The following is a 115,343-nucleotide window of genomic DNA, read 5'->3' as shown; positions in this document are numbered from 1 at the left end:
TACCAGACACACCGCCTACTGTTTGCGGCGGCGATAGTGCTCCACGATCCAGGCGTCTACCTCTCGCTTGCGCCAAACTCGGGTGCCTTTGGCACCACTACCCGTCGGCGCGTTGATGACCTGCAAGGGTGCCGGAAACCGGGAGTCCTTGCGCGTCCAGTAGTCCACCGCCTGGCGAGTGATCTTGAGTTGGAACGCGATGTCCCCGATGCCGACCAACTGCTCACCGTCGTCCACGCGGAACATCGTAACCACTTTGCTCTTCCCCAAGAACCTCGCTAGGGTCTATTTTGCTGCGTAGCAAATTGACGGAGGAGGAAACCGATGCCCCCCACGCCACGCCGCGCCGATGAGGTCGGGGCGCTGTTAGACCGCGACGAGGACTACGACGAGGATCCGATCGGGGATCCGCCGATCACGGTGAGCCGCTACCGAGCGTCCATCCGGGCGGTCCTCGGCGTCCGGACGCCGGAGCCCGGGATCGTCGCTTCCGCCTGGTCCCAACGAGAGACGGACGCTTTCCTGGCGGGCAGCCGGGCCACCCTGCGGCTCGTCGTCGAGGTGATCGGGCACGCCCTGACCACGCCGCCACCCGCCCGTGGTGGTTCCGGCGGCGTAGATTGACCGTCGGCGCGCGGCCCGGATCCGGGTGGCCACCATCCCGCCCGGATCCGGGCCCCGCGCCCCGGTCGCGGGATTGCAGGAGCCGGCCCGGGCGAGTGACCGGCCCGGGCGCCGGGGCGAACAACGCACTCGCGTCTAACCAGTCCGCGGGACGCGGTCCCATCCCGTCGGCAATCGATTCACCACCGACCTGCCGCCCCGGCCGCGATCGCCGGACCGGGACCGCGGCAACGAACAGGCCGCGCCACACGAGGGGAAGATCATGGGCGCCACTGAGCCGCGTGACGACGACTCGTTCGACGACGAACGGGAGATCGGATGGGGCGACGAGTCATTGTCCGAGGAAGACGATCCGGACATCGAGCGACTCCTCGCCGATCTTCCACCGCACCACGTCGAGCGCTGATCGGCGGCGACACCGCGGGTCACCCCGCAGGCCACGAGGTGGAAAGCGCCGCGCTCGGCCGGCTTTCCCGGCGCAATACGTCTACCGGTAGGTAAGCCCGAGCGCCGTGCCGGCACCCGCCCACCAGGCCAGGCGAATTGTGGGTGCCATGGCACGGTTTACTGCGTTGACCCCGTCCCCGGCACGCGCAATCCGTGGTCGGAGCCGGATTGCCCGCGGGAAGCAGCCGCCGAGCTGGCCACGGGGCCAAGGTGGACGCCCTCGAGCAGGCGGGCGAAGGCGGCCGGCGCCTCCAGGTGTGCGGCGTGTCCGCAGCCGGGCACGACCCGGACCGTCAGTCCCAGCTTCTCCCGCAGGAGCAGCGCGGCACGATGGCGCACGGGCGGCGAGTCCGCCCCCACGGTGATGATCGTCGGACAGGTCCGCGCCGGCAGGGGCGGCGGCTCGAAGTCCAGGAACATCGCCAGGTCCCTTTCGACCGCGTCCGGATCGGCCGGCGCGTCGGCGGGACTCCACGCGGATCCGTACAGCGCGCGGGCGAAGGGGACCACACCGCCCTGCGCGAACGCGGCGGCCATCGGCGCGAGCAGCCCGGGCAGCAGCGACCCCACGGCCGGCTCGTGCAGCACGGCACCCGCCAGGGGCACCCCGGCGGCGAGGATCGCCAACCCCAGCGTCGCACCGCCGCTCACCCCGCCGTAGACGGCGCCGTCGAGCAGCGGCCGCAGCGCCGCAAGCTCGGCGGCCAGGTTCCCGGTGGACGGCCGGTCCGGGGCCTGCACCGGCCGGTCGCCGAGCTCTCGGCGCACGCGCCGCCACACCGCCCCGGTCGTCGCCGTGCCGTGCACGAGCACGACGGGTGGCACCGCCGCCCGGGCCGCCTGAGCCGCCACCGCCTCCGGCGCCACGGCCGCCCCCGTCCCACGCATCGTCCCGACGTCCACCACTGCGTCAGCCTCCGTCCCGCCCCTCGACCGAACCGTCCACGGACGGCCGTTAACGCGTCCGCAATCCTCGTCGCAGGAAAGTAACAACGAGCGCATTGATCGGAAACATTCGAATCCTTACCGTCCAATGCATGTACACGGCTCTGTATACAGCGCAGTATGCAACAGGGACGAAAACCCTGTCACGATCGCCTCGGGCGACCGGCCGGGGGCGGGCGGCGACCGCCGCCGGACGGCGGCCCGGCCGAGGGGGGTGGCGCACCGTCGACGTCGATGTCGGATGCTCGGCTGTATGACACCCTCGCCGACCCCGAGGTCCACCGCCGCCGGCAACCTTCGCGACCAGGCATATGTTGCACTGCGTCGACGGCTGATGTCCGGGGAGTTCTCCTTTCGGGACCGGCTCGCCGAGGAACGCCTCGCGGCCCTGCTCGGAGTCTCGCGCACCCCCGTCCGGGAGGCCCTGACCCGGCTGGCCGGCGACGGCCTGGTGGAGAAGCGACCGGACGGCGGCTACTACCCGGCCGAGCCCGACCTCGGCGCCCTGCGCGACCTCTACGAGATCCGGGTCACGCTGGAGCTGCGCGGGCTGCAGCGCGCGGTGGAGTCCGGCACCGCGCACGACCCGTCGGTGTTGGAGCCGTTGCGGGACGCCTGGCGCGCCCTGCGCGACGATCAGCCTGCCCCCGATCCCGCTTTCGTCGCCCTGGACGAGGATTTCCACATCACCCTCAGCCGCGCGTCCGGAAACGCAGAACTCGCCCACATGTTGGACGCAATAAATGCTCGGATCCGCCCCGTTCGGATGCATGACTTCATTACCGCCGACCGGGTTCATCTGACGATCAGCCAGCATCTCGGGATCGTCGAGAGGGTGCTCGCCGGCGATCTCGAGGGCAGCGTCGCCGCCCTGCGCCAGCACGTCGGCGAGTCCATGGACGTCGTCGAGAAGCGGGCGGCCCGGGCGATCACCCAGATGGTGCTGAACCGCAGCCGCGCCTCGGGGATCAGGAGCTGACCGCGGAGCCGGCAGACGCCCACCAGCACGACCGATCACCGTCGGCTCGCACCAGGAGGACCGTCATGACCACCGCAACCTCAGCCCCCACCGGTCTGGCCCCCGAAGCCCCCGCAGACGCCGAAGCCCCCGCAGACACCGAAGCCCCTGCCGGGGCGACTCGGCCCGCCGTCACGGCCGGCCCGCCCCTGCCGAACCCGGACCGGCTGGCCGCCGCCGGGGACCTGCGGATCGGGCCTGTCGTCGCGAACCCCTACGCCTGGCCCTACGACGGATCGTTCAGCCCGGCGACGACCGCCGTCATCAACATCGACTGGCAGGTCGACTTCTGCGGTCCGGGCGGCTACGTGGACGCGATGGGCTACGACCTCGGGCTGACCCGCGCGGGCCTCGCCCCGACTGCGGCGCTGCTGGCCGCGCTGCGCCCGCTGGGCTTCCTCATCGTGCACACCCGGGAGGGGCATCGCCCGGACCTGTCGGACTGCCCGCCGAACAAGCTGTGGCGCTCGAAGCAGATCGGCGCGGGCATCGGGGATCGGGGCCCGCGCGGGCGGATCCTCACCCGCGGCGAGCCCGGCTGGGAGATCGTGCCCGAGGTCGCGCCACTGCCGGGCGAGGTGGTGATCGACAAGCCGGGCAAGGGCTCGTTCTACGCGACCGACCTGGACCTCGTGCTGCGCCGGCATGGCATCACCCACATCATTCTCACCGGCATCACCACCGACGTGTGCGTCCACACGACGATGCGGGACGCCAACGACCGCGGATACGAGTGCCTGCTGCTGTCCGACTGCACCGGGGCCACGGATCCCAGCAACCACGCGGCCGCACTGCACATGGTGACGATGCAGGGTGGCGTCTTCGGATCGGTGGCGACCTCGGACGCGGTGCGTACGGCGGTCACCGCGGCCACCGCCGCGGTCTGAGCCTCGTCCCGCTCCATGGTCATCGACGCTCCCTCCCCCGATCCGACCAGTACGGCCCCGGCGCCACCCACCGCCGAGCCGGAACCTGCCCACCCCGATCCGACCAGCGCCGCCCCCGAGCGGCGCGCCCCGAACCTGCAGGCACCGGATCCGCAGGCGCCGGACCTGCAGGCGCCGGACCTGCAGGCCGCAGTGCTGCGGGCGGGGTATCGCAGCGGCCGGCTGCGGGTAACCGAGGTGATCGCCGCCGTCTACGACCGGATCGAGGCCCGCGGGGACGACGCGGTGTGGATCTCGAGATTCCCCCGGGCGCAGGCGCTGGCCCGGGCCGCAGCCCTGGACGCGCAACGGGATGCCCTGTTCGGACCACCCCCGGCCCGCACCGTCTCCGTGGCCCCCGCCGCCCCCATGGCCCCCATGGCCCTCGCGGGCAGCGCAGGCAACGCGGGCAGCGCAGGCAGCGCAGGCAACGCGGGCAACGCGGGCAGCGCGACCGGACCTCATCATGACCCGAGCGGGCTGGGAGGCGCGACACCGGACCTGCATGCCCTGTTCGGGCTGCCCTTCGCCGTCAAGGACAACATCGACGTCGCCGGGCTCCCGACCACGGCCGGCTGCCCGGGCTTCGCCTACGAGCCGACCGAGGACGCCCCGGCCGTCGCCGCGCTGCTCGCCGCCGGGGCCATCTGCGTGGGCAAGACGAACCTCGACCAGTTCGCGACCGGCCTGTCCGGGGCGCGCTCGCCCTACGGCACGCCGGTGTCGCCGTTCGACTCCACCCTGATCGCCGGCGGGTCGAGTTCCGGCTCCGGCGTCGCGGTCGCGGTCGGCCTCGTGACCTTCGCGGTCGGTACCGACACCGCGGGCTCCGGCCGGGTGCCGGCGGCGCTGACCAACGTCGTCGGGCTCAAGCCCTCCCGCGGCCTGGTGAGCACCCGCGGCCTGGTCCCGGCCTGCCGGTCGTTGGACTGCCTGAGCGTCTTCGCCCTCAGCGTGGCGGATGCGCGCCTGGCCCTGTCGGTCATGAACGGCTACGACGCCGCCGACCCCTACTCGCGCCGGCTGCCCCTCATGCCCCCGGCGGACGCCGCGCCGGCCCCGGACGCGGCCACGGCGGCTTCGTTGTTCCCGCCCGGGCAGGGGGCGGGCGGGGACAACGATCATCCGCCGCGTCCCCCGCACGGGCTACGGGTCGGGGTGGCCAGGCCGCAGCAGCTCACCTTCTTCGGTGACCGGGGGGCCCGAGCGGTCTACGAGGACGGGCTGCGACTGATCCGCGGCGCCGGCGCGCGGACCGGTGAGATCGACCTGGGACCGTTCCTGGCGGCGGGGGCGCTGCTGTACGGCGGGCCCTGGCTGGCGGAGCGGTTCGCCTCGGTGGGTGAGTTCGTGACCGCCCGGCCGGACGAGGTGCATCCGGTCGTCCGCACCGTGCTCGAGCCGGGCGCGTCGATCACCGGGGTGGAGACGTTCCGGGGTCTGACCCACCTGCGCGCCCTGCGCCGCCAGGCCGACGAGATCTGGCGGGACGTCGACGTGCTGGTCCTGCCGACCGTGCCGACGACCTACCCGGTCGAGGCCGTTCAGGCCGACCCGATCGGCCTGAACGCCAGGCTCGGCCGGTACACCACCTTCGTCAACCTGCTCGATCTGGCCGCCATCGCGATTCCGGTCGGCTTCGCCGACGGACTCCCGCACGGGCTGACCCTCATCGCCCCCGCGGGCCGGGACGAGTTCCTCGCGGACCTCGCGGCGCGCCTGCACGCCAGGACGGGCCTGCCGGTCGGCGCCACCGGCCACGCCCTGGCCCGGTCGGGCCCCGCCGCCCGGCCGAGCACACCGACCGGCTTCCTCGACCTCGCGGTGGTCGGCGCGCACATGAGTGGGCTGCCGCTGAACGGCGAGCTGACCCGACTCGGCGCGGTGCTGCTGCGGCACGACCGCACGCTGCCCCGGTACCGGCTCTACGCCCTGCCGGGCCCGCAGCCGCGCCGTCCCGGCCTGCTGCGGGTGCACACCGGCGGCGCGGCGATCGACGCCGAGGTGTGGCGGCTGCCGCTGGCCGCGGCCGGCGGCTTCCTGCTCGGCGTGCCGGCTCCGCTGGCGATCGGGACCGTCGACCTCGCCGGCGGCCCCACCCTGGGCTTCCTGTGCGAGTCGGCGGCCGTGGACGGCGCCCTGGACATCACCGCCCTCGGGGGCTGGCGGCCGTATCTGGCCCGACCCCGGACGGAGACAGCACCCTCACAGGTACCGTAGGGGGGTACTGGTCATCGTGGGGGAAGGCGCTGCGGATGCACGGCTACACCAACACCAAGGACGAGTACACAGCCCGGTTGCGCCGGATCGAGGGGCAGGTCCGCGGCCTGCAACGCATGATCGCCGAAGACAAGTACTGCATCGACATCCTGACCCAGGTCTCGGCCGCGACCCGGGCCCTGCAGTCGGTCGCTCTCGGCCTGCTGGAGGACCATCTCGCGCACTGCGTGGCCCACGCGGCGGCGGAGGGCGGCCCCGTCGCCGACGAGAAGCTGCGGGAGGCGTCCGCCGCGATCGCCCGGCTCATCCGGTCCTGACGTCCTCCTCCACCCGACCGTGAGCCGGAGCATCCACTCCCAGACCCCCGTGCGGGCCGGCGCCAGGTACCTGCCAACCCGGGGCTGACCGCCCGCAGCCCCCGGCGCGGGGCGGTTTCCCACCGGTCACCCGGTCGGCTGGCCGCGATCACCCAACGCATCCACCAGGTTCGACAGCGCGGGCAGGGCGGTGAGGATGGCCGTCCGGTCGGCCTCGACCAGCCGGGCCAGGGCCGCGCCGAGGCGTCGCTCATGGGCACGCTGCCAGCCGGACAGGGCCGCCGCCCCGGCCGGGGTGAGCCGCAGCAGCGCCGCCCGCCGATCCGCCGGATCGCGCTCACGGTGCAGGTAGCCGGCGTCGGCGAGCTGCTGCACCAGCGTCGAGACGCTGTTCGGGGCGAGTCGCAGGCGCCCGGCGAGCTCACCGACGCGGGTGCCGTCCGCCTCGGCCAGGCACTGCAGGAGCTCGACCTGCGCCATCGGCAGGGCCTCCCACGAGTACTCGGTACGGATGCTTGCCCGCAGCACCCGGCGCAGCCGGGTGACGACCTCGGTGAGTCGGCGCACGTCCCAGTCGGGACCGGTCGCTGCCTCGCCAGCCGTCGACGACGGGAGGACGGTCGAGCCCTCGGAGACGCCGGGCTCGGGAGAACGTCCGGTCATCGGGTCTGCGGCGTGGAGACCCCGCCGATCACGGCGGGGAGGAAACGCCGCTCCATCATGGTTGGCATTGTTGTTGTCCGTTCCACGCCGACGACACCACCGGTACCCGGGGCCTCGATCCCGCAGGTTACGCCCCGCGGTGACGGCAGCGGCGCACCGCGACCATGGATCGGCCCACACCGGGACCCGCGGTGGGCACGAGGTAGCGTCGACAAGGTGACGGACGCCGTCCCACCGGGCACGGGTGTCGGCCGCGCGGGCAGGCCCGCCGCGCCGCCGGGCGCGGGGGCGTACCTGTCGCCGGGCGTCGGCGTGGTGGATCCGGCGGCACGCTCGGATCGGCTCTGGCTGGACGAGCGGTCCTGGGTCGACGTCACCCGCGGTTGGCTGCGCGGCGCGGACGAGCTGTACGAGGCGATGCGCTCGGGCCTGCCCTGGCGGCAGGGTGCCATGTGGCGCTACGAGCGCCAGGTCACCGAGCCGCGGTTGACCGCGTGGGTCCCCCGCGGCGCGCCGGTGCCCTTCCCCGCCCTGGTGGACGCCTACCGGGCGCTGCGGCGCACCTACGGAGTGGAGTTCGACGGGTTCGGCATGTCCCTGTACCGGGACGGCTCCGACGGCGTCGGCTTCCACCGCGACCGCGAGATGCGCTGGCTGGACGACACGATCATCGCGATCCTCACCCTCGGCGCGCAGCGGCCGTTCCTGGTGAAGTCGCGCCACCTGCCGCCGGGCCGGCGGCTGCTCAACGACCCGCAGGCGCCCGGCGGACGCGACCTGTCCCCCGCCGGCGGGGATCTGATCGTGCTGGGCGGGCGCGCCCAGACCGACTGGCTGCATGCGGTTCCGCGGGTGCACCGGCACGTCGGCGCCCGCATCTCCGTGCAGTGGCGCTGGACCTCCAGGGCGGGCCGGCCCGAGCAGGGGCCCGGCTACGGCGCGGCCCGCCGCTTCGACCGTTAGCCGCGACCACGCCACCGCCCCGCGCAGTCAGTCGCCCGGCGGAGTCAGTCACAGGGCCGGCCAGTCACAGGGCCGGCCAGTCACAGGGCCGGCCAGTCACAGGGCCGGCCAGTCACAGGGCGGGTTAGTCGCAGGGCGGGTCGTAGCGACGGTGACCGAGCTGGCTGCGCCACTGTTCGCGGCTGATGCGGTCGCCGACCCGGGCGCACACCTCGTCCTGGGCCGCGAGCAGATCGAGCTGCCAGAGCCGGACGCCGTCCCCGACCGCGGCCGCCAGGGTGCCGGCGGGCCCGGCGAGGCCGAGGGCGGTCACGCCGGTGGTGACGCCGACCGGCAGGGTGCCCCGGTGCACCGGCTGGGACGGCGAGGACATGTCCCACAGCGTGATCTGGCCGGCCGCGCCGCCGACGGCGAGCACCCGGCCGTCCGTGGACAGCGCGAGGGTTCCGGGCGGGTCCGCCGCGGCGCCCGGAGCTGGTCCGACGGCGGGAGCCGGCCCGGGAGCGATGGACGCCAGCCGACGCAGACCCCGCGGATCGCCAAGCCCGAATATCTCCGTCTGGGTGCCACGGGAGGTCGTGGTGGTCGCCGCGAACCAGCGACCACCCGGGCTGACGACGATCGCCCGGACGTCGGCCGCGGCGGTGCGCTCCGCGCGGCTTCGCGGGTTCCGCGGATCGGTGACGTCCCACACGGCGAGGCGACCCGGGCCGCCGAGCACGAGCGAACGCCCGTCCGGGGTGAAGGCCACGCCGGTGACCGCCGACGGTCGGGTCAGCACAGCGAGGGCCCGCGGCGAACGGGGGCGGCTGACGTCCCACAGCCGGACCGTCCGATCCGCCCCCGCCGAGGCGAGCATCCGGCCGTCCGCGCTGACCGCGACGGCCGTCCCGGCGCCGGCGTGACCGCGCAGGTCCGCCAGCGGCGCGACCTCGGCCGCGGCGGTACGCACCTGATCCAGCGCGCCGTCGTCCACAAGCCGCGGCGGAATGAGCTGCCACAACCGGATCACGCCGTCCACACCGGCCGTCACCACGGTCTGCGGCACCGGGGCGGTGGCGGACGCGGACGGGTGCGGCACGATCGTGACGGCACGCAGCGCCGACCCGGCCGACCGCGGGGCACTGTCGGCGGCCTCGGTCACGCGTGGTGCGTCGGCCGTCCCGGCGCGGCCGCCGGCGGTCGCGCCGTCCGGGGTGAGCTCCGCGGCGCTGAAACCGCGCCGGGTGCCGTCGGCGGAACGGCTACCGGAGCTGGTGGCGGGCTGTGCGCGGCCGGCGGCGGTCGCCGCGGTGTCCGCGGTCAGGTCGCCGACCCGGCGTATCCGAGCGGGATCGGCGATGTCCCAGACGGACCCGCCGGCATCACCGACCGCGATCAGGTACCGGCCGTCCGAGGTAACCCGCAGGCCACGGATGGCTCCGGTCGACGCGACGATCTGCCGGACGCTCGCCTCGACCAGTGCCTGGGCGGCCAGCGCGGTCGGCTCGACCCGGTACGCGGCGACGGCAAGCTGCCCGGCGAGGTTCGGCTCTCGGTCGAGCAGGCGGATCGCGGCCCCGGCGGCACCGCGGGACGTCGCCGCGCCGCCGCGGTCGCGCACGGTGCCCAGGATCGCGAACGCCGGGATGACCAGTAGCGACGTCGCCGCACCGAGCGACAGCGCGCGCCGCAGCCACCCGCGGTCCGGTCGAACCTGGTGCGGCGCCGCGACCGCCGGCTCCTCCCGGTCTCCGCCGGTCCCGGCGGTCCCGGCGGTCCCGGCGGTCTCGCCGCTCTCGATGGTGCCGCCGGCCTCGCCGCTCTCGCGGCATTCGGCGGCCGCCGCGGTCTCGCGGCGTTCGGTGGCCGCCGCGGTCTCGCCGCTCCCGGTGGCCGCTACGGTCTCGTCGCTCCCGGTGGCCGCTACGGAATCGCCGCTCCGGGTGGCATCTGTGACGGCGGCGTCGCCCTCCCGGGGCGATCCGTCCGCCCCGGCCGGGCAGGCGTCCGCCGGCTGCCGGGCGGACGGGGACGACGCGGGCAGGGCCTGCTGGGGTATCAGGGCGGTCGCCGCCAGCACCGCGGTCGCGTCGGCCGGCGTGACCCGCGCCCCGACCCGCTCGCCGAGGACCGCGCCGGCACCCGGAACAGCCGCACCGCCCGGAGCATCGCGGCCGCCCGGGGATGGCCTCTCCCCTGGCACTCGTCCGCGGTCAGACGTGCTCGTCCGCTGACGCGGGGCCGTCGTGGGGGTGTTCGGGCCGGGCGCCGGCACGACCGGGAGCAGCGCGGTCCGGTCCTCGTCGGGCGGGTCGTCGCCGCCCACGCGCCGGGGCGGCGAGGCACCGGGCAGCAGGACCGTCCCGTCCCCGGACGGCTGCCCGGACCCGACCGGTGGGGATAAGGAGGTCGGGCCGGCCACGGTCGCGGCCAGCGGAGATGTCGCCGCGATGAGCGACGCGTTCGCGGGGTGCGACGACGTCCCCTCCCGCGAGGCCGTCGCACCAGGCGAGATCCCGCTGCCGGCGGGCCTGGCCACCGTCTCCTGTGCGCCCTCGCCTCCGGGCCGGCTCCCACCCGGGGGCTCGATGTCGACGTCGCGTCCGAGTTCGGCCCTGGGCGCGGGCGCGTCGTCAGCCCCGGCGTCCGCCGCGCTCGCAGGATGCGCCTCCCCCGCAGGATCGGCCTCCGGCTCAAGCTCCGACTCCGGGGCAGGTTCGGGCTCCGCCTCCGACTCCGCACCGGGCACGGACTCGGGCTTCGGCTCAGGGCCCGATTCCGCCTCGGGCTCGACCCGCGGGTCCGACTCCGCCCCGAGCGCGACCTGCGAGTCCGACTCCTCCCCGAGCTCGACCCCCGGGTCCGGCTCTGCCCCGAGCGCGACCTGCGAGTCCGACTCCGCGGCGAGCTCGACCCCCGGGTCCGGCTCCGCCTCGGACGCTGCCGGCGGCCGCCGGTGACCGTCGGCCACCGGCGCGGCGCAGGGCAGCGGACCGGAGGTCACCGTCGTCTCCTGGGCTGTCGCCGCGACGGCGTCGGCGGCGTCTTCGGGGAGTCCCATCAGGCCGTGTTCGGGGACAGGCCGTGGGTCGTCCTCGGGAGCACCCACCATGAGGTGCTCGAGCAGGTCGACGGCGCGGGGCCGGCGCTTGGGGTCCTTGCGCATCGCGGCAGAGACCAGGTCGCGCAGGTCGGGATCGAGCATCGACAGATCGGGCTCGGCGTAGACGGCACGCTGGAGCAGGGCACGCGGCGTGCCGGCGCCGAACGGCGGTCGGCCGGTCGCGGCGAACAGCAGTACCCCACCCCAGGTGAAGATGTCGGACGCGGCGGTCACCGCCTGACCCAGAGCCTGTTCCGGACTGATGAACGCGAGCGTCCCGACGCCGGACGAGGAAGTGCCCGAATTGTCGGCGGAGACCGCGTTCAGCACTCGGGCGAGACCGAAGTCGACCAACCTCAGCCCTTGCCCAGAAAGCACCACATTTGTCGGCTTCAAATCACCGAAGACAATTCCCTCGCCATGGAGCGCGGACAGAGCCGCGGCAAGCCCCACGGCGAGCCGGGCGGTGTCGGCCGAGTGCAACGGGCCGTCGTCCTCGACGCTGGCGGCGAGAGTCGGCGCGTCGATGTACTCGACGACCACGTAGGGGTTCCGGGCCAGCGTATCCAGGTCCAGGATCGCGGCGAGGCAGAACGGGGCCAGCCGCCGCAGATGATCAAGATCGATGCGCAGCCGGCGGCGGAACTCCGTGTCCCGCGCGAACGGCGCCGTGATCAGCTTGATGAGGACGGGACGCGCGAGATTGTTACGGGCAAGAAACACCGGCCCGGTCCCGGCATCGACCAGCTTCCGTTCAACCGTGTACGGACCGATAGTCCGGGGATCGAGCCCGGCAAGAGCCTGGGGAGTGCGCCGGGCAATCGCCATACGACGAAACCTCCTACGGCTGCACAAACCGGCTGGGCGGGCACGCCGGCGGATCTGGTCGACAAAAGCATGCTATCGGCGCGGAGCGAGGGCGGGGACAACATCCATTCGGTCGCGGCGCGGCGTCAGCCGGGACACAGGGGAATGAGGGGTCCGGACCGGACGGTCCGGTGCGGCTGGGCGGCCGATCTGGCGCTGGTCGGCGTTGCCATCACGACGAAGCGTGAGGTACCGGAAACGGACGGAAGCCCCCGACCGTGTCCGTCGCCCGCCCGCAGCGACGGTGTGATGTGACCGACACAACGGACCGCCACGCGCCGGTGGTCCCCCGGGCGGGCACCCGCGCTACCCCCCGAGCACCCACCCCGACCGCCACTCCGACCGACGGCCACTCCGACCGACCGCCACTCCGACCGACCGGCACTGCCAGACGACCGGCACCGCCAGGCGACCGGCACCGCCCTCCGACCGACGCCTCGGGTCACCCCACCCCGCGACGCGACCCGGCGTCCCGCCCCGCTCGCCCGCCATCGCGGCGAGCCGGGCGGACGGTGGCGCGGGCGGATGGGCGGTCAGGTGTTGTTCGAGCGGGCGAAGGGCTGCAGCCGGGCGACCAGACCGCGCACCTCGGCGCCGGCCGCGGCGATCGTCTCCTCGGCGGAGCTCCCGCCCCCGCCCCCGCCTTCCAGCAGGACGTCGAGCGCGATGAGCCGCTCGGCGACCTCCGTCATGAGGTCGAAGTCCCGGACCCGCTGATGAACCAGCTCGGACAGCCGCTCGTTCTTCTCGAACAGCTCCACGAACACGCTGACCTTGGCCCGCAGCAACCACGGGTCGAATGGCTTCGCAATGTAGTCGACCGCACCGACAGCGTAACCACGGAACGCATGGTGCGGCTCCCGATCGATCGCCGTGAGAAAGATGATCGGGGTGTCCCGGGTGCGTCCGCGCTGCTTGATCCGATGCGCCGTCTCGAATCCGTCCATCCCAGGCATCTGCACGTCCAGAAGGATCACCGCGAAGTCGTCGACGAGAAGGCGTTTGAGCGCCTCCTCACCCGACGACGCCGTGACAAGATCCTGATCCAGCGAGGCGAGAATCGCCTCCAGCGCCATGAGATTGTCGGCCCGATCGTCAACCAGGAGGATCTTGCTGCGGGGTCGTTCCGCGGCCGGCCCGCCTTCGCCGTCGACGGAACCGCCGCTCCGCTCGGTCACCCGCCCGCCTCCTCCTTCGCGATCGCCTTGCCGGTCCATGGTGGGTGTCGCCACCCCACCACCATCGCTGATCGCTCCCGACGGCATCTCACCGCCCCACCGATAGACACCCGAATGCGCACCATACGCGATCTGATCAATACAGATGCGACCGCATCACCCCGAGGAGGTGGTCGAGATCCACCGGCTTGGTGATGTAGTCCGTGGCGCCGGCGGTGATGCTCTTCTCCCGGTCCCCGGGCATGGCCTTCGCGGTCAGTACCAGTATCGGCAGGTCGGCGAAGGCGGGCATGTCCCGGATCATCGAGGTCGTTTCGTTGCCGTCCATGCCGGGGAGCATGACGTCCATCAGCACGAGGTGCACCGGCGCGGTGTCCTGCTGGAGGGTGCGGATCGCATCGTGGCCGTTGTCGGCGTAGAGGACCCGCATTCCGTACATCTCCAGGGCGCTTGTGAGCGCGAACACGTTGCGCACGTCGTCGTCCACGACCAGGACCGTCGTGCCGACCAGCGGGTCGGAGTCATCGATGTCCCCCGAGGGCAGCCGGGTGCCGGTGTCGGCCGGCTCCGTCAGGAACGGAGTGCCCACCGCGGTATCGCCCGGCCGCCAGTCCGTGGTGTAAGCGGTCGCGGCCGGTGGCGAGACCCGGTTCTCGACCGGACCGGCAGGAGCCGCGGCCCCACTCGCCCCGCCTGACCCGCCTGACCCGCCCGACCCGCCGGTGACGCTCGCCGCGCCGGAGCCGTTGGCAGCGCCCGAGCCCGGGCCGGATCCGCCGACGGCGGTGGGCACCGGCATGGGTGCGCCGCCGCGCTGGCCGGCGACTCCGCCGACCCGGTCGGCGACCCCGTTGCGCCAGCCCTGCGCGGCCGGGGAGCCGGCCGGGGCCAGGGCCGCCCTCGTCGACTCGTTCTGGCTCCAGCCACCGTCCGCCGCACCGACGATCATCAGGACGTCGTCGGGCTCCCCAGGCGTGACCCCGAAGGCCGGCATCTGCGCGAGCGGGGCCGCTGGCAGGTAGAGGGTGAAGGTACTGCCGTGGCCGACCGCGCTGGACACCGCGATCGAGCCGCCGAGCAGGCGGGCGATCTCCTTGCTGATGGACAGGCCGAGCCCGGTGCCGCCGTAGCGGCGCGACGTGGTGCCGTCGGCCTGCTGGAACGCCTCGAAGATCATGCGTAGCTTGTCGGCGGCGATGCCGATGCCGGTGTCGCTGACCGCGAAGGACAGCACCGTGCCGGCCGAGCGCAGGTGCGATGCCAGGTGCGGCAGGTCGGGGCGGGCGAGGGTGACGTCGAGGCGGACGGTGCCGCTGTCGGTGAACTTCACCGAGTTGGACAGCAGGTTCTTGAGCACCTGCTGCAGGCGCTGCTCGTCGGTGACGAACTCGGCCGGCACGTCGGCGGCGAGGTTGACCTCGAACGCCAGCCCCTTCTCGTCCGCGACGGGGCCGAAGACCCCGGCGACGGCGTCGCACAGGGCCGCGGTGCTCACGTTGGCGGCGTCGACGTCCATCTTGCCGGCCTCGACCTTCGACAGGTCGAGGATGTCGTTGATGAGGCCGAGCAGTTCGGAGCCGGCGGAGTGGATCGTCTCGGCGAAGTCGATCTGCTTGCGGGACAGGTTGCGGTCGGGGTTGTCGGCGAGCAGCTTGGCGAGGATGAGCAGGCTGTTCAGCGGCGTGCGCAGCTCGTGGCTCATGTTCGCCAGGAACTCCGTCTTGTACTGCGAGGACAGCGCGAGCTGCTCGGCCTTCTCCTCGAGGCCGATGCGGGCCAGCTCGATCTCATGGTTCTTGTCCTCCAGCAGCGCCGCCTTCTCCTCCAGTTCGTTGTTGGTGCGCTGCAGCTCGACCGACTGCGACCGCAGCTCCTGGGTGAGCCGCTGGGACTGGGCGAGCAGCTCCTCCGTCCGCGCATTCGCCATGATCGTGTTGAGGACGACGCCGATGGTGTCGACGAGCTGGTCGACCAGAGTCAGGTGCAGCTCGGAGAACGGCGTGAACGAGGCCAGCTCGATGACGCCGAGCACCTGGTTCTCGAAGACGACCGGGACGACGACGAGGTCGCACGGCGGCGCCTCACCCAGCCCGCTGCGGATGTTGAGGTAGCCGGCGGGCACGTGCTCGACCCGGATCCGGTTGCGCTCCAGCGCCGCCTGGCCGATCAGGCCCTCGCCGAACAGGAACGTGCCGTCCGAGCGGCGCCGGGGCACCGAGCCGTAGCCGGCGACGTAGCGCAGCTTGTCGCCCTCGATGAAGTCGAGCAGGTAGACGGTGCCCTGCTGGGCGTTGACCGCCGGGGTCATCTCGCTAATGATCATCTGACAGACCGCGTAGAGGTCACGCTGGCCCTGCATCTTGCTGCCGATGCGGGCCAGGTTTGACTTCAGCCAGTCCTGCTGCGCGTTGAGCTCGGTGGTCTCCCGCAGCCGGGCGATCATCTGGTTGATGTTGTCCTTGAGCTCGGCCACCTCGCCCTCGGCCTCCACCGAGATGGACCTGGTCAGGTCGCCGCGGGTGACGGCGGTGGACACGTCGCCGATCGCGCGGAGCTGGATGGTCAGCGTGGAGGCGAGCTGGTTGACGTTGTCGGTGAGGTCCTTCCAGGTCCCGGCCACGCCGGCGACGGTGGCCTGGCCGCCGAGCTTGCCCTCGACGCCGACCTCCCGGCCCACCCGGGTGATCTCCGCGGCGAACGAGGAGAGCTGGTCGACCATCGTGTTGACGGTGTCCTTGAGCTCGGCGATCTCGCCCTGCGCGGTGACGGTGATCTTCTGCGACAGGTCCCCGCGGGCCACCGCCGTGGTGACCAGGGCGATGTTGCGGACCTGGCTGGTCAGGTTGCCCGCCATCGAGTTCACCGACTCGGTCAGGTCCCGCCACACCCCCGAGACCCCCCGGACGTGCGCCTGCCCGCCCAGCGCGCCCTCGGTGCCGACCTCGCGGGCCACGCGGGTGACCTCGTCGGCGAACGAGGACAACTGGTCGACCATCGTGTTCAGGGTGTCCTTGAGCTCCAGGATCTCACCCTGGGCGGCGACGGTGATCTTCTGGGACAGGTCGCCGCGCGCGACCGCGGTGGCGACCAGGGCGATGTTGCGGACCTGGCTGGTCAGGTTGCCCGCCATCGAGTTCACCGACTCGGTCAGGTCCCGCCACACCCCCGAGACCCCCCGGACGTGCGCCTGCCCGCCCAGCGTTGCCCTCGGTGCCGACCTCCCAGGCGACGCGGGTCACCTCGTCGGCGAACGACGAAAGCTGGTCGACCATCGTGTTCAGGGTGTGGGCGAGGCCCGCGACCTCGCCGCGGGCGTCGACGGTGATCTGTCGGGTCAGGTCGCCGCGGGCCACCGCCGCCGCCACCTCGGCGATGCTGCGGACCTGGGTGGTGAGGTTGCCGGCCATGACGTTGACCGAGTCGGTGAGGTCCCGCCAGACGCCGGAGACGCCCTTGACCTGCGCCTGGCCGCCCAGCTTGCCCTCGGTGCCGACCTCCTTGGCCATCCGGGTGACCTCGTCGGCGAACGCGGAGAGCTGGTCGACCATCGTGTTCACGGTCGACTTCAGCTCGTGGATCTCACCGCGGGCGTCGACGGTGATCTTCTGGCTGAGGTCGCCCTGCGCGACCGCGGTGGTTACCTGGGCGATGTTGCGGACCTGGCTGGTCAGGTTGCCCGCCATCGAGTTCACCGACTCGGTGAGGTCCCGCCAGACCCCGGAGACGCCCTTGACCTTGGCCTGCCCGCCCAGGTTGCCCTCGGTGCCGACCTCGCGGGCCACCCGGGTCACCTCGTCGGCGAACGACGAGAGCTGGTCGACCATCGTGTTCACGGTGGTGCCGATCCGCAGGAACTCCCCGCGCACCGGCTGACCGGCGATCTCCAGCGCCATGTGCTGGGACAGGTCCCCCTCGGCCACCGCGGCGATCACGCGCGCGACCTCGTGGGTCGGGCGGGCCAGGTCGTCGATGAGGGAGTTCACCGCCTGGGTCATGTCCGACCAGTCGCCGGGGCTGCCCTGGTCCTCCATGCGCAGGGTGAGCCGCCCGTCGCGGCGGGTCACCTTGCTGACCCGGGCCAGCTCGCCGGCGTGGCGCTCCTGGATGGCGGCCAGCTCGTCGAACTTGCGCACCACGTCGCCGGCATACCCCTCCCGGGCCGTCAGGCGGGTGGCGAAGTCTCCCTCGCACAACCTGGTCAGACCGTGCAGGAGATCGGCGATCAGCTCATCCGACGAGGTGCGCGATGTCCGGGTCTCGTCCACGTCGCGGGTCGCATGAGGGACGATGGTCGCGATAGCGTCACCGCCGGGTGCAACGGGATCACGGCGAGCCGGGGCCTGCTGGTCGTCAGTGGAACTCATCGGTCTCCTACCTGAGCTCGGTCGGCACGATCGTCTCGGACGACGGGCCGGGCGGAGGAGCCCGGGCCAGGGGCGGTCTCCTCGGGGCACCGGCGTGGGCGGGCGTCGGTGGACAGGTGACACCAGCCGCCAGTATCCGCCTCACGATGGACAACGCAGGAGAGACTGAGCGACATGAATGGCGTAGGAGGGGGTCCGACGACGCCGACTCAGGCCATCACGCTGCCGCCGACGCCCGATTCCCCTCGGTCCGCGCGGCGCTTCGTGCTCGAGACGCTGCGCGGCCGGCTCGACGACGACCTGCTCGACTCCGCGCTCCTGCTGGTCACCGAGCTGGTGACCAACGTCGTCGTGCACGCGGGCACCGCGGCCACCGTCGACGTCCGCCAGGAGGGCGAGGGCGTTCGCGTCGGCGTCGCCGACCGGCACCCGGTGCGCATCGGCATGGCGCGGGTGAAGAAGGTGGACGTGCCGCGCCCGCCGTCGGCGTTCCCCGAGGAGGCCGACTTCGGCATCGACGGGCTGCGCGAGGACGGCCGCGGCCTCGCCCTCGTCGACGCGCTCGCGACGAGCTGGGGCACCGAGCACCGTCCCGGCGGCAAGACCGTCTGGTTCCGGCTCGGTTCAGCGGACGTCCCCCGGGAGGACTCCACCGCCGACGACGAGGCGGTGATCGTGCCGGCCCAGATGCGCCCGCCGCGGCTCATCGCCCGCGACACCGCGCGCGCCCTGACCGCCGAGGGCGAGGTGAACGAGCTGCTCGCGCAGCTCGTCGACGCCCTGACCGTGACCGCCGGGCTGGTGCGACGCCCCGGCCGCGACGGCGGCCGGGTCGAGACCGTGGCCACCCTCGGCGTCGTCGGCGAGGCCGACGAGGCGGTGGCGTTCCCGCTGGACCCGACCCAGTCGAGCCTCGGCGAGCTGCTGCTGTGGCCGGCGCCCGGGGAGGGCCTGGCCGGGCTCGACGTCGACCGCATCCGGCTGGCGACCCGGTGGATGGCGCTGGCCCTCGGCGGCGGCGACATGCGCCGCGCCGAGGAGCGCCGGATCGGGATGCTGTCGTTCCTCGCCGAGGCATCCGACCTGCTCGCCGGCAGCCTCGACCTCGGCCATTCGCTGGCCCTGCTGGCCCGGCTGCCGGTCCCCCGACTCGCCCAATGGTGCGCGGTCTACCTGCACCGGGAGAACGCCGATCCGGCGCTGTGGTCGGCCGCCCACGCCGAGGAGAACATGGCCGGCGCGCTGGGCACGGCGGCGGCCGACCCGAGCGGGGTACTGATGGCCGCGGTGCGCTCCGCCAGCGGCGACCGGGTGCACTCGCTGACCGCGTTCGGCGGCCCGGCCCTGGTGATGGTGCTCAAGGCCCGCCGCCGGGTGCTCGGGGTGCTCGCCCTCGGGCGTCCGGAGGGCAACGCGTTCGCCGCCGACGAGATCGACCTGCTCGCCGACCTCGCCCGCCGGGCCGCGTTCGCCATCGACAACGCCCGCCTCTACAGCCGCCAGGTGGAGCTCGCCGGCACCTTGCAGGCCGGGCTGCGCCCGCCGGACCTGCCGATGATCGAGGGCCTCGACCTCGGCTCCGCCTACGGCGCCGCGAAGTCGGCCGGTCTGGACGTCGGCGGGGACTTCTTCGACCTGCTGTGGGGCCCGCTTGGCTGGACGATCGCCATCGGCGACGTCTGCGGCAAGGGCGCCGAGGCCGCGACGGTCACCGGGGTGGCCCGCGCCGTCCTGCGGCTGCTCACCGGGCGCGGCACCGACCTCGGCGAGGTCCTGCTCGAACTGAACCGGACGCTGCGCGACGCCGCCTCCTCGAATCCCAACGGTCAGGGCCGGTTCTGCACCCTGGCCGCCGCGTCGATCACGGGCCCCGCGAGCCTGCCCGGCGCGGCACCGACCGGGGACGCGCAGACCGCCGGCATCCGCCTGCGGCTGTTCCTCGCCGGGCACCCTCAGCCGGTGGTGCTGCATGCCGACGGGCACGCCTCGCTCGTCGGCCGGCCCGGCACCCTGCTCGGCGTGCTCGACGACGACGAGGTCTCCTTCCCTGCCATCGACGTCACCCTCGGCGCCGGCGAGTCGCTGGTCTTCTACACCGACGGGGTGATCGAGGCCCGCGACGGCCGTGACCTGCTCGGCGAGGAGCGGCTGCTGGCGGCGGTCGCCGGGTGCGCGGGGCTGTCGGCGCAGGGCATCGCCGACCGGGTCCTCGCCGCGGCCGAGCGCTTCGCCGGCGGGAACCTGCGCGACGACGTCGCGATCCTGGTCGCGCGGGTACCCGGCTGACCGGCCCCGGGCGGTGGCGACGGCCGTCACGTCAAATCCGCACCGGGCCGGCGGGCGAGCCAAAACCGCAGGTCCGCCGACTGCACTAAGATCAGATGACGAGCGGGCATCGCCCCAAGGGGTGCGATCCGGATTCCGAGGCTTCAATCCGCCCTGAGCGGGTACACGATGAGCGATGTCCTCGTTGTTCAGGCTTGGTGGTAGATGAGCGCGTCTTCGGTTCCGATGGACGTGGTTCGGCAGGCGACCTCGCGTTGCCCACCCGCGACCCACATACTCGCCGAGCTTCCCTATCTCCCTTCGGCCGTTCCCCAGGCCCGTCGGGTCCTGCGGGAGGGCATGCGGATGGCGCAGCTCCCCGAGGATGTCCGCAGCACCGCCGAGCTGCTCGTCAGCGAGCTCGTGACCAACGCCGTCAAGTACGGCCAGCCACCGTTGTGGCTGCTCATCGAGATGCGCCCCGGGCTGATCCACGCCTCCGTCTCGGACACCTCGACCGTCCTGCCGCAGCGGCGCACGGCCGCGCCCGACGCCGAGGGCGGCCGCGGCCTGCTCGTCCTCGACGCCCTCGCCGGAAGCTGGGGAACGGTCATGGCGGAGTCGGGCAAGTACCTCTGGTTCGACCTGCCGGTGCCGCACGAACCCGCCACCGCCACCGCCGGCGACGGCGAGGCCACGGCGACGGCCTCCCGCGACGGCGACCGCACCCCGGCGTCCGCCGGCGCAGCGGACCCGGCGGCTTCCGCCCAGGTCGCCACGAGGCCTCTCCCGGCGGAGGAGCGTCGCGACGGACCCGCCTCGCCCTCCACACCACCGCCGTCCACGCTGGCGCCGTCCACACCACCGCCGGACAGGGCTGCGCCCCCCGCCGCGCCACGGGCCGCCCTGGTGTCGTCAGGCCTGCGCGCCGACACGCCGACGGCGATGCCCACGACCTCGACCGCCTCCGCCACCTCCCAGCGGCGGTCCCGCCCCGGTTCGGGCAGGGTCCGGGCGGCCAGCTCCGGGCCGGGCGCCCCCCGGCCGGACGACGGCCAGCCCAACTCCAGGATCATCACCCGGCTGTTCTGAGGCCTCGGGTCCACCGGCCGAGGAAGCGCGTGGGCGCCGGGCTGACGCGGCTCACTGCGTGGACAGCGCCGACGGCCTGGTGACGTGAGTGACCTTCTCGTAACGATCCAGCGTCACGATCTTGACCACGTCGCCGGTGTGCGGGGCGTGCAGGACCTGATTGCCGCCGAGGTAGATGCCGACATGCCCCGGATTTGCGGGGGTTCCGTCCGATCCCGCGGCGAACAGCAGGTCCCCCGGCTGCCAGGCCGACAACGGCGTCAGCGCAATGCTCGGACCGGAGGAGTCGACCTGGTCGTAGGTCGTGCGGGGCAGTCTGACCCCGGCCGCGGCGTAGGCCGCCTGGACCAGGGAGGAACAGTCCCAGGCATCCGGCCCGTTCGCGCCGAGCACGTAGGGATCACCAAGCTCACCGCGCGCGAAGGCGATCGCGGCCGCGGCCGCCTCGGTCGCCGGTCCGATCGGGGCGCTCGCGCTGCTGAGGGCCGCGGTCATGCCGGGCACGGCGGCGAGGATCGACTCGACGTAGCTCTGGGTCTCCGGAAAGGGCGGAACGCCCTGGTAGGCACGCACAGCGCCCGGGCCGGCGTTGTAGGCGGCGAGCATGAGCCGAACCGGATCCCCGGGCACATCCGCGACCGCGGCGGCCACCGAGCAGTCGTAGGCGGCCGCGGACGGGATCGCGTCGGCGGGATTGAGGATGTCGGCCCGGCCGTCCCCGTCCCCGTCCCGGCCGTGGCTGGCCCAGGTGCCGGGCAGGAACTGCGCGATGCCGAGGGCGCCGGCCGGTGATCGAGCCTCGGGCCGGAAGCCGGATTCCTGCTTGAGCTGGGCGGCGAGCAGACCGGGGCCGAGTGTGGCACAGGTCTGACCGGCGCCGAGGATCGCACCCACGTAGGCGCCGGGGATCGTCCCGGCTTCCGCGAACTGGCCGGTTGCGCCGCCGCCAGGATCCCCGGAGATCGCTCCACCGAAGATCGCGACAAAGCCCACGACCAGCACCATCGCCGATCCGGCGAGGATGGCCGCCAGCGGCGGCGCCGACGCGTCCTGCGCCGGCATGGTCCCGACCGCCATCGCCCGGGATCCACCCCCTCATCGCCGGTCGCATCCACTTGATCCTTGATTGCGATGAAAGTACCAAAACCTTTGATGTGTGGTGATGGTTACGCTACTCTCACGTTTCCGCAGGTCGCGTACAGCGCACGCACTTTCGCTCCCTGTCGCCAGGGGGGTAGGACCGGACAGGGGGTTTCGCATGTCCATCGCGCCGGATGGCGGGTGGATCTCCGCGCTTCCCGACCCGATGGAGTCGCCCTCGATGTCGCCGCCGCCCGGCCGTCGCCCGACCGCCCCGGCACCGCCACCTGTCCTACCGTCCACCGGCGACGTGGTCGTGGTGGTCGCGGCCGGAGGCGGGGTCGGCCGGTCGATCACCGCCGACCTGCTGGCCAGGGCGCTCAGCCCGGCGGGGCCCCTGCTGCTGATCGACGAGAGTCCCGGGCTGTTCAGCTCACGCCGGGCACTGCCACGCGACGACGACGGGCTCGCCGCCCTCGACGGACCCGACGGGTCGACCTACTACGTCCTCGCCCCGCAGACCCCCGCGGTGCGGATCGACGGCGTCGAGGCCGTGGCCAGCAGCGACGGCTGGGAGACGCTGATCGTCGACACCTGGGACCCGGCGCTGTACCTGCTGCACACCCCGCGCTGGCACCGGCTGCTGACCGAGTACGGCGTGCGCGTCGTGCTTGTCACCGCCTCGGCGACCGGGCCGCTGGAGAACGCGGTGACGGCCGCGCGGGCCCTGCGCCAGGCCGGGGTGCACGGCCAGGATCTGGTCGCCGCCGTCGTAGACACCGGGGAGGGCCGAGCCCCGCGGCGCTCGCTCGCCCGGATCACGCTGCTGGACGGCGAATGCTCCGGCGTCGTGCGCGTCCCGCACCTGCCGACCGTCCGGGCCACCGGGCGGCTCGCCAACGGCCACCCCGGCCGGGCTGCCGAACGCGCCGCGCACACCATCGTCAACCGCCTCGCCCTGAAGGAAGTCGCATGATCCACGAACGCCTGGGCGCGATCATCCTCGCCGCGGACCCGCCCTTGCCCACGGACGTCCAGCCGAACGCCAACGATCTGCCGCATTCGGAGGCGCTGAAGACGATCCTGGGCTGGACGTTGTACGGCGCGCTGTTCGCCTGCGGGATCGCCGCGGTGGCCTCCGGCGGGTTCGCCGCCTGGGGTCGGGTCACCGCCCGTCCGCAGCAGTTCGACCGCGGCTTCTCCGCCTTCCTCACCTCCGTCGCCTGCGGCTTTCTGGTCGGAATCGCCATTCCCCTGGTGAACACCTTCTACGGTCTGGCCACCTGACCCGACAACGGACGCAGCACCGGGAGCCGACGTGAGCCTGACCCAGCAGATGTCACCGGACGGCCGCCCAGGCGGGCCGCGCGGCCGCGCGGGCGTGTTCCTGCTCGCCGTGCTCGCGCTGGTCGCCGTCATAGCCGTGACAGTCCTGGTCACCCGCGCGCTGTCGGGCTCCGACGGGAACGGCGGCCCGACCGCCGTCCCGGCGCCCTCGCCCACGTCGGCCCCCACCCGGTTCGGCATCCCGAGCCCGCAGCCGAACGCGGCGGCGACCAGCCCGGGCGGCCCGCTGGCGCTGCCGCGCCCGGATCGGATCACCTCCGACGGCATCCCGCTCGGCTTCCCGCACACCACCGCCGGGGCGGTGTCCGCGGCGATCCGGTGGGAGCCGCTGCTCGTGCCCGTCGAGGAGAAGCGCCAGATCGACGTCGTCCACACGGTCGGCACGCAGTCCCTGCAGAACAAGCTCGTTCCGGAGCTTCAGGCCGACTACGCCAGCCAGCCGCCGACGGCGGGTAGCTGGTTCACCTCGACCCCTCTCGGATACAAGATCGTCAACTCGGACGTCGACCGGGTAACCGTGGCGCTGCTGGTCCTGCGCGAGGGCGGCACGAGCGCCGGCACCAGGTTCTCCAAGTTCGACAAGGCGGCGGACGTGCTGACCTGGGTGGACGGCGACTGGCGCTGGGACGACGGCATCGATGCGCCGGGGGGGCTGGGCCTGCCCTCGACGAGCGACCCGGCCCGGATCAGGGCGGCAGGCTGGGAGGTGTTCACCGTTGGCTAAGTGCACCGGGATCGCACGGCTGGCTCCCCAGTGCTGGGGGAACGACCTGGCCGACGCCGGCGCCAGCGCCGTCGGCAGCGTCTGGAACGCGATCGTCAACGATTTCGCCGACGCCGGCATCAGTCTGATCAGGATGGTCACGGATGCCTGGCCGACGCTGTCCCGACTGGACTTCTCGCAGGACAGCGTGCAGGGCGTGTTTAACATCTGCACGGGTATCGGGGCGATCCTCGCCGTGTTCATCCTCCTGTTCGCGGTGGTGCGCACCCAGCTCGCCGCGGACGGTCGTTTCGTCGGCGCGGCGCTCGTCGGTCTGGTCAAGGCGATGGTGGCCACCGCGATCACCATCACCGTCGTACAGAGCTGCGCCACTCTCTCCGGCGACGTCACCGCGCAGATCGTGAAGCAGACGGAGCCCGACCGCGAAGCCTTCCTCGCCGATCTGAAGACCCTGGCACTGAACGTGAATCCGGCGATGACCTTCGTCTTCGCCCTGTTCGCGATGATCGTCGTCTTCGTGCTGTGGTGCGAGATCCTCATGGTGAAGGTGGCGATCGGCGTCCTCGTCGCCACCGCGCCGCTGGGGGCCGCCGGCCTGCTGTCGGAACAGACGGCGCTGTGGTGGCAACGCCAGGCGATGGCGACGTTCCGGCTCCTGCTGGTGCCACCGTCGATCAGTCTGTGCTTCAGCCTCGGGTTCAAGCAGGTCCACGCGGCCGGCGGAGACGGCTTCACCGAGTACATCACGGCGATCATGACGTTGGCGGCAGCAGTGCTGTGCTGGCCGGCACTGTCGCGGTTCTTCGCGATCGGTCCGGACGGCGAGGTCAGCGGGGGCCTGTCACTGCTCCTCGGTGCGGCGGGCGGGCTCGGCTCGCGCGCGTCGAGCATGGGCGGATCCGGCGCCGGCAATCCCCTGGACCCGGTGAGTCTGCAGCGCGGAGCAGGCGGTGGCGGGGGCGGTGCTGCCGGTGGTGGTGCGGCGGGTGCCGGTGGGGGCGGGGCCGCCGCGGGCGGGGCCGCCGCGGCGGGCGCCTTCCTGCCGATGGCGGCGATGGCGGCGACAAGCGCCGTCGGCGCCTTCCAGCGCGGGATGGGCCGGACCGCCGCGCACGCGGGGCTCGGCGGCATGGGCGAGTCCGTGGACACCCCATGGCTTCGGGCGGGCGGCGGCCGGTCGGGTGGCTCGGGGAGCAGGTCGGGCAGCGGCAGCCCAGGCAACAGCGGCAGCCCCCGGCCGGCGCCGATTGCCGTGGCGCCCGGTGGCGGCGGTGGCGGCGGTGGCGGTGGTGGCAGTGGTGGTGGTGGTGGCAGTGGTGGCAGTGGTGGTGGTGGCGGCGGTGGCAGTGGTGGTGGCAGTGGCAGTGGTGGTGGCGGTGGCCCTTCGGTACCCGACGCCGGGGACCAGGCACCACCGCTCACGCCTGACGGACCGGCGGGCCCGCCGCCAGGCCATCCAGGGCGGCCCGTGGCACTGCCGCCCCCCTCGTCCCGGTCCGCGCCGGCTGCCGGCCGGGGCTCCGCCGACGCACCGGGCGCCTCGGGCTCGGCGGGTACCTCGGGCTCGGCGGGTACCTCGGGCTCGGCGGCGCCCCCGCCGACCCCCGTCCCCGACGGCCCCGCCCGTCCCCAGGCCGGGCCTCGCCGTGCCCCGACGCCCGGGGAACGTCCGGTCGCGCGCGGTCCCGGCTCGGCGCTGCCATCCCCGCCTCCCGCGTGGGGTGAACGGCGGTGAGCGGCGTCCAGACCTACCAGGGTTGGAAACGGGACCGCGGCGGCTCGCTGGCGCTCGGGCTGAGCGTGCCGCGCGGCCTGCTGGTCGCCGCATCGATCGTGCTGGTGGCGTACACGGTCGCCTACGGAGCCTGGTCGGCGCTGCCGGTGGTGCTGCCCCTGGCCGCGGTGATGGTGACGGCGGCATGGCTTCGAGTCCAGGGCGTGACGGTCGGGGAGTGGGTGAGCCGAATGGTGCGGTTCCGGCGGGCGAAGGCCCGGCGGGAGACCTGGTACGCGGGTGCCGCCTGGCAGCCAGCCGCGGATCCGACGGATCCGACCGGCCTGCCCCGCGCCGAGTTGCCCGGCATCCTGGCGCCGCTGCGGTTTCTCGAGGAGGAGCGCGGGGCGGGGACGCCGGTCGCGATCGTCCACCATCCGTACGAGCAGACCTACTCGCTCGTCGTGCAGATCGAGTTTCCCGGGCTGGCGCTGGCGGACGCGGCGTCCGCGGCCCGGCGGGTCGGCTCCTGGGGCGGGCTGCTCGCCGGCTGGTGCGAGGAGGGCAAGCCCGTCTCCCGGGTCGGGCTCTACCAGCGATATCTCCCCGAGGACGGCGCGGAGCTCGTCCAGTGGACGGCGGCCTACAGCTCGCCGTCCGCCCCGCCGCTGGCCACCCAGACGGCGTCGGCGCTGCTCGGGGGCCAACAGGTCTGGCAGTCGCGGCACGAGGCGTACCTGTCGATCAGTCTGTCGGTTCCCCGGGCCCGTTCGGCGATCCGCGCAGCGGGCGGCGGGGACACCGCGGCCGCGGCGGTGCTGATGCGGGAGGTCGGCGCGGCCACCGACCGGATGCGTAGCGCCGGCATCGAGATCCGCCGCTGGCTGGGCGTGCGTGACCTCGCCGAAGTGATCCGGACCGCCTTCGACCCGCACGCCGCCGCGCCACTGTCCGCCCACCGGGCCGCGGCGACGGACCCTCGCTGGGACGGCGCGGCGCCGGGCGTCGACCTGGCCCTGGCCGGCCCGGCCGCCGCCGAGACGAAGCTCGGTTCCTACCACCACGACGGCGGCTACTCGGTGACCTACCAGGTGTACGAGTGGCCGAAGTCGCCGATCGCCGCCGGCGGGCTCGCCCCCGTGCTGCGCTCGACGGCGACGGCGCGCCGGGCCGTCGCGATGGTCTACGAGCCGCTGCCGCCGTCGCAGGCCGAGCGGGCGGTGCTCGGCGACATCACCCGCACGTCGTTCTCGGTGTCGGTCCGCCAGCGCACGGGCGGCATCGTGCGCACGAGTGAGCGCATCGCGCTGGAGGACGCCCAGCGACAGGAGGCCGAGGCCGCGCTCGGCCACGGTCTCGTGAAGTTCGCCGGCTATCTGACCGTCACGGTCACCGATCCGGATCGCCTGGACGAAGCGTGCGCCGAGTTGGAGGCCGATGCCAGTGGGCAGGGGTGCAGGCTGGTCCTGCGGCGGATGTGGATGGCCCAGGACGCCGCGTTCGCGCTCACGCTGCCGCTCGGCCTGGGTCTGCCGAGCACCGGGAACTGGCGATGAGCCGTCGCGACGACCTGACCTCGCTGCCAGCGCGCCGCTTCGCGGAGCTGCTGCCCGTGCGGCCGCCGACCCGCCCGGCGAAGCCGGAGGCGACGCAGGATGCGGAGCGGGCCCGCCGAGCCCGGTCCTGGACACCCCGCCGGGGGCGGCGGGGTCCGTTCGGCGGGCATGCGGCAAACACCGCGCAGGCCGAGGTGTGGCGGGGTTCGACCGCCGCGGTGCAGGGCCTTTACCCGATGCTGACCCGGGCCAGCGTGCCGCCGGTCGGCGCCTACGTCGGCTACGACGTCATCTCCGGCGCGGCGTTCTCCTGCCATCCGGTCGAGTGGCTGTCCCGCGGCCTGGTGCGCAATCCGAACATGCTGGTCTCCGGCAGCCCCGGGGCGGGCAAGTCGGCCACGCTGAAGGCGCTCGCGCTGCGGCTGTCCCAGTTCGACGTGTCGACGCTGATCCTCGGCGACCTCAAGGGCGAGTACGGGCCGCTCGTCGACGCGGTCGGGGGCAGCGTCAGCGAGCTCGGCCCGGGGCTGCCCGGCCGGCTCAACCCACTCGACGCCGGCCCGCTGGGCGCCCGGCTGCCGAGCGACCCGACGCTGCTCGCCGAGCGCCTGGCCGAGATCGCCCGGCGCCGGCTGCGGCTGCTGGTGACCCTCGTCGGCGCCCGCACCCCAGTGAGCCCCGAGGATGAGACCGTGCTGGCGGAGGCGCTGCGCATCGCCACCGGCGAGCAGCGGGCCGCGACCCGCCTCGCCGACCCGACGATTCCCGAGATCCACCGGATCCTGCTCGCGGCCTCCGAGGAGCTGGTCCGGGCGGCCCGCTGCTCGTCCCAGGCCGAGTTCATCGCGCTGTTCCGGCGGGTCACCGACGCCCTCGGCGGCATGGTCCGCAACCTCGCCGGCATCTTCGACGAGCCGACCACCGTCGCCCTCGACTTCGACGCGCCGATGCAGTCCGTCGACATCTCCCGGCTGTCCCGGCGCGGCGAGGACGCGGTCGTCGTCGGCCTGACCTGCCTGTCCACGTGGGGCCAGGCGGCCATCGACGAGCCGGGCCGGCTGCGGATGGTGATCCGCGACGAGGTGTGGCGGCAGTTGCGCGCCGGCGTCGAGTTCGTCCGCAAGATCGACTCAGACCTGCGGCTGTCCCGGGCCGAGGGCACCATCCAGGTCCTGGCCACCCACCGGCTGGCCGACTTCGAGGCGGTCGGCGCCGCCGGCTCGGAGGCGGTCGCCATCGCCCGCGAGCTCGTCTCGTCCTGCGACGTGCGGATCCTGCTCGCCCAGGACACCCGACCGCTGGCCGACCTCGCCGACGCGGTGGGTCTCACCGAGGCCGAGCGGACCCTCGTCGCCTCCTGGGGCGGCGGCGACCGTGGCCGTGGGCTGTGGAAGATCGCCGGCCTCGGCGGCTATCCGATCCAGCTCGTGCTCACCGACATCGAGGCCCAGCTCTACCACACCGACGAGCGGATGGCGGCCTGAGTCGATGTTCGGATCTGGTCAGCCATTGAGGTCGTCGGGGTCGTCGGAGTCGTCGCCGGCCGCGGGCGGCGGGGGCGGGTACCTCCTGCCAGTCGTCATCATCATCGGCGGCCTGCTGTTCTTTCTGTGGCGGTTCGCCACGCGGACGGCCGGCGGCGTCGCCGGCTACCTGCTGTTCGCGGCGCTGCTGATCGCCGCGGGGACAGTCCTCGGCACCGCGGCCTGGCGGCTGCGGGGCGCCGCGGGACGGAACCGGCGGCTGCGGCGCGGCACCTCCGCGCGGGCGGTGGCCGCCCGCGCGGCCCATCTGCGTCCCGACCTCGGCGCGCGGGCCACCGTGACCGACGCGGGGATCCGGCTGGGCGCCGCCGGCGGCCAGGCCGTCCACGCCACCGTCGAGGACGGCTCCCTCGTCGTCGGCCCGGCCCGGTCGGGCAAGACCAGCGGGCTGCTCGCCGGTGCGGTCCTCGACTGGCCCGGCCCGGCGGTGGCGACGTCCATCCGGCCCGATCTGGCGGCCTGGACCTCGGCGGCCCGCGCCCGCAGCCACGGCCCGGTGTGGGTGTGGAACCCGTGGCAGGCCACCCCACCGGTCGGCGTGGCGCTGCGGTGGGATCCCACTTCCGGTGCCGACGAGCCGTCGACCGCGTTGCGCCGCGGCCAGGTGCTCGCCGCCGCGTCCCGGGTCGGCTCGGGCACCGAGAACGGGTCGGACTGGCAGCAGGTCTCCGCCATCGTGCTGGCCGCCTACCTGCACGCCGCGGCGCTGTCCGGCTCGTCCATGCGCGACGTGCTCGCCTGGTCCGCCGACCCCGCCGACCCGACGCCGGTCACCGCGATCCGCCGGGCAGGGCTCGCCACCCAGTCCTGGGCGGAGACCCTCGCCCGCTACTCCACCGAGGACCCGCGCATGCAGGCGAACGTCTTCTTCGGCGTGCGCCTCGCGCTGTCCGCGCTGTGGGACCCGGTCGTGCTCGACTGCGCCTGCCCCGGCCCGGGCGAGGGGTTCTCCCCGCCTGTCCTGCTCGACGGCGGCACCGTCTTCGTCCTCGGCACTCCGAGCTCCCAGCAGACCGTCGGCCCGCTGACCGCGCTGCTCGTCGACGAGATCGTCGAGGTGGCACTGCAGCGCGCCGCCGCCCGCCCCGGCGGCCGGCTCGCCCCGCCACTCGGGCTGCTGCTCGACGAGGCCGCCAACATCGCCGCCCTGCCCCGCCTGCCCGACCTGTACTCCTACGGCGGCGGCTCGGGGGTGTTCATCATGGCCGTCCTGCAGTCGCTCAACCAGGCCCGCAGAGCGTGGGGCGAGCACGCCACGAAGGCGATGTGGGACGCCGCCACCTACAAGCTCATCCTGCCCGGCATGTCGGACGTCTCGGACCTGGAGGACCTGTCGAGGCTCGCCGGCGAGTTCGACGAGTCCACTGAGACCGTGTCGTCGCGCGGCGGGCTGTTCAACCCGGCCGGCCCGGACCAGATCAGCGTCTCCCAGCGGCGGCGCCGCGTTCTGGAACCCCACGAGATCCGCAACGCCGAACTCGGCAACGCGCTGCTGCTCCCCCGCTCCGCCCCGCCCGCGTGGATCCGGCTACAGCAGGTCGAACGCCGTCGCGACGGCGCCCAGCTCCGCGCCGACCACGACGCCTACTACGCCGATGGAGTCGCCCTGCCATGACCGACCGCATCCAGGCAATTCCCGGCGGCACGGCCCAGGGCGGCGGCGGGGGCAACGGCGGCGGCGGCGGCGAGGAGGAGGAGCTCCTCAGCCTCGTGTCCGAGCTCATCGACCGCGTCATCGCGCTGGAGCAGCGCGTCGCGGCTCTCGGCCGGCCTGCGCCGGGTGAGTCGGATGGACCGGAGCCAGCGAGGCCGTTTCGCTGGGACGAGCTGTCGGCCGTGCAGGTGCGCGAGACCTGGCGGGAGCTGGGTTCCTGGGTCGGCTGGCTGTGCGTGCGCTTTCGCATCGACAGCCTGCCGCCGTGCTGGTATCGCCATCCCGATCTCGTCGAGGAGCTGACCGGGCTGTGGTTGGCCTGGCTCGGCGCCTATCGAAGCGACGCCCGGCCCGACGAGCCGATCCGCTGGCTGGACTGGCTCTCCCGAGCTCGTGGCCGCTTCGCCCACCATTCGCCACGCTGCGGAGTCGGCGCGCACAAGGAGTTTCCATCGCCACCGGCTCACGACGAGCGCGACTACGCGGCCTTCGTAGAGTTTCAGGCGAGCGGCGTCGCGACGTCTGTGGGGACGAGCGGAGTACAGGGCGACGGGCGATCGGAACGGTGAAAGCGCCGCAATCGAAGCACTCCTGATCTACCTGACGATCCCCCCGGGCCTAGAAGGCGAAATTGAGCATGCCCTCCCGATACGACCGCAACCGGGTGTTCAGCTCCGCCCTCGTGAAGCGCTCGGGATGCTCCCGGTACAGCGCGCGGCTGTCCGCAACCCGCAGCGCGCTCTCCGGCACCTGATCCGCACCGGAAGGGATGAACTTCATGACCTCCTGCAGCGCGACAATCGCTCGCGTCATGCGCTCACGCGCCACGGCGAGCTGTCGGTCTGTGAGACCGGACAGATCCACGGGAACGCTGGCAGCAGCCCGATCGCTCAGCAGGAGAAACTCGCCGGCGTCGATGATCTCGGACGGCGTCTCACCGCCGATCGCCGGGGCAGGAACCTCCTGCGCGTCTGCCAGGGAAAACTCGATGCGGCGGCGAGTGCCGCAGGCCGGACAGGAACCTTGGTAGACCGCGACCAGAGCACCATCTCGGCTCTCCAGCCAGTGCTCGGGCTCGAACTGCGACACCCCACACTCACAGCCGTGCAGCTCCAGGTACAACCAGGTCTCCGCGGTGGAACGCGCCTTCAGCATAGCCCTATGCTACTGGCCGGACCTGGCCCATAAGATGCGGCCTGCGGTCAATCCGTCTACTTATGATCACTGCTCGGCTGGTGGGCGGCGTACCGATGCCCATGGGAGAGGATATTCTGATGGTCGATGAAGCCGGATCTGGTCCGATACCGACTTCAGCCGATCTTGTCCACGGCGAGGCGAAACGACAGCTGGAGCTCCTCGTTCGCGAACAGTTTTCGGCGTACCTGCGGACGCCGCGCTGGGAGACGAACGCGGGCCGGGAGTATCTCGCGGCCGAGGACACCGTCGGAACAAAGTTGACCCATTCGGGTCGACGCCGTAGCCCTGGCCGCCGGCAGAGCGACCCGGAACTTCGTCAACACCACCTCCGAAAATCACGTCATCCAGCTTTCCGACGATCTTGATCCCGGACAGGTAAGAGCGGCACTCTCGGCGGAGATCACTAATCTGCTCGAGATTCGTCGGCGGGCGGACGAGACCTCGTCCGGAGGACTTCTTCCACCGAACCGAGTCCGTGCCAGCGGATTGGTGGGCCCCGCCTCGGCGGTTTCGGCGTCGTTCATCGAGCCGGACCTGACTGCGCCGTTCCGGGCACGCGACGTAACCGGGAGACTCATCAGCCGCCAGGAACTACCTGCCGCGGTCGCGAACGCGGTCGAGGAAAGATCGCGCCATAGCGCAGAGACCCTCGCCGAACTGCGTCGCGAGGCGGAGTCATTGCCGTCCGGCCGGTATCCCTCTCGAAAAATCATGATCGGCGGTGGTGCCGCACTGGCTGGCCGGGATCCGGATATCCTCGTCGTCGACGCACGCGGACGGTGGCACGTCGATCCCATCAAGGGAATCGTGCAGTCGGCGGACCAGGCGAGGCATATCGCGGAATCCGGCCTGGGTGATCCCTATCAGTTCGCATCCCCCCGGGAGCGCATTCCCTTGGATGCGATCCGCCTCTGGGAGGATTCAGCCGCCGTCCGCGGCGCCGTGGTGAACGGTCACGGACAGCTCACGATCGACGATCAGGGCAGGCTACTGGCGAGACTCGACCCCCTGGACGGTTCCTCCCCGGTTACCGTCGAGGTGGATGGAATTCCGATCATCGCGACCGGCCTGCCGTCCGAGATAGTTCCCGGCTGTGCCCGCACCGTGCCGACGGTACCGGAAGCGCTGGACGTGCTCATCGGGCGCCTGCACGATGTGCCAAGCCGGGATTCCCCGTCAGTCCGCGATCAGCTGAGGAATCTTCCCTGGGGGGAGGGCAGCGCGGCGACGGCATTGGAAGTTCTGGCCCAATCCGGCCTCGATGTCGCCCTGCAATCGTTCGGGGAGGATCGGGTCTCCGCTGCCATGACCACCCTCTCGGCAACCGCGATCTGGGACGACGCCCGCGCGTCCGCACCGAACCGCGTCCTCTACGGCGACGAGGTGGGAACAGGCGAATATGATCCACTCGCGGCGAAGGAGTGGCTGCTAGCCGGTATTGGGGGAGCCGCGATCGCCAACGCCGAGATCATCCTTCAGGCCAATCCGGAGGCCCGAGTACGGATGGTCGGCTCTGCCATCCAGTGGGTTCTCGAAAATGATGCCCAGTACCTGGCGATGCGTAGGCAGCACGACCCGGAGTTGGGCGGGGACGGCCGGTTGCTCACCTACCAGAACCGGCGCCTGGGTCAGGTTGAGATGCACTGGACCGCGGACGGTGAACCGCGCTTCCGCGCGACGGATGTCGAGGGTGAGGCATACGTGGCCTGCCTTGGCCGAGTCGCGCGGCTGCCCGGCGCGCTGGAGGCATGTAGTCGGTGGGCCCGGGCGGAGGGCGGCCAGGTCCGCGGCGAGCTGATGTTCGACGGCAGCCGGCAGTACCTGGGCTACCAACTCGCCTTCGAGACGGCCGGGGTCTCTCACCAGGTCACTGTGACCGGAGCCGCATCCCGACTACCGCCTCCCGACGTGTTCAGCGCAGAGGACATCGAGCGGGTCAACGTGGCCGGCCTGAAGGAGGCACCAGCCGAAAGCGGCAACGTTGCGGCCGGGTTCATGGCCACGGCAATGCAGAGCGTGCATCTTCGGGCGCACCGTGCGTCGAACTCCGCTACGCCTCTCGCACCTACCGGGCAGGAGACGGTTCGCCACCGACTCCGCGAGCTACGCACCCAACTCGAACAGTCCCGACCGCAGCCATCCAGCGATCCCGCCGGCGGCCCGGCGTCACCGCACCAGGGCCCTTCCCGAAGCCCGGCGCGGCCTGAAGGACCCGTGGACAACGGCCCCCACCGGGATGAACTCGATTACGGAAGGTGATAGTAGTTTGGCGTGGGCGTGGGAGGCTTCACGAAGTGGCGGGACCACCAGGGCATCGCACCGTGGAATCTCAACCGGCCAGGAGGCCTGATGCGATGGCAGGTCCATCGGGAACGGTCCGTCTTCCGCACTCCGTGGGTGAACCTCGCCTTCCTTGATGTCGAGCAGCCGGACGGGCAGCGGGCGGAGTACCACGTGGTCCGGCTGTGCGATGTCGCCGTCACCGCGCTGTTGGACGGGTCGCGGCGGGTGCTCATGCTGTGGCGGCACCGGTTTGTCACCGACACCTGGGGCTGGGAACTGCCGATGGGTCTGGTGGAGGACGGCGAGGAACCCATCGACGCCGCCGCCCGGGAGTTGGAGGAGGAGACCGGCTGGCGCCCGGGGCCGCTGCGGCACCTGATCTACGCGCAGCCCGCGAACGGCATCACCGACGCGCAGCACTTCGTATTCCGGGCGGACACCGCCACGTTCACCGGACCGCCCACGGAGCTCAACGAGTCGGATCGCATCGAATGGATACCGCTCGGCGAGATCGGCGAGCTCATCCGTCAGCGAAAGATCGTCAGCAGCGCCACCCTCGTCGGCGTCATGGCTCTGCTCCTCGACGGCGGGTGAACGCCTGGGATGACGAGTGCCGGAGATCAGGCGTTTCGCGGTCCGCGGTCGGTCGATTCCCCGAGCACGACGCGGCCGGGTCGGGGATGGCCGAGGAAATCCGCGAGGGCGAACTCGTAGCCGTAGGCCCCGGCCATCGGAAAGACGACGACGTCGCCGGGTCGGACCGGACCCACCGTGATGTCGCGCGCGAGGGTGTCCTCCGGCGTGCACAGCTCGCCCACCACCGTCACCGGTCGCCCGTCCGTGTCGACGGCCCCGACGTCGGTCGTGATCGGAGCGGACCCGGCGACGACCGCGAAATTGTGCACGATCTCCCAGGAGGTCGGCAGGGCGAAATGGTGGATGCCGCCGCGCAGCACGACGAAATCGGTTCCGTAGGAGCGTTTGACGTCGATCACCTCGGCGGCGTACCAGCCGGAGTCGGCCACCAGCAGCCGACCCGGCTCAAAGATCATCCGAACGCCGGGCGGGATCGGTAGCCGCGCGAGGCCCTCCCCGAACCGGTCCAGGTCGAACGGACGCTCGCCGCGCCGATCCGGCTCGAACGGCACGCCGAAGCCCCCGCCCACGTCGACCACCCGCAGGTCGATCCCGGCATCGGCCGCCGCTCGGTCGGCGAACCCGAGACACCATCGGACGTAGTCCAGATGGGCGGCGGCGTCGAGGTTGCCCGACACCGCGTGGACATGGAAGCCGGCCACGTCCAGATGGGGCAGACGCCTCGCCAGCTCCAGCACGGCCGGCACCTCCGACTCGGGGACCCCGAACGCGCTCGGCCGCCCGCCCATCTGGAGGGAGCCCGCGAGGGCGACCCGTGCCGGGTTCACCCGCACCGCGACGGTGACCCGCCGGTCGAGCCGCGCCGCGACGGCCTCCAGCCGCCGCAGCTCACCCGGGCTCTCGACGTTGACGATGGACACCCCGGACTCGACCAGCGCGGTCAGCAGGGTGGTCGACTTCGCCGGGCCGGACGCGACCAGGTAGGGCGATCGGGCGGGGGCGACCCGCCCGTAGGCCGCCAGGGCCAGGCGCGCCTCCCGCACCGACGAGACCTCGAAACCATCCACCCCGCCGCGGCGGGCTGAGACGCTCGGGCCGGGGCCGGGGCCGGGGCCGGGGCTCGGATCGGGACCGTGGGCCTGGACGTCCGCGAGCTGGCTGTCCACCGGCGGGCCGGCGTCGGCGGCGCCCCGCAGCAGCGCGTCGAGGACCGGCGGGAAGCCGTTGGCCTTCACCGCGTAGCAGAGTTCCGCCCAGCCGGGCAGGCAGCCGCGCAGCGCGGCGGCGTTGCGCGCGGCGACGGTCGGGTCGTAGAGGTAGGTGCTGATCTCCGCCGTCCCCGCCGGTCGATCACGCACCGCCGCGAGCACGGCGGGGGGAAGGCCCCCCGCGGGCAGGGCCTGCAGCGGAGCCGCCGACGGCGGCAGGTCCATCCGAGCCCTCCTCCCCGAGGCCCGGTCATCGCCCGATCGGACCACTGCGCTGTTCCCACAGTGGCGAATACCGCGCTTTCCGCGCAATAAGATGCCGAATGCCTGCTCGACCTGGGTCCGCGCCCCTCCGGCGATGACGGCCCGGCGGCCTGGGCGCAGGTGTGATCAGCCCGCTTGGGCGGGGCGGAATCGGGCCACGCGCCGGCAGCGCGGCCATGTCCCAAGACAGGCGCGACCATGCCCAGGACGGAGATTCCACCGTCGGGTGTGCGCTCGGACACTGCCTGAATGGAGGAGACCCGAGCCGGGGAAGGCCCCATGACCAGCTATTCCGCGACGATGTAGGGCATCCAGGCGGACCATGGAGGGACCCGCCTATGGTGCCAGACGCGACCGTATCCTTGCGCGGAGCAACAGCTCGCCGCGGAGTTAGGTTAGGCTTCCTTGAACACGGTCCGCTCGAAAGGGAGTCGCCCGCGATGACGATTTCCGCTCGAAACGGCATCAGCACCAGCATCGGCCCGGTCCCCCCGGTCTGGGATCCCGCCGCCATCCTGGCGCGGCAGCGCGAACGGGAGTCATCCGCCCGGACCTACGCGCGCACCCTCCCGATCGTGCCGGTCCGCGCGGGCGGAGCCACGGTCGTCGGCGCGGACGGCCGGAGCTACCTGGACTGTCTGTCCGGTGCCGGCACCCTGGCCCTGGGCCACAACCACCCGGACGTGGTCCAGGCGATCACCGCGGCACTCTCCCGCGGCGCCCCCCTGCACACCCTGGACCTCGCCACCCCCGAGAAGGACGCGTTCACCGAGGAGCTTCGGACCTGCCTGCCACCGGGGCTCGGCAGCGACGTCAAGCTGCACTTCTGCGGTCCGAGCGGGGCCGACGCGGTGGAGGCGGCAATCAAGCTCGCCCAGACGGCGACCGGGAACCAGACCATGCTCGCGTTCACCGGTGGCTACCACGGCATGACCGCGGGCGCGCTGGCGGTGACCGGCAACGTCGCCGTCAAGAACCCGTTGCCGGCCACGACCTCGGTTGTCCGGTTGCCCTTTCCCTACCCGTACCGGTGCCCGTTCGGGGTGGGGTCCGCGCCCGGCGGCGCCGGCGGTCCGGACGGGGCGGAACTCTCCATCCGCTACATCGAACGGCTGCTGGATGACCCGCTCGGCGGGGTCACCGATCCGGCCGGGCTGATCGTGGAGGTAGTCCAGGGGGAGGGTGGCGTGGTCTCGGCGCCGGACGGCTGGCTGCGGGCCATCCGGGAGATCACCCGCCGGCGCGGCATCCCGCTCATCCTCGACGAGGTGCAGACCGGGGTGGGGCGGACCGGACGGTTCTGGGCCGCGCAGCACAGCGGGATCACCCCCGACATCCTCGTGATGTCCAAGGCGATCGGCGGCGGACTGCCGATGGCCGTGATCGCCTACCGGGCCGAGCTGGACGTCTGGACGCCCGGCGCGCACACCGGCACCTTCCGCGGCAACCAGCTCGCGATGGTCGCCGGCCGTGCCACCCTGCGCCGGGTGCGCCAGGACGGACTCGACGAACGCGCCGCCCGCCTGGGCTCCCGCCTGCTGGCCGGCCTCGAGGATCTCGCCCGTGACCGTCCGCACGTGGGGGACGTGCGCGGCCGGGGGCTCATGCTCGGCGCCGAGCTGGTCGATCCGACGATCGAGGCGGACGCGGTCGGCGCGCATCCCGCCGATCCCCGGCTCGCCGCCCTGATCCGGGCCGAGTGCCTCCGCCGCGGACTGATCATCGAGCTCGGTGGGCGGCACGGGGCGGTCATCCGGCTCCTACCACCCCTGATCATCAGCGAGGAGGAGATCGAGCGCGCCCTGGCGATCCTCGCCGACGCCGCCGATGCGGCCGTGCGGCGGCTCACCGCCGACGCCACCGGGCGCCCGACCACGTGAGCGAAGCGCCGGAGCCCCGGCAGGGCCTCAACGAGCTCGTCGGGCTGACCCTCGCGGCGCTGGCCGAGGGCCGGCGTCGGCGCGGCGGACCGCTGCCGGCCGGTGGACCCGCGCGGGTGCGTGCGGCGATCCAGGCCGCCCTCGGCGTATCGCCCAACCGCACCAGCCTGCTCGCGCGCACCGGGATCGGTTCCACGGCCGCGCTCACCGGGCTGGTGGAGGCCCTCGCGGCCGGGTCCGTGGACCCGGCGGACCCTTGGTGCGCCGCCCATCTGCACTGCCCCCCGCTGCCCGTGGCGGTCGCCGCCGACCTCGCCGTGAGCACCCTCAACCCGTCCCTGGACTCCTGGGATCAGGCCCCGGCCGCGACCACGATCGAGACCGAGGTCGTCGCCGCGCTCGCCGCGCTGGCCGGCTTCGACCCGGATCAGGCCACCGGCACGATCACCACCGGCGGCACGGAGTCCAACCTCATGGGCCTGCTTCTCGCCCGGGATGCCGCCCGCCCGGGGACCGCGGGGACAGCCGATGGGGTTACGGAAGTGGCGGGGCCGAACGGGCGGCTGCGCGTGTTCCGCTCGGCTGCCGCGCACCTGTCGGTGGATCGCGCCGCCGCCGTGCTGGGCCTCGACGCCCCACCGGTGGCCGCCATCCCCACCGACGGTCAGGACCGGATGCGCGTCGACCTGCTGCGACGGACGCTCGCCGAGCACCCCGGCCCGGCCGTCGTCGTGGCCACCGCGGGCACCACCGACGCCGGGGCCGTCGACCCGCTGCGCGCGATCGCGGCTGCGGTCGAGGAGCACCGGCGCCGGCTACGCCAGCGACCCCCGGCGGCACCGGCCGGAACGGGCCATCTCGCCTCGTCCGGCTGGTTACACGTGGACGCGGCGTACGGTGGCGGCGCGCTGTTCTCCGACCGGCTGGCCGGCCACCTGGACGGGCTCGCGCTCGCCGACTCGGTGTCCCTGGACCTGCACAAGCTGGGCTGGCAGCCGGCTCCGGCCGGCGTCTTCCTGACGCCCCGTCCGGACGAGTGGCCCAGCCTGCGCGCCGCGCATGCGGACTACCTCCGCTCCGAGGACGACGAGGCCGCCGGCTTCCCCAGCCTCCTGGACCGGTCCCTGCGGACCACCCGCCGCGCGGACTCCTTCCCGATCGCGGTGACGCTGCGCGCGCTCGGCCGCGAAGGGCTGGGTGCCCTGGTCGACGCCTGCCACGATCTCGCCCGGCACGCGGAACGGACCGTCCTCGCCGATCCCCGCCTCGAGGCCGCCTTTCCGGTCACGCTGAGCACGGTCGTCTTCCGCTACCGGCCGCAGGCCGGCGCCGCCGGCTCGGCGACGGCCTGCACCACCGATCGGCTGAACCGGCTCAACGCGGACATCCGTCGCACGCTGCTGCTCGACGGGCGCGCGGTGGTCGGCCGGACCCGAGTGGGATCCGATCGGGCCGTGCACCTGAAGCTCACCCTGCTGAATCCCGACGCCACCGAAGCCGACGTGGACGCGCTGCTCCGCCTGGTCGCCGCGATCGGCGACGAACTCGCCGGCGCGGACGGCGGTGGCATCGGGAGCGCCTCGTGACCAGAGACCAGCCCACGGCCGCGGCCATCGCCGATGACCTCGTCACCGAGACCCTCCTGCGCTGCTGGCTTCGGGAGACCGGCGCGCTGCCGGCCGCCGGCGCCCGCGCGATCGACGTCGAGCTGCCGGCGTCGGGCCTGTCCGTCCGGGCGATGATGACCCACCGCTCGCCGTCCGGGTGGCACCGGTTCACCCAGCCCGAGCTGGTCTCCCCGGCGGGCGCGCCGTCGCCCGTCGACGCCGGCCTGCTCGCCGCGCTCCTCGTCCGGGAGATCACCGCGGAACAGGGGCTGCCCGCCGCCCACGGGGCCGAGGCGCTGGACCGGATCCTCGATTCGGCCTGCCGGATCGCCGCCCATCTCGACGCCCGCCGGAGGCAGGGGCACCCGAGTGCCGTCCCCCCGTTCCTCGCCGCGGAGCAGGCGTCACTCACGGGCCATCCCTTCCACCCGGCCGCGGCGAGCCGGCAGGGCGCCTCCGACCGGGCGATGGCCGCCTACTCCCCCGAGCGGGCCGGCTCCTTCGCGCTGCACTGGTTCGCCGCGCATCCCTCGGTGGTGTCGACGTCGGGCGTCCCAGCGGCCGAGCGCAGCCCCACGGCGACGTCGCCGGCGGGCCGCTATCCGGTTACGCGTCTGCTGACCGAGCTGTACGGCGGCGATGCCGCCCCCGGCGAGGCGGCGGGGTGCCGCCCGATCGGAGCAGGCCCGTCGGCACCTACCGGTGCCGACCTGGGCGGCCAGCCGGACAGGCGCCTTCCGCTCGGCTACGTCCCGGTGCCGGCCCATCCGTGGCAGGCCCGTGAACTAACCGAACGCGCGGACAGCCCCCTTGCCCGGCTGCTCGCCGACGGCCGCCTCGTGGACCTCGGCGGGTCAGGCCCGCCGTGGTATCCGACATCGTCCCTGCGCACCGTCTGGCGGCCGGACAGCCGGGTCATGCTCAAGCTCTCCCTCGGCCTGCGGATCACCAACTCTCGCCGGGTCCTGCACCTCGGGGAGCTTCGACTGGCAGAGATGATCACCAGGCTGGTCGACGCGGGCCTCGGTGCCGCGCTCACCGCCCGGCATCCGGACTTCCACCTCATCGGGGAGCCCGACTGGGTGGCGGTCACCCGTGCGGGCCGGCGCCCGCCATCCGGGGGATCCGAACGGCTGGGCATCCCCCGGTCGGCCGGGACGTTCGGCGGGACATCGGCCGGCGGCGACGGCACGGTGGGGCTGGAGACCGCCATCCGCACGAACCCCTTCGGCCCCACCGATCGGGCGGTGAGCCTGGCGGCGCTGATCGCGCCCCGGCCCGATCGGGTGGCGGACAGCCGCGGCCGGTCCCGGGCGGCGATGCTCCCCCGCCTGCTCATCCGGCTGGCCGACCGCCGGGGAGAATCCGTCCAGGAGCTCGCCGAGACCTGGTTCGGGCGCTACCTGGCCGTGCTCGCAGCGCCCGTACTCGACCTGTACCTGCGGTTCGGCGTGGGCGTCGAGGCGCACCTGCAGAACACCCTGATCAGCCTGGACACCAACGGCTGGCCGGTGGCCGGGTGGTACCGCGACAGCCAGGGCTACTACGTGGCCGCCTCGGCCGCCGCGGCCATGGAACGCCTGCTACCCGGCTTCGCCACGGGCCTCGACGCGATCTTCGACGACGAGCTGGTGGCGGAACGCATCATCTACTACCTGTTCGTGAACAACGTCTTCGCCGTGGCGGGGGCCCTGGGTGCGGCTGACGTCGCCGACGAACACCGCCTGCTCGGGCGAGCACGCGACCTGCTGTCCCGGATGGCCTCAGACGCCCGATCGGACCCCGGCCCGGCCGGGCCACCCGCCGTCCGCCGCCGGCTGCTCGACACCCTCCTGACGGACTCCACCCTGCCCAGCAAGGGCAACCTGCGCACCTGCGTGGACGGCCGCGACGAGCTGATCGGACCGGTGGCCACCCAGTCGGTCTACGTACAGATTCCGAACCCGCTGTTGGAGGCCACCCCGTGACGTCCTGCATCCCGCCCGAACCCCGCGACGAGCCGCCGCGGACCCCGGTCACGGTGCCGGCACCCGGCCTCCCCCATCCGGATGCACCGGACTACGACGTCGTAGGGGTCGGGCTGGGGCCGTTCAACCTGTCGCTGGCCGCACTGGCCGACGGCCTCCCCGGCCTGCGGGCCGCCTTCTTCGAGCAGGCGCCGGCGTTCGCCTGGCACCCCGGCCTGCTGTTGGAGGGCACGACCCTGCAGGTGCCGTTCCTCGCCGACCTGGTCACCCTCATCGATCCGACCAGCCCCTGGTCGTTCCTGTCCTACCTGCGGGCGCACGACCGGCTCTTTCGCTTCTACCTCTACGAACGCTTCCACATCCCCCGCCGCGAGTACGACGCCTACTGCCGGTGGGTCGCCGAGGGCCTGCAATCCACCCATTTCGGCGCCCGGGTGGAGGCGGTCCGCTGGCATCCCGACGCCGGGTTGTTTCGCCTCGTGATCACGCAGACGGCGCCGCCGGCAGCGGCGGCGCACGCCGAGCCCTCCGACCGGGCTGGCGCCTGGTCCACCCGGGTGGTGACGGCGCGGCATCTGGTACTCGGAATCGGCACCGAGCCGACCACGCCAGCCGCCTTCGCGGGAGTCGAGAGCGACCGGGTGTTCCATTCGGCGCATTACCGCCAACGGCGCGCGTCCCTGGCAGAGCTGTCCCACATCGCCGTGGTCGGATCCGGCCAGTCCGGCGCCGAGGTGTTCGCCGACCTGGTGCGCAACCAGCAGACGGCGGCGCAGCACCTGACCTGGATCACCCGCACCCCCGCCTTCGCGCCGATGGAGTACTCGAAGCTGGGCCTCGAACAGTTCACCCCCGACTACGTCCGTTACTTCCATGGTCTGGAGCAGGGTCGCAAGGACGCGCTCGTCCCGGCGCAGTGGCAGCTCTACAAGGGAATCGACGCGGACACCATCGCGGAGATCTACGACCTGCTCTACGAACGGACGATCGACGGTGGCGACGAGGCGGTCACCCTGCTGCCGGGGGTGTCGGTGCAGTCCGCGTCGCTGGACGGCGAGCGGGGTGAGATCGCGCTCACGTGCCGCCACCGTGATCAGGACCGGACCTTCGCGCTGACCACCGACGCGGTGGTGCTGGCCACGGGATATGCCGCCCGGCGCCCAGCCCTGCTCGATCCGGTGGCCGGGCTGCTGGCTCTCGACGACGGAGGTCGGTTCCAGATCGACGCCCGTTACCGGATCGCCACCGACCCCAGCGTGACCGGACATCTCTACGTCCAGAACGCCGAGCTGCACACCCACGGGGTCGGCGCCCCCGATCTTGGCCTGGGTGCCTGGCGGGCCGCGGTAATCCTCGATGACCTGACCGGAGGACACGCGTACCGACTGCCGCCGCCATCGGCGTTCACGACCTTCGGTGCCCCTGCCCGGGCGGGCGGGTCCCACCACGCACCGAGGACCGCAGCGACAACGGCGCCGACGGGCCGTGTCGGGCCCGGCAGCGCCGCCGCCTGCCCGGCGGCGGATGCTGGGGGGCGTCGGGAACCCGACGGCGCACTGGATGCGGCCTCCGATCGGGGGGTACGGCGGCGGCATCCCGTGATGCTCGGGGAGGCCGACCGGTGACCCTCCGCCCGCCTGCCGCAGGATCCCCGCCGCCGGTTGCGAGGCCGAGCGGGTCAGCCGACCGGTGGCGGCAGGCCGGTCGCGCGCTGCTGACCAAGCTCATCGCGGAACTCGCCTACGAGGATCTGCTCAGGCCGCAGATCGAGGACGACGCCGGTGACACGGACCTCGCGGAGCATCCCCCGATCGGCCGGGGGCCCGCGCTGGCCCACCGGCTGGTGACGGCCGGCGCCGTCTACCGATTCCGCGCCCGGCGGGGCACGTTCGGGTCCTGGTGGATCGATCCCGCGAGTCTCACCCGCGTCGCCTCACCGGTCGGCGGGCAGGGGACCAATCTGTCTCCCCCGAACGGGCCAGCGGACGGCCTGCCGGTCGACCCGCGCGGCCAAGGGCTGACCGGCGAGGTTGCCGCCGATGACCCGGTGCGGTTCCTGCGGGATGCGCAGGCCCTGCTCGGGTGGCCCGATCCGGTCCTCGCCGACGTGGTGCGCGACCTGCTCGCCACCCAGTCGGCCGATCAGCATCTCCTGGCCACGGCGTCGCCCGCGGCGTTGCTCGCCCGCCTGCCCTTCGTCGCGCTGGAAGGCCATCAGTCGGGCCATCCCTGCCTCGTCGCCAACAAGGGACGCCTCGGCTTCGGCGCGGCCGCCAGCCGATACACCCCGGAGGCCAGGTCGCCCTTCCGCCTGCGCTGGGTGGCGGCGCATCCCGCGATCGGGCGGTACTGGGACATCGTGTCGACCACCGGTCCCGACCTGCCGGACGGGTCCGCCACGGACCGGTCGGGCAATGCCGCTCTGGTCCACGCGGAGCTGGACACCGGAACCCGCGTCCGCTTCGCCGACGTCCTCGCCCGCGCCCTGGTGGCCGCTGCACCACCGCGGGACGCCGCCGCCCGAGCCAGCCACCTCCCATCGCCCACGGCACCCCGTCCGTCCGCCGACCTCGACCCGCTCACCGACCACGGCCCATCCAGCGACCCCGGCCCATCCAGCGACGTCGGCCCATCCAGCGACCCCGGCCTGTCGGCCGTCGGTGCGGCAGCCGAGGACTACGTGTGGCTGCCGGTACATCCATGGCAGTGGGAGAACGTGATCGTCCCGCTGTTCGCCGCCGAGCTCGCCACGGGTCTACTGGTCCCGTTGGGCGAGGGACCGGACCGGTACCTCCCGCTGCAGGCCGTGCGCACGCTGGCCAACATCGACCGGCCGGAGCGGCGCAACGTCAAGCTTGCGTTGATGATCCGCAACACCCTGGTCTGGCGCGGCATGTCCGCGGCGGACGCCGCCGCCGGGCCGGCGGTGTCGCGCTGGCTGCTCGACCTGCGCGACGCCGATCCGTTCCTGCGGGAGGTGACGGGGGTGCTGCCCCTGGCCGAGGTGGCCGGCGCCGCCGTCGGACATCGGGCCTACGATGCCATCCCCGGCGCGCCCTACCGGCTGCACGAGTTGCTCGGCGTGATCTGGCGCGATCCGGTGGAACGGCATCTCGTCGACGGGGAGCAGGCTCGCAGCCTCGCGTCGCTGCTCACGATCGGGTCGGACGGACGGTCCCTGGCCGCCGAGCTGGTGGCCCGATCGGGCCAGTCGGCCCTCGACTGGCTTGCCGCCCTCTTCGCCGCGTTGCTGCCGCCGCTGCTGCACTACCTGTACCGGTACGGGGTCGCCTTCACCCCGCATGGAGAGAACATCATCTGCATCTTCGACGCCGAGCAGCTACCCCGACGGATCGCGGTGAAGGACTTCGGCGCTGACATCGAGCTGGTGGACGGCGACTTCCCCGAACGCGCGGGCATGCCCGCGCAGGCGGCCGTGCACTGCCGCCGCTGGCCCGGGCCGCTGCTGGCCCACTCGGTGCTCTCCGCCGTGTTCGCCGGCCACTTCCGTTACTTCTCCGTGCTCGCGGCGGATCATCTGCAGGTCGAGGAGGGCGAGTTCTGGCGGCTGGTCCGGGCGGCGGTCGACGGCTATCACACGCGGTTCCCCCAGCTACGAGAACGCTTCCGCGAGATCGATCTGCTCACGCCGCGGTTCGACCGGGTCTGCCTGAACCGCGAGCAGCTCGCCGGCGCCGGGTTCCACGACCGAGCTGACCGGGACGGCGGGTTCGACCTGATGCACGGGGAGGTGGCCAACCCGGTGGCGACGGTGACCGCCCACGGGCCGGCGTCCCAGGCCGAGGTTTCGATGGCACGAACGGAGGACCAGTGACGTCGCTGCCAGCGCCGATACCACCCGCCCGCTCGGCGGGGCCCGCCGAGCGGCGGAGCCCGGCCGAACCGGCCGGCCACCTGCCCGCCCCCGCACCGCCGCAGCCCGCCGACCCGGCATCGCCACCCGATCGGGCCAGTACCGGCGACGGTGCCGGCCCGCGACCGGCGGACGCCGACCCCCATGCCTTGGCAGATCCGCAGGCCCTGGCCGATGCGCAGACCCTGGGCGATCCGCAGGCAGCGGGCATCGAGGCCCTGCACCGGCTGCTGACCGGCGACCACGCCGTCGAGGAGGTGGTCGTCGCCACCGTCGACCTGCAGGGCCGGCTGGTAGGCAGCGCCGTGTCTCTCGATCACTTCACCGGCGAGGTGCTCGCCGACGGGATGGGAGCGTGCACCTACCTGCACGCCGTCGACGTGGACATGCAGACCGACGGCGGCTATCCGCGCACTCCCTGGTACGACGGCTTCGGTGATCTTCGACTCCGGCCCGATCTGACCAGCCTGCGCCGGGCACCGTGGCGCCCGTCCTGTGCGGTCGTCCTGTCGGACGCGACCTGGCCCGACGGGTCCCCCGTGGACATCGCCCCCCGCACGGTGCTGCGCCGCCAGCTCGACGCGCTCGCCGCTCTCGGGCTCACCGCCCTCGCCGGGACCGAGTTGGAGTTCCTGGTCTTCCGCGAGTCCTACAAACGGGCGGCGCGACGGTCCTGGTCGAGTCTTACCCCGGCCAGCCGCTACAACATCGACTACGCGCTGTTCGGCACCGAGGAACTCGACGACCTGACCCGCCGCATCCGACGGGCCATGGCCGACGCCGGGATCGAGGTCGAGTCGGCTCGGGGTGAGGTCCATCCGGGCCAGTACGAGATCGTGTTCCGCTACGCCGAGGCGCTCCAGGCGTGCGACAACCACGCTCTCTACAAGACGACCGCCAAGAAGATCGCCGCCGCGTCGGCGCAGGCGTTGACCTTCATGGCGAAGTACGACGAGGGCGAGGGAAACTCCTGTCACGTCCACCTCTCCCTGCGGGGGGTGGACGGAGACGAGCCGGTGTTCGCCGCCGCGCCCGGTCCCGGCCGACCCGACACCGCGGGGATGTCGCCGCTGATGTGCTCGTTCGTCGCCGGACAGTTGGCCTGCATGGCCGACTTCACGTTGCTCTTCGCGCCCAACGTCAACTCCTACAAGCGGCTCGCCCCCGGCGCGTTCGCGCCCACCGGGGTGAGCTGGGGGCGCGACAACCGGACGTGCGCCGTGCGAGTCGTCGGCAGCGGGGCGGGGCTGCGCATCGAGCACCGCGTGCCCGGCGGGGATGCCAACCCCTACCTCGCCGTGGCTGGCATGATCGCCGCCGGCCGGTTCGGGATGGAGCACGGTCTGGCGCTCGAGCCCGGCCGGATCGGCAACGCGTTCACCATGCCGGGGCTCGCACCGCTGCCCGCGACGCTGCGCGACGCCGTCGAGCGGTGGCGGTCGAGCGCGGTGGCCCGCGCCGCCTTCGGCGACCGGGTGGTCGCCCATCTGGCCCATGCGGCCGAGGTCGAGCTGGCCGCGTACGAGGGCACGGTCACCGACTGGGAACGCCGACGCGGCTTCGAGCGCTTCTGAGCCGGCGCCGGCGGCCCGCCGCCGCCCACGCACGGACGCCACAGCCCCCTTCTCGTGGAACGGCCCCCGATCCGGTCAGCCCGCCGACGGCCCCGGCCGCCCAGCCGGGCCCTGTCCGGCGTCGCCGCGCGGTGCCGCTCCGCCCTGGGCCGCGGACCGCTGCGCCGGTGCCAGGCCCGCAGCCGCCGATCCGTGCCCTGCGCGCGGGACGAGCGGGGAGCCCGGCCGGGCCGGGGGGGCGGGCGCCTGGTACTCGTGGAGTCCGAACCGGTCATGCAGGATTCGCAGGGGGCGCGGCGCCCACCAGTTCGCGTTGCCCGCGACTCGCATGAACGCCGGGACGAGCACCCCCCGGATGAGCGTCGCGTCCAGCACGATGGCCAACGCCGTGCCGACCCCGAACATCTGCATGAAGCGGACCGACGAGGTCGCGAAGGCGACGAAGGTGACGGCGAGCAGCGCCGCGGCGGTGGTCACGATCCGGCCCACCCGGGCGAGCCCGGCGGCGACGGCCTCGGCGTTGGAGGCACCGGCATCGTGCGCCTCCTTGATCCGCGACAGCAGGAAGACCTCGTAGTCCATCGACAGCCCGAAGGCGATACAGAACAGCAGCACGGGCATGGACGTGTCCAGCGGGCCGGGGGTGAAGTCGAGCAGTCCCTCGAGGTGCCCGTCGCTGAAGATCCATACCGATGCGCCGAACACCGCGCACATGGCGAGGCCGTTGAGCACGATCGCCTTCACTGGTAGCAGCACGCTGCCGGTGAACAGGAACATCAGGACGAAGGTGGCCAACGCGATCAGGCCGAGCGCGAGGGGGAGCCGGTCGGCGACCGTGTTCTTGCCGTCCACCAGGACGGCGGGCGCCCCGCCGATCAGGGCACTGGTCCCGGCGGGCGGCGGCACGGCCCGGGCGGCCCGGACGAGATCCTGCGCGCGTCCCGACGCGTAGTCCACCGAGGTCACCACCTGCAGCGAGTCCGCACCGGCAACGGCGAAGCGGCTACTGGTCGGATCGGGCGATAGGACACGGCGGCCCTGCACGTACGTTCCCAGCGCACTGTCCACGCGGGCCACGTCGGGCAGCCGCGACAGCGTCGCCGTGTATGCGACCAGCGCCGACCGGTCGACCGATCGCGCCCCCTCGGCCTGCACGACGACCTCCATCGCACCGCCGAGGTCGGCCGCGAAGTCCTCGCGCAGCGCGTCCCCGACCACCCGGCTCGACGCCGAGCCGGGCTGGAGCACCCGGTCGTCCGGCGTCCCGAAGTTGACGTGCAGGAACGGCGCCCCGAGCACGAGCAGCACCGCGACCACCGGCAGCCCGGTGAGCACCGGGCGGCGCATCACCGTCGCCGCCACCCGCCGCCAGAACGGGGATTCGCCCGTCTCCCGCACGGCGATCGCGTCCCCCCCGTCCGCGCCGGAGACTCCCACCGGCCCGGAGCGACTCGTCCGGCGCCGGCGGACCAGTCCGATCAGGCCACCCACCTGCCAGGAGTTCACCCGCTCGCCGAGCACCATCAGCAGGGCCGGCAGCGACACGATCGCCGCGACCACCGCCACCAGCGTCACCGCGATCCCCGCATACGCCATGGACTTCAGGAAGAACGGCGGGAACAGCAGCATCACGGCCAACGCCACGATCACCGTCGCGCCGCTGAACAGGATGGTCCGACCGGCGGAGTGAACGGTCACTGCCACCGCGTCCGCACGGTCACGACCGGCCGCCAGTTCCTCGCGGAACCGGCTGACCATCAGCAGGGAGTAGTCGATGCCGAGGCCGAGGCCCATCGCCGTCGCGAGGTTCACGGCAAAGATCGACACATCGGTGAGCCCGCCGATCACGGACAGCGCCGCGAAACCGCCGACGATGCCGAGCAGGCCGATACCCAGCGGCAGCAGCGCGGCGACGACGCCGGCGAACGCCATCACCAGGAGCACCAGGGTGATGGGGATAGCGATCGACTCGGCCACGGCGAGGTCGCTGGAGACCTGATTGCCGATGTCCTCGCCCACCGTGGCCGCACCCCCCGGTCGGACGGTCACGGTGTCCGGCCAGCGTTGACCCGACTCGTAGCGATCGACGATGTCCGAGGCCTCGTCATCGTCCCGCACGCTGGCCACGACCAGGGCCGATCGGCCGTCCCGGGAGCGCAACGCCGGCCCCCCGCCGGTCCAGTAGGACACGACGTCGCGGGCGCCCGGCTGGGCGGCGAGATCGGTCGCCACGGACCGGCCCGCGGCGGCGACCGTCGCGTCGTCGACATCCCCCTGCCGGGCGGTGACGAGAAGGAGCACGTTCGGATGGCCGTGAAAGCGGGCATCCATCGCATCGGCTGCCCGGGAGGACTCCGAGGCCGGGTCGTCGAAGCCGCCGGTCTGCAGCTTGCCGAAGGCGCTGCTCGCGAGGACGCCGCCGCCGAGCAGAACGACGACCGTGAGGACCAGCACCAGGCGAGGGCGGCGCGTCACCAGCGCCACAAGGGACGAGAACACTGCTTCCTCCACAGATGGGGCAACCCTGTAGAGAACAGTGTTCGCGTCGGGTGTTCTCGTCAAGGCCGAACTGACGCAAAGTTGACAGTGTTCATCTCGAGATCGACCATGGCCGCTGTGAGTAGTCCAGTCACCCGCCGGGAACGGCTACGGCGGGCCACCCTCGACGAGATCAAGCAGACGGCGCACGCCCAGTTGGCGGAGCTCGGTCCCGCCGCCCTGTCCCTTCGGGGGGTGGCGCGGGCGATGGGCATGGCCCCCTCGGCCCTGTACCGCTACGTGGACAGCCGCGAGGTCCTGCTGGCGGAGCTGACGGCCGACGGCTTCGCCTCGCTGGCCGACGCCCTAGAGGCGGCGTTCACGGCGGGCGATCCGCACGATCATCTCGGTCGGTGGCTGGACGTCGCCCGGGCGCACCGCCGCTGGGCGCTGGACCACGCCGTCGAGTACACGTTGCTCTTCGGTACGCGGGTACCCGAAGGCGGGTTCGTCGGCACCCGGGTGGCCGCCGAGCTGCAGCGGTCGGTGGCCGTGCTGTTCCGCTGCATGACGGAGGCGATCGAGGCCGGACTGATCGACACCGGCCACGTCGACGCCGAGCTCACCCCGACGATGCAGGCCAGGCTGCGCGCCTGGGCCGGCGACCACGGGGTGGCGATCGACCCCGGTGGCATGGCGGTCTGTCTGGCGGCCTGGACCCAGTTGCACGGCTTCCTGTCGCTGGAGTCCTTCGGCCACCTGCCCCCGGCCCTCGAAGATCCCGCCGACCTGTTCGACCGACAGATGATCGATGTGTTCTCCCAGGCCTGCCGGGCGATCGTCCCGCCCGGCGCGGATGGCCCGACCTGACCGGACCGGACTGTCGGGTCGGGTCGGGTCGGGACCAGCCCGCATGGGCAGTCGGTAGAGCACCCGACCGGGCCACCCGGCCCAGTCGGGGCAGATCGGTGCCCGGTTGGGGCAGATCGGTCAGGCCGAGGTACGCATCCGGCGCTCCAGCGCGTCCAGCGCGACCCGGCGGGCACTCTTGATCTCCGGCAGTCGGGCCTGATACGCCGGCGCCGTGGCCAGCGGCTGGTAGAAGCCCATACGCGGGACGAAATCGGTCTCGTCGTAGCCCGGCGGCCGGTGCAGGGTGTAGGTGCGTCCCGGAAATAGCAGGTCGTAGTTGTCGGCGATCTGCCAGATGGCGACGTGCGGATCGACACGGCGCCGTTGGAAGTACGCTTCCAGGACATCGATTGTGAAACTAATCTCATGGAACTGTTTCACGAGGCTGTGGTAATGCTGGCCGACCTGATACTTGATCGGGAGCTCGACCTGCAGGCTGTCCGAGTAGTCGAGCAGGTCGAGCGCCAGAACCTTCAGCGAGGTCTCCACGCCATACCCGCGCGAGAAGGCCAGCGCCGCGAAGACATCCGCGTCGATGACGAACTCCCCGATCAGGGGCTGGATAGTCCGCGTGATGGACGGCACATACCGGGCGAGCTGTTTCGACAACAACGATCGCAGCATCTCCGTGGTGCGCCCGCCGGGCTGACCGTCACCCGTCACCCTACGCGAACTTCCGTTTACGAAAAGTGGAGCGTTGCCGGCGGTCGTCGCAGCGGCGAGGACCCCAACCGTGTACGGATCGTAGCTTTCTAGATCGGCGTCGTGGAAGATGAGCCGATTACCGAACGCAAGGTAGGCGAGGCTGCGCATGGCGCCGGCCTTCCCGCCGATCGTCGTGGCCTCCCTGCCGGCATGGCGCTGCAGGACGGACTGCCCGCGGACGACCCAGCTCGCGCCCGCGTCCGTCGCGATGCGCACGAGGTCGTGCTCGTCGCCGTCTGAGGACGGATCGACGACGACGCCGATCTCGTCCAGCACACTGCGTTCCTGCATCCACCGCTGCCGGTTCTGCGCGATGATCTCGCCGAGAGTCCGGGCCGCCTCCGGGCCGCGGGCCGGGATCAACAGGCTCAGGGTGATGCCCTTGGCAAGCTTGTCCACCTCGATCGTGTCGAGGTCGAGGCTGGTGGGTTCGAGCGTTCGCACGGACGCCCCTCTCTCGTGACCTTTCTTGGGTACGGACAACCCCCGTACCGGTGGCGACGTCCTATGGGGATCTCCTACGGGCGTTGCGAGGTGGGTATCACGCGGACCGGGCGGCGATTCCCCCTCGTGCCACTGACCGCATGATTGCGTACCTCCGTTCACAACGCCTCGACCGCCCGGGTCGTTTCCGGTACCTCCCCGCGCTCGGGTTCGCCGCGTCCTCTTCGCGGTCTCCGGAGCACGACCGATCCGACACATGCCAGGTGCTGGAGCGTCAAAGTATCGGTGTTGCGGCCCGGTCCGTCACTCCCCCTCTTTCCCGGCAGGTATCAGCCACCACTTTCGGGACCGGCCACGAACACGCCGCGCCGCACCGGAACCGCACTATCGTCCCACGTGGCTACGGTGGGTATCCGACCAAGCGCCCGGAGCGGTTACTCCAGGACCGATCGGGAGAGAACTACCCGCTGCCGGGCCAGCCGATGCCAGGCCGGCATCGACCCAGCCGGATACGCCGGCCCACCGACTCACCGACCCGGTAGGCCGCGAGGGCTGCGTGGCCCATGTCGGCGGCCTCGGCGAGGGCTCGCGCATGTCGTCGGACCCGCTCGTGGCGGCGGACCCGCTCGTGGCGGCGGACCCGCTCGTGGCGGCGGACTCGCTCACAGAGGCGGGATCGCCAAGGGGGCGGACTCGCCCAGGGTGCGGACTCGCTCCTACGTCATCAGTCTCCCTCGGTCAGCATCACGGCTGGGACACCGGCGCGCGGTCGGGCGAGCCCCAGCGACGGCCGCGTGGACGCCCACGCGGCCGGGGTGGTCGTAAGCCGGTCGCCCGGATGGGGCAGCCCGACCCGCCCGTCGGCCTCCAGGGCCAGGAAGACGTCGACGACCGTCGGGTCGAACTGGGTGGCGCGCCCGGCCCGAAGCTGCTCGCGGGCGGCGGGTCCGCTCAGGGGATCCCGCCCCCCGCGCCCGCCGCGCATCGCCGCCCAGGCGGTGCAGACCGCGAGGGCCCGTGCCTCCATCCGGATCCGGGACCCGGCGATCCCGTTGGGATAGCCACCCCCACCGAACCACTCCCGCTGCTGGGCGATGATCTCCGCCTCGACCCGCAGATCCGGCACCTGGGCGAGCAGATTCGCGCCCATCACCGGGTGCATCCGGATCAGACGCCACTCCTCGGCGTCCAGGGGGCCCGGACGGGCCAGGACGTGCGGCGGCAGGAGGATCTTTCCGACGTTGTGCAGCCGTCCGGCCAGCCGGGCCCGGTGGCGTGCCACGGCGGCATAGCCGAGCACGGTGAGCACCTCGCCGAGCCAGTGCCCCACCGCCCGGCCGTCCGCGCGCGGCGCATGCCAGGCGTCGACCTGTTCGGCGATCCGGCGCAGGCACTCGACGCCGTCGGGCAGGCGCCTGGGCAGCTCGCGCGGCTCCGCGACCAGTACCGCGGCCACCGCGGTGGCCACCGCCGCGGCAGCCGCGGCCACCGCCGCGGGCTCGGCGAGCACGGCCGGCGTGCCGTCCGGGTTGGCGGTGGTCGCATGGCGCGATTGGGTCGCTTCGCTGTCGTCACCGCCCCAGAGCCCGTTCCATCCGGACGCCGGCGCGCCGGGTGCACCGGATGACGCGCCCGGTCGGGGGGCGCCCTCCGGATCGTTCCCGGCCGGCTCGGCCGGGTGAGGTCGGTCCGTCCACCGCAGCGACGACGCGGAGTCGTCGACCTGCAGATCCCTTCGGAGCGGATCGAGGGCAGACGCCGCGATCGCGGAGGGCACGGACCCGGACGGGTCGACGGCAGGCCGCGGGAACGCGGGCGGCCGGATGCCGAGTGGATCCGCCGCGCCCCCGTCGGCCACGGGATGGCTGCCGGCCGGCCAGTCCATCGACGAACGTCGGGATGCTGTGGAGTCGAGCGCCGGTGGACCGGCCGTCGGCAGTCGGGACGGTTGCAGGTGGGGCGAGGCCCGCCCGGAGGGCACCGGGGCCGGGACCCGCCCCGGGCGCGGCGCCCCCTCCGGACCGATGGCGACCCGGTCCCGGCCCGCCTCCTTGGCGGCGTACAGGGCCCGGTCCGCGACCGCGACCAGTGCGTAGACGTCGCCCGCGTGATCGGGCAGCACAGCGCCGCCGACCGAGACCGTTACCGGCACGGACAGCGACGACGGTCCGGTACCCGTGGCGGTCCTGAGCCGACCCGCCGTGTCCGGCCGGCCGTCGTTGCGAGTCGTCATCGCGATGCTTCCCGCGGTCCGGACGACGTCGGCCGCCTGGACCGCCCCAGCCCCCGCGCCGACGGGGAAGGACGACCATTCAGCGGAAGCGGCCGACCACTCGGCGGAAGCACCAGGGGCCGGCGCGGGCAGCGCCACCCGCACGGGCTCCCGCCCCACGCCGAGCCGCAGCCGCTCGGCGATGTCCGCCAGCGCATCGCCCCGGACGTCCAGCGCAAGCAGCGCGAACTCCTCCCCCCCGTAGCGGGCCACGACGTCCCCCGGACGGGTCACGTCGAGCAGTCGCCGGGCCACCTCGGCGAGTACCTGGTCGCCGGTCGGATGGCCGAACCGGTCATTCACGGACTTGAAGTGGTCGACGTCGACGAGGAGCAGACCCATCCCCGACCCGACCCGGCGAGCCCGCCGGGCGGCGACCCGCATCTCGGCCTCCAGATACCGGCGGGTGCGTAGCCCGGTCAGGCCATCAGTGATCGCGAGGTGTCGCTGATCGGCCTCCAGTCGGGCCATCCGGGCGATGATCAGAAGCACGATCCCGGCGCTCACCATCGCGATCAGGCCGACGTCCCGGAAATCGCCGCGGCCAGCCTGCACGCCGAGCACCACCGGCCCGACCAGCCCGAGACCGCACAATGTGGCCAACCGCCACCCGTGGCGGATCGGCACCGCCCGCGGCGCCACCGACTGCCCCGATCGGGCCAGCGAGGGATGGAGCGCGGCGGCGGTGAGCAGAAGGGCACTCACCATCCGGGCGGCGTCCCGGCCATCGACCGCTGTACCGCCCGAACCACCCATCCCCAGGCCACCCGCGGCGGCGTCGCCGATGCGGGTGAACACATCGGCGGCGTCCGCGGCCACGCTCACGAGCACCCCACCCGCCAGCAGGAACAACGTGGCCGGCCGCTCCCCGTCTCCCGCCGCGAGCCGGACGGTCACACCGACCACCACCAGACTCGCCGCCGCGCACACCACCGGGACGATCCCGACCGCCGACATACCACCGGCCCGCACCGCCGGTGCCACCAGATACACCCAGAACAGCAGGCAGGCCGCGGCGAGGACCATCGCGGTGTCCAGCCGGCCGGCCGCACTCCGCCCGGGACAACGCGCCCGCAGCAGTGCCAGCAGGCCGGCGACCAGCAGCGGATAACGGAGGAACAGAACGACGTCCGAGACCGCACCGGTTGTGCCTGAGGACACACGCGGGTAGATGAAGAGAGCCACACCGGTGGCCGCGTAGAGAACCTGACCGCCCGCGAGGAGCGTCCAGCCACGCCGCGGGATGGCGGCGAGGCGATGCGATCCGGCGAGCAGGGCACCGGCGGCCGACAGGCTCACCAGCAGGTACAACGCCATCCTGAAGCCGAGCCCGACACCCACCGCGGGCGGCAGGACGAAGGCGATGACCGCGGCCAGGCCGGCGCCCGGACAGGCGAGCCAGCCACGGCCCGCCCGGGCGTGCCACGGCGGGGCCGGCATCACCCCTCGGTTCGGGACGCGGGATCCGTTCGGAACGGCGGCGGCGAAGGCGGTGACGCCGACGCGGCCCCAAGCCCGGACCTGGGCCGCCCGGCGGGCGTGGGGACGCGGTGGCGGCGGGGAACGGCCCGCGGCAGACCCGTCGTCGGTTGGTCCACCGACGACCTGGGGCTCGTGGACGATGCAGGACCGGCTGGCGGCGAACAGCCACCCCGGGGGGAGCGGGCCATGAGCAGCCTCTCAGTTGACCGGACGGGTGGTGCGCATACCGGCCGCGTACGCCCGATGCCTCCCGGCGATCCATTACCGGATCCGGCAGCAGCGGCGGCACCAGTCCCGCCCAGACGGTTCCGGTGGGTCGATCGCCGCGACCTTCCGAAACCGTACCGAACCGTCGCTCTTCGTACACACTCGTTTGAGTCCTCGTATGGACTCTTGTCCGATTCTTGTTCTCCGCTCCCACTCGTCGGGTGCATAACCACGTATGCGGACCAATGGTGCGCGGAGGGGCTCGCAGCGTACCCGGACGGCTCCGTCCGGGGTGTCTCTCGGGCCGGCCGCCGCGGTCATCCGCGACACGCCGGCGAGGGCCGGCGGATGACAGACCGGCCCCGCCCGAGCGGCCCTGTCCTTGCCGGCCGGCCGGGCATCGGCGCTGCGTGGTGGTCCGCAGACGACCGTCAGGGATGCGCGACGAAGTTGAAGTGGCGGCCGGTCTCGAAGGTGTCCCGGAACTTGGGCAGGGTGTACGGACCCTCGCCGTCGAGATCGAAGATCCGCAGACCCAGATCGCTGTCGACGAGCTCGTACATCTCGTCCGCCGTCGTGCCGTAATCGCGGGCACCGGCGCCGAACTCGAACACCAGATGCGGCCGGCTGGCGGCGATCAGTTTCCGGGCACCGCGAAACACCCCGTACTCGGCGCCCTCGACGTCGACCTTGATGAGGGTCGGCTGGTAGTCCGTGGGCAGCGTCTCGTCGAGAACCTCGACCACCACCTCGATCTGTTCGACGTCCTCGGTGTCCGGCACCCGGTCGCGCAGCCCGCTGTAGGCGGGCCGGCTGCGGACGTAGGTGAACGGCAGCACTCCGGGCTTGTCCGACAGCGCCGCCTGGCGCACCTGGACCGTCGGGAAGTCGGTCGTCAGGGAGGCCGCCATGTGCGGCAGCGGCTCGTAGGCGATGTGCCGTCCCCGCGGAGCGTGCTGCAGAATCGTCCGGAGCACGTCGCCCCGGTGCGCGCCCACGTCGATGCAGTTGGAGTTCTCCCGCAACACGAACGACAGCAGCAGCGCCAGGTGACGGTCGTCATTGCGATTGCGCCTGGCCGTCGGCACGACGGTGTCACGCACCAGCTTCAACGCCGGACCGAGGCCCAAATCGACCGCCTTCCGGCGGAGCTGAGCAAGCTGCTTTTCTACCCGAGGATCCATCCGCCACAACCTCCCGTTGCCCCATCGGTGATCTGCCGGAGTGGTTTAACCCCACGTTCCACCACAGCATCTGGCCACCCACTATTAGGGGGACGCGATCAACGGTCAATAGCGGTGGTACCACCTGGCCGCCATCACGAGCGGCGCAGCCGGCGGAATTCTGCCGCAGCGGAAGACTTGCCCAACCAAACCCTCACGCTCGGGAAGAGTGGCCAGCCCTCTCCACACGCACCACGATCCGATGGTCACCGGGGCCACGCATTGCGTTGGAGCAGACGAAGTCCGCACACGTTCTCACGGAAAGACACAAGACTATCACCCGCACGGTTCCGCCCCTGCGAGGAGTGGTCCTCCGGCGACGTTCGGCCGCCGGCATCGAATGAGGTCGCCGCCCCGTCCGGAACGGGCCCACGGGCATTCCGTCGCACCAGGACCCGACGACACCAGCCGGCCGACCTGACTGTCACCACGCCGGGACGGCCGGGGTCGCGGCCATGTCACGATGCTGACATGGCCACGAAACCCCGCGATCGCGCCCCCCGCATCCCGACGTGGGACCCCGCACGGGGAGGAACACACCCTCCGCTTCGGCGCCGCCGTCAGCCGGCGGCGACGAGAACGGGGCCCTCCTCGGACCGCGCGGCGAAGGACTCGACCGGCGGGCAGGTGCAGACCAGGTTGCGATCGCCGTACGCGCCGTCGATCCGGCGCACCGGCGGCCAGTACTTCGCGGCCCGCAGTGCGGCTACCGGATAGGCCGCAACGGACCGCGGATAAGGATGCGGCCATTCGTCGGCGGTGACCATCTGGGCGGTGTGCGGTGCGTTGCGCAGCGGGTTGTCCGTGCGCGGCCAGGTTCCGTCACCGACCTTGTCCGCCTCCGCGCGAATCGCAATCATGGCATCGCAGAAACGGTCGATCTCGGCCAGATCCTCACTCTCGGTCGGTTCGACCATCAGGGTGCCGGCCACGGGAAAGGACATGGTCGGCGCGTGGAAACCGTAGTCGATGAGCCGCTTGGCCACGTCGTCCACCGTGACACCGGTCCGCTTCGTCAGTGGCCGTAGGTCGAGAATGCATTCGTGCGCGACCAGTCCGTCCCGCCCGGCGTAGAGCACCGGATAGTGCGGACGGAGCCGGTGGGCGATGTAGTTGGCGTTCAGTACGGCGACCGAGGTGGCCTGACGCAGACCGTCCGCCCCCATCATCTGGATGTACGCCCAGGGAATCATCAGAATGCCGGCGGAGCCCCACGGCGACCCCGAGATGGGCCCGACCCCACTCGCCGGCCCGGCCTCGGCCCGCAACGGGTGGTTCGGCAGGTAGGGCAGCAACTTCTCGCCGACCGCGACCGGGCCGACCCCAGGGCCGCCGCCGCCGTGCGGGATGCAGAACGTCTTGTGCAGGTTGAGATGGCTGACGTCGGCGCCGAACTCGCCGGGCTTCGCGAGCCCGACGAGCGCGTTGAGATTCGCCCCGTCGACATAGACCAGACCGCCGGCCTCGTGGACGATCGCGCACGCCTGCCCGATGCCCTCCTCATAGACGCCGTGCGTCGACGGATAGGTCACCATCAGCGCGGCAAGAACATCGGCGTTCGCCCGCGCCCGGAAGGCAAGATCGTCGAGGTCGACATTACCGTCGTCGTCGCAGGCGACCACGACGACACGCATCCCGGCCATGGCGGCGCTCGCCGCGTTCGTCCCGTGCGCGGAGGAGGGAATGAGACAGACGTCGCGGACCGGTGCACCGGGCAGCGCATTGTCGCGGTGATAGGCACGAATTGCGAGCAGGCCGGCGAGCTCACCCTGGCTGCCAGCATTCGGCTGCACCGAAACGCCCGCGTATCCGGTGATCCGGGCCAGCCAGTCCTCCAGATCGCGGATCATCGTCAGGTATCCGCCGGCCTGGTCGAGGGGCGCGAACGGGTGGATGTCGGCGAACTCAGGCCAGGTGACGGCGGCCATCTCGGTGGTCGCGTTGAGCTTCATCGTGCAGGACCCCAGCGGGATCATGCCCCGGTCGAGGGCCAGATCGAGGTCGGACAGCCGGCGCAGGTAGCGCAGCATCGCCGTCTCGGAGCGATGCTCGTGGAAGACCGGGTGCTCGAGGTAGGAGTCGGTGCGCACCAGCTCACGGGGCAGCGCCGACGAGGCCGACGAGGCCGTCACCTCGGCCGATGCCGCCGCGGGCACCCCGAATGCGGCCCAGACGGCGCGCAGATCCGCCTCCGTGGTCGTCTCGTTGCAGGAGACCCCGACGTGGTCGCTGTCGACGAGCCGCACGTTGACGCCGTGAGCCAGCGCCTCGGCCACCACCTCGGCGGCCCGGCCCGGCACCGCCGCGACGACGGTGTCGAAGAAGGCATCGGCGCCGGTGGGTACCCCACCGGCCCGCAGCCCCTCGGCGAGCCGGACCGCGAGGCCGTGGATCCGCCAGGCGATCCCGGCCAGACCCTGCGGGCCGTGGTAGACGGCGTACATCGAGGCGAGCACGGCGGGCAGCACCTGGGCGGTGCAGATGTTGCTCGTCGCCTTCTCCCGGCGGATGTGCTGCTCACGGGTCTGCAGGGTGAGCCGGTAGGCGGGTGCGCCGTCCGCGTCGACCGACACCCCGACCAGCCGGCCGGGCAGGGACCGCTCCAGACCCTTGCGGACCGCCAGGTAGCCGGCGTGCGGCCCGCCGAACGACAGCGGCAGCCCGAAACGCTGGGTGCTGCCGACGGCGATGTCGGCGCCGAGTTCGCCGGGCGAGCGCAGCAGCGTCAGCGCCAGCGGGTCTGCCGCGACCGTGACGACGATCCCCCGCTCACGCGCCTCGGCGATCACCGACCGCGGGTCGCGCAGCGCCCCGCCCGGCCCCGGGTAGGACAGCAGCAGCCCGAACGTCGAGTCCAGCACCTCCGCGGGCACCCCGGCGTCCGTGGCCGCGGGGTCGCCCGCCGCCAGGCCACGGGACAGGTCGGCGACGTGGACGGTCACGCCCAGCGCCTCCGCCCGGGTCGCCACGACCGCAATCGTCTGGGGGAGTGTGTCCGCGTCGACGAGGAACGTCGCGCGGGACCCCTTCGCCGTGCGCAGCGCGATCTGCATCGCCTCGGCCGCGGCGGTCGGCTCGTCGAGCAGGGACGCTCCGGCCACCGCCAGACCCGTCAGATCGGTGATCACCGTCTGGAAGTTCAACAGCGCCTCCAGCCGGCCCTGGGAGATCTCCGGCTGGTACGGCGTGTATGCGGTGTACCAGGCGGGGTTCTCCAGGACGTTGCGCTGGATGACGCCGGGCAGCACCGCGGGGTGGAAGCCCAGGCCGATCATCGACGGCACGGGGCGGTTGTCGCGTCCAAGCGCGCGCAGCGCCGCCAGAACCGCCGTCTCGTCGAGCGCAGCGGGCAGCTCGAGGCTGCGGTCCTGGATGACGGCCGGGACCGCGGCGTCGGTCAGCGCCCGCAGCGACACCACCCCGAGCGCGGCGAGCATGGAGCGCTGGGCCCCGGCGTCCGGGCCGATGTGCCGGTCGGCGAACTGCGGATAGGCCACGGCCGCCGGACCGGTGACGTTGCTGGTGGCGGCCGCTGCGGAGGCGTCCTCGTGATCGGTGCCGTCATGCATGATGAGCGCTCCGGAGGTCGGGCGACGACGACAACGGAGCCGACGCCGCGGCGGGCCTCCCCCTCTGTCATTTGGCCTGAGAGCTTCACCGGCCGCCGACGCCATGGGTCCGAGCGAGGACCCGCGGACGACGGCCGCGGCTTTCACCGTCGGCGGGACACCGTGATGTCCACTTTCCAGAGTTGCCTGACCCGGCGGTTGGGGGCCTGAGAGTTTATGGGGAGAGCTTGCTCCTTCGGCGTCCCGGCAGGTGGCGGCCGGGACTCTCCCGCACGGGTGTGAGCGGCAGCGGTATGCAGTTCGTTGCCCCGCAGACTAGCCGCGATCGCGATCCCTGGCCAACGATCGTCCGATCGGGGCCGGCTCTCGCCGACACGCGCTCGACGATGTGCTCCGGGCGACGTGCTCCGGGCGACGTGCTCCGACGATGGACTAGACGAAGAGCGTTTCGTAGGGGCGCAGCAGCCTGGCCAGCACCGGCTCCCCGAGGACCGCCGAATCCGCCGGGTCGTCAGACAGCGGGGCGATCTGGCTGGTGTAGCAGTCGACCGCACGCCGCTTGGCCTCCTGCACCGGGACGGGCAGGGACACCGTCCGAGCCCTCGCCCACGGCACCCTGGGGTCATCCGGAACCGCCCAGTGCCAGGTCCAGACGGGGTATTCCAGCAGCCGCGCGCCGGCCCGCTCCGCCGCCAGCACCGCCGCGCGCCCCGTGGCCTCATGGTCCGGATGGCGGTCCCCGGTGTACGTGGTCAGCACCCAGCAGCCGGGGGTGAGCAGCGGTTCCACCTGGTCGGCAACCGCCGCCTCATGCCCGGCGACCCGCCCGTCCCCCAGCCCGACCCGGTGCACCGGCACCTGCGCCAGCCCCAGCGCGGTCAGCGCGGCATGCTGCTCGGCAACCCGCCGCCGGGCCAGTTCGGCCGGGGCCAGCGTCGGCGATCCGGGATGAGATGCGTCACCATCGGTGACCGCGACGACGGTGATCGCGGCGCCGAGTGCGTGCAGGCGGACGAGCAGCCCGCCGACGCCGAGAACCTCATCGTCCGGATGGGGGGCCACCACGATCACTGCCGGCGGCGAGGGGTCGAGGTCCAGTTCCGACCATCCCGGCTGCCAGGCCCGCCAGACCGGTTCGGGGGTGCCGTCGTCGGTGAAGGGCCGGCCCGCTTCGGGGGTGTCTTCCTGCATCGCTCATCCATACGCCGAACCGCCGACGCTCCGCACGGACATCGGGCCCGGGACCGGCCGTGACGCTCGTCGCGGGCCTGGTGGCGACGCAGGGCCGGCCTCCCCCCTCCCCCCTGCGCCTCAGTGCTGCAACGCCTCGCTCTTGGCTGCCTCGGTGTCCGTCAGCGCGCCGTCCCTCTCCCGACGGAAGATCTTCTCGGCCATCCGGTCCGACGAGGTCTGGCTCGCGACCTGCCTGGCCATCTCGTCGTTGGAGGTGCCCGCGCCGGCGGGCCTCGTGCGTCCTTTCATCGCCTGAGCCATGGCTGCCTCCTTCTGTCCCCGGCCGCGATCGGCATGGCCCGATCGGCCCATGGTCGCGGCCACACACCCGCCCGGATGGTGGGCCGCCCCGCACGCGGCTGTGCATGGCGCCCGGCCGGGCCCGGCCCCCGCACGGCCCACTCCCGCAAGCCGCCCGCCACTCCCGCAAGCCGCCCGGTGTGGGACTACCCGCCCGCGACAGGCCGGAACCGCCATGGACCGGCTCACGCGCCGCGGCCCGGATGCCGGCGAATTCGCCGCGCACCGTCCGTGTAGCGTGATCGATCGTCCGTAGCCGGTCGGACGGGGAGGCCCCGGTCGCTGCGCCGTGGTGACAGGGCCGGAATAGCGACAGAACGGGCCAGGTACGCCGACGAATGCAGATAACCAGGTGGAGCCGGTATTGATTGAGGGCTACCGCTCGTTCACAACAATCGGACACGGCGGATTCAGCACGGTCTATCTCGCGGAACAGGAGATCTTCGACCGCCAGGTGGCGATCAAGGTGCTGCATTCCGACCTGAGTGATCCCGCCGCCGAACGCCGGTTCGTGCGGGAGTGCCGGGCCACCGGGCGGCTCACCGGCCACCCCCACATCATCACGGTCTTCGACGCCGGCACCACCCGGGATCATCGGCCCTACCTGACCATGGAGTACTTCTCCGGCGGGTCACTCGCGGACCTGCTGCGCAACGGCGGTCCGCTGCCGGTCACGGAGGCGGTCGCCCTGTGCGTACCGATCGCCGACGCCCTCGCCGCCGCGCACGACCGCGGCATCCTGCACCGGGATCTGAAGCCTGCGAACATCCTTCTCCGCGGGCCGGGTGATCCGGTCCTGACCGACTTCGGCATCGCCAGCATCACGGAGGGAATGCACGCGGCAACGATCTCCGCGGCGTTCACCCCCGGATACGCCGCCCCCGAGGTCCTGCTCGGCGAGAATCCGGAGGAGCCGGCCGACATCTTCGCCCTCGGCGCGACCCTGTTCACCCTCGTCAACGGAACTCTGCCGTTCCCGGGACGGGTTCCGACCCAGATACTGCGGCGCATTCTCGACGGCGACATCGCACCGGAGACCCGGAACGACGTGCCACCCGCGCTGCGTGATCTGCTGGCCTGGACCCTCATGGCCCGGCCGGACCAGCGGCCCGGCTCCGCCCGTGAGGTCGCGGACGCGCTGACAGGGCTGGGCTTCCCGCTCGTTCGGGTGCCGCCGGTTCACGAACGCTCGTCCGGGATCGCGGCGACTGCCGCACCGATGACGTGGTCGGCTGGCCCGCGCGGGCCTCGCGGAGCATCCACGTCCGGTGGGGCGCCGCGCGCAGGCGGCCCGTCGCCACGTGCCTCCGCGCCGCGCGCGGGCGGCCCGTCGCCGAAAACCGAGCCACCCTCGCCGAGAACCGCGCCGCCCTCGCCGGGATCCGCCGCATCGGGGCCGGGTCCCGATCCTCGGTCGGCACGGCGGCGCCGGGCGCTGCTGGCCGCGCCGATGGCGGTCCTCGCCGGGGCCGTCGTGGTGCTGGCGGTCCTTCTCCTGACCCGGGCGCCCTCGACGCGGGGCGACGACGAGCGAGCCGCCACGGTCGCGGGGGAGCAATCCGGCCCGACGGAGGGCGCCGCCGGCGTCGGGGTGGCCCCGGCACCGCCGTCCACCGCGGCTGGCGCCGGGGCGCAGCCCGTCGTCCCTCCGCCGCGGGGCATCGGTTCGGACGCATCGTGCACCGCCCGATCGGCCCCGACTACCGACTATCGCGGGCGAGTGTGGCGGACGCGCCATTACTGCGCCTCCTCGGTGGCTTCCCTGGTCTACGCCAATGTGGCCCGCGGTGCCGGGGGCGAGCTGGACGACTCGGGCTACATGAAGAAGGCGTCGGCCGTCTGGGTGATCTGCCAGCTCGACGGCCGGCCCAATCCGGTGATCCACGGCAACGCGAACACGTGGTGGCTGTACACCCAGGGTGACGCCGGCCGGGTGAACGCCGCCGGTTACCGCAAGGGCTGGGGGTATCTGCCGGCCACGGCGGTGAGCGGGGGCAGCGGGCCCGTTCCGGGGGTGCCGACCTGCCCGGGCTACCTGTGATCCCTGCCGGCCGTGGCCCGTTCGGTTCGCCGCGAAGGCGGACCGGATCCCGGTGCGGGGGTCCGGCGGCGGCGCTCGGCCGCGGGGGCGGGGGCATATGGTCCGCCCGGCCCCGCCGGTCGGTGGGCGGCACGCTGGGGCGCCGGCGCCGTCCGGCGCAGCCTGCGCAGCTCGGCGCGGACCGTGCGCGGCGAGATCCGCCTGCCGAGTCGGCGATGGCGGGGGACGGCGCGACGGACCGCCTGCTCGAGGCCGTCGAGCAGGCGCCACGCCTCATCCGCGGCACGCCGGCCGGGTCCCTCATCCCAGCGGCCGGGCGTGCCGTCGTCGAACAGAGCGAGCGTGGCGAGGTCGGCCAGCCCACGCAGCGCGGTGAGTCCGGCGTCGTCGACCAGGCCCGCCGCGAGGGCCACCACCTCGCTCGGGCTGGCCGCCCGCGGCATCGCCCGGTCGGAATCAGCGAACGTCTCGATCGCCCGCTGCCAGGCGACGACGATCCGCGCCCTGCTGCCCTTCGCGGCGCGCCGCACCCGCCGACGCCGCGCGATCGGCAGCAGCCAGCCAAGAAGGAGACAGCCGAGCACGGCGGTGACGCCGACGGCCGTCGCCGAGGGAAGGACGAGGTCCACCCAGCCGGGGGATGGCGATCGCCGGTCCGCGAAACGAGGTGGTGCCTGCCCCGGCGGGGTGGCGTCCGCCCGACCGGGCGGTACGGAGACGGTGGAACGCAGCACCGCCTCCACGAGTGAGGTCTGCGCGGAGGACTCGCCCTGGGTGGACCCGGCCACCGTCGCACCGCGTTCGTCCCCCGCTCGGGGAGTGGGGAAGAACGGCAGCCAACCGGCGCCGTCGAAGTTGACCTCCGCCCAGGCCAGGGCATCGGCGCCCCGGATCGTGCGGGTTGCGCCGGATGGGTTGGCGGCCGTGAATCCCACGACGAGACGGGCGGGCAGGCCCAGCAGCCTCGCCGCGAGGACGAACGTCGTGGCGAACTGTTCGGAGGTGCCGCGTCGGGTCTGGCCGAGGAAGTGGTCGATGTGGGCGAGCGAATGCCCGGCGGGCACGGTGGGATCAAAGCTGAAGCTCGCCATCAGGTACTGGCGCAGCAGGGCGGCCCGCTGGTACGGCGTCACGCCGCCGTCGGTGGCGACGGAGGCCAGTTCCCGCAGCACCGGGGGGACCCCTCCGGGCACCGCGAGGTAGGGGGCGTTGGACGGCGTCGCGGAGACGGTTAGGGCGAGCAGCCTGTCGGCGGTCATGGTGGCCGGCGGAGTGGAGACAAGGCGCAGCCGGTTTCCGGGGTGCAGCGGCATGGTCCGCACGAGTGTGCCGTCCTCCGGATCGACCGCGAACTGGCCCGCCGGCCTCACGGAAGCCGCCGTGGAGCGATCACCCCCGCCCGGGGGATGCGGCGTGCGAGCGGTGGCCGAGGCGGACGAGGCGGACGACACCGTGCCGGCGGCGGGGACCACGGTGAACTGGCCGAGCCGGGCGAGGGCGGGCACAAGATCGCCGCCAAGGTCGACGACGGTCAGGTCCTGGGTGACCGGCGTGGACGGCCGACCACCATCCTGGCTCGTGGCACCTCCGGCCTGCCCCCGGTCGTCTGGCCTGCCGATGATCGCCCGTCCCGCAGGCAGGTAACGGCCGCTCGTGGACCAGGTAGCGCCGTCGTAGGAGTCGAGGACGGCAAGCCGAAGCGCGACCGGCCCCGACGGCTGCGGGGACAGACCCACCCGGAACAGGACCTGGTCGGGATGGGCGGTCCAGCCGGCCAGCCGACTCAGGGGGTTGAGGGCGGCAAGCGGTGCCGGCACGATTGTGCGGTGGTCGCGAGGGTCGACGGGCGGTCGCCCATCCGGCCCGATCGGACCATGCGCGAGTGCCAGACCGGCGCCTACGACGACGGCCACGGCGACGGTGGACCGCGCCGCGAGGCGGAGCGCCGCCCAACCTCGCGGGCTCGCCACGGGCAGCAGGCCTGGCCCGGATCGGGGGGACCCTGAGGCCCCACCCGAGCCGCCGCCCGGCCCGGCGGGGCCTGGGAGGGCGGCCGCGGACCCTCCCGGTGACCGGGACGGGCCGCTCCCACGAATCCGGGCAAGGACCGCGGCCAGCGCGGCGAACGCGGCCGCGAGCGACGCGTCGGATCCCGGCACGGGGGCCGCGTAGGCGACCGCGACCGCCAGGACGAGGGCAGCGGGCAACGCGGGCAGGAGCCGGGCCCTGGTGCGGACGACGAGCTCCGCGCCGACGGCGGCGGCCAGCCAGGTCAGCGCCGCCGGTACGAGCAGGAGGGCCCCGTCGGGCGGTGCCGGGACGGCCGCGTCCAGCAGGCGCGCCCATCCGCGCATGACACCCGAACGGACCAGGGACAACCGCGCCCAGAACCCGCCCGCACCGGCCGCTACCGTGCAGGTGGCCCAGACCACGAACCCCCCGACCCAGGTCGCGACCGTCCCGGCGAGTGGCACCGGCCGGCGTCGCAGACCCAGCACCGCGGTTGTGATCACGGGCACGACCGCGGCAGCAGGGATGATCACTTGGAGATCGGGGAGAGTGAAGACCCGGCGGAACCCGAACCCGCCCACGATCGCGAGTCCCGCCACCACCACCAGGGCCGCCAGGCGAGGCAGCACCGGCTCCTCCCGAGGGGCGGGAAGGTGGACCTCGACGACATGCCCCCCGCTCGAGCCGGACACCGAGCGCGTGGCCCCGCCGGGCGGTCCACCGATCTGCGTCATGACCGGCCCGTCCGTGGGGAGCCCCGCGGCCATCGCCGGTTCCGTTCGCCGGTCGGCCAGTAGTCGCCGAGCGCCTCGGCGTCGGGAATGTCGATCACCGTCAGCCGCCCGGCAGCCCGGGTGGTGGTTCCGTCCAGGTGCGTACCACCGGTGGGGACGGTGCTGCCGAGCACGCCGATCCCCACCACCCGGCCGGGCGATGCGGTCCGCAGGCGGGCCCGGTCGGAGGAGTCGCGCCGGTCGATGGCCCGGGCGGCGGCCGGGCTGCGGGGGCCCACCCGGACCAGGACGACGCGCCCGTATGCGTGCGCCACCGGGGCGAGTGCGGCCAGCGCCTGTCGGTCGAATCCGCCGGTGACGAGCACCAGCGTGCCGAGCCCGCCGCGCCGCAGCGTCGCAACGACGTCCAGCGAGGCGCTGTCGTCCAGATGCACTCCCGCCAGCTCGTCCATCAGCACGTCGGCGTCCCGTCGGCGGCGCCGGCCTGCCACCCGCAACCCGGCGGTCGTCACGAGCCGGACCCCGAACGCCTCCTGCGCGCAGGTCATCACCGCGGCGGCGGTGATGTCCACGGCCTCCTCGAACGTCGCGACGCCAACCCGGCCGGGCGGATAGGCGGCCGGCCGGTTGTCGAGGACGACGGTGGCAGCCGGCTCGCTGGGATCGACGTGGGTGCGGACCATCAGTTCACCCGCCCGCGCACTGGACGGCCAGTGCACGAGGCGGAGATCCTCACCGGGCGCGTACCTCCGCAGGGTGTGGATCTCCAGCCCCCCGGCCGTGCCCTGTCCGGTCTGCCCATCCGGGTCGCGCGAGGGCGCGGAGGCCAGCGCCGCCAGCGCCCGGGTCCGCGGCCGGACGTGCAGGGTGTCGGCCGCCGCCAGCCGCTGCCGGCGCAGGGTGAGCCCGAACGGATCCGATCTGATCACCTCGGCGGGGCCGAGCCGGACCACCCCGCGCCGTCTGGTGTCCATGGCCAGCTCGATCGTCCGGCAGCCCGAGCCGACGAGCCGGGATACCTGGACGGACACGGCGGCGGCCAGGGTGTCCGGCCCGTCCGGGGGATACGAATCCGGCGCCCCGGCCGCGCCCCGGCCATCCGTGCCAGAACCGCGGGACGGCCTGGAGTGTGGTGCGTGCAGGGCGTCGACAGCGCGCGGCGGGTCGTCGCCAGAAGCGCCGGCGGCGCGCGATGCCCCTGGGTGCGCGGCCGGAAGGGTGTACACGCGGCCGTCACCTCCACGGGCGGCGATGGTCGACGTACGCCGTTCCCACCACGTCTCCACCAGGTCCGAAGCGGCCAGTAGCCGCCCCGCACGGGGGGCGCCCGGCCCCGGTGGGTCCCGACGGGCGGCGGCAGGGCCATGCGGCAGATAAAGGGTGAACGGTGGCGAGGGCCACCGCGACAGGTTGCGGACCGTGACGGTGAGGGTGGCGGCCTCGCTCCGGGTGACCCGTCTGGGCGACACGCGGACCGTCACCGACACCCTCGGGCGGCGAACGGCCGTAGCAGCCGCAAGACCCATCGCCGCGGCCCCCGCCCCGCCGAGTACAGCCAGCTCCGCGTATCGCAGCACCCGGCCGCCCAGCAGGAGGGCCGCGACGGTGACGCACATCCCCCATCCCAGCGGGGTGACCCTCAGGCGAGCCCTTCCCGGCGGTTCCCCGCTCCCCACGGGTCCATGAGCCGACGGGTAGCCCTGCTCCGCCGGAGACGCAGCGCCCCCGGGACCAGACCGATCGGGCCCCACCGGTCCAGCTCCCGATGCGCCCGCACTCGACGAGACGGGTTCCGACGGGCCGGGCCCGTTTCGGGCCGGTGCCGGCCATTCCGCCGTGACCACGTCCGGTTCCGCCGTCCTGGAAGCAGCGCGTTCCGCGGGTCCGTCCATGGAGGGGGACCGACCCGACGGGGTGGAGCCCGCCCGTTCTGCGGCGTCCGCACCGGTCGAGGCGACCTGCCGGCCCGCCGGGGCGACTCGCCGGCCGGCCGCGGCCGGCCGCGGTAGCGGCTCCTGGGCAGGCGGACGGTGACGCTCACCGAGCCCGCGCACGGTCCGCCCGGGGTCGGGCCGGTCCGGCGCGGACCGTCCCGTCCGGCGCCGCATGGTCCGGGCGAGGGAGGCTGGAGACGAAGACACCGAGGCAGGCAGCATCGAGGCAGGCGGCATCAAGGCAGGCAACGGGGTGGTCGTCGTGTCCGCGTCGATGACCCGGAGCAGCCCACGGTCGGCCCGGTCGCCGCCCTGTCGACGGTCGTCGGGGGACGACACGATCAGATTCCGACGAGCCGGCGCGGTGACGGCACCGTCTGCAGGATCTCGTCGACGACATCCTCGGCGATGACGCGCCGCAGCTCGGCCTCCGGGCTGAGCACCAGACGATGCGCCAGGACAGAGCCGGCCACCGCCTTGACGTCGTCGGGAGTGGCAAACACCCGGGCGTGCGCGGCGGCCCTGACCTGGACAGCGCGCAACAGCGCGATGCTGCCCCGTGGGCTCGCCCCCAACCGGACGATGTCGGGGATGGTCCGCGTGGCGGCCACCAGGTCCACGAGGTAGCGGCGCAGCGCCGGCGCGACGTGGACGGCGAAGGTCTGCGCCGCTCGGGCCACGACGTCCTCCGCCCGCATCACCGGCCTCAGGTCCTCGATCCGCCGTCCCACCTGCCGGCCTTCAAGGATCTCCAGCTCGGCATCAACTGACGGGTACCCCATCCTCAGCCGCATGAGGAACCGGTCCAGTTGGGCCTCGGGCAGGCTGTATGTGCCGTCCATGTCGATCGGGTTCTGCGTCGCCACGACCATGAACGGACGGGGCACGGGATAGCCCGTGCCGTCGGCGGTGACCCGCCCTTCCTCCATCACCTCCAGCAGGGCCGACTGCGTCTTCGGCGAGGCGCGGTTGATCTCGTCGCCGATGACGAGGTTGGCGAAAACGGGTCCGGGGCGGAAGCCGAACTCGTTGGCACGCTGGTCGTACACCATCGTCCCGGTGATGTCCGCCGGCAGCAGGTCCGGCGTGAACTGGATGCGGTGGCAGCCGGCGTTGACCGAGGCCGCGAGGCTTCGGGCCAGTGAGGTCTTGCCCAGGCCCGGAACGTCCTCGACGAGCAGGTGCCCCTCGGCGAACAGGCAGATCGTCGCGAGCTCGACAACCTCCCGCTTGCCTCGGATGACCTTCTCGACATTCGCGACGACGTCGTGGAAGGCGGCCGAGAACGCGGCCACGCCGGACTGGTCGCCGCGCAGGTGGTCGCGGTCGTCGTTCCTGTTCGTCATGCCCTGCCTCCTGGTCCGGTCGGGGTAGGGAACGCTGACCGTCCTCGCCGCGCGGGCTGGCTGCTCATCACCGGGTCGGGCTCCTCCTCGTCGGGACCGATCGGGCTGGTGCGTGTCGTGCTGCTACCGGTCGCACCTGCTGCGAGCGGGCTGGTACGGGCGGGCTGGTGCGGGCGGGCTGGTGCGAGTCGAGAGGCGGACCGTGCCGGACAGGGGGGCGACCGGCCCGGTCCGCCCACGGGCGGTGGGGAGATCCGCCCGGGAACGGTGACTCCGGCGGCCGTCGCCGGCACGGAGACGATCCGTTCCGCTGCGGTAGACGACGGGCACCCCCGTTTCGTTGTTCCATAGCCTGAATTAGTTGTCGATCTGATGGCCAGGAAGCCCACACCGACATGCACGCGCCGCACCGGTGTCGGCATGCTGCGCGACTCCCCCGAGGCGATGTCACGAAAGGCATCAGGCGCGTCGCAACCTGTCCGGCGGACACCGCGTCTTACCTACCAAGAGGGATGACCCGCCCGAGTGGTCCATCTCGGGATAGTCGACGCCAGCACATGAATATCAACAGACTCCCGCGTGCCGTTGGGTATGGCGCCGGGATGCGGTGAGCGCTGCACCCCTCCCGCGGCGCTCCCCCGCGGTGTCTGTGTGGGCGGGCGGGGTGGCACGCCCACACAGACATCGACCCGTTCGGGACACCGACCCGTTCGAGCGGTCCGTCCCACCAGGTGAGACCGGCCCGCTCGGGGGACGTACCGCGATCTGCTCGGCCTTCCCGGCCGGCTGCGGTTCTCGAACGCGCGCCTGACCACGGCCGGATGACACCGGCCCCCTACCAACCGCCTGCACTCCGGCGCCGAGGACCAACAACACCCGGCGCGGCCGGGCCGCCGGAGCTGCCTTGCCGCGCCCGCGCGCCGGCCATGATCAGGGAAAGTGAGACCACGCCATCTCCGCATTCGGACGGCGGCTGCGTCGCGTCATCACGGCGGCGGCCGGCGCGGCTCTGTGCGTGGGCGCCGGGCTGGCCGCCGCCGCACCCGGAACGCCACCGTTCGCCCTCGACCTCACCACCGGCGGCAGTTGGCTCGCGAGCGAGTCGACCGGCGTCGTCACACACCTGCAGAGCACGACCGGGCGGGCGGACGCGGCCGTCACCGTGCCCGGCGCGGTCGGGCATCGGCTGTCCGTCCTGCGCAACGGCCCGGATCTCCTCGTCTGCGACGAGGACGCCGGCCTGCTCCACCTGATCGAGCCGCAACGCCTGGCCCCCGCCCGAACGGCCACGCTGCGTCCCGACACGACAGTGATCGCAGCGAACAAAGTGATCTACGCCGTCGATGGTGCGAGTGGGCGGGTACGACGCCTGGACGGACGGTTGCTCACCGACGTCGGACCGGTCATCGACCTCGGCGGAGCCCTCGGCGCCGTCGTCCGGACGCGGGACGGAACGCTGTGGGCGCCCGTTCGTACCAGCGGCTCCGTGGTGCCGATCCGCGATGGCGTGGCGTCGGCACCGATTCCCGTCGCCCGACCGGACCATCAGATCGACATGGTGCTGGCCCAGGATCGCCCGGTGGTCGTCGACGGCACGGCCGGGACGGCGATCCCGCTCACCGGCGACCGGCCTGGCCGGGCGATCACGTTGCCAGTGACCCTGACCAGCGCGTCCGCACCGTCCGACCCGGTGGTGGTTGCGGCCGACGCGACAGAGCGGAGCACCGTCCCGATACTCGACACGGTTGCCGGACGGCTCCTGCTCGCCGACGTCCACGACGGCACGGTGACCGTGCATGGCCTGCCAGCCGTGCCGGGTGATGGAAGGGCCCGAGCGGTAGGTGGCACGGCCCAGCCGGGGAGCAGCACGGCCCAGCCGGCGGGCAGCACGGCCCAGCCGGGGGGCAGCACGGCCCGAGCGGGGGGAAGTCCATCCCCGCCGGGGGACGGCGCAGTCCGAGCGGGGGGTGGCGGCGACGCGGCCTCCGCCGACCCCGCGGTCCCGACCGGGCTCCCCGACATCGATCGGCCTGCGGGATCACCAGAGGGCTCGGCGGCGCCTCAGGGGGACGCCCACACGGGCGGCGACACGGCCAAAGGGAACGAAGCGGCCGGAGGGGGCGAAGCGGGCCGCGGAGGCGATGGGGGCGAGGGGAACGAGGGGCCGGTGGCTCCACGGCGGCTCGGCCCACCGGTCGGGCATGGCGGGATGATCTACATCCCGGACCAGGATGCCCGGATGGTCTGGGTCTTCGATACACGCACCCGCGGATTCACCCCGCCGGTCGTCGTCCCCGGGTCCATTCCCGAGCCGGCGAGCGCCGCGGACACCGCGCGGATCACCGTGACCGCCGAGGGCGATCAGGTGTGGGTGAACGATCCGGCCGGTCCCGACGCCGTGCTCATCGACGGCACGCGGCGGGCGACGGTAGCGAAGCAGCCATCGGGGCTGCCGGGTCAGACCGGCACGGCTCCAGCCCTCCCGCTGCCGGCCCCGCCACCCCGACCGCAGGCGACACCCGTCGAACCGCGCCCGGCGCCCGCGACCACCGAGCGGGCGGGGACGCGACCGCAGCCGGCCGTCACCCCCGGCCCCGCAACCGGGAACGTGGTCACCCCGCCGCCGCCTCCGCCGACGACGACATCGCCCGTCCCGCGTCCCCCGCAGCCCACGGACACCCCGAGCCCACGGCCGGGCATCACCACCCAGCCGGAGCAGACGTTCGTCGAGCTTCCCGGCGGGGATCCGACGACGCAGCCCCACTCCCCCCGCCGGCCCACCTGATACCCGGCCTGCACACCGACTCGCCCACGCGCAGGCTTGGCGCCGGACAGCCGGCCACCGCGGCGTAGGCCCAGGCCACCCCCGGACACCGACTGGCCCCGCGCAGGCTTGGCGCCGGACGGCCCGCCGACCAGGCGTGGCTCCGGCCCGCATCACGCCCGGGCCCGCCCGCCCGCCGAACCGGAATGGAACTCCAGCATCTACTGACCGTCCTGTGGCCAGGATTGCCGCGGACCGATCCTCCTACCGTCGCGTGATCGGATCGGCAGGCGATCGCGCCGTAGGTGGGCGCGGCTACGCCACCCCGAGAAAAGCTGACAACGCGGCGCGCACCCTAACGCGCTGAGGCGCCGGCCGGCCGGGAGGCGCGAGGCCTCCGCTGCCGGGAGCCGCAGTCCGCGCATGCGGGGTCGCGCGCCACCGACAGCGTGCGGATGTCCAGATCCCACAGATCGGCGACGAGCAGCCGGCCAATGGACGGCTCACCGAACCCGGAGATCAGCTTGATGACCTCCATCGCCGCGAGGCACCCGACCGTCGCCGCGACCGCTCCGAAGACGGGAAACCCGAGGGGATCCCAGTCGGGGTCGCCCTCGGCGAAGACGCATCGCAGGCATGCGCTGTCCCCGTCGACGGTGAGCAACTGGATCTCGGTCGCGTTCATCGCCGCGACGACCAGGGGCACCTCGGCGTCCAGGCACAACCGGTTGATCTGGAAGCGTTCGGGGAAGTTGTGCCGGGCGTCGATCACGACGTCGGCGGCGGCCACCAGCTCGGGCAGCAACGGATCGAACAGGCCCCGGTCCCAGGTCTCCACCGCGACCTCCGGGTAGTGGATACCCAGGGTGTCCGCGGCGATCAGGACTCGGGGCTCGCCGATCCGGTCGGGGCGCATCAGGGTCTGGCGGTTCAGATCGGGCTTCTCCAGCGGGCCGGGATGGACCAACACCAGTCGCCCGACGCCGGCGGCGGCGAGATAGGTGGTGGCGGCGCCGCCCACCCCGCCGATCCCGGCCACGAGCACCGTCGCCCCGCTCAGGCGCTCCTGCTCACCGGGGCCGAAACCGGCCATCAGTTGGCGCGTGAAGCGCTGGGTGTCCATGACCTGCCCTCGTCTGGTGTGGCCGACGCTTTCCAGAAGTTGGCGCTAGTTTCCCGCGTTTGCGTGCTTCTGACCCCCACCGGGGACAAATCCCCGGTTCGCCGACCACAGTACCAAGAACGCCGGTCGCCTCCCCGCCCGCGGTTAGGATGACTGGATGTCCGATCTTGCACCGGCCACCCGCGCGGACGCCCGCCGTAACCGGCAGGCGATTCTGGCGACCGCTCGCCGGGTGTTCGCCGAGCAGGGCATCCAGGCCTCACTCGATGAGATCGCGCAGCGTGCCAACGTCGGGAACGCCACGCTCTACCGGCATTTCGGCTCGCGCTGCCAGCTCGTCGCCGCCGCCCTGTCCGAGCAGATGGAAAAATACGCGCAGATGGCGGCCGCGGCAGCGGCCGAACCCGATCCGTGGAATGCCCTGCGCGGCTACCTGACGGCGCTGTGCCGGATGCAGGCGGCGGATCGCGGGCTGGCCGACCTGCTGACCAGCGACACCTTTTCGGACGCCGCGATCGACGCGGCACGCGACAACGCCCGGCGGGACGTGGTGCGCATCATCCGCCGCGCACAGCACGCGGGGGCGCTGCGCGCCGATTTCGCCCCGCAGGACATTCTGATCATCCTGATGGCGAACGCCGGTCTCATCCACCGTGCCGGCGCGCACGCCCCGGAGAGCTCCGCGCGGCTGATCGCCATCCTGCTCGACGGGCTGCAGGCCGCCGCCGCGACATCGGCGCCGCCGCCCCCGCCGGAATCCGAGCTGCTCACCGTGATGCGCGGCGAGACGCAGGACGAGCAGCCTCCCGGGGTGCGGGGCAGGGCGGCCGCGGGCGGGCCGCGGGCCGGGTAGCGGTCATCGGGCCATCCGGTCATCTGGCCATCCGGTCAGGGGGTGAGCACCACGGGGGAACCGGTCGATGACGATGACCCGCTCGGCAGGTCCTGGTGATCCGGACGATCGCGTCATGGCTGTTCAGGATCTGCGGATCGGGACCTCTCGGACCTCGACCTCGCCCCGACCGAGCCAGCAGTTCGCACGCATGCGTGGAGTCCCTTCGGGTCACGACCGTCCGCGCGGCTGGGCCGGGTGCTGGCGCAGCAGGCGGCTGGCCGGCCGGGAGCCGGTCGGACTTCCTTCGGACCGGACGACCTCGCCGGTCTCCATGAGCTGCTTGAAGCGGCGCAGGTCCTCGGCGAGAAGCTGACCGGGTTCCTCGCCGAGCACCTTCGCGAGCGCGACGCCGGCGGCTCCGGCGGGCGGCTGGTACTCAAGGTCAACCTGGACCTCGGTCCCCCGACCCCCGGGCGCCGGGCGGAAGCGCACCGTGCCGGCGTTGCGGACGTCCGAGCGGCCGACCGACCGCCAGGCGATCAGCTCGCCGGGCCGGTCCGCGACGATCCGGGCATCCCATTTGATCTTCCTCCCGGCCGACCCCCGGATCTTCCAGTGCGAGGTTCCGTCGGTGGTCCGCACCGAGTCGAGGTGGTACATGAACGTCGGCAACGACTCGAAGTCGTGCCACCGGCGGTAGAGGTCCTGGGGGGCCCGGCGGATGGTGGTGCTCGACCTCGCGCGCACCAGACGGCCCGGCGCCTCCGCGCGGCTGTGGCGGCGGGCGGCGATGACGTCCAGCACGGTGACGCCGACGACCGAGCCCGCGGCCAGCAGCGGGCGGGTCAGGCCGGCGCCGGCCACCCGGCGCCGGGCCGCGACGAGCGCCAGCGCCGACAGGTCGAGCAGGTCGCCCGCGACCCGCCTCCACAGCCACCGGCCCGGCTGCTCGCTGCCGAGCACGCCGACCCCGTCGGTGATCCCGCGGCCGCCGACGATCCGCGTCACCGTCCTGGAGACGACCGAGTCGTCGGCTCCGACGGCCCGGGCGGCCAGGTCGGGCGCCCCGAGCTCGGTCGCGCCGAGGCCGACGCCGAACCAGCCGAGCGCGCTGCCGAGGGCGTCCAGGCGGACGGCACCTCGCGCGTCGCCGTGTTCCCCCTGGTCGCCGAGCTGGCGCGCCGCCTGCGGGTCACGGAACCGCTGTTGACTGCTTTGCGTGCTCATCGCTGATCCCCCGTTTCGACTTCGGCCGGCCGGCCGGCCGCGCCGGTCGGACGTGGGCGTTCGTGATGGGCTCCTGATCCCGGTCAGACGAAGGTCTCGTCGACGTAGCACCAGCGCCAGTGCTCGCCCGGATCGAAGGAGCGCACGATCGGATGGGCGGTGGCGTGCGCGTGGGCCTGGGCGTGGCGCAGCGGGGAGGAGTCGCAGCAGCCGACGTGGCCGCAGGTCAGGCACAGCCGCAGGTGCACCCAGACGGAGCCGACCCGCAGGCAGTCCTCACAACCGCGTGCGGTGTGCGGAACAACGGGCCGGACCAGCGCGAGATGGGGATCCACCCCGGCAGTGGTCATGATCGACCCCTCGGACTCGCAGCAGCCGTTCGAGTTCGCCGATCCGGTCGAGCAGGTCGAGCACGACCCCGCTCGCGGCGTAGGTGCGATGTCGTAGGTGACGGTCCGCAGTTCGCTTGCCACCTCGCTGTACCGGCGGCCGATGAACCGCCTCACCGCGGTTGTCGTGCCCTTCGGATTGAGGATTGCCTGCCGGCGGGCAAGCTACCCGACCGGCCTCTCCCACTCTCCGTGAACGCGACCACGGAGGGGGTCGTCCGGGCTCCCTCGGCATTGGGGACGACGTTCGGCTGGCCGCCTTCCACCACGGAGATGACCGAGTTCGTCGTCCCCAGGTCGATTTCTACAGCCTTACCCACGATGCCCTCCCGAGGGTCCGCGGCGTGCGGGTCACGCGAAGGCTGCCCCCGTGGACCGGAACCAACCGAGGTGTGACGCCAGATCCCGGCAGGTCACGGACCCGGCCGGCCCCGATACCGAGCGGCGCGGGCGGTGCTCGACGGCTGCGGGGTCTCGTCGTGGCGGGGACGACCCTCTTGCACGCGCATCGTGGTCGGAACAGTCGCCGGGCGGCGGTCCCGACCACGGGGTGACGCCGCCGTGGCCGTTCGCACGGCCGCGGCGGCGCGGGCGTCGGCATCGTGTCGGGCCCGGTCAGACTGCCGCGAGGGCCACTTCCGTCGACTTGATCAGGGCGGTGACGGAGGAACCCTCGGCAAGGCCGAGATCGGTCGCGGCGGCCAGGGTGATCGCCGAGGTGAGTTCGCCGCCACTGTCGAGGGCGATGTGCGCGACGGCCATCGCGCCGCCGGTCTCGAGGCTCGAGATCGTGCCACGGAGCTGGTTGCGAATGCTCAGACCGTCCACGCTGCCGGTGGTCAGGGAAACCTCGGTGGACTTGATCAGCACTTCGACGGTGCTGCCCACCGACAGGCCGAGTTCCTTGATCGCATCTATGGTCACCGCGGCCGTCACATTCTGTCCGCCAGACAATGCGATTAGTACGGTGCTCATCACCGCACCTTCGGTGATGTCGGTGACGGTTCCGGTCAGTTGGTTACGTATGGTCAGACTCACGGCTCCACCTTTCGTCGGTCTACCCAGGGCGTCTCTTCAGTTCTACTCGTTCACCTGGGACACGCGCTCGCTCCGATCGCGCCCTGATTTCCGCACGTACCGAAAAGAGCCGCGGGTAAACGCCGCGGATGCGTCTCCCTTTGCGTCCAGAAAGCGTAGGCGAGTGGCCACACGGATGTGGCAGATCCCACATTTCGGAGAAGGCTGCCGGTATCCGAAAGCGCTCGACAGGCGCCCGTCGTCCCCCGCGTACTCCGCCCGGGATCGGCGTTCCGGGCTATCCACTCCGGGTCAGGACGGAGCAAAGCGGCTCGAACCGGTCTACCCGGATATTCCCGCCGAAACGTTCCGGCCACACCCCGTCCACGGACCGACCGGCGGATAGAGTACAGGCGATGACAGCTCTCGCCGGCGTCTGGCGCGGCTCACCTCGGCACCCGCCGAAGCGTCGGGCCGAATGCCGCCCCCCGCCTCGCGGATGGCGGCACCCGGGATACCGGGAATCGGCCGAGGTCCACGGTCTACTCGCGCATCCGCAACGAGGACGGAATGAAAGACACACCGACGACAGCGACGGCGATCGTCACCGGGGCGGGGCGGGGAATCGGGGCGGCGATCGCCGCCGACCTCGCCCGCCGCGGTTATCACGTGGTCGTGAACTACCGGCGGGATGCCGACGCGGCGGCCGCCGTGGTGGCGGGAATCCTCGACGCGGAACGCGAGAAGGCGCTGGCGGACGACTCGGTGCTGCACCGCGTCCTGGAACCGGCGGACGTCGCCGCCGCCGTCGGGTTGGCCCTCGACCCCGCCCTGCGCCCGGCGACCGGCATGGTCCTGCGCGTCGACGCCGGCTGGTCCGTCCTGGCCGGCGGCCCCAGAGCCTGAGACGGGCAGCGCCGGGTGGTTCCGGGTGGGTCCCGGGCCGGGGCTGAAGGAACATCCGGCAGCGGACCGGCCGGGGACCGGCAGGGGATCTCGCCCTGCCGGTCCACCGGGTCCCGCGCCGAGTCCGCGAGGCCCTGCGTGGGCCCGTCCGCCGATCGCCTAGCGGTCGCCGGTCGTGTACCGGTCGCCGGTCGTGTACCGGTCGCCTACCGGTCGCCGGTCGTGTACCGGTCGCCGGTGGTCGTCGTCCGCTGGGCGCGGCCCCCCTCCAGGCGTCCGCCCTCCGCGACCGCCCGGCCGCCGAATCCGGCGGTCGTCAGATCGTCCAGGTGCAGGCCGTCCAGGGGCGCGGGCGCCCGGACACCCCGTAGCCGCAGGGCCATAGCGATCTTCGTCAGGCCGAGCGCGAGGGCGGCGAGCCCGACCCACAGGGCCAGCAGCGACCGCGAGTCCCGCGGGTAGCCCACCGCCCAGAACGCGGCCCCGATCTCCAGTGCGCCGACGACGAGCGGCATCCACCACTGCGCTGGCGCCCGCCCATCCGCCTCGACCTCGGCGTGCTGCTCGGCGCGCCGGGCCGCGAACGAGTTGATGATGTCGTAGACGCCCTTGATCAGGAAGAACCAGGCCACCGTCCGAGCCACCACCTTGAAGGTGGGATCCGGCCAGACCAGCGCCACGATCCCGCCCACCACGAACAGCGCGGCGAGCAGCAGATGGGACCACCGCCAGTCCCGGGCGGTCGCCCCCGCGGCCAGCACCTCGCTGGCCGCCCCCAGCAGCAGGACGATCCCCAGCATCACCGCGATCCTCTTCAGGGAATTGATGTCGAACTGCGGGATCGCCAATGCGAACAGGCTGAAAGCCACACCGACGGCGAGAAGTGCATACCACGGAATACCGGATGACCGCGACTGCGTCCTTCGGTCCGCAGCCCGTTGATCGATCACAGTCCCACCCCCGTCTTGTCGGGGTCGTCCCGTCTGGCGGGATCCGTCCCCCACTCCTGGACCACAGGTCAGCACGCTGATTCCCACCGCCGCGCCGACCACGCATGGACACCGGAAATCATCTCGGCGGACCGCCGGCCGCCCTAACGGACTAATCGGGACAGGACAGGCCGGGAGAAGACGCTTTCTCCCGGCCGCCGCCGACGCCACGCCACGCCACACATTGATCGAATCGACGATCCAAGGCTTCGGTGTAGCCTGCCGTCGAGCCGACCCGAAATCGCTGTGCCCCCGCTCGAAATCACCGGGATCCTGTTCGGAAAGATGTCTGGTCCGGTATGGCCGCCGGCGAGGTGACTCGATCGATGCTGACTATCAGGCCGATGCTGACCGCGGCGGCAGGCGTCCTGACGAGCCCGCTGGCGCCGGACGACTACCGGGCCATGATGAACCCGCTGTGGTCGCGGCGGCACCTGGCCGGTCGGGTCGAAGGGGTGATACCGGAGACCCCGGACGCCTCGACCGTCGTCCTGCGGCCGAGTCGCGGCTGGCGGCGGCACCTCGCCGGGCAGCACGTGGGCGTGGGCGTGGACATCGAGGGTGTGTGGCGCTGGCGGACGTTCTCGCTGTCGTCCCCGCCCGACCGCCCGGACGGTCTCGTCACCATCACCGTGAAGGCCGCTCCCGGCGGGTTCGTGTCCCACCACGTCGTCCACCGGCTGCGGCCCGGCGGGATCGTCCGGCTCAGCCAGCCGGCGGGCCGGTTCGTGCTGCCGCACGACGTGCCGCCCCGGTTGCTGTTCGTGACCGCCGGCAGCGGCATCACCCCCGTGATGTCGATGCTGCGCGGCTTCGCCCTGGCCGGGGACCTGCCCGACGTCTTCCTCGCGCACATCGCACCCAACGGGCCGGAGGTCATCTTCGGCGACGAACTGCGCCGGATGGCGGCCCGGTTCCCCGCCCTCCACCTGCACGAGCACCACACCCGTCCCGCGCCCGGCCGGCGGGCGAGGCGGCCGACGATCGCGGACCTGGCCGCCGTCTGCGCCGATCTGCCGGATCGGATGGCCTGGGTCTGCGGGCCGCGGGAGCTGCTCGACGGCGCGGAGGCGTACTGGCGGGGCGCCGGCATCGCCGACCGGCTGCGGACGGAACGGTTCCAACCGGTGCCGCGCCCGTCCACCGGGCCCGGCGGGCGGGTGCGCTTCGTCAGGAGCGGACGGGAGGCACCCGTCGGCGCGGGCGAACCCCTGCTCGCGGCGGGCGAGGAGGCGGACGTCGCCATGCCGAGCGGCTGCCGCATGGGGGTCTGCCGCACCTGCCTGGCCCGCCTGGCCGACGGCCGGGTCCGGGACCTGCGCACCGGCGAGGAGCACGGCGACCCGGGCGACCTCATCCAGACCTGCGTGTCCACCGCCGTCGGCGACGTCGACCTCGACCTCTGAGGTGAACCGGACCTCTGAGGTGAACCGGACCTCTGAGGTGAACCGGACCTGCGAGCCACCACGGACCTGCGAGCCACCACCGGAACCGAGAGCCGGAACCGGACCTGTGAGGAGAACGCGGATGTCAGCACCCACGCACCTCAGCGCCCGTGACATCGAGGAGTTCGGCCGGGAACTCGACCGGCTGCGGGCGGAGGTCATCGCGAGCCGCGGCGAAGGCGACGCCCGCTACATCCGACGGGTGATCGCCGTCCAGCGCAGGCTCGAGATCGGCGGCCGGGCGGTCATGTTCGCGTCCCTCGTGCCACCGGCGTGGCTGGCCGGCACGACGATGCTCGCCGTCGCCAAGATCCTCGAGAACATGGAGATCGGGCACAACGTCCTGCACGGTCAGTGGGACTGGATGCGTGACCCGGACATCCACTCCACCACCTGGGAATGGGATTTCGCGTCCCCGGCCCAGCAGTGGAGGCACTCCCACAACTACGCCCATCACACCTACACGAACGTGCTCGGCCGGGATCGGGACCTCGGGTACGGCATGCTGCGGGTCTCCCCCGAGCAGCCCTGGCACCCGGTGTACCTGGCCCAGCCCCTGTACAACCTGGGCCTCGCAGCCGTCTTCGAGTGGGGCATCGCGATCTACGACGCGGAGATCGACAGGGCGTGGCAGGGCGAGAAGGACTGGAACGAGACCATGGGCCAGCTCGGTCAGGCGCTGCGCAAGGCCGCCCGCCAGGGGCTCAAGGACTACGTGGCGTTCCCGCTGCTCGGCGGTCCGGCGTTCCTCCCCGTCCTGCTGGGCAACCTCACCGCGAACGTCACCCGCAACGTCTGGGCGCACACCATCATCGTCTGCGGCCACTTCCCGGCGGGCACCCGGACCTTCACCGAGGAGGAGATCGCCGAGGAGAGCCGGGGCGAGTGGTACCTGCGGCAGCTTCTCGGTTCCGCCAACGTCAGCGGCCCGGCGCTCCTCCACCTTCTGTCCGGCAACCTCAGCCACCAGATCGAGCACCACCTCTTCCCGGACCTGCCCAGCAACCGCTACGCGCAGATCGCCCCGCGGGTGCGCGAGCTGTGTGAGCGCTTCGGCCTGCCCTACACCACCGGCTCGCTGCCCCGGCAGACGGCGAGCGTCTGGCGACGGATCACCCGCCTGGCGCTGCCCGGCCCGGTGCGGTCGGCGGCGCGCGGCGGTCGGACCGAACCGGTCGTCCCCCGCGCCGCCTGACGGCCCGGCCTGGCGGACCCCGGCCTACTCAGGGTGCTTGCCGGGCGCGAGGCCGGCCCGGATGCAGGCGAGGAGCTCCTCGATGTCCACGGGCTTGGTGACGTAGTCGGTGGCCCCGGCGTCGAGGCACTTCTGCCGGTCGTCCGGCATCGCCTTGGCGGTGACGGCGATGATCGGCAGATCGGCGAACTGGGGCATGGCCCGGATGGCGGTGGTGGTGGCGTAGCCGTCCATCTCGGGCATCATCACGTCCATCAGCACGAGATCGATGCCCGGGTTGGACTGCAGCGCGTCGATGCCCATCCGCCCGTCGGCGGCGTGGATCACCCGCAGCCCGTAGAGGTCGAGGATGCTCGTGATGGCGAAGACGTTGCGCACGTCGTCGTCGACCACCAGCACGGTGCGCCCGGCGATCCCGGGGGCGGCAGCCACCTCCGCCGCGGACGGGTCCGGATCGACGGGGACCGCCGCCGGTTCCGCCGGTGCGCTCGCGGTCACCAGGTGGAGCCCCGGCTTCGACTCGTCCGCCGGCGGGAGGAGGTCCACCGGCGCCGCGTCGGGGAGCGCAGCCCGCTGGGAGGGGGGAACGGTCGCCGGGGCCAGCCGATCGGCGGAGGGCTGGGGGCCGTCGGGCGGTGTGGGCACGGCCGGGGCCATCGGCAGTCGGAGGGTGAAGGTGCTGCCCCGCCCGAACTCGCTGCGAGCCTGGATCTCCCCGCCCAGCAGCGTCGCCACCTCGCGGCAGATCGACAGCCCGAGGCCGGTGCCGCCGTAGCGGCGGCTGGTGGTGCCGTCGCCCTGCTGGAACGCCCCGAAGATGCGTTCGAGGTTCTCCCCCGCGATCCCGATGCCGGTGTCGGACACCGAGAACAGCACGGCCTGCCCCGATGCCCGCCCGTCGGCGCCGGACGACGTGATGGCCAGGTCGACGCTGCCCTGCTCGGTGAACTTCACCGCGTTGGACAGCAGGTTGCGCAGCACCTGGGCGACCAGGTGACGATCGGTGCGCAGCCGGGCGGGGAGGTCGGGCGCCATCGCGACGGTGAAGCGCAGGCCCTTCTCCGCGGTGATCGGCGAGAAGGTGGCCTGGACGTCGTCGACGATGTCGCCCAGGGCGACCTGCTCGACGTGGATGTCCATCTTCCCGGCCTCGACCTTGGACAGATCGAGGATGTCGTTGATGAGCTGCAGCAGATCCGAACCCGCGGAGTGGATGACGTGCGCGTACTCGACCTGCTTCGGTGACAGGTTGCGGGTGGGGTTCTGCGCCAGCAGCCGGGCCAGGATCAGCAGGCTGTTCAGGGGTGTGCGGAGCTCGTGCGACATGTTCGCCAGGAACTCCGACTTGTACTTCGAGGCGAGGGCGAGCTGGCGGGCCCGCTCCTCCAGCTCCTGGCGGGCCTGCTCGATCTCGAAGTTCTTGACCTCGATGTCGTGGTTCTGCCGGGCCAGCAGGGTGGCCTTCTCCTCCAGCTCGGCGTTGGAGAGCTGGAGGTCCTCCTGCCGGGACTGCAGTTCCTCGGACCGCGCCCGCAGCTCGGACGCGAGCCGCTGGGACTCGTCCAGCAGGGCGTCGGTGCGGGCGTTCGCGATGATCGTGTTGACATTGACGCCGATGGTCTCCGTGAGCAGGTTCAGGAAGTCGTGGTGGACCTGCGTGAAGGGGCTGAAGGAGGCGAGCTCGATGACGCCGAGCACCTGGTCCTCGAACAGGATCGGCAGCACGATCAGGGCGACCGGAGCCGACTGCCCGAGGCTCGAGGCGATCTGCAGGTAGTCGGCGGGTGTGTTCGCGACGACGATCGTCCGCTTCGTCCGCGCGGCCTGCCCGACGAGGGACTGCCCGAAGTCGAACCGGCGCGGAACGTCCCGTGCAGCCTGGTAGCCGTAGCTCGCGATCAGGTTGAGCGCCGGCCGGTCCACCCCCGACTCGGCGAGCAGGAAGGTGCCGTACTGGGCGTCGACCATCGGCGTCAGCTCGTCGATGACGAGCTGGGCGACGGTCTGCAGGTCGCGGTGGCCCTGCATCAGCCCGCCGATGTGGGCGAGGCTGGTCTTCAGCCAGTCCTGTTCCTGGTTCGCGCGCGTCGTCTCGCGCAGCGAGCGGACCATCGCGTTGATGTTGTCCTTGAGCTCGGCGACCTCGCCCTGGGCGTCGACGTCGATCGACCTGGTCAGGTCGCCGGTGGCGACGGCGCTGGTGACGGCGGCGATGGCCCGGACCTGCCGGGTGAGGTTCCCGGCCAGCTCGTTGACGTTCTCGGTGAGGCGCTTCCAGGTGCCCGAGAGGCCCTCCACCTCGGCCTGGCCGCCGAGGATGCCGTCCGTGCCCACCTCGCGGGCCACCCGCGTCACCTCGGCCGCGAACGAGGACAACTGGTCGACCATCGTGTTGATGGTCGTCTTCAGCTCGAGGATCTCCCCGCGGGCGTCGACGTCGATCTTGCGGGTCAGGTCGCCCCGGGCGACCGCCGTCGTGACCTGGGCGATGTTGCGAACCTGGCTGGTCAGGTTGTTCGCCATGAAGTTGACGTTGTCGGTGAGGTCCTTCCAGGTGCCGGACACCCCCTTCACGCTCGCCTGACCGCCCAGGCGGCCGTCGGTGCCGACCTCGCGGGCCACCCGCGTCACCTCGTCGGCGAAGGCACCGAGCGTGTCGACCATCGTGTTGATCGTGGCGGCCAGGGCGGCGACCTCGCCCTTCGCCTCCACCGTGATCTTCTGGGACAGGTCGCCGCGGGCGACGCCCGTGGCGACCTGCGCGATGGACCGGACCTGCGCCGTCAGGTTCGAGGCCATCACGTTGACGTTGTCGGTGAGGTCCTTCCAGGTTCCCGACACACCGCGGACGTTGGCCTGGCCGCCGAGGTTGCCCTGGGTGCCGACCTCGCGGGCCACCCGGGTGACCTCGTCGGCGAAGCCCGAGAGCTGGTCGACCATCGTGTTGATGGTCTCCTTGAGCTCGAGGATCTCGCCGCGGGCGTCGACCCGGATCTTCTGCGACAGGTCCCCCCGGGCGACCGCCGTGGTCACCTGCGCGATCGACCGGACCTGGCTGGTCAGGTTGCCGGCCATGACGTTCACCGACTCGGTGAGGTCACGCCACGTACCCGAGACGCCCTTGACGTCCGCCTGCCCGCCGAGCCGACCGTCGGTACCGACCTCCCGGGCCACCCGGGTCACCTCGTCGGCGAACCCCGAGAGCTGATCGACCATCGTGTTGATCGTGCTCTTGAGCTCCAGGATCTCCCCCCGGGCGTCCACGGTGATCTTCTGCGACAGGTCGCCCTTCGCCACCGCCGTCGCGACCTGCGCGATCGACCGGACCTGGCTGGTCAGGTTGCCGGCCATGACGTTCACCGACTCGGTGAGGTCACGCCACGTACCCGAGACGCCCTTGACGTCCGCCTGCCCGCCGAGCCGACCGTCGGTACCGACCTCCCGGGCCACCCGGGTCACCTCGTCGGCGAACCCCGAGAGCTGATCGACCATCGTGTTGATCGTGCTCTTGAGCTCCAGGATCTCCCCCCGGGCGTCCACGGTGATCTTCTGCGACAGGTCGCCCTTCGCCACCGCCGTCGCGACCTGCGCGATGTCGCGCACCTGGCCGGTCAGGTTGCCGGCCATGGCGTTGACGTTGTCGGTCAGGTCCTTCCACGAGCCCGAGACACCGGGCACCTCGGCCTGGCCGCCGAGCTTGCCCTCGGTGCCGACCTCGCGCGCCACCCGCGTCACCTCGGAGGTGAACAGGGCGAGCTGGTCGATCATCCCGTTGAAGACCGTGGCGATCTCGTCGAGCAGATCGTCACCGACCCGGGGCAGGCGGGTACCGAAGTCGCCTCCCCGCACGGCGGTGAGCCCGGCCAGGAGCTGCCGCAGGGCCGGATCATCCAGCCTCGCGCGCGCCGCTTCACGATCCGTGACCTCGGTCACCGTTGCCCTCCAGCCTGTCGCCCACGGTGCCCGCCCCTCCGGGAGCCGTCGCGGTCGATGTCCAGATCCGTTCGAAGCTTCTGCAGTAGGGTAAGGGCGACAAGACCGGCGTCCCGGCCATACACCCTTGTGTTGGTGAACGGCCTGCGCTCGGGGTGGACAAGGAGACACGGTCGTGGGCTCCGCGCAAGGCAGCGCCGGCCGATCCGGCCCCGCCGCAGGGATGCTGAGCGTGATCGCCCGCCAGCAGCGGCAGCTCGCGGAAGCCCAGTCACGCACCGCATCCGACGCCCTGATCGACGTCGCCATCGGGGTGCTCGTCGAGCGGTTGCAGTGTTCGGTGGCCGAGGCCGGCGAGCAGCTTCGCGGCCTCGCCTCCGCGGCCGGGGTGGCCCCGGCCGACTTCGCGGCCGAGGTGCTCGGCCAGGCCCCGGGCGCGTCCCCCCGGCCGGCGCTCGACTCCGATGCCCGCCGCCGCTCCTGGCTGGCGCAGGCCGCCGTCGGCCACGCCACCGACGGCTGCCCGGTCGCGCAGGCCGTCCACGACGAGGTCCTGGCCCCGCTGGGGGCCGTGGCCGTGGCCTTCTGGCTGCTGGAGCCGGACGGCGCGCTCACCCTGGTCGGGGAGGCCGGCCTGGGTCCGCTCGACGCGAGCCGCTGGCAGCGGATCCCGCCGCAGTTGGACTGCGCCGCCCAGCGCGCCGCCCGTCTCGGCGCGCCCCAGTGGTGGCCGATCGGATCCCCGCCGGAGCCGGCGGTCGGCACGGAGGGCACGGCCAGCTCTGGGGGCCCGGCGGGCACGGAGGGCACGGCCAGCTCTGGGGGCCCGGCGGGCACTGACGGGCCAGCCCGGCTGGGTCCCTGGCAGGGAGCACGTGCGGCGATGCCGTTCCGGCGGGCCGGCGCTGTCGTCGGCGCCATGGAGGTCTGCTGGCCGGCTCCGCGCGCGCGGTTCGGCGAGGGGCTACGGCGCGAACTCACCGCACTCGCCGACCTCTGCCTGCACAGCCTGCGGCCGGCGAGCGGACCCGGCAGCACGCCCGGCGCCGCGGCGGCGCAGACCCCCGAGGGCTTCACGACCCTGGCGGCCAGGGTCGCCTGGCTGCCGGCGTTGCTCGACGCCGTGGGCGGGTCGGTGCTGCTGGCGCAGGCCGTGCGCGCCGAGGACGGCGAGGTGCTCGACTTCCGCATCGACCACGTCGGTGAGGGCTTCCGGGATCCGGGCGGGCGCCCACCCGCCGAGCTGCGCGGGCGCGGCCTGCTGGAGCTCTACCCCCTCCTCGGTGCCGACGCGGGCCTGTTCGGGCGCGCGGTCGAGGTCCTGCGCACCGGCGAGCCGTACCGCGCCGACGGCACCGTCCTGCTCACCCTGGTCGACGACGTGGTCGTCGGCGAGGAGGTGGACGTGCGCATCGCCCGCCTCTTCGACGGCGTCGCCATCGGCTGGACCGTCGGCGAGGCGAGCGAGGGCGAGTATTCCCTGCTGCGCGCCGTGGAACGCCTCGGCCGGTTCGGCGCCTGGCAGGAGGAGATCCGCACCGGCGCGGTCCGCTGGACCCGGCACACCTACGAGCTGTTCGGCCGGGCCCGCCACGCCCCGCCCATCCCCCTCGACGATCTCCACGCGCACGTTCATCCCCAGGACCGGGCGGCCGTCGACCAGCTCCGCGACGCGCTGCTGCGGCTGAAGCGCTCGGCCACGGTCTCCTTCCGGGTCCTGCTCCCCGACGGGACGATGCGCCAGCTCCGCGCGCTCGCCGAACCCGTGACCGACACCGCCGGGGCGCTGGTCGCGGTCCGCGGCGTCTACCAGGACCTGACGAGCCACTACCGCACGCAGGTCGTCCTCGACGCCACCCGCCACCAGCTCGCCGACTCCGAGGCGCGGGCCGCCGGCCAGCACCGCCTCGCGCTCACCCTGCAGCGGGCGCTCCTGCCCGGCTCGGACGAGGCCGTCGAGGCCAGCGGACTCGCGGTCGCCGTCCGCTACCGCCCGGCCGAACAGGAACACCTCGTCGGCGGCGACTGGTACGACGCCGTCACCCTCCCCGGCGGCGACGTCCTGCTCGTCGTGGGTGACGTCGCGGGCCACAGCATCCGGACCGTCTCCGGCATGGTGACCCTGCGCAACAGCCTTCGCGGCCTGGCCGTCACCGGCGCGGGCCCCGCGCACCTGCTGCACTGGCTCAACCGGGTCACATACCACCTGACGGACGACATCACCGCGACCGTCGTCTGCGGGCTGTACCGACCGTCGGACCACACGCTGCGATGGGCCCGCGCGGGGCATCTGCCCCCGGTCCTCGTCCACGGCGGCTCCGCCAGCACGCTGCCGCAGCCCGAGGGCCTGCTGCTCGGCGTCGAGCCCGACGCGACCTACGAGGAGGCGATCCACCACCTGGCCCCCGAGGACCTCCTCCTGCTGTTCACCGACGGCCTCATCGAACGCCGCGGCACCGGACTGGACACCTCGCTGGGGGCCCTGCTGGAGATCGCCGCCCAGCGCCAGCCCGACGTCGCCCGGCAGGCCGACCACGTCCTCGCGCACACCAGGCCCGACACCGACGACGACACCTGCCTCATCGTCATCCAGCGCCGCGACCACCGAGCCTGAGCAGCCAGCGACGCCCGGACAATCGGGTCACCAGTCGCACACGGAGACGTGCCGAGGCTTAGGCACGGTTTCAGGCCGAAAAACCGTACCGAAGCCTCGGCACGATCTGGCCGCGATCTGGCCGCGATCCGAGCCGGCGGGCGGCGGTGGCGCGACGGCACGGCAGACGGCGGCGGGGCGGGGCGGCACGGCAGACGGCGGCGGGGCGGGGCGGCACGGCAGACGGCGGGGCGGCGGGGCGGCACGGCAGACGGCGGGGCGGCGGGGCGGGGCGGCAGACGGCGGGGCGGCGTTGTGCCGGGCCTGCAGTTCTGAGACGGTCAGACCCGTGCCAGGACCGGCGAGACGAGCGGCCAGGCCAGCGGCCGGGAGAAGCCTCGCGTTGGCGCGGGCCTGCCATGTGGAGCCGACGGTCGCGGTGACGCTGTTCGCGACGGCGCTCGCGGCCGCCGGCGGTCGCACGAGGGCCGGGGTCGTGGCGGTCGCGGCGGCGGTCGGGACCGGTCAGCTCTCGGTCGGCTGGAGCAACGACCTCGTCGACCGTGGCCGGGACGCCGCCGGGGGCCGGACGGACAAGCCGATCGTCGTCGACGGCCTGGCGCCGGGGACGGTCGCCGGGGCCACTGCGACGGCGCTGGTCGCGTGCGTGCCGTTGTCCTTCCTCTCCGGCGGACGGGCGGGGTCCGCCCATCTCGCCGCGGTCGCGGGCGGGTGGGCGTACAACCTCGGGCTGAAGGCGACCCCGCTGTCCGTCGTCCCGTATGCCGTCTCGTTCGCGCTGCTGCCCGCCTCCGTCGTCCTCGGGCTGCCCGGCCATCCCACGCCGCCGTGGTGGCTGCCGCTGGCGGGGGCGCTGCTCGGCTCGGGCGCCCACTTCGCCAACGTTCTGCCGGACCTCGATGCTGACGCCCGCACGGGGGTACGCGGGCTGCCGCAGCGCCTCGGCCCGGCCGGTGTGCGAGCGTCGGCGGCGCTGCTGCTCGCGGCGGGGTCGATCGTCGCGGTGCTCGGCCCGGGTCATCCACGAGGCTGGCGGGTGGGGGCGCTGGCCGCGGTGGCCGGGTTGACCGGGCTCGGCCTGCGCCTCGGCGACCGGCACGCCTTCCGCGCCGCGATGGCCGTCGCCGCGATCGACGTCGCGCTCGTCGCCGCCGGCACCCGCCCGGCCTGACCCCGACACCGCCCAGCGCAGCCGACACCGCCCAAGCCAGCCGACACCGCCCAGGCCAGCCGGCACCGCCCAGGCCAGCCCGTACCGGCCCAGGCCAGCCCGCACCACACAGGCCAGCCCGCACCAGGCAGGTCAGCCCGCACCAGGCAGGTCAGCCGACACCGCGCAGGTCATTGGATCGGGGCGGGCCGACGATTACTCTGAGCACAAATCAGAGCACAGACCGCGTCGGACCGGTCGCCGTGTCAGCCGCGGACAACGGATTCTCCAGACCAACCGGGAGACATGTGGACAGGTCGACGGGCCGACCGGCATCGATCCCGACCGGCGCCGTGGTCGCGGCGCGACGCGGGCCGCGGCGGGCCCGCAACGATCCCGCCCAGTACGACGATCTCGCCGCCGAGTGGTGGCCGACGCACGGCCGGTTCGCCGCGTTGCGCTGGCTCGCCGAGGCCCGTGGCCGGCTCATCCCGGACCCGCCGGAGCCCGGCGCCGCGCTGCTCGACCTCGCCTGCGGCGCCGGGCTGCTCTCCCTGGCGCTGACGGGCCGGCTCGCCGGCTGGCGGCACGTCGGCGTCGACCTGTCCTCGCCGGCGCTGCGGCAGGCCGCCGAGCACGGCGTCGCGGCGGTCCGGGCCGACGTGCGGTGCCTGCCGTTCCGGGACGGGCAGTTCCCCTGCGTCGTCGCCGGCGAGCTGTTCGAGCACCTCGAGGATCTGGACGCGGCCTGCGCGGCGATCGCGCGGGTGCTCGCCCCGGGCGGGACGCTCGTCATCGACACACTCGCCGACACCCTGTTCTGCCGGGTGGCGCTGGTGGGCGTCGCCGAACGCCTTCCCGGGGGGCCGCCGCCACGCATCCACGATCCTCGGCTGCTCGTCGCGCCCGACCGGTTGGCCCGCGCGCTGGGCGGCTGCGGCATCGAGATGACGGTCGTGGGCGGCCTTCGCCCCTCGCTCGTCGACTACGCCCGCTGGCTGGCCCGCCGGGCCGACTCGGTGCGGATGCTGCCGACCGGCTCCACCGCCGGCGTCTACCAGGCGGTCGGAACCAGGATCGAGACCGGGAGGGACGACCGTTGAACGCCACGATCCCGGCACCTCGCGGCCCGGCCGTCGACGGCGCGCGGCTCGCCGGGGAGGTCGTCGACGCGCTCGCCGCCCGTGCCGGCGCCGCCGACCGGGACGGGGAGCTGCCCGTCGCCGATCTCGACGATCTGCGCGCCGCGGGGCTGCTTGGCCTGCTGGTGCCCACCCGGCTTGGCGGGTCCGGCGGCGGCTTCGCCGACTGGGCCGACGCGGCGCGGGTGCTCGCCGCGGGCAGCGGCGCGACCGCCCTGGTACTGAACATGCATACCTCCGTCGTGGGGGCGTTGGCCGGGACGCCCGACGGGCTCGCCCGCGCGATGGGGGCACCCGAGTCGTTCTTCGCCGCCCGCGACCGGACGCTGGCCCGCGCCGCGGCCGGGGAGTTCATCGCCGTCGCGATGAGCGAGCGGGGCGCCGGATCCCGGCTGTCCGAGCTGCGGACCCGCTACCGGCACGAGGACGGCGGCTACCGCATCACCGGGGTGAAGTCGTTCTGCTCGGGGGCGTCCCACGCGGACGTCTACTTCGTCGCCGCCCGCGCCGACGACCCCACCGCGGACGCCGGGCGGGTCAGTCATTTTCTCGTCCCGCGTGGGGCCGGGGTGAGCGTCGAGCCGGCCTGGGACACCCTCGGCATGCGGGGCACCGGCAGCCACGATGTGCGCCTCGACGTCTGGGTGCCGGCGGATGCGCTCGTCGGTGGCCTGGAGGGGCTCAGCCTGCTGGTGGCGCAGGTCATGCCGCAGTGGCTGGTCGCCTCCTACGCCGCCGTCTACGCCGGGGTCGGCCGGGCCGCGTTCGACGCGGGGCTCGCGTACGCCCGCGCCAGGCGCACGGCCGGGATGCCGGGCGGCCTCGCGGAGCTGCCCGCCGTGCGGGCCCGGTTCGGCCATGCCGACGCGGCGCTGGCCGCGCTGGACGCGGTGGTCGACGAGTGCGCGCGCCGGGTCGACGCCGACCCGGGCTCGGCGTCGACGAACCGGTGGGTGTGGCGGGCCAAGCTGCTCGCCGGACGGACCGCACAGGACGTCGCCGCCTCGGTCGTCGAGGCGTGCGGAAGCGCCGTCACCCGCCGCGGGCACCCGCTCGAACGGCTCTACCGCGACGCGCGCTGCGGGTCCCTCCAGCCCGCGACGACCGACGTCTGCGCCGACTGGCTGGGGCTCGCGGCGCTGGGCGGCGACCCGGAGGCGGACGCGGACGTGGCCCGGTGGTGAGCGCCGGAACGCCCAGTACCGGAACGCCCAGTACCGGAACGCCCAGCGCCGCCGTCATCACGGGCATGGGCGCGGCGTTTCCCGGCTCGCTCGACCAGCAGAGCCTGTGGGACGAGGTCTTCGAACGGCGGTACCGGGGTGACCGGCTGGCCCGTCGGCTGTTCCTCGGCGCCGGGGTGCGGACCCGCCACGGGGTGGTGGACCCGCGGCGGGAGGATGTCAGCGACTGGTCGACGGCCGCGCGGATGCGCCGCTACGTCGCCGAGGCGCCCCCGCTGGGCCGCCGCGCGGTCCGGGGCGCGCTGGCGGACGCCGGGCTGAGCGCCGCCGAGGTCGGGCTGTTCGTCGTCGTCTCCTGCACCGGCTACGCGACGCCGGGTCTGGACATCCAGCTCGCCCGGGAGCTCGGCATGCCGGCGTCGGTGCGCCGCCTGCTGATCGGGCACATGGGCTGCTACGGCGCCATTCCGGGGATGGGCGCGGCGGCGGACTTCGTCCGGTCCCGCCGGCTGCCCGCGCTCGTGCTCTGCGTGGAACTGACCTCCCTGCACATCCAGCCCGAGCAGCCGCACCGGGACCTGGAGCAGGTCGTCGCGCACGCCCTGTTCGGCGACGCCGCGGCGGCGATCGTGCTCGTCCCCGATGCCGCCCACGGCCTGGAGGTGCTCGACACCACCGCCGCCACCGCCCCGGACAGCGAGGACCTGATGACCTGGCACGTCACCGACCACGGCTTCCGCATGGGGCTGTCCCGCCAGGTGCCCGACGTCCTCGCGAAGCACGTCGAGGAGGCGACCGCCGCGCTGCTGGGGCCGATCGCCGCGGACCCGGGCGACGTCGACGGCTGGGCCGTGCACCCCGGCGGCCCGCGCATCCTCGACGTCGTCGAGGAACGCCTGGCCCTGGCGCCCGCGCAGACCGCAGTGGCCCGCCGCGTCCTCGCGACCCGAGGCAACTGCTCGTCGGGCACCGTCCTGCTCGTCCTCGACCAGATCCGTGGGGACCTCGCCGCCGGGGCGACCGCCGTCGCGATGGCGTTCGGCCCGGGCCTGACGCTGTGCCTCGCCGCGCTGCGCCGCAGGTAGCGACTGTCCTCACCGGAGCGGGTCACAGCGAGTTACAGGTACTCATCCGCGCACAAAGTTCGCCCAACATGCCGTGTATGCGGACTTTTTCGATGCTAACGTCCGTATCCGCGCAGCCATGGTGGCTGCGACCTGGCTCCTGACCTCGGGAAACGGCCGCGGATGCGCGCCTGCTCGCGTGGGCTGCCGCCGACCACCGGCCACCCCGTGCCGGTCGTCCCGGGGACGGAGGCCGCCTCGCACCAGAGGAGATCTGATGGCGGAAGTGACCCTGCGTCGTCGCACGATGGGCGGTGCCGTCGTGCTGGGGCTGAGTGCCCTGCTGGCCGTTGCGGTACCGGGAACCGCGCACGCCAACACCGTGGGCGTCACGGTGAAGACACCCGGCGCCACCAGCGGGCCCGGTTCGACCTTTGCCGAGATCTCGACCCACGCCGACTGTTCCAGCGGCCTCGCCGCCGGCGGCGGCGTCAACCAGGCCATCGGCACCGGCATGGCGTCGAACGGCAACCACGTGATGGGCACGGAGCCCAGCTCCGACGGCAGCAGCGAGTACACCGGCACCACCGGCGTCGTCGGCAGCGACGTGACGCACTGGCTCGGCATCGGCGGCACCGGGGGCGCGACCGACGCCTCCTTCTCCACCACCCCCTACGCGACCTGCCTGACCAGCAACCTGGTCAACCACACCCAGGTGGTCATGAACAAGGCCAGCGGCCCCTCGGCGGCGTCGACGGTCAACCTGGTGGTGGCGACCTGCCCGGCGAACACGATCCTGCTCGGCGGTGGCGCGCGCACCACCCCGGCGAGCATCGGCAGCCTCAAGCCGATCGCCAGCTTCCCCACCTTCAACGACGCCGCCCATGACTACGGCCAGAAGGCGGCGGCCGACGGGGCGACCAACCCGAACTCCTGGGCAGCCGTCGGGTGGAACGGCGGCGGAGGCGGCACCAGCAACGTGACCTACGCCTACGCGATCTGCAGCGGCAGCGGCATCAACGTCAGCGGGGCCACCGTGAAGGTCCGCTACAGCGAGGTGAGCGGGCCGACCTCGGCGACCACCGGCCAGACGGCCACGGTCGGCTGCGGCGGCGGGGACGGGAAGCTGATCAGCGGCGGCGCCGCCATCAGCGGCGGCAGCGTGACGACCACCGACTTCACCGGCCCGGGTTCGGGCGGCGACCACCTCAACGGCAGTTTCCCCAGCACCTCCGGCGGCAGCCCCGTCAGCGACGGGACCACCACCGCCGCCTACTGGACGGCCTTCAGCCACACCGGCGGCGCCAGCTCGCCGAGCACCTACACCGACGCCTGGGCGCTGTGCGCCGACGACGGCGTCTGACCGTAAAAACTCTGACCGTAAAGGCGATGTCGATTCCCTTGAACCGTCGTATCACCATGCCCAGAGGCAGGCTGGCCGCAATCGTCGGCGCGGCCGGTGTCCTCGCCGTCGCCGTCGCGGCGCCCCCGCCCGCCGTCGCGGACGCCGCGGGCGGGACAGCCACCTGCGGGGCGACCGGCGTCCTGACCACCTCCCCACCCACCTGCGCCTACACCACGGCGGGCACGGACACGTTCACCGTGCCCGCCGGCGTGACCAGCGTGCGCATCGACCTGTTCGGCGGCGAGGGCGGCAGCGCGGCCGGCTTCGTGGCCCCCAACCCGCCGAACACCGGCGCGCCCGGCGGCCTCGGCGGCGAGACCAGCGGCACCCTGGCCGTCAGCCCCGGGCAGGTTCTCCAGCTCACCGTCGGCGCCGCGGGCGTTCCCGGGACGTCGCGGCATGGCGAGTTCGCCCGGCGCGGCGGCATCGGCCACGGGGCCGGCGGCGGCGGGGCGCACGGCGGCGGCGGTGCGGGCGGCGGTGGCTCGGACGTGCGGGTCGGCGCCTTCGGCGCGGCCGACCGGGTCCTGGTGGCCGGCGGCGGGGGCGGCGCCGGCAACGGCGGGCCGCTGCTGCACGGCGGCGACGGCGGCGGGCTCGCCGGGGCGGCCGGCGGCCAGGGCGGCGGCCCGGAGGGTTCCGGGGTCGCCGGCGGCGGCGCGACGCAGACCGCGCCCGGCACAGGCAGCCCGAACTCGGCCAGGGGCGCCCCGGGAACCCCGGGCGGCGACATCGATCCCTGGACCGGCGAGCCCAATCCGGGCAGCGGCGGCTCCGGTGGCAACGGCGGCGGGGGCGGCAACGGTGGCGGCGGGGGCGGCGGCGGCTACTACGGCGGTGGCAGCGGCTCCGGCGGCGGTGACCCGGGCAACTTCTACGGCGCGGGCGGGGGCGGCGGCAGCGGCTTCGCGGCACCCACGGTGACCGACGCCGCGCTCGTCGGGGGCGTCACCCACGGCAACGGTCGCGCGACGGTGTCGTTCCGCTACGGCGCCTCGGTCTCGGTCGCCGCCAGCACGACCACGCCGCTGTTCGGCCAGACCGTCACCCTCACCGCGTCCGTCACCGGCGCGGACCCGGCCGCCGGCACTCCCGGCGGGACGGTCACCTTCCTGGACGGCTCCACGACCCTGGCGACGGCGTCGCTCAGCGGCGGGCAGGCCGGCGTCAGCGTCAGCGGCCTCCAGCCCGGCACCCACGCGATCACGGCCAGCTACGGCGGCGATCCGGCCTTCGCACCGGGCACCACGGCCGGATCCACCGACGTCACCGTCGGGTTCAGCCAGCCGTGCGTCACGACGACGCGCACCGGACCCCTGACGGTCGCCGCCGGCCAGGCGCTGTGCGTCGGACCGGGCGGCCGGCAGGTCGGCCCGGTCACCGTCCGCTCGGGCGGGGCCCTCGCGCTCACCGGCGCCGAGGTCACCGGCCCGGTGTCCGCCGAGGGCGCGCTGGCCCTCACCGCCTGCCGGTCGACGATCACCGGCCCGGTGACGGTCCACGCCACCGGCGGCTACGTCCTGCTCGGCGCCGACGCCGCCGACGTCACGCCCTGCGCGGGCAACACGCTGCGCGGCCCGCTGACCGTGGACGCGAACACCGGGGGCCTCGAGGCCTCCGCGAACACGATCACCGGGCCGGCCCGGATCACCGGCAACAGCGGCAGCGGCCCACTGCCCGACGACGCGGTGCCCGAGTTCCGCGACAACCACGTCACCGGCCCGCTGAGCTGCACCGGCAACCAGCCGACCCTGGCGCAGACGGGCAACGTCGTGACCGGCCCGCGATCCGGTCAGTGCGCCTGACGCCTGCCCCAACCTCGGCCGCCCGACGCTGGTGGCGACCCGCGTCGGGCGGCCGAGCACGTCTCACGTACCGCACTTCCCTGCCTTTCCACCGCCCTACACGCCCGATTCGTCCCGGCGGAAGGGCAAGGTTCGCCTGTCACAGTTCCTGGCGTGAGCCGCTGGGCACCGCCGCCCTGCTCCCGAGCAGCAGTGCGAGAAGCCGGCCGCGGAGGCCGGGGCGGCGCGGATCGTCGTGACCTGAAACGATGGGTCCACCACCGTGGGCGGTCGTCGCGGCCGGCTTCACCGGCCCCGCCGCCGAGGTCCCCGTCCGAAGGAGTCGTCCCCTTGACCGACGCCCGCACCGTCATCGCCAGCCTGCGCCGCTCGCACGAGCGGCTGCGCGCCCTCGCCGGGCCGCTCGATGCCGAGGCGGTGCGGGGGCCCTCCTACGACGATGAGTGGACGATCGCCCAGGTGCTGTCCCACCTCGGGTCCGGCGCCGAGATCGGCCGGCTCGTCCTCGACGCCGCCGTCGCCGGGCAGGACGCCCCCGGCCAGGACGCGTTCGTCGCCGTCTGGGACACCTGGAACGCCAAGACCCCGGACGCGCAGGCCGCCGACGCGCTGCCCGCGGATCTGGCCCTGGTCGAGGCGTACGAGGCCCTCGACGACGCCCAGCTCGCGGGCCTGCGGGTCGCGCTCGGGCCGATGAACCTCGACGCCGCCGGGGTCGTGCGGCTTCGGCTGAGCGAGCACGCCGTACACACCTGGGACGTCGCGGTCATGCTCGACCCCGCCGCCACCGTGGAGGCGGCCGCCGTCGACCTGCTCATCGACGGTCTCGGCATGATCGCCGGGTTCGCCGGCAAGCCCACCAGCCCCGCCCGGATCCACGTCACCACCACCGACCCGGACCGCGAGATCGCCCTCGATCTCGGCGACGCCGTGCACCTGGGGCCCTGGGACGGGCAGGCGCGGCCCGCCCGGCTCCGGCTGCCGGCCGAGGCGCTCCTGCGGCTGGTCTACGGCCGTCTCGACCCCGCCCACACCCCGCCCGCCGAGGCCGACGGCGTGGACCTCGACCTCCTGCGCGCGGCGTTTCCCGGCTTCTGACCTCCGCCGCCGATCGACCGGCACGCGTAGCCGCACCACACGCGTGCATCCGGGCTGCTCAGATCGCCGATCTGTCGCCATTTACCTATCTCGCGTTACCTATCTCGCGAAACGCGAACCGTCACGGGGAATTTCTGTGGCAGACGGCCTTCACGAGCCGCGACCGATATCGCTGGCCGGCGGCGCGGTAAACTCCAGTTTCCTCCTGGCCGGGCCCGGATGGCGAATTCGTGCTCACCATTCTCGACAGCCATGACGGATCGAGCACAGCCCGACTCTCCACACATATACAAGACGTGTTCCGCCGGGGAATTCCGGCACCGGCCTGGAGCTGACGACGTCACGCCAGTCGAGGTAGCTCCCCTCCGACCGGACGTTCACCGGGGCGCCCGGGGTTCGGCCGTTCAGACGGAGTCGGCCGTCCTGGGCGGCGTCACCCGGTCAAGTCGACACCTCGCTTCCTCCTCATCCACAACGGCTTTGTCGGTAGGGATGAAGAACGTCAGTGAGGATGGAGCATGAGGGTCGGGAATAGACCGGTGCAGAAACCCGGGCGCCGAGCCACGCGCCGCCGGGGCGCGTCGGCGTCGAAACCGCTCGTCGGGCTGGTGGCCGTGCGCGGCTTTCGACGGCGGACGGCGCTGCTTGGCGGACGTGACCTCGTCGTGGTAGGGACCATGCTCCGAAGCCGTCAGAACCGTAAGGTATCTTGACAGACCGTGGCGAGCATCAACACGGGAGAGCCCGAGCCGACACGCTCGAGGGCTGGGCGGCGCTACTGGGTTTGGGTCGCCAGACCCGAGTTCTATCTGGATGAGGACGGGGCCGAGCTTCGCGAGCTGGACCCGAACCGCCCGACAGAGCCGGAAGAGTGGTGGACCTGCCACCCGGAGACCCAGCAGGGAGATCTCGCTCTCCTGTATCGCTCCCAGGTCAAGAAAGACCTTGCCTATCTCATCGAGGCGAGGTCGGCCGCATACTCACTCGCAGATGATGAATTCGCTGCCGCCGAGGGCTGGAGCGTCGGCTGCGACTACCAGGTCATCGACAAGTTCCAGCATCCGCTCTCCATCGCCGACATGCGTCTTGATCCCGCTCTGCAGGACTGGAGTCCGCTCAAGGTAAATTTTGTCCGGCGGGTTTTCGAAGTGACTCCCGCCATATGGAATCACCTCCTTGACCGGCTCGGCGCCGACGCGTCGGCGTTCGACGGTTCCCCTGCCGTTCGCAAGATGATCTCGGGAGCGCGAGAAATAGCTGGCTCGGCGGCCACGAGGGGGAGCGCGACGCCGGAGGCACCGCCAGACTGCACCGAAAAGCCGCGCTGGGATTTCTTCATATCCTACACGACCGTCGATCGAGAGTGGGCAGAATGGATCGCATGGGAGCTTGAAGAGAGCGGCTACGAGGTCCTTTTCCAAGCATGGGATTTCGTGCCAGGCTCACACTGGATGCATCGCATGAACGAGGGTATGGAGCAATCCTCCCATACCTTGGCCGTCGTGTCCCACGGATACCTTCGGTCGGTGTACGCGACGGCGGAATGGGAGGCCGCTTACCGAGCGGATCCGCGTGGTTTCGCCCGCAAGCTGATCCCGGTCCGAATCGAGGACTGCCCACGGCCCGGTCTGCTTGGTGGGGTCGTCTCCTTCGACATCTTCGACCTGTCCCCGGCCCAGACTCGCGAACGGTTCGCGGCGCAGATCGGGATCGCGCTCACAGGCCGGGCGAAGCCGGCAGTGGCACCGCGGTTTCCGACTCGCGCGGGCTCGGCGGGCGGAGCCGGTCATGCCGCACCTGAAAGCGACCACACACGGACGCATGGAGGCAAGTACCGGGCGCTGTGGGAGTGGCTGCGTGGCCGGCACGAGGAAAGAATCCCGATCACGTTCGCGGAGGTCGAACGGATTATTGCGATGCCGCTGCCGCCGTCGGCCAGGAAACATCCCGCCCATTGGAGTGGCTACGACGGAAGTGCCGTGGCGCGCGCCATCCACGACGCCGGCTGGTCCGCCAGGAACGTCGACATCCGCGGCGAAAGGTTGGTGTTCGTCCGTCATCATTGACACACCCCCGTCAAGCCCGTCGTGGGTCTGCCGCCACGCGGCCCTGAGCGGCACGGCTGGGAGCGGAGGGCGGGGAAGCGAACCGGACGCACGCCGTGAGCGACCTGTGGTGCCGACTCCGAAATTCACAGGTTATTCACAGCTTTACCGGCCAGACGCAGCCACGGTCCGGTATCCAAACGATTCGCTAAGTATTTTCACAGGATCCGACCAGTGAACCTTTAGGATCTTGCGTCAGAGTACGGACCGCTCCCAACGAAGCACGCGCAGGCATTGCTCGCCGGTAGCCCAAAAAGACAACGGAAATTCAACCTCTGCATGCCTTCCGGCGGTTGCACCCCGGATCGCGGGTCATCCTGGAGGGTTCTTGTCGTACTTGTCGGCAGACGAAACGGCGTCGCAGCAGATCATCGAGCCGCCGGAGCCGTCCCATCGTAGGACCCGGCGGGGTGCCCGCCCCCCGGCGTCCGCCGGACGCCGGGTTCGGATTCCCCGGGGCCGCGCACGCGTCGTCGTGATTGCCGCCGTGGTCGTCGTCGCCGTCGGTGGCGGGCTGCTCGGTTGGGCCCTGAGCGGGGATTCGGGCACGCCGGTCTCGTCCAGGCTCGTCGCGGCGAGCGTCGGGCAGATCCGCCAGACCGTGAGTGCGACCGGCACCCTCGAACCGACCCAGCAGGCCAATCTCTCGTTCGCCGTGTCCGGCGAGGTCACCGCGGTCAAGGTCGCCGTCGGCGACAAGGTCCAGGCCGGGCAGACCCTCGCCACCATCGACTCGGCGGCTCTCGCCACCGCGGCCGCCCAGGCACAGGCGACGGTGGCGAACGACCAGGCGAAGGTCGCCTCCGACCAGGCGTCGGGGGTGACGGGCGCCCAGCTCACGGCCGACGAAGCCACGCTGACCTCGGCGCAGGACGCGGCAGCCACCGCGCAGCGCAACCAAGCCGCGAGCGCGATGACGTCGCCGATCGCCGGGACCGTCGCCGTGGTCAACCTCACCGTCGGCCAGCAGCTCGCCGGCGGGTCGGGCAGCGGATCCGGCAGCGGGTCCGGGTCCGGGTCGGGCTCGAGCTCGGGCGGCGGCTCGGGCTCCGGTTCGGGCGGCGGCTCGGGTTCGGGCGGCCTGGGCGGGAACGGCGGCGGGTCCGGCTCGGGCGCGTCGTCCTCGCTGACGTCGTCGTCGTCCTCGGCGTCCGGTGCCCAGATCGTCGTGGTCGGCACGGACTCCTACCTGGTCAACGCGACCGTCGACGACACGGCGATCGGCCAGCTCAAGACCGGCGACCAGGCCGTCATCACCCCGACCGGCTCGACCGGCGCCACGACCGTCGCCGCGCGGGCGGGTCGCTCGGGTGGGGTCGCCGGCACGGGCGGGACGGGTGGCTCGGGTGGGACGGGTGGCTCGGGTGGGACGGGTGGGACGGGTGCGGGTCTGTCGGGCACCGGCGGCTCGGCGACGATCTACGGCACCGTGGGCACGATCGGCCTCATCGCGACCAGCACCTCCGGTGTCGCCAGCTACCCGGTGACCATCAACGTCACGGGCACCCCTGCCGGGTTGCACCCCGGCGCCGGCGCCGACGTCTCGATCATCGTCCGGCAGCTCTCCGACGTCCTCACCGTCCCCAGCCAGGCGCTGCACACCTCGGGGTCGCAGACCGTCGTCTACCGGATGCGCGGCGGCCATCAGGTCTCCACGGTGGTGACCACCGGCGTCACCTCGGGGGCGCAGACCCAGATCACCTCCGGGCTCGTGGCCGGTGACCAGGTCGTCGTCCCAGTCGTCGGCGGCTCGACCACCCGGGCCCGGACGGGCGGCACCGGTGGATTCGGCACGGGCGGCGGGTTCGGCACGGGCGGCGCAGGCGGCGGGTTCCGGGGCGGCGGGTTCGGCGGGGGCTCCGGCTTCGGCGGCGGCACCGGCTTCGGCGGGCGGGCCGCAGGATGACCCCGACCGACTCCCCGCACACCGCATCCGCGTCCACCGCATCCGCGTCCACCGCGTCCGCCGCCACCGAAACCCCCGCCGGCGCATCCCCCGCCGCCGAAACCACCCCGATCGCATCCGGGGCGAACGCCGCCGGGGCGAGCACCGCCGTCATCGAGCTGACGGACGTCCGCAAGACCTACCGGTCGGGGCTGTTCGAGGTGGCGGCCCTGCGCGGGGTCAGCCTGTCCATCCAGGAAGGTGAATATGTGGCGATCACGGGCCCGTCCGGGTCCGGGAAGTCGACGCTGATGCACATCCTCGGCTGCCTCGACGTTCCGACGTCGGGCCTGTATCGGCTGGCCGGCGAGGATGTGGGCGGCATGTCGGAGGACCAGCTCGCCGAGGTCCGCAACCGGCGGATCGGGTTCGTGTTCCAGCAGTTCAACCTGCTCCCCTCGATGACCGCCTGGCGCAACGTCGAACTTCCCCTCTGCTACGCCGGGGGTCCGCGCTCCGAACGCCGGCAGCGGGCCGTCGACGCGCTGGCCGACGTGGGGCTCGCCGACCGGGTCGAGCACCGCCCGGCGGAACTCTCCGGCGGCCAGCAGCAGCGGGTCGCGGTAGCCCGGGCGCTGGTCACCAACCCGTCGTTGATCCTCGCCGACGAGCCGACGGGCAACCTGGACTCGGCGTCCACCGAGGATGTCCTGGGGCTGTTCCGGCGCCTGCACGACCTCGGCCGCACGATCGTCCTGATCACCCACGAGGCCGAGGTCGCCGCCGCGGCGGACCGGGTCCTGCGGGTTCGTGACGGCGTGGTCACGGCCGATTCGGGTCCGGCCGCCCGGGCGCCGCGGAAGGTGCGCGCGTGAGCTGGGCGGAGATCATTCGGACCGGGCTCGAGGCGGTCCGCTCGCACCGGCTGCGGTCCGGGCTGACGATGCTCGGCATCCTCATCGGCGTCGCCGCGGTCATCCTCACCGTCGGGCTCGGCGAGGGGGCGCAGGACAAGGTGCGGGGCCAGATCAACGCGCTCGGCAGCAACCTGCTGATCGTCGCCCCGGGCAGCACGACGACGAACGGGGTACGCGGCGGCTTCGGCAGCGCGTCGACCCTTACCCGGGCCGACGCCGACGCCCTGAGATCCAAGGTCGTGGCCCCCGACATCCGGGCGGTCGCACCGACGACCTCCCGGTCCGCGGCCCTGGCCGCCGGCAGCGCCTCGTGGACGGCCTCGGTCGTCGGCACCACGCCCGACTGGTTGTCGGTGCGCGCCCGCGCGATCGGCGCGGGAAGGTTCATCAGCGGCCAGGACGTGGCCGACCACGCGGCCGTGACGGTGCTGGCCGCGACCACCGCCGAGGAGCTGTTCGGCGGACGCGACCCGGTCGGGCAGTCCGTCACCGTCTCGGGGGTGCCGATGACGGTCATCGGCACGTTGACCGCCGCCGGCTCGTCCGCGAACACCAACGAGGACGACCAGGCCATCGTGCCGATCACGACCGCCGCCGACCGGATCACCGGTGGCGTGAGCCGGAACTCCGTCCAGGACATCTACCTGGAGGCGACCTCCGGCCACACCCTGTCGGCCGCCTACCAGGAGGCCGACTACGAACTGCTGGCCCGGCACCGGATCGCGACGCCCACGGCGGCCGACTTCTCCATCACCAGCCAGCAGTCGATCCTGTCCACCGCGACCTCGGTCGACCGGACCCTGACGGTGCTGCTCGCCGGCGTCGCCGGGATCTCCCTGCTGGTCGGGGGCATCGGAGTCATGAACATCATGCTCGTCTCGGTGACCGAACGGATCCGTGAGATCGGCCTGCGCAAGGCGCTCGGCGCATCCCCGCGGGTGATCCGGCGGCAGTTCCTCGTCGAGGCGTCCGTGCTGGGTCTCGCCGGTGGCCTGCTCGGCACCGCCCTCGGCCTCGCCGGGGCCGCCATCCTGCCGAGCCTGATCTCCGATCCGATCTCGATCTCCCCGACCGCCACCGTCGGCTCGATCGCCATCGCGGTCGCGATCGGGGTGGCGTTCGGCGTCTACCCCGCGACCAGGGCGGCCCGGCTCGCGCCGATCGAGGCGCTGCGCAGTGACTGACACCGGCCGACAACCTTGCGCGGGACACCCGTCCGCGGAGCACCCGTCCGCAGAGCACCCGTCCGCGCGCCTCGTCCCAGCCCGGGTGGGCATTCCCGGGCCGTCCATCAGGAGCGACAGTCCCATGACCACTGCCAATCCGATTGGCCCGGTTCGATCGGGTGAGCCCCGCCGGCATCGCCGCGCCCTGGCCGCGGGGCCGATCGTCGGCGTCGCGCTCGCAATGATCGTCACCGTCAGCGCGTGCGGCGGCGGCGGCGGTTCCGACGCAGCCACGGCCGCCGCGACGAGTGCGCCGAGCCAGGCCGCCGGCTCCGCCCAGGGGCAGGGCCAGGCAGCCCGGCCGGGCACCAGCGGCACCATCGCCGCGGTCACCGCGACGAACGTCGAGGTCCAGAATCCCGCGAGCGGTCAGGTCACCGTCACCTGGACGCCGAACACCAGGTTCGTCAAGACCACCACCGCCAGCGCGTCCGCCGTCGCGGTCGGCGACTGCGTGACGGTGACCGGCGGCAGCCCGGGCAGCACGTTCACCGCCCAGACCGTGACCGTCAGCCAGCCGGTGTCCGGCGGCTGCACGGCGGGCTTCGGCCGCGCCTTCGGTGGGGCCGGCGGATTCCCGGGCGGTGCCCGGCCGTCCGGCGCGCCGACCGCCCGCCCGAGTGACCGTTCGACTGCCCGCCCGAACGGGCAGGGCCGCCCCGACGGCGGTCGGCTCGCAGTGGTCACCGGGTCGGTGACGAAGGTGGCGGGCACGACCATCACCGTCCAGGGCCCGCAGCGGCCCCGCGCTGGCGCGTCGGCCACGGCGGCGCCCACCGCCACCCCGTCGCCCGGCGCGACCGTCACCTCGACGGTGACCCTCGGCTCGTCGACCACCGTCGAGGAGACGAGCAGCGCCACCTCGGCGGCCCTGACCGTCGGTGAATGCCTGACCGCCGTCGGCAAGGCCGACGACACCGGCGCGGTGTCCGCCACCTCCATCAGCCTCCGTCCGGCCGCCAAGCAGGGATGCACCGGCGGGTTCGGCGGCCGGCCCTTCGGCGGCCAGGGCTTCGGCGGCCAGGGCTCGGGCCGGCAAGGCTCGGGCAGCCAGGGCTCGGGCGGCCAGGGCTCGGGTGGCGGCACGGCCAATGGGTGAACGATTCGGCCGAGCGCTGGCCCAGACCGGTCGGCGTGGCGCCCGAACCTGGATCGTGATCGGCGTCGTCGCCGTGATCGTCGTCGCCGCCGGCTCGGCGACGCTTGCGGCGACGGGGTCCTCCGGTCCGGACTACCGCACCGCCACGGCGGTGCGGGCCACCGTCGCGCAGACGCTCGACTCGACCGGCGTCGTCTCGCCCGCGAGCCAGGCGAGCGTGACCTTCCCCGTCTCGGGGACGGTCACGAGCATCGCAGTCGCCCCTGGTGATCAGGTCGAAGCCGGGCAGACGCTGGCAAGCCTCGACGCCGCCACACTGTCGGCCGCGGTCGACTCGGCCGCGGCCACGCTTGCTACCGACCAGGCGAAGCTGATCTCCGACGAGGCCAGCGAAGGCGGCGTCGGATCCAGCACGGCGGCGGGCTCGGCTGCCTCCTACGCGGGTGGCCCGGCGACGATCGAGCCGATCTCCCTGGCGACCGGCGGCGCCCGACCCGCCGACCGCACGGCGTCCACCTCGACGGCGTCAGGTTCGACGGCGTCGGGGAACGGCGGTGCCGTTGCCGCCGCCCGCGCCGCCGTCATCAAGGCGCAGAAGTCCCTGATCACCGCGCAGCACACCGCCGACACCGCCCTCGCCGTCGCCACGACGGACCTCGGCCAGGAGAAGACGACCTGCGCGGCGTACATCGACGCAGCCGCGACGGCCGGCACGGCCGCACCGCCCGCGACGGACGGACCGCCCGCGACGCCGGCTGATTCCCCCGAATCCTCCCCGGCGGCGGACGCGGCCGGGTCGGGCGGCGCAGTCCACACCGCCCCGCCGGCGCACACCAGCCCACCGGCGCACGCAGCCCCATCGGCGCACACTGCCCCATCGGCGCACACTGCCCCATCCGCGCACACAGCCCCATCGGCCCATGCCGCCCCGCCGACGCGCACCGCTCCGTCGGTCCACACCGACCCGCTGACACCGAACGCTCCTGGGCCGGCCACGTCGGCACCGGCCGCCTCAGGACCGGCCACCTCGGCACCGGCATCTCCGACGCCGGCATCGTCGACACCGGCCGCGGGCCAGGTCCCCACCACCACGGGCGCGTCCGCCTCGGTGAGCGCCGCGCCGGCCTCGTTCACGTCGGGGCTGCGGGTGATCGCGGCCGCGCAGCGGTTGGACGCGCGGCCCGTGACCTCGTCCGTCCCGGCGGCCACCGAAACGGCGGCTGGCACGGATGCCGCGTCCGCCTGCTCGGCGCTGCTGAGCACCGTGCTGACCGACCAGCAACTCGTGTCGACCGATCAGGGAGTGGTGACCCAGGACGAGGCGACGCTCGGTGACGCGATCGAGGCCCTCGTCGCCCTCTCGCCCACCTCCGGCTCCTCCGAGGCGGCCCCGCCCGCAGGGGGATCGACCTCGACGGGGCCGACCCCGGGCCGGCCGGCCGCGGGGACGGCGACCGCGAGTGGCCCCGGTGGTACAGGTGGCGCCGGTGGTACAGGTGGCACCGGTGGTGCTCGGTCGGCCCGTTCCGGCGGCTCCGGCGGCGCATCCGGTTCGTCCGGATCGGCGCGCTCCGGCGGTGCGGCGTCCTCAGCGCGCGGCGGTGCGCAGGGCGCGCCGGCCTCCCCCGCGCAGATCGCCGCCGACCAGGCCACGGTGGACGCGGCGCAGGTCGCGCTGACTCAGGCCAAGGACGAACTGGTCCAGACCACACTGGTCAGTCCGCTGGCGGGCACGGTCGGGGCGGTCGGCCTAACCGTGGGCGAGTCTGTCCAGGCCGCCTCGACGGCCTCGGCCGGCTCCGGGATCACCGTGATCGGCGCCGGGACCTCCTACGAGGTCGAGACGTCCGTGACCGACTCCGACCTGGCGAAGGTGCAGGTCGGTCAGGCCGCATCGGCGATCGTCGACGGTTCGACCACGGCCCTGACCGGCAAGGTCGTCGGCATCGGGCTGCTGCCGACGTCATCGCTGTCGAGCGGCTCGAGCAGCGGCGGCTCGGGGGCGTCGAGCTCGGTGAGCTATCCGGTGACGATCTCGCTCAACCGGGCGAACCAGCGGATCTTCTCCGGTTCGGACGCCGACGTCTCCATCGTGATCGCCCAGGCGGCGAACGCGATCGCGGTGCCCAGCTCGGCCCTGCGATCGCTGGGTCAGATACACACCGTGGCGGTGGTGCGCGGCGGTAAGGCGACAACCACGATCGTCGGCGTCGGGGCGGCCGGAACGGCCCTGACGCAGATCACCTCGGGAGTGAAGGTCGGCGATCGGGTGGTGCTCGCCGACCTGTCGACCCCGTTGCCCAGCGCCGGCGCCACCACGAACGGCCGCGGCGGCGGCCTCGGGGGTGCGTTCGGGGGCGGCCTCGGCGGAGGCGGCCTGGGTGCAGGCGGCCTGGGTGCAGGCGGCCTGGGTGCAGGCGGCCTGGGTGCAGGCGGCCTGGGCGGTGGCCGGGCGGGCGGCTTCGGTGGCGGCCGGGCAGGATGATCAGACGGCCTGAACGGGCTGGTCAGCCGGGCCAGTCGCGAGCGTGAGCTCGCGGCCGGCCCGGCCGTGGGATGCCGGTCGCCGTCCGGTCCCGCTGGCGGGACCGGCGGGTGATCCGGGCGGGGTCAGGCGGCGCCGGGAACGGCGGCGTTCCGTTCCTTGAAGCCGAAGCCGTCGCTGGACGCGCCCTGCTGGAATGCGGCGAAGGCGTTCTCGTCGGCGTCGATGTCGGCCTGCGTCGCGGTGCCGTTCTTCAGCTTGCCGGTCAGGCTGCTGAACTTGTCGCTGATCGACTGCACCGAGTTGCACAGCGTCGGATTGGCCAGCGCGAACCGCTTGGCCACCTTGAGCTCGTGGACCGTGAACGCCCCGGCCACCGCGGCCTTGGCGAAGCTCCGCGTCCGTTTCGGCGCGCCCTTGGCGAAGGCGCCGTTCTTCGTCGGCTTGTAAATGTAGCGGTGGAAGGCGCCCAGGGCGAGACCGGAATGCAGCGCGAACCGCGTCTTCGCGAAGACCTTGGTGTTACCCGAGGTCGGGCAGGAGCCGGAGTACTCGGAGTCGGTGTCCGTGCCCGCCGAGCTCGACGTGCGGACGCCGTTCTTTCCGGAGCCGCCCGACGAGCCGCCACACGCACTGAGCAGCGTGACGGAGAGCAGCACCACGATCACAGCCGCCGCGTACCGCGTGGTCCGAGCGGTCGGCCTAGCGATTGTCGAGAACATCCACCACCAACTTCGTGCGGCTTTCGCCTGGTCAGAGATCCACAGCGCCCACGGGGACGCTGTGCAACTGTAGCGATTGCCGCGCCTCCCGGCACCGTCGCGATCCCGATACCGTCACGGTCCCGATACCGCCCCACAGCCTGGGCCGACCCCACTCGACGTCCAGGCAGCCGCCGAGCAGTAGCCGCGAGGTCTTCTCTCTGCGGTACTCGCCCGAACGCAGGTCGGGCCGGCCCAGGGACAGATGTCCGTGAGCCGGCCCGTGCTGCAGGTGTCGCCGCGGTCTACGCTCTCGTATACAACTGTCTATAGCGCGCGGCGGCGTTGGGATTTCGATACACGCAGTTACTGCTGAGCGGGCGATACAGATTGGACCCGACATTCCCCGGGTCACAGTTGTTGAAGTAGAATTCATACGCGAAGCCAGTCCCGGCATGGGCGGCGAACCAGTCGTACATCCACTGGACATAGTTCGCACTGTCCCCACCACCACTGGTGCCGTCGCCGCTGGCCACCCCCCATTCACCGACTCCGAAGAGTTTGTTCCGCGTCCGGGAGAAGTTGTACCAGTAGTTCAACCCGCCCACCGCGTTCGACTGGCCGTCGAAGATTACCTTGGTCGGAGAGGGTGGATAGGCGTCGTACGCGTCAACGTCGACGCTGTCCACCCAGGCATCGCCCGGGTACATGTCCATCGCGTTGTGGCTGGGCGGGTTCTGCGAGTAGTGGGCGTTCAGCGCCCAGGCCAGGGTGGGGTCCGGCTCCGCCGTGGAATTGATGGCGTCCGCGACGTGCCGCCAGCAGTTGATGTAATCCGTGGGATTGGTGGCCGACCACTGGTACCAGTCCCCGTTACCCTCCCACGCGAGCCGAATGATGGAGTCCTGGCGACCGTAGGTATTCAACAGAGTGCCGAAGGTCCGCCAGTACGAATCGTAGGCGCCGGTGGCACAGGTCGCGTTGCTCGCGCCAATGTTCTCCGGATAGGGCGGGATGGAGATGATCAGTCGGCCCGGCCAGGTCGCGAAGGTCTGCAGGAGATTCGTGGGCTGGGTGACGTTCGTCCAACTGTTGCGCGTCACGTAGAGCAGGGTGAAGTCGCAGGGGGTACCGCGCCAGGTGCAGAACGCCTCGAGGTTCGCCTGGTTCATGGCCGGATCGGGGTAGGTGCCAGACTCCCATCCCTTGCCCGAGCGCAGGCCCGACCACAGTGGTGGGGCCGGCGGCGGGTTCAGCCCGGTGGTGACCTCGGCGCGGTCGAAACCGATGTTGTTCCCGGTGGACGTGACGTTGCGGCGACCCTCGTTCGTGAACGTCACCGTGTGCGCGCCGACCGGCAGGATGGGCGATGAGTACAGCAGGGTGATCACCGAGACGGTGGCATACGCGTCAATGGTGACCGGTTGCGCGCCGTCGATGCGGAATGTTCCGAATCCGTTGGCCGGGCCCTTCAGCCCATAGACGTTGATCTGGGTTCCACTGAAACGGATCGTGGCGACGGCGCCGGGGTTGCTGGTGTAGTACAGGCTGTTGTTGGGCGACAGCACGCAGCCGGTGCACGGCATCCAGCCCGCGGTGTACGACACCTGGTTGTTTCCGGTGCCGATGGTGGTGTCCTCGATCGTGAGCGCCGTCTGCACCGGCGGCGGGGGGGGCGGCGGCGCCGGATCCGTGACGACCTCGGCGCGGTCGAAGCCGACGTTGAAGTCGGTGGAGGCCGCGTTCCGGTTGTGCAGGTTCACGATCTGCAGCACGTGGGCGCCCGACGACAGCGCTCCCGAGCTGTAGATCGGGCTCACGGTCAGCGGCAGGGCGAAGGTGTCCACGGTGACCGGTACGCCGCCGTCGATGCTGAAGACGGCCTGGCCGCCCGTCGGCCCCTTGATGCCGAACACGTTGATCTGGGTTCCGGTGAACCGGATCGTGGCGCTGGCGCCGTAGCCGGTGGAGTACCGGTAGCTGTTGTTGGGCGTGCCGGGTATGCATCCGGCGCACGGGGTCCAGGTCCCGGAGTAGGAGACCTGGTTGTTCCCGGTACCGACGGCCGTGTCCTCGATGGTGATCGTGGCGGCGCTCGCCGGTGTCGCCAGCGTCGACAGGGTCGTCATGACCACGATGAGACCCAGTGCCGCGCAGGTCGGCCGGCCGACCAGGCGGGCGAACGTGGAGCGCCGCCGGGGGCGTCGTCCACGCCGGTCGCGCTGACGGTCGATCCGTAGGCCATCGGAGCCGGCGGATCGTCTTCGTACCCGGCATCCCAGCGCCGATCGGACACCACGCGGGCGCCGCGGACCAGTCCGTGCGTCTCCGCCGCCGGGGCGCGCTCCCGGCAGGGCGCCCATCTCGTCCGATTTTTCTTCCGCTTGCATTCCGTCGTCCCGTCTAGGTGTCGTCAAACCTGCCAATCAAAGTCATTTCCAATGACCGGAAAAGACGCTAGGCCAACGGTTCACGCGTTCCGGACAGGCGCTATTCCCCGGAGATTCGACTCCCCTCAATCCACCTCGGATGAAGGCCGGCAACGCCGGCTATCGAGCCACTCCGGTCGAACGCCTCCGACGAGACCTACGGCCTGCCTCTGCCATTGGAAAGCCGATCGACAGTACCTGTCGGGGCGGTAATCAAGGATTCGACCCGGTCACCGCGGTGAGCGGACCGCTCCGAACGGCGGCGACGCCGGGCATTCGTTCGGCCGACGTCGCCGCACCACCAGCCCGGGTCTTCGCCCGGCGGTGGGTCCGCACGCTCCACGTCGGCGTGCACGGACCGCTGGCCCGACAGGACGGGAGGGACGGGAGGGACGGGAGGCACTGACGCTGCTGGTGAACGCTAGGGAAGCGTCGTCAGGCCACCCTCGACCATGAACGTCATGCCGGTGAGATAGCTCGCGTCGGGTCCGGCGAGGAACACCGCCACCCGCGCGCAGTCCCGGGGAACTCCCCAGCGGCGCAGCGGAATCTGCGCCTCGGCCGCCTCCCGCGCGCCGGGATGATCGGCGAAGACGCCCTCGGCTGCGTCGGTGAGGATGACCGGGTTGAGGACGTTCACGGTGATCCCGTGCTGCCCCCAGCCGTTGGACGCGGTCCGGCTCAGGGCGCGGATCGCCTCCTTGTTGCAGTTGTAGGAGGCGGATTCGGCGTTGCACATGATGCCGCGGCGGGACCCGAAGTTCAGGATTCGCCCGCCGCCCGCGGCCTTCATGTACGGGAAGACGGCCTGCATGGCTCTGAGCGTCGCCTTGACGCCCGTCTCGAAGTTCCAGTCCCACTCGGCCTCGTCGACGTCCTCCAGGTTCGTCGGCTCGCTGGAGGCGCGCGGCTTGTCGCGGGTGCCGAAGCTCTGCGCGTTGTTGACGAGGATGTCCACGCCGCCGTATTCGGCCACGGCGCGGTCGACCATCTCGCGGATGTTCTGCGCCACGCCGACGTCGCAGGTGATACCCAACGCGTCGCCGCCCCGGGAACGAATCCCGCCGACCACCTCGCTGACCGTAGCCGCGGTCCGGGAGGCGACGACGACGCGGGCACCCTCCAGCGCGTACTCCTCCGCGATCGCCCGACCGATACCCCGCCCGGCTCCGGTCACGATGGCAACCTTGCCGTCTAATACACCCATGCAATTCTCCTCAGCCTGTCCCCGACGAGGTGACCCGCCGGCGCCCGCAGCCGCGAGCCGTCCAAGCGTACGGTAAGCAGGGGTGGAGGCCCTCTTTGCACGGTGGATCACTGGGGTGGCCGGCCGAAAAGGGCTCGGGGCGGTAATCTTCCGGCGCCCTCTCTGCGCCTTTCGCCCCCAGCAGTACCGCGCAGACGTCGTGCATCCGGGCGCAGACATTGCGGATTCTTTCCCACCGGCCTGCACGCGCTGCGGGCCGGCCGGCCGGCCCCGGCAGCGCTACTCGTCCTGATCGTGTTCGAGCGACTGAATCGGTATGCGCACGGTCCGGTCACCCACAGGAGAGGGGAACGGGGCCGCCGCCGCCAGACTGGTGAGGAACGCGGCGACGGCCGGCTTCGGGTCCGGGCGCCAGACGGCCCGCACGCCGACCAGCGGGACCGGATCGACGATCCGCACCGCGACCAGGTCCTCGGTCGGCCGCCGGGGCCGGGCGTCCGAGCCGAAGGCGACGGCCTGCAGCGTTTCCACCATCACCGCCGTCGCCCCGCTGTCCTCGACCTCGGTCGCGACCGTCAGGGGGATTCCGCAGTGCTCGGCCGCGGCGAACACGGCGTCGTACATGGCCGGGCTGCGTTCCCGGCGCAGCAGGACGATCGGCTGGTCGACCAGTTCACGGAAGGCGACCCGCTCGCGGGTGGCCCAGGGATGGTTGCGGCCGACCATCGCGACGAGCGAGGCGGTCAGCACCCGCTGGGTCACCAGTGGTTTGGGGGGAATGCCGGAGTAGACGAGCGCCACGTCGATCTTGCCCTCGGACACCGCCGAAAGCTGCGGACCGCTGAGGCCCTCCCACAGGGTGGTCGACAGCCCCGGGTAGTCGATGTTGAGCCGCCGCAGGGTCGGCCGGAGAACCTGCTGCCCGGCGGCGAAGTTGAAGCCGATGCTGATCTTTCCCAGCCGCCCGGACGCGGCCTCGCGCGCCGTCTCCACCGCCCGCTGGGCGTGTTCCAACACCTGCTCAGCCTCGACCCGGAAGGCCTGCCCGGCCGGCGTCAGCCGCACGTCGTGGGACGTCCGGGCGAACAGCTCGACGCCGAGCTGACGTTCGAGGCGCTGTAGCTGCTGGCTTAACGTCGGCTGACCGATGAACAATTTCGCGGCGGCACGCCCGAAATGTCGTTCGTCCGCCAGCGCCAGGAAGTACACCACGTGCCTGAGTTCCAGCTTGGTCTCCATTGCACCTCCCCGACCGACTGTAGACAGGCCGCCACAACCACAGATGAATCGGACATGGAGAGAAGCTGGCTACCTGACACGTTCAGCATCTTCGCCCCTCCGGAGGGTAGTTTTCGCGTCACCGTCGGGCGCCTCATTCGGCCCGGTCAATGCCTTCGGGAGAAGCTGAACGAGGCCGACGACGAGCAGGCTCAGCGCGGCGAGGACCAGCAGGCTGACGCGGAAGGCCCCCGCGATCGATCCGTCCGCATGCTGGACCGCGAAGAAGATGGCGCCGATCACCGCCACCCCGACGGAGTTCCCCACCTGCTGCGCGGACGCCAGCACGCCGGACCCGGCGCCGGCGATCTCGGGTCGCACGCCGAGCAGCACCGAGGAGATCAGCGGACTGGTCACGAGGCCCTGACCGGCCCCGTCGACGACCAGGGGCAGCGCGACCCAGAGGATGTCGCCGCCCGTCCCGTGCCCGCGGACGACGATCCACAGCGCGATGAGGCCCAGCACGCGCAGCCCGGCTCCGAGCGCGAGCCCCTGCCGCCCGAGCCGGGCCCGCACCCTGCCGCCGGCCAGGGAGGTCACCAGAAACCCGCCGCCGAGGGCGCTGAAGACGAGACCGGAGCGCAGCGGGCTCAGGTTCCGCCCGTCCTGGAGGTACAGCGCCAGGACGAAGAACCACGGCGCGACGCTCGCATTGAACACCACGACGTTGACCAGGCCGACGACGAAGGGCCGCCCCGCGAACAACGCCGGTGGCAGGATCGGGCTCCCGCCGCGGGCCGCGATCCGCCGCTGCGTGGGCACCAGGATCGCGAACAGCGCGGCCGCGACGACGAAGCATCCCCACGTCCACCACGGCCAGCCCTCGTTCGGTCCCTCGACCAGCGGCAGCACGGCACCGACGAGCGCGCCGGTCACCAGTGCGGCGCCGGCGAGATCCAGGCGGGGCGCCGCGCCGCTCACCCGGTCGGCCGGCACGTGGCGCCGGGTGAGCACGAGCGCGGCGACCCCGATGGGCACGTTGACCAGAAAGCAGCTCCGCCAGCCGAGCCCGGCCGGGTTGGCGGCGATCAGGCCGCCCCCGATGATCTGCCCGGCGACGGCCGCGCCGCCGAGGGTCAACGCGTAGGCGGTGTAGGCACGGGCGCGCTCGGCGCCCCGGTACGCCAGATTCATGATCGCCGTCACCTGCGGGACCAGCACCGCGGCGGCGAGCCCCTGCCCGACCCGGGCGGCGGTCAGGGTCGCCGTGTCGCCAGCCACCCCGCACAGCAGCGACATCGCGGTGAACAGCGCGAGACCCCAGGTGAACACCCGCCGCCGCCCGAAGCAGTCACCGAGGCGACCGCTGGTGACCATAGCCGCCGCGAACGCCAGGTTGTACCCGGTGACGAGCCATTCGAGACTGCTCGACCGGGCGTGGAAATCCCGCTCGATCGCGGGAATCGCCGCATTGACGATGAAGATGTCCAGCACCACCATCCCGGTGCCGGACAACACGACTGGTAACAACGCCCGGCCGGCCGGCGGGACATTCGGATGGGTGGTGCTCGCACAGTGCGTCTCGGACGCCGTCGCGGACATTCCCCCACCATGCGGGCGCCGGCCGGCCGGGCCGTACGGAGTCATCAGATCGGACTGGATCAATTGTTGCGCGGACGCGGGCGCCGGATCAGGAGGGCAGGGACGAGAACGCCTCCGCCAGCAGGCGCCGCTCCGTCGCGGCGACCGTGAGCGGCCGGCCGGCGGAGATCCCGCCGTCGACCCCGATGTCCTGGCCGGTGACGAACGAGGACGCGTCCGTGGCGAGCCACAGCGCCGCCTCGGCCACGTCCTCGGCCCGGCCCGCCCGCCCGATCGACTGGTGATTCTCCATGGCCTGGACGAACAGCGGTTCCAGCAGCGGAGCCGTCGCGTCGGCCCGGCCCGCGTCGACGCCCGCGTTCTTGGCGAAGATGCCGGTCGGGATCGGTCCGGGCGAGATGCTGTTGACCCGGATCCCGTGCGGACCCAGCTCGACCGCCGCCGAGCGGGTCAACTGGAGCACCCCGGCCTTGGCCGTCGAGTAGCTGATGTCCGACCAGCCCGCCCGGTGAGCACCGATGCTGGACATGTTGATGATGCTGCCCGACCCCCGCGGGATCATGACCCGCGCGGCGTACTTGATGCCGAGGAACATCCCGCCGGCGTGCACGGCCAGCGTGTCGAGAAATGCCGCCAGGTCCGCCTCGGGCAGCGGCAGCGGCGTGCTGACGCCCTGCCCGGCGTTGTTGACCAGGACGTCCAGGCGGCCGAACTCCTCGACCGCCGTGGCCACCAACGCCTCGACGTCGCTCTCGACGCGGACGTCCGCCGGCGTGAACCGGGCCCGGGGGCCGAGTTCGGCGGCAAACGCCTCCCCCGCGTCCTTGCGGCGGCCGCCGATGACCACGGATGCTCCCGCCGCGACGAACACCGCGGCCGTCCGGGCTCCGATCCCGCTGGTGCCGCCGGTGATCACCGCGACTCTGCCGGCCAGTACGCCCATCTCGCCTCCTCCTTCCTGCTACCGGGCCTGGGTGGCCGCGGGGGTCCGGCACGCAGCCACGAACCTGGTCAGTTCGTCGACCCGGTCGGTGCGGGCGTCCACGGCGCGGTTCACGACCCGGATGAGGTGCTCGTAGGCGTCGGTGTGGTCGTAACTGGCGGTGTCGGCGATCTTCAGCGCCCAGCGCCAGTAGCCGCGCAGCGTGTCGGCCAGCGGCATCCGGAAGCTGGCGATCACGTCGCGCAGCGGCTCGACCACCCGGTCTCCGTAGTTGCGCAGGTTCTTCTCGACCAGGTCGGCGAAGAAC

General features: G+C 72.7%; 79 protein-coding genes, 1 pseudogene and 2 riboswitches (1 of these 82 only partly in view). Of the genes and pseudogenes, 46 read left to right on the top strand and 34 right to left on the bottom strand.

Annotation, left to right across the window (positions count from 1 at the left end; translation table 11 throughout):
• Positions 1–15: 15 nt before the first annotated feature.
• On the bottom strand, positions 16–246 hold the full coding sequence (locus tag AC5R91_RS22165; RefSeq protein WP_173402713.1) for a hypothetical protein: 231 nt from the start codon (positions 244–246) through the stop codon (positions 16–18).
• A 78-nt stretch (positions 247–324) separates the two neighbouring features.
• Here AC5R91_RS22165 and AC5R91_RS22160 point away from each other — a divergent pair, with 78 nt between their 5' ends.
• Together AC5R91_RS22160 and AC5R91_RS22155 are read left to right on the top strand one after the other, a co-directional pair.
• Positions 325–624 (top strand): hypothetical protein, encoded by a 300-nt coding sequence (locus AC5R91_RS22160; RefSeq protein ID WP_495393245.1) that lies wholly within the window; start codon positions 325–327, stop codon positions 622–624.
• 262 nt (positions 625–886) lie between these two features.
• Complete coding sequence (locus AC5R91_RS22155) at positions 887–1,030, top strand: hypothetical protein (RefSeq protein WP_009741885.1); 144 nt, start codon at positions 887–889, stop codon at positions 1,028–1,030.
• A 158-nt stretch (positions 1,031–1,188) separates the two neighbouring features.
• Here AC5R91_RS22155 and AC5R91_RS22150 read toward each other — a convergent pair whose 3' ends face one another.
• The gene (locus tag AC5R91_RS22150) at positions 1,189–1,977 is read right to left on the bottom strand and encodes an alpha/beta fold hydrolase (protein ID WP_495393244.1); all 789 of its coding nucleotides are present in this window, start codon (positions 1,975–1,977) and stop codon (positions 1,189–1,191) included.
• 292 nt (positions 1,978–2,269) lie between these two features.
• Here AC5R91_RS22150 and AC5R91_RS22145 point away from each other — a divergent pair, with 292 nt between their 5' ends.
• The 4 genes from AC5R91_RS22145 to AC5R91_RS22130 all read left to right on the top strand — a co-directional run bounded on the left by AC5R91_RS22145 (position 2,270) and on the right by AC5R91_RS22130 (position 6,497).
• Positions 2,270–2,995, top strand: coding sequence for a GntR family transcriptional regulator (locus tag AC5R91_RS22145; protein ID WP_495393243.1), 726 nt, complete (start codon positions 2,270–2,272; stop codon positions 2,993–2,995).
• 65 nt (positions 2,996–3,060) lie between these two features.
• A complete protein-coding gene (biuH, locus tag AC5R91_RS22140) occupies positions 3,061–3,921 on the top strand; it encodes a biuret amidohydrolase (protein ID WP_495393242.1) in 861 nt (286 codons plus the stop codon).
• 15 nt (positions 3,922–3,936) lie between these two features.
• Positions 3,937–6,180, top strand: coding sequence for an allophanate hydrolase (locus tag AC5R91_RS22135; protein ID WP_495393241.1), 2,244 nt, complete (start codon positions 3,937–3,939; stop codon positions 6,178–6,180).
• 35 nt (positions 6,181–6,215) lie between these two features.
• Positions 6,216–6,497 (top strand): metal-sensitive transcriptional regulator, encoded by a 282-nt coding sequence (locus AC5R91_RS22130; protein ID WP_041939889.1) that lies wholly within the window; start codon positions 6,216–6,218, stop codon positions 6,495–6,497.
• Positions 6,498–6,623: 126 nt separating this feature from the next.
• On the opposite strand, the gene AC5R91_RS22125 is transcribed toward AC5R91_RS22130, so the two are convergent.
• Positions 6,624–7,160: a MarR family winged helix-turn-helix transcriptional regulator gene (locus tag AC5R91_RS22125; protein WP_495393239.1), complete on the bottom strand. Its 537-nt coding sequence runs from the start codon at positions 7,158–7,160 to the stop codon at positions 6,624–6,626.
• A gap of 216 nt (positions 7,161–7,376) precedes the next feature.
• Here AC5R91_RS22125 and AC5R91_RS22120 point away from each other — a divergent pair, with 216 nt between their 5' ends.
• Positions 7,377–8,123, top strand: a complete 747-nt coding sequence (locus AC5R91_RS22120) for an alpha-ketoglutarate-dependent dioxygenase AlkB (protein ID WP_495393238.1) — start codon at positions 7,377–7,379, stop codon at positions 8,121–8,123.
• Positions 8,124–8,247: 124 nt separating this feature from the next.
• Here the strand turns inward: AC5R91_RS22120 and AC5R91_RS22115 are convergent, their stop codons facing one another.
• From AC5R91_RS22115 to AC5R91_RS22100, 4 genes are all read right to left on the bottom strand, one after another.
• The gene (locus AC5R91_RS22115) at positions 8,248–12,036 is read right to left on the bottom strand and encodes a protein kinase domain-containing protein (RefSeq protein WP_495393237.1); all 3,789 of its coding nucleotides are present in this window, start codon (positions 12,034–12,036) and stop codon (positions 8,248–8,250) included.
• 572 nt (positions 12,037–12,608) lie between these two features.
• Positions 12,609–13,253, bottom strand: a complete 645-nt coding sequence (locus AC5R91_RS22110; RefSeq protein ID WP_495393236.1) for a response regulator — start codon at positions 13,251–13,253, stop codon at positions 12,609–12,611.
• Between the two features lie 136 nt (positions 13,254–13,389).
• Positions 13,390–16,383 carry an ATP-binding protein gene (locus AC5R91_RS22105; protein ID WP_495393235.1) on the bottom strand — a complete coding sequence of 998 codons (2,994 nt, stop codon included), beginning with the start codon at positions 16,381–16,383 and terminating at the stop codon, positions 13,390–13,392.
• Positions 16,280–17,617 carry a HAMP domain-containing protein gene (locus AC5R91_RS22100; RefSeq protein WP_495393234.1) on the bottom strand — a complete coding sequence of 446 codons (1,338 nt, stop codon included), beginning with the start codon at positions 17,615–17,617 and terminating at the stop codon, positions 16,280–16,282. Before AC5R91_RS22100 ends, AC5R91_RS22105 begins: the two co-directional genes overlap by 104 nt.
• 174 nt (positions 17,618–17,791) lie before the next feature.
• Here AC5R91_RS22100 and AC5R91_RS22095 point away from each other — a divergent pair, with 174 nt between their 5' ends.
• The gene (locus tag AC5R91_RS22095; protein ID WP_495393233.1) at positions 17,792–19,903 is read left to right on the top strand and encodes a SpoIIE family protein phosphatase; all 2,112 of its coding nucleotides are present in this window, start codon (positions 17,792–17,794) and stop codon (positions 19,901–19,903) included.
• A gap of 204 nt (positions 19,904–20,107) precedes the next feature.
• Positions 20,108–20,974, top strand: coding sequence for an ATP-binding protein (locus AC5R91_RS22090; protein WP_495393232.1), 867 nt, complete (start codon positions 20,108–20,110; stop codon positions 20,972–20,974).
• A gap of 51 nt (positions 20,975–21,025) precedes the next feature.
• On the opposite strand, the gene AC5R91_RS22085 is transcribed toward AC5R91_RS22090, so the two are convergent.
• Entirely contained in the window at positions 21,026–22,051 is a 1,026-nt protein-coding gene (locus AC5R91_RS22085) for a C40 family peptidase (RefSeq protein ID WP_495393231.1), read from the bottom strand.
• Positions 22,052–22,232: 181 nt separating this feature from the next.
• Between AC5R91_RS22085 and AC5R91_RS22080 the strand changes: the two genes are divergently transcribed.
• Genes AC5R91_RS22080 through AC5R91_RS22045 form a run of 8 tightly spaced genes read left to right on the top strand, consistent with a single transcriptional unit; the run spans position 22,233 to position 31,162 of the window.
• A complete protein-coding gene (locus AC5R91_RS22080; protein ID WP_495393230.1) occupies positions 22,233–23,030 on the top strand; it encodes a hypothetical protein in 798 nt (265 codons plus the stop codon).
• The gene (locus AC5R91_RS22075; RefSeq protein ID WP_495393229.1) at positions 23,027–23,341 is read left to right on the top strand and encodes a hypothetical protein; all 315 of its coding nucleotides are present in this window, start codon (positions 23,027–23,029) and stop codon (positions 23,339–23,341) included. The genes AC5R91_RS22080 and AC5R91_RS22075 overlap by 4 nt, the downstream gene beginning before the upstream one ends.
• Positions 23,342–23,372: 31 nt before the next feature.
• Complete coding sequence (locus AC5R91_RS22070) at positions 23,373–24,125, top strand: DUF8175 domain-containg protein (protein ID WP_495393228.1); 753 nt, start codon at positions 23,373–23,375, stop codon at positions 24,123–24,125.
• Positions 24,118–25,860 (top strand): hypothetical protein, encoded by a 1,743-nt coding sequence (locus AC5R91_RS22065; protein WP_495393227.1) that lies wholly within the window; start codon positions 24,118–24,120, stop codon positions 25,858–25,860. The genes AC5R91_RS22070 and AC5R91_RS22065 overlap by 8 nt, the downstream gene beginning before the upstream one ends.
• Positions 25,857–27,395: an SCO6880 family protein gene (locus AC5R91_RS22060; RefSeq protein ID WP_495393226.1), complete on the top strand. Its 1,539-nt coding sequence runs from the start codon at positions 25,857–25,859 to the stop codon at positions 27,393–27,395. The genes AC5R91_RS22065 and AC5R91_RS22060 overlap by 4 nt, the downstream gene beginning before the upstream one ends.
• The gene (locus AC5R91_RS22055) at positions 27,392–28,879 is read left to right on the top strand and encodes a putative type IV secretion/conjugal transfer ATPase (RefSeq protein WP_495393225.1); all 1,488 of its coding nucleotides are present in this window, start codon (positions 27,392–27,394) and stop codon (positions 28,877–28,879) included. Before AC5R91_RS22060 ends, AC5R91_RS22055 begins: the two co-directional genes overlap by 4 nt.
• A gap of 25 nt (positions 28,880–28,904) precedes the next feature.
• Positions 28,905–30,554 (top strand): type IV secretory system conjugative DNA transfer family protein, encoded by a 1,650-nt coding sequence (locus tag AC5R91_RS22050; RefSeq protein WP_495393224.1) that lies wholly within the window; start codon positions 28,905–28,907, stop codon positions 30,552–30,554.
• Positions 30,551–31,162, top strand: coding sequence for a hypothetical protein (locus AC5R91_RS22045; protein WP_495393223.1), 612 nt, complete (start codon positions 30,551–30,553; stop codon positions 31,160–31,162). The genes AC5R91_RS22050 and AC5R91_RS22045 overlap by 4 nt, the downstream gene beginning before the upstream one ends.
• A 49-nt stretch (positions 31,163–31,211) precedes the next feature.
• Here AC5R91_RS22045 and AC5R91_RS22040 read toward each other — a convergent pair whose 3' ends face one another.
• Complete coding sequence (locus AC5R91_RS22040; RefSeq protein WP_495393222.1) at positions 31,212–31,748, bottom strand: hypothetical protein; 537 nt, start codon at positions 31,746–31,748, stop codon at positions 31,212–31,214.
• Between the two features lie 531 nt (positions 31,749–32,279).
• Between AC5R91_RS22040 and AC5R91_RS22035 the strand changes: the two genes are divergently transcribed.
• A complete protein-coding gene (locus tag AC5R91_RS22035; RefSeq protein WP_495393221.1) occupies positions 32,280–34,049 on the top strand; it encodes a hypothetical protein in 1,770 nt (589 codons plus the stop codon).
• 90 nt (positions 34,050–34,139) lie between these two features.
• The gene (locus tag AC5R91_RS22030; RefSeq protein ID WP_495393220.1) at positions 34,140–34,667 is read left to right on the top strand and encodes an NUDIX hydrolase; all 528 of its coding nucleotides are present in this window, start codon (positions 34,140–34,142) and stop codon (positions 34,665–34,667) included.
• A 26-nt stretch (positions 34,668–34,693) separates the two neighbouring features.
• Here the strand turns inward: AC5R91_RS22030 and AC5R91_RS22025 are convergent, their stop codons facing one another.
• Complete coding sequence (locus AC5R91_RS22025; protein WP_495393219.1) at positions 34,694–36,103, bottom strand: alanine racemase; 1,410 nt, start codon at positions 36,101–36,103, stop codon at positions 34,694–34,696.
• A 479-nt stretch (positions 36,104–36,582) separates the two neighbouring features.
• Between AC5R91_RS22025 and AC5R91_RS22020 the strand changes: the two genes are divergently transcribed.
• The 6 genes from AC5R91_RS22020 to AC5R91_RS21995 are packed head-to-tail and all read left to right on the top strand — an operon-like array spanning position 36,583 to position 47,044.
• Positions 36,583–38,022 carry a diaminobutyrate--2-oxoglutarate transaminase family protein gene (locus tag AC5R91_RS22020; RefSeq protein WP_495393218.1) on the top strand — a complete coding sequence of 480 codons (1,440 nt, stop codon included), beginning with the start codon at positions 36,583–36,585 and terminating at the stop codon, positions 38,020–38,022.
• Positions 38,019–39,608: a pyridoxal phosphate-dependent decarboxylase family protein gene (locus tag AC5R91_RS22015; RefSeq protein ID WP_495393217.1), complete on the top strand. Its 1,590-nt coding sequence runs from the start codon at positions 38,019–38,021 to the stop codon at positions 39,606–39,608. Before AC5R91_RS22020 ends, AC5R91_RS22015 begins: the two co-directional genes overlap by 4 nt.
• Positions 39,605–41,596, top strand: a complete 1,992-nt coding sequence (locus AC5R91_RS22010) for an IucA/IucC family protein (RefSeq protein ID WP_495393216.1) — start codon at positions 39,605–39,607, stop codon at positions 41,594–41,596. Before AC5R91_RS22015 ends, AC5R91_RS22010 begins: the two co-directional genes overlap by 4 nt.
• Positions 41,593–43,221: a lysine N(6)-hydroxylase/L-ornithine N(5)-oxygenase family protein gene (locus AC5R91_RS22005; protein WP_495393215.1), complete on the top strand. Its 1,629-nt coding sequence runs from the start codon at positions 41,593–41,595 to the stop codon at positions 43,219–43,221. Before AC5R91_RS22010 ends, AC5R91_RS22005 begins: the two co-directional genes overlap by 4 nt.
• Positions 43,218–45,431: an IucA/IucC family protein gene (locus AC5R91_RS22000; RefSeq protein WP_495393214.1), complete on the top strand. Its 2,214-nt coding sequence runs from the start codon at positions 43,218–43,220 to the stop codon at positions 45,429–45,431. Before AC5R91_RS22005 ends, AC5R91_RS22000 begins: the two co-directional genes overlap by 4 nt.
• Positions 45,428–47,044 carry a glutamine synthetase family protein gene (locus tag AC5R91_RS21995; protein WP_495393213.1) on the top strand — a complete coding sequence of 539 codons (1,617 nt, stop codon included), beginning with the start codon at positions 45,428–45,430 and terminating at the stop codon, positions 47,042–47,044. The genes AC5R91_RS22000 and AC5R91_RS21995 overlap by 4 nt, the downstream gene beginning before the upstream one ends.
• A 75-nt stretch (positions 47,045–47,119) precedes the next feature.
• Here the strand turns inward: AC5R91_RS21995 and AC5R91_RS21990 are convergent, their stop codons facing one another.
• The gene (locus AC5R91_RS21990) at positions 47,120–49,543 is read right to left on the bottom strand and encodes an MMPL family transporter (RefSeq protein ID WP_495393212.1); all 2,424 of its coding nucleotides are present in this window, start codon (positions 49,541–49,543) and stop codon (positions 47,120–47,122) included.
• Between the two features lie 108 nt (positions 49,544–49,651).
• On the opposite strand from AC5R91_RS21990, the gene AC5R91_RS21985 reads away from it, so the two are divergent.
• The gene (locus AC5R91_RS21985) at positions 49,652–50,392 is read left to right on the top strand and encodes a TetR/AcrR family transcriptional regulator (RefSeq protein ID WP_495393211.1); all 741 of its coding nucleotides are present in this window, start codon (positions 49,652–49,654) and stop codon (positions 50,390–50,392) included.
• A gap of 120 nt (positions 50,393–50,512) precedes the next feature.
• Here AC5R91_RS21985 and AC5R91_RS21980 read toward each other — a convergent pair whose 3' ends face one another.
• The 6 genes from AC5R91_RS21980 to AC5R91_RS21955 form a co-directional block, all read right to left on the bottom strand.
• A complete protein-coding gene (locus AC5R91_RS21980) occupies positions 50,513–51,583 on the bottom strand; it encodes a glycosyltransferase family protein (RefSeq protein ID WP_495393210.1) in 1,071 nt (356 codons plus the stop codon).
• A gap of 724 nt (positions 51,584–52,307) precedes the next feature.
• Positions 52,308–55,295, bottom strand: a complete 2,988-nt coding sequence (locus AC5R91_RS21975) for a bifunctional diguanylate cyclase/phosphohydrolase (protein ID WP_495393209.1) — start codon at positions 55,293–55,295, stop codon at positions 52,308–52,310.
• A gap of 680 nt (positions 55,296–55,975) precedes the next feature.
• On the bottom strand, positions 55,976–56,728 hold the full coding sequence (locus tag AC5R91_RS21970; RefSeq protein WP_495393208.1) for an FkbM family methyltransferase: 753 nt from the start codon (positions 56,726–56,728) through the stop codon (positions 55,976–55,978).
• A 599-nt stretch (positions 56,729–57,327) separates the two neighbouring features.
• Complete coding sequence (gene gcvP, locus AC5R91_RS21965) at positions 57,328–60,336, bottom strand: aminomethyl-transferring glycine dehydrogenase (RefSeq protein ID WP_495393207.1); 3,009 nt, start codon at positions 60,334–60,336, stop codon at positions 57,328–57,330.
• Between the two features lie 57 nt (positions 60,337–60,393).
• Positions 60,394–60,521, bottom strand: a riboswitch (glycine riboswitch).
• Positions 60,522–60,617, bottom strand: a riboswitch (glycine riboswitch).
• A gap of 151 nt (positions 60,618–60,768) precedes the next feature.
• Positions 60,769–61,527: a PIG-L deacetylase family protein gene (locus AC5R91_RS21960; protein WP_495393206.1), complete on the bottom strand. Its 759-nt coding sequence runs from the start codon at positions 61,525–61,527 to the stop codon at positions 60,769–60,771.
• Positions 61,528–61,647: 120 nt separating this feature from the next.
• Positions 61,648–61,830: a hypothetical protein gene (locus AC5R91_RS21955; protein WP_495393205.1), complete on the bottom strand. Its 183-nt coding sequence runs from the start codon at positions 61,828–61,830 to the stop codon at positions 61,648–61,650.
• A gap of 391 nt (positions 61,831–62,221) precedes the next feature.
• Here AC5R91_RS21955 and AC5R91_RS21950 point away from each other — a divergent pair, with 391 nt between their 5' ends.
• Positions 62,222–63,910, top strand: a complete 1,689-nt coding sequence (locus AC5R91_RS21950) for a serine/threonine-protein kinase (RefSeq protein WP_495393204.1) — start codon at positions 62,222–62,224, stop codon at positions 63,908–63,910.
• Here the strand turns inward: AC5R91_RS21950 and AC5R91_RS21945 are convergent.
• The 3 genes from AC5R91_RS21945 to AC5R91_RS21935 form a co-directional block, all read right to left on the bottom strand.
• Positions 63,901–66,654, bottom strand: a complete 2,754-nt coding sequence (locus AC5R91_RS21945) for a transglutaminase-like domain-containing protein (protein WP_495393203.1) — start codon at positions 66,652–66,654, stop codon at positions 63,901–63,903. The two genes, AC5R91_RS21950 and AC5R91_RS21945, sit on opposite strands and share 10 nt — an antisense overlap.
• On the bottom strand, positions 66,651–67,880 hold the full coding sequence (locus tag AC5R91_RS21940; protein WP_495393202.1) for a DUF58 domain-containing protein: 1,230 nt from the start codon (positions 67,878–67,880) through the stop codon (positions 66,651–66,653). Before AC5R91_RS21940 ends, AC5R91_RS21945 begins: the two co-directional genes overlap by 4 nt.
• 1,049 nt (positions 67,881–68,929) lie before the next feature.
• Positions 68,930–69,934, bottom strand: a complete 1,005-nt coding sequence (locus AC5R91_RS21935; RefSeq protein WP_495393201.1) for an AAA family ATPase — start codon at positions 69,932–69,934, stop codon at positions 68,930–68,932.
• 1,015 nt (positions 69,935–70,949) lie between these two features.
• Here AC5R91_RS21935 and AC5R91_RS21930 point away from each other — a divergent pair.
• Positions 70,950–72,719: a hypothetical protein gene (locus AC5R91_RS21930; RefSeq protein WP_495393200.1), complete on the top strand. Its 1,770-nt coding sequence runs from the start codon at positions 70,950–70,952 to the stop codon at positions 72,717–72,719.
• Between the two features lie 334 nt (positions 72,720–73,053).
• Here the strand turns inward: AC5R91_RS21930 and AC5R91_RS21925 are convergent, their stop codons facing one another.
• Entirely contained in the window at positions 73,054–73,821 is a 768-nt protein-coding gene (locus tag AC5R91_RS21925) for a HesA/MoeB/ThiF family protein (protein WP_495393199.1), read from the bottom strand.
• Positions 73,822–73,978: 157 nt separating this feature from the next.
• Between AC5R91_RS21925 and AC5R91_RS21920 the strand changes: the two genes are divergently transcribed.
• Positions 73,979–74,674: a TetR/AcrR family transcriptional regulator gene (locus AC5R91_RS21920; protein ID WP_495393198.1), complete on the top strand. Its 696-nt coding sequence runs from the start codon at positions 73,979–73,981 to the stop codon at positions 74,672–74,674.
• A gap of 210 nt (positions 74,675–74,884) precedes the next feature.
• On the opposite strand, the gene AC5R91_RS21915 is transcribed toward AC5R91_RS21920, so the two are convergent.
• The 4 genes and pseudogenes from AC5R91_RS21915 to AC5R91_RS21900 all read right to left on the bottom strand — a co-directional run bounded on the left by AC5R91_RS21915 (position 74,885) and on the right by AC5R91_RS21900 (position 77,310).
• Positions 74,885–75,883 (bottom strand): SRPBCC family protein, encoded by a 999-nt coding sequence (locus tag AC5R91_RS21915; protein ID WP_495393197.1) that lies wholly within the window; start codon positions 75,881–75,883, stop codon positions 74,885–74,887.
• Positions 75,884–75,966: 83 nt separating this feature from the next.
• On the bottom strand, positions 75,967–76,233 hold the full coding sequence (locus AC5R91_RS21910; protein WP_495398028.1) for a UBP-type zinc finger domain-containing protein: 267 nt from the start codon (positions 76,231–76,233) through the stop codon (positions 75,967–75,969).
• 81 nt (positions 76,234–76,314) lie between these two features.
• A pseudogene (locus tag AC5R91_RS21905) lies at positions 76,315–76,592 on the bottom strand (Hsp70 family protein); the annotation flags it as partial.
• A gap of 295 nt (positions 76,593–76,887) precedes the next feature.
• On the bottom strand, positions 76,888–77,310 hold the full coding sequence (locus AC5R91_RS21900; protein ID WP_495393196.1) for a TOBE domain-containing protein: 423 nt from the start codon (positions 77,308–77,310) through the stop codon (positions 76,888–76,890).
• Positions 77,311–77,859: 549 nt separating this feature from the next.
• Between AC5R91_RS21900 and AC5R91_RS21895 the strand changes: the two genes are divergently transcribed.
• Positions 77,860–78,195: an SDR family NAD(P)-dependent oxidoreductase gene (locus AC5R91_RS21895; protein WP_495393195.1), complete on the top strand. Its 336-nt coding sequence runs from the start codon at positions 77,860–77,862 to the stop codon at positions 78,193–78,195.
• Between the two features lie 206 nt (positions 78,196–78,401).
• On the opposite strand, the gene AC5R91_RS21890 is transcribed toward AC5R91_RS21895, so the two are convergent.
• A complete protein-coding gene (locus AC5R91_RS21890) occupies positions 78,402–78,995 on the bottom strand; it encodes an HdeD family acid-resistance protein (RefSeq protein ID WP_495393194.1) in 594 nt (197 codons plus the stop codon).
• Positions 78,996–79,510: 515 nt separating this feature from the next.
• Between AC5R91_RS21890 and AC5R91_RS21885 the strand changes: the two genes are divergently transcribed.
• Entirely contained in the window at positions 79,511–80,590 is a 1,080-nt protein-coding gene (locus tag AC5R91_RS21885; RefSeq protein WP_495393193.1) for a ferredoxin reductase, read from the top strand.
• A 121-nt stretch (positions 80,591–80,711) separates the two neighbouring features.
• Positions 80,712–81,824: a fatty acid desaturase family protein gene (locus AC5R91_RS21880; protein WP_495393192.1), complete on the top strand. Its 1,113-nt coding sequence runs from the start codon at positions 80,712–80,714 to the stop codon at positions 81,822–81,824.
• Between the two features lie 24 nt (positions 81,825–81,848).
• On the opposite strand, the gene AC5R91_RS21875 is transcribed toward AC5R91_RS21880, so the two are convergent.
• The gene (locus tag AC5R91_RS21875) at positions 81,849–85,757 is read right to left on the bottom strand and encodes a HAMP domain-containing protein (RefSeq protein ID WP_495393191.1); all 3,909 of its coding nucleotides are present in this window, start codon (positions 85,755–85,757) and stop codon (positions 81,849–81,851) included.
• Positions 85,758–85,932: 175 nt separating this feature from the next.
• Here AC5R91_RS21875 and AC5R91_RS21870 point away from each other — a divergent pair, with 175 nt between their 5' ends.
• The 14 genes from AC5R91_RS21870 to AC5R91_RS21805 all read left to right on the top strand — a co-directional run bounded on the left by AC5R91_RS21870 (position 85,933) and on the right by AC5R91_RS21805 (position 106,936).
• Complete coding sequence (locus AC5R91_RS21870; protein ID WP_495393190.1) at positions 85,933–88,371, top strand: SpoIIE family protein phosphatase; 2,439 nt, start codon at positions 85,933–85,935, stop codon at positions 88,369–88,371.
• 328 nt (positions 88,372–88,699) lie between these two features.
• Positions 88,700–89,542 (top strand): UbiA family prenyltransferase, encoded by an 843-nt coding sequence (locus tag AC5R91_RS21865; RefSeq protein ID WP_495393189.1) that lies wholly within the window; start codon positions 88,700–88,702, stop codon positions 89,540–89,542.
• Positions 89,543–89,829: 287 nt separating this feature from the next.
• Positions 89,830–90,624 (top strand): class I SAM-dependent methyltransferase, encoded by a 795-nt coding sequence (locus AC5R91_RS21860; RefSeq protein WP_495393188.1) that lies wholly within the window; start codon positions 89,830–89,832, stop codon positions 90,622–90,624.
• Positions 90,621–91,847, top strand: a complete 1,227-nt coding sequence (locus AC5R91_RS21855; RefSeq protein ID WP_495393187.1) for an acyl-CoA dehydrogenase family protein — start codon at positions 90,621–90,623, stop codon at positions 91,845–91,847. Before AC5R91_RS21860 ends, AC5R91_RS21855 begins: the two co-directional genes overlap by 4 nt.
• Complete coding sequence (locus AC5R91_RS21850) at positions 91,844–92,932, top strand: type III polyketide synthase (RefSeq protein ID WP_495393186.1); 1,089 nt, start codon at positions 91,844–91,846, stop codon at positions 92,930–92,932. The genes AC5R91_RS21855 and AC5R91_RS21850 overlap by 4 nt, the downstream gene beginning before the upstream one ends.
• A gap of 256 nt (positions 92,933–93,188) precedes the next feature.
• Positions 93,189–94,274 carry a hypothetical protein gene (locus tag AC5R91_RS21845; RefSeq protein WP_495393185.1) on the top strand — a complete coding sequence of 362 codons (1,086 nt, stop codon included), beginning with the start codon at positions 93,189–93,191 and terminating at the stop codon, positions 94,272–94,274.
• A gap of 56 nt (positions 94,275–94,330) precedes the next feature.
• Positions 94,331–96,121 (top strand): Ig-like domain-containing protein, encoded by a 1,791-nt coding sequence (locus tag AC5R91_RS21840; RefSeq protein WP_495393184.1) that lies wholly within the window; start codon positions 94,331–94,333, stop codon positions 96,119–96,121.
• Between the two features lie 330 nt (positions 96,122–96,451).
• A complete protein-coding gene (locus AC5R91_RS21835) occupies positions 96,452–97,219 on the top strand; it encodes a maleylpyruvate isomerase N-terminal domain-containing protein (RefSeq protein ID WP_495393183.1) in 768 nt (255 codons plus the stop codon).
• Between the two features lie 719 nt (positions 97,220–97,938).
• The gene (locus AC5R91_RS21830) at positions 97,939–99,285 is read left to right on the top strand and encodes a toll/interleukin-1 receptor domain-containing protein (protein ID WP_495393182.1); all 1,347 of its coding nucleotides are present in this window, start codon (positions 97,939–97,941) and stop codon (positions 99,283–99,285) included.
• A gap of 514 nt (positions 99,286–99,799) precedes the next feature.
• The gene (locus AC5R91_RS21825) at positions 99,800–101,230 is read left to right on the top strand and encodes an efflux RND transporter periplasmic adaptor subunit (RefSeq protein ID WP_495393181.1); all 1,431 of its coding nucleotides are present in this window, start codon (positions 99,800–99,802) and stop codon (positions 101,228–101,230) included.
• On the top strand, positions 101,227–102,084 hold the full coding sequence (locus tag AC5R91_RS21820) for an ABC transporter ATP-binding protein (protein ID WP_495393180.1): 858 nt from the start codon (positions 101,227–101,229) through the stop codon (positions 102,082–102,084). The genes AC5R91_RS21825 and AC5R91_RS21820 overlap by 4 nt, the downstream gene beginning before the upstream one ends.
• The gene (locus AC5R91_RS21815; protein ID WP_495393179.1) at positions 102,081–103,310 is read left to right on the top strand and encodes an ABC transporter permease; all 1,230 of its coding nucleotides are present in this window, start codon (positions 102,081–102,083) and stop codon (positions 103,308–103,310) included. Before AC5R91_RS21820 ends, AC5R91_RS21815 begins: the two co-directional genes overlap by 4 nt.
• Positions 103,311–103,434: 124 nt before the next feature.
• A complete protein-coding gene (locus AC5R91_RS21810; protein WP_495393178.1) occupies positions 103,435–104,451 on the top strand; it encodes a DUF5666 domain-containing protein in 1,017 nt (338 codons plus the stop codon).
• Entirely contained in the window at positions 104,444–106,936 is a 2,493-nt protein-coding gene (locus AC5R91_RS21805; protein ID WP_495393177.1) for a hypothetical protein, read from the top strand. The genes AC5R91_RS21810 and AC5R91_RS21805 overlap by 8 nt, the downstream gene beginning before the upstream one ends.
• 125 nt (positions 106,937–107,061) lie before the next feature.
• On the opposite strand, the gene AC5R91_RS21800 is transcribed toward AC5R91_RS21805, so the two are convergent.
• The 7 genes from AC5R91_RS21800 to AC5R91_RS21770 all read right to left on the bottom strand — a co-directional run.
• On the bottom strand, positions 107,062–107,595 hold the full coding sequence (locus tag AC5R91_RS21800; RefSeq protein WP_495393176.1) for a hypothetical protein: 534 nt from the start codon (positions 107,593–107,595) through the stop codon (positions 107,062–107,064).
• Positions 107,596–107,942: 347 nt separating this feature from the next.
• Positions 107,943–109,766, bottom strand: coding sequence for a glycoside hydrolase family 26 protein (locus tag AC5R91_RS21795; protein ID WP_495398027.1), 1,824 nt, complete (start codon positions 109,764–109,766; stop codon positions 107,943–107,945).
• 721 nt (positions 109,767–110,487) lie between these two features.
• Positions 110,488–111,273, bottom strand: a complete 786-nt coding sequence (locus tag AC5R91_RS21790; RefSeq protein WP_495393175.1) for an SDR family NAD(P)-dependent oxidoreductase — start codon at positions 111,271–111,273, stop codon at positions 110,488–110,490.
• A 279-nt stretch (positions 111,274–111,552) separates the two neighbouring features.
• Positions 111,553–112,512: a LysR family transcriptional regulator gene (locus AC5R91_RS21785; RefSeq protein ID WP_495393174.1), complete on the bottom strand. Its 960-nt coding sequence runs from the start codon at positions 112,510–112,512 to the stop codon at positions 111,553–111,555.
• Positions 112,513–112,581: 69 nt separating this feature from the next.
• Complete coding sequence (locus tag AC5R91_RS21780; protein ID WP_495393173.1) at positions 112,582–114,093, bottom strand: MFS transporter; 1,512 nt, start codon at positions 114,091–114,093, stop codon at positions 112,582–112,584.
• 88 nt (positions 114,094–114,181) lie between these two features.
• A complete protein-coding gene (locus AC5R91_RS21775) occupies positions 114,182–115,036 on the bottom strand; it encodes an SDR family NAD(P)-dependent oxidoreductase (RefSeq protein WP_495393172.1) in 855 nt (284 codons plus the stop codon).
• An 18-nt stretch (positions 115,037–115,054) separates the two neighbouring features.
• A protein-coding gene (locus AC5R91_RS21770; protein ID WP_495393171.1) for an acyl-ACP desaturase crosses the window boundary here: on the bottom strand, positions 115,055–115,343 show its end. The gene runs 611 nt beyond the window's last position; only the last 289 of its 900 coding nucleotides appear in the window; its start codon lies beyond the right edge, outside the window — the gene reads right to left on this strand; the stop codon is at positions 115,055–115,057.

It is taken from the genome of Frankia sp. BMG5.60, assembly GCF_059428125.1.
This window is presented reverse-complemented; position numbering and strand designations above follow the sequence as displayed.

Excerpts from the sequence above, each read along its gene's own strand:
- AC5R91_RS21895 (WP_495393195.1), top strand. The coding sequence starts at position 77,860 with ATGAAAGACACACCGACGACAGCGACGGCGATCGTCACCGGGGCGGGG.
- AC5R91_RS21985 (WP_495393211.1), top strand. The coding sequence starts at position 49,652 with ATGGCCGCTGTGAGTAGTCCAGTCACCCGCCGGGAACGGCTACGGCGG.
- AC5R91_RS21845 (WP_495393185.1), top strand. The coding sequence starts at position 93,189 with ATGGCGGAAGTGACCCTGCGTCGTCGCACGATGGGCGGTGCCGTCGTG.
- AC5R91_RS21910 (WP_495398028.1), bottom strand. The coding sequence starts at position 76,233 with ATGACCACTGCCGGGGTGGATCCCCATCTCGCGCTGGTCCGGCCCGTT.
- AC5R91_RS21780 (WP_495393173.1), bottom strand. The coding sequence starts at position 114,093 with ATGTCCGCGACGGCGTCCGAGACGCACTGTGCGAGCACCACCCATCCG.
- AC5R91_RS22125 (WP_495393239.1), bottom strand. The coding sequence starts at position 7,160 with ATGACCGGACGTTCTCCCGAGCCCGGCGTCTCCGAGGGCTCGACCGTC.
- AC5R91_RS22155 (WP_009741885.1), top strand. The coding sequence starts at position 887 with ATGGGCGCCACTGAGCCGCGTGACGACGACTCGTTCGACGACGAACGG.
- AC5R91_RS22030 (WP_495393220.1), top strand. The coding sequence starts at position 34,140 with ATGCGATGGCAGGTCCATCGGGAACGGTCCGTCTTCCGCACTCCGTGG.
- gcvP (WP_495393207.1), bottom strand. The coding sequence starts at position 60,336 with ATGCATGACGGCACCGATCACGAGGACGCCTCCGCAGCGGCCGCCACC.
- AC5R91_RS21975 (WP_495393209.1), bottom strand. The coding sequence starts at position 55,295 with ATGCCGGCCCCGCCGTGGCACGCCCGGGCGGGCCGTGGCTGGCTCGCC.
- AC5R91_RS21970 (WP_495393208.1), bottom strand. The coding sequence starts at position 56,728 with ATGGATCCTCGGGTAGAAAAGCAGCTTGCTCAGCTCCGCCGGAAGGCG.
- AC5R91_RS22130 (WP_041939889.1), top strand. The coding sequence starts at position 6,216 with ATGCACGGCTACACCAACACCAAGGACGAGTACACAGCCCGGTTGCGC.
- AC5R91_RS22025 (WP_495393219.1), bottom strand. The coding sequence starts at position 36,103 with ATGGACCTGCCGCCGTCGGCGGCTCCGCTGCAGGCCCTGCCCGCGGGG.
- AC5R91_RS21955 (WP_495393205.1), bottom strand. The coding sequence starts at position 61,830 with ATGGCTCAGGCGATGAAAGGACGCACGAGGCCCGCCGGCGCGGGCACC.
- AC5R91_RS22040 (WP_495393222.1), bottom strand. The coding sequence starts at position 31,748 with ATGCTGAAGGCGCGTTCCACCGCGGAGACCTGGTTGTACCTGGAGCTG.
- AC5R91_RS21785 (WP_495393174.1), bottom strand. The coding sequence starts at position 112,512 with ATGGAGACCAAGCTGGAACTCAGGCACGTGGTGTACTTCCTGGCGCTG.
- AC5R91_RS21945 (WP_495393203.1), bottom strand. The coding sequence starts at position 66,654 with ATGACGCAGATCGGTGGACCGCCCGGCGGGGCCACGCGCTCGGTGTCC.
- AC5R91_RS21890 (WP_495393194.1), bottom strand. The coding sequence starts at position 78,995 with ATGCTGGGGATCGTCCTGCTGCTGGGGGCGGCCAGCGAGGTGCTGGCC.
- AC5R91_RS21790 (WP_495393175.1), bottom strand. The coding sequence starts at position 111,273 with ATGGGTGTATTAGACGGCAAGGTTGCCATCGTGACCGGAGCCGGGCGG.
- AC5R91_RS22105 (WP_495393235.1), bottom strand. The coding sequence starts at position 16,383 with ATGGCGGGCAACCTGACCAGCCAGGTCCGCAACATCGCCCTGGTCGCC.
- AC5R91_RS22090 (WP_495393232.1), top strand. The coding sequence starts at position 20,108 with ATGAGCGCGTCTTCGGTTCCGATGGACGTGGTTCGGCAGGCGACCTCG.
- AC5R91_RS21935 (WP_495393201.1), bottom strand. The coding sequence starts at position 69,934 with ATGACGAACAGGAACGACGACCGCGACCACCTGCGCGGCGACCAGTCC.
- AC5R91_RS22115 (WP_495393237.1), bottom strand. The coding sequence starts at position 12,036 with ATGGCGATTGCCCGGCGCACTCCCCAGGCTCTTGCCGGGCTCGATCCC.
- AC5R91_RS21775 (WP_495393172.1), bottom strand. The coding sequence starts at position 115,036 with ATGGGCGTACTGGCCGGCAGAGTCGCGGTGATCACCGGCGGCACCAGC.
- AC5R91_RS22165 (WP_173402713.1), bottom strand. The coding sequence starts at position 246 with ATGTTCCGCGTGGACGACGGTGAGCAGTTGGTCGGCATCGGGGACATC.
- AC5R91_RS22160 (WP_495393245.1), top strand. The coding sequence starts at position 325 with ATGCCCCCCACGCCACGCCGCGCCGATGAGGTCGGGGCGCTGTTAGAC.
- AC5R91_RS22075 (WP_495393229.1), top strand. The coding sequence starts at position 23,027 with ATGATCCACGAACGCCTGGGCGCGATCATCCTCGCCGCGGACCCGCCC.
- AC5R91_RS21840 (WP_495393184.1), top strand. The coding sequence starts at position 94,331 with ATGCCCAGAGGCAGGCTGGCCGCAATCGTCGGCGCGGCCGGTGTCCTC.
- AC5R91_RS22135 (WP_495393241.1), top strand. The coding sequence starts at position 3,937 with ATGGTCATCGACGCTCCCTCCCCCGATCCGACCAGTACGGCCCCGGCG.
- AC5R91_RS22045 (WP_495393223.1), top strand. The coding sequence starts at position 30,551 with ATGACCGACCGCATCCAGGCAATTCCCGGCGGCACGGCCCAGGGCGGC.
- AC5R91_RS22145 (WP_495393243.1), top strand. The coding sequence starts at position 2,270 with ATGACACCCTCGCCGACCCCGAGGTCCACCGCCGCCGGCAACCTTCGC.
- AC5R91_RS22080 (WP_495393230.1), top strand. The coding sequence starts at position 22,233 with ATGTCCATCGCGCCGGATGGCGGGTGGATCTCCGCGCTTCCCGACCCG.
- AC5R91_RS21820 (WP_495393180.1), top strand. The coding sequence starts at position 101,227 with ATGACCCCGACCGACTCCCCGCACACCGCATCCGCGTCCACCGCATCC.
- AC5R91_RS21795 (WP_495398027.1), bottom strand. The coding sequence starts at position 109,766 with ATGACGACCCTGTCGACGCTGGCGACACCGGCGAGCGCCGCCACGATC.
- AC5R91_RS21805 (WP_495393177.1), top strand. The coding sequence starts at position 104,444 with ATGGGTGAACGATTCGGCCGAGCGCTGGCCCAGACCGGTCGGCGTGGC.
- AC5R91_RS21810 (WP_495393178.1), top strand. The coding sequence starts at position 103,435 with ATGACCACTGCCAATCCGATTGGCCCGGTTCGATCGGGTGAGCCCCGC.
- AC5R91_RS22100 (WP_495393234.1), bottom strand. The coding sequence starts at position 17,617 with ATGAGTTCCACTGACGACCAGCAGGCCCCGGCTCGCCGTGATCCCGTT.
- AC5R91_RS21925 (WP_495393199.1), bottom strand. The coding sequence starts at position 73,821 with ATGGACACCCAGCGCTTCACGCGCCAACTGATGGCCGGTTTCGGCCCC.
- AC5R91_RS22085 (WP_495393231.1), bottom strand. The coding sequence starts at position 22,051 with ATGGCGGTCGGGACCATGCCGGCGCAGGACGCGTCGGCGCCGCCGCTG.
- AC5R91_RS21885 (WP_495393193.1), top strand. The coding sequence starts at position 79,511 with ATGCTGACTATCAGGCCGATGCTGACCGCGGCGGCAGGCGTCCTGACG.
- AC5R91_RS21960 (WP_495393206.1), bottom strand. The coding sequence starts at position 61,527 with ATGCAGGAAGACACCCCCGAAGCGGGCCGGCCCTTCACCGACGACGGC.
- AC5R91_RS22055 (WP_495393225.1), top strand. The coding sequence starts at position 27,392 with ATGAGCCGTCGCGACGACCTGACCTCGCTGCCAGCGCGCCGCTTCGCG.
- AC5R91_RS21880 (WP_495393192.1), top strand. The coding sequence starts at position 80,712 with ATGTCAGCACCCACGCACCTCAGCGCCCGTGACATCGAGGAGTTCGGC.
- AC5R91_RS21920 (WP_495393198.1), top strand. The coding sequence starts at position 73,979 with ATGTCCGATCTTGCACCGGCCACCCGCGCGGACGCCCGCCGTAACCGG.
- AC5R91_RS21915 (WP_495393197.1), bottom strand. The coding sequence starts at position 75,883 with ATGAGCACGCAAAGCAGTCAACAGCGGTTCCGTGACCCGCAGGCGGCG.
- AC5R91_RS22095 (WP_495393233.1), top strand. The coding sequence starts at position 17,792 with ATGAATGGCGTAGGAGGGGGTCCGACGACGCCGACTCAGGCCATCACG.
- biuH (WP_495393242.1), top strand. The coding sequence starts at position 3,061 with ATGACCACCGCAACCTCAGCCCCCACCGGTCTGGCCCCCGAAGCCCCC.
- AC5R91_RS22020 (WP_495393218.1), top strand. The coding sequence starts at position 36,583 with ATGACGATTTCCGCTCGAAACGGCATCAGCACCAGCATCGGCCCGGTC.